We start from the raw sequence: 113,458 nt of genomic DNA on the forward strand, positions 1-113,458 counted from the left end.
AAAGCTGGTCCACCTCTCCCTCATGCCCCTGGGCAAGGAGGAGCGCGGCAAGCGTGCCCGCCACATGGTGGACGACCTGGAGACCAACTTCGGTCACTGCTCCCTCTTCGGTGAGTGCGCCGACGTCTGCCCGGCGGGTATCCCGCTGACCGCCGTCGCTGCTGTCACCAAGGAGCGCGCGCGTGCCGCCTTCCGCGGCAAGGACGACTAAACTCGGTACCAACCGAGCACCGAGAGACGAAAGCGAGTAACGGCTATGGCTTCCAACAACTACGCGGTTGCCGATCAGGCATCCGAGTCCTTCCCGGATTATGCACCCAAGCTGCACGATTCCTACATCGAGGGCTACGAGCCCAACTCCCTGGGCGCACCGCACTCCTCCCTGGAGCGCTCATCCACCTGGATCGGCATGGGTCTGCTGCTCGGCCCTGCGCTGGCCGGCGTGGGTATCATGATCTGGATGGCCGCCACCATCATGTACGGACAGGGTGTCGGCCCCGCCGGGTACGACACAACCCTGCTGTTCATCATCGGGCTGGTCATCGCCGTCGTGGGCGTAGTCGGCGGCTTTGGGCTGATCTTCTACGGTCGCCGCTACTACCGCGAGTACCGCAGGACCACCGGCCGCCACAACTAGTCAGCTCAGCTGACGTCTTTCGTCCGTCGGCTCCGCCCCCTACTGCCACGCGCAGGCAGGGGGCGGAGCTTTTTCGTACGCTGGTCCCCGTGCGCCAGAAAATCATCATTGTGCTCATCACGCTGATCACGCTGCTCACCTCACTGAGCCTGCTGCAGTACGCCCTGGAACTGCTGTGACCGGTAGGCAGGCCATAATGGGGAACATGGGTAAACACATCGGGACCCGGCCCGCCAGCACCGCCACGGCCGCCGCACCGGTCCCGGGGCCGGCCCCCGAGGTCGAGGCGGAGCGTCGCCGCGCGCTGCGCCGCCACAAGGCCTTCGTCACCGGGCTGCTGGTGGTGGCGGCGGTCATCTTCCTCGCGTGCAGCTGGTGGCAGTCGCAGCCGGGCGGGGCGCCGACGTGGGTCGGTTACGTCCGGGCGGCGGCGGAGGCCGGCATGATCGGCGGGCTGGCGGACTGGTTCGCCGTGACGGCGCTGTTCCGTCACCCCCTGCGGATCCCGATTCCGCACACCGCGATCATCCCCAAGAAGAAGGATCAGCTCGGTCAGGCGCTGTCCGGATTCGTGGGCGACAACTTCCTCAACGCTGAACTGATCACGGAGAAGGTCCGCACCGCCAACATCCCGGAACGCCTGGGCTCCTGGCTCTCGCAGCCGGACAACGCCGTGAAAGTCTCCCGGGAGGTAGGCCGCCTCACGGCCAACGCGATCCGGGCGCTGGACCCGAAGGACGCGGAGGCGGTCATCCAGTCCCAGCTCATCGACAAGCTGGCGGAACCGCAGTGGGGGCCGCCCGCAGGCCGGGTCATGGCCGGACTCATCGAGGACGGGCGCACCGAACCAGTGGTCCAGGAGGTGGTCACGTGGGCGCACCGCAAGGTACTGGGCATGGAGGACACTGTCGTCGAGCTCATCGACGAGCGCATGCCCACCTGGGCGCCGCAGTTCGCCAAGCAGCTGGTGGGCGCGCGCGTTTACAAGGAGTTGGTCGGTTTCACGGCGTCCGTCGCCAACGACCCCTCGCACGAGGCCCGCGACGCCATCCGCCGTTTCCTGGGGGATCTGGCGGATGACCTGCAGAACGATCCGACGATGATCGCGCGCGTCGAGGGCATCAAGCACGATCTGCTGGGCTCCACCCCGGTGCGCGGCGCGGCGGCGGCGATCTGGGCGAACGCGTCGGTCTCGCTCATCGACGCCGCCACCGACGAAACCTCCCTGCTGCGCACCAAGATCACCGAGCTGTGCCTGACCTGGGGAACCAACATCCAGACGGACCCTGTGCTGCGGGCCAGCCTGGAACGTCGGATCACCGGCGGGGCGGCCTTCCTCGCGGAGAACTACGCCGGCGAGGTCACGGCGATCATCTCCGAGACGGTCGAGCGGTGGGACGCGGCGGAGGCCAGTGACAAGATCGAGCTGATGGTGGGCAAGGACCTGCAGTACATCCGCCTCAACGGCACCATTGTCGGTGCGCTTGCGGGACTTCTTATTTACACTGTGAATCATCTGCTCTTCGGAGCGTGACCACCAATTGCAGGAGGCATCCGCAACCATGACCACCCCGAACGACAACACCACTCCGAGCCCGGAGCAGCACAACTCTCTCATGGACAACCTGCGGGAACCTTTCCAGGCATGGGTCGCCGCGGGCTCCCGGCTGGGCGACGTTGTCTCCGATTTCGCCGACCGGTTCCGCGAGGACCGGGACAAGGCGGATCACGGCCAGGGCGCCCACGCGAAGCCGAGCCCGGTGGAGGGCGAGGAAACCACCGCGAGCCGCTTCAAGGCCGCCGCCCAGGAGGCCCGTGCGGGCCTGTCGGACGCCAAGAGCACCGAGGACTACAAGACCGTCTCCGCCGCCTTCGCGGGCCACGCGGAAGAGATCATCCGCGACCTGGCCGCCTCCGCGCGGCGCGCGGCTGAGCAGACGAAGGATTCCCCGGTGGCGGACGACGCGAAGAACGCCTTCAACCGGGCGGTGGCATCCGTGCGGGCGACCTTCGACGAGACCGTCGACCAGGCGCGCACACGCCGGGCAGAGACCGGGGACGAGCAGCGCGAGCAGTCCTTCATCGACGAGCTCCGGGGCCGCCTGGACGACCTCATCAGCCGGGCGGGTTCCCTCTCGGGCCAGGACGTGAAGGAGGGCGCGGCCCCGACTACCCCGACCGCCCCCTCGACGAACGGCGACGGCGATGTTCCGCATATGATTGACGGCGAGGTCATCAGCACCACCGAGGTGCCCGCCGACACCCAGAAGGACAGCTAGAACTCCGCCATGACTCTGATCGCCACCTACATCCTCTTCGAACAGGTGCTGTTCGCCCTGATCGCCCTCACCGGCGTCGCCGGCGCGTTCTTCGCCCTGACCACGCGCGACGACGCCTTCCAGGCAGGTGACCGCCAGACGAAATGGATCTGGGTGGCCATCCTGGTCGGCTCCGCCTTCGTGGTGATCACCCGCGTGCCGTTCCTCTCCTGGGCCGGCATGGTGGCCATCGGCGTGTACTGGTTCGATGTGCGGCCGCACCTGAAATCGATCCTCAACGGCAACTACAGCTGGTAGCGTCCCATGGCTTCGGATCTGGCGTGGCTCTCGGGCCACGCCTTTCTCATGCTCGTCGACGCCCGCGCCACCCCCGCCGAGATCCCCTCGGCGGTCCGCGGGGCGCGCGCGGCGGGACTGGGCGGGGTCGTTCTCGCACCGTCCCACCTGGAGTTGGCCGGCGACACGGGCGGGCTCACCGTAGCCGTCGTGGTGGGCTTCCCCACCGGCCGCCACCACAGCCTGGTGAAGGCGGCTGAGGCGCGGCTGGCGGTGCAGCAGGGGGCCGCGGAGGTGTGGCTGACCCCGGACCCGGGGGTTGCGGAGATGAACACGCTCCTGGCCGAGTTCGTGGCCGTCCGGGAGGCGGTGCCGCACCCTGTGACGCTCGCCGTCATCCTGGAGACTCCCGCCCGCACGCCCGCCGGCGTCGCGGCGGTGGCGGAGGCAGCGCGGCTGGCCGGCGTCGACCGCCTCGTCACCGCGACGGGCTGGCTGGGGGAAGTCCCAGGGGCGTCGGCAAGCATGCCGCTGCCCCTGACCGTGACCGGGGTGCGGGACCTCGACGGCGTGATCGCGGCGCTGGATTCCGGCGCGGACCGCGTCGGCGTCAGCTCTGTGTCTGCCGTGGGTCAGCCACCTCGCTGAGGGCGACGTTCTCGCCGCTCAGCCTGAGGCGGGCCCCGCCGTCGATCACCTCAAACTCGTCGATGGTGAACTGGCCCGCCTGCTCTTTGACGCCTTCCTGAAGTCCCGCGGTGATGAGGCCGGTGACCTGGCTGGGGAGGTTGAATCCGAGGAGCGAACCGCCCGAGGCCTCGAAGGTGAGCTGGCCGTCGACCGGCGTGGGCCGGAGGTTGAGGACGGCTACGCCGCTGTTGAACTCGATGTCCAGCGTGCCCTCGGCGGGGTTGGCCGTGACGTCGGAAACTCCGATGAGGTCGCCGCCCCCGCCGTCCTCCATCGACTGCTGGATCGTGGCCAGCAGGAACTCCTCGGGCACTTCCGCGACGGTGACCATGCGGGCGGCGACGGGGTTGTCCCGGTCGGAGATGTCCAGGTCGGTCAGGACGACATGGGCGCCGGGCTGGCCGAGGACCTCCTGTCCGGTGATCTGCAGGGTGGAGGGGGTGGTCACCTCCACCTCGGGGACGGTGCCGCGCACCGCCGACAGGATCAGGGGGGTCGCGCCGAAGGAGATGGTGGGGTCCTCCGTCATGGTGACGCCGTCTTCGGCGGCCTGGGCCTCGAAACTGGAGCGAAGTTCGTTGCCGATGAACCAGCGCAGGCCGAACTCCGCGACGAACAGCATGATGAGCAGGGCCACGAGCAGGCCGACGATGAACTTCCAGATGGTCGAGGAGGCAGAGCGCGCGGATGACATGTCTGCCAGTCTCCCGCAGATCATGGGCCGGGGGCAACCGCTTCCCAGGGGACTGTCAGGATGTTGTCACGCAGATTCCGGCGGACGGGTTCGACGGGCCAGCCGTCCGCGATGAGCTGCCGGCGGGCGTCGCGCCAGCGCACCCGGGGGCCGTAGGGTTCCCAGCCGGCGGAACGGTGCCAGGCCTCGTCGGCGGCGCGCAGCAGCGCGTGGATCTTCTCTCCTGGGGTGTTGCGGTGGATGAGGATCTTCGGCAGGCGTTCGGCCAGGTCGGAGGGGGCAGAGATATCGAAGGGGTCCCAGGCCAGGGTGAGGGAGACGGGGCCGTGCTCGTCGAGGAGCAGCCACGCGGCGCGGCGGCCCAGCTCGTCGCAGGTGCCTTCGACGAACAGGCCGCCGGGCGCCAACCTGCTCAGCACCGACCCCCAGGCCTCCTCGACCTGGGCGACGTCGTATTGGCGCAGCACGTTGAAGGCGCGCACCAGGTGCGGGCGGTAACCGGCCAGCTCGAAGCCGCCGAGTTCGAAGCGCACGCCGCCCTGGGGCGGGAGGACCCGCTCCGGGTCGATCTCCAGGCCCACGACCTCAATGTCGGGGCGCACGGTCCGCAGGCGGGCGGCCCACTCCACGGTGGTGGTGTGGGAGGCGCCGTAGCCGACGTCGACGGCGAGCGGGGAGGGGGCGTCGAGAAGCAGCCGGCGCACCCGCGGATGATTCACCGTCCACCGGTCGGAGCGGCGCAGCCGGTTGAAACCGGTCGTGCCGCGGGTGATGACGCCGAAAGGCCGACCACGTCCTTCCTCGGCGCGGAGGTTGTGGGCGTGATCGGCCATGATGATGAAGCAGTGGGAACCGGGAACGCTTAGGCGTTCTCGGAGATCCAGCGCTCGGTCAGTTCGCCCTCGTTGTTGAACAGGTCGCCCAGAGCCTCGGCGACCTTCGGCTCGATGGCCGGGCCCATGAACGGGATGTTCACGGAGACGTCGTTGGTGTAGGAGAGGGTGGTGGTGGAGTCGTCGCCGGAGAGGTTGATCTCGCCCTCGAAGTCGACGGGGGTGCCCTTGACGTCGGCGTTGTAGGAGATGTGGGCGGCGTTGTCGGCCAGCGGGCCGACGGTGACGACTCGCTTGACCTTCAGGGCCTGGGAGATCATCGCGCGGACGGCCTCGGGGAGGATGTCCAGCGGCAGGACCTCGAAGAGGGTGACCACGGCACCGCCCTCGGTCTGCTCGAAGGAGTTGAGCTCGCCCGGCTCGGGGGAGAGGGTCTGCGCGATGAACGCCCAGTAGTCGGCGTTGGTCAGCGCGGCGTGGACCTTCTCGGCCGGCTGGTTGATGGTTACGGTGTTCTCACTGCGGGATGCCATAAAGAACAGACTACCGTTGAGGCCGTGACCGATTCATCTCTGACCCCGGACATTCGCGCGCGCCTCACGCAGATCGAGGACGTGACCCTCGAGGAGGGCGGCACCTTCGCCGAGCTGACCACCCTCCACCTGGGTGGACGCCCCCGACTCACCGTCCGGTGCGGCTCGACCACCGCCGTCGCCGGGGTGGTGACGCTTCTCGACGCCGCCGCCATCCCCCTCCTCATCGTCGGCGGCGGATCCAACCTCGTCGTCGCCGAGGGCGACCTGGATGTGGTGGCTGTGGTGCTGGAGAACGACGGCCTGGAGATCGATGCGGGCAGCGGCCTGGTCCGCGCCGGGGCCGGGGCGGGCTGGGACGACGTCGTCACAGCCGCAGTGGATGCGGGCCTGGGCGGCATCGAGTGCCTGTCCGGCATCCCCGGTTCCGCCGGTGCCACCCCGGTGCAGAACGTCGGCGCCTACGGCGCGGAGATCTCGGATGTGCTCACCCGGGTGCTGCTCCTGGAGCGGGCCACCGGTGAGGTCTCGTGGGTGCCGGCCACGGATCTGGAGCTGGCGTACCGGTACTCCAACCTCAAGTTCACCGGCCGGGGCGTAGTCCTGGAGATCGAGATGCAGCTCAACCCCGACGGGCTTTCCTCGCCCCTGCGCTTCGGCGAGCTGGCCCGCCGACTGGGGGCGACGGAGTCCGGGGAGCGCCGCCCGGTGGCCGAGGTCCGGGACACGGTCCTGGACCTGCGCCGCGGCAAGGGCATGGTGCTCATCGACGGCGACCACGACACCTGGTCGGCAGGCTCCTTCTTCACCAACCCCGTGGTCGAGGTGGCGGTGGCCGACGCCGTCCAGGCATCCGTCCGGGCGGACCGCGGCGACGAGGACGCCGACCGCATGCCCCGCTTCCCCGCCGGGGAGGGCACAGTGAAGCTCTCCGCCGCGTGGCTGATCGACCGGGCCGGCTTCGCCAAGGGGCACCCCGGCGAGGATGCTCCGGCCCGCCTGTCCACCAAGCACACCCTCGCGCTGACCAACCGTGGTTCGGCGAGCACCTCCGACCTGGTGGCCCTGGCCAGGGAGGTCCGCGACGGGGTGCGCTCCCGCTTCGGCGTGACCCTGGTGCCGGAGCCGGTGTGGGTGGGTGTGTCGATCGACTGACCCGGCCTGGAGAGCCCGACACAATCTTCTGTGGACAGACTGCTGACCCCAGTTTCCCGCTTCGGGATTGGAGTAAAGAACTTGTGGGCCCCGGATCCGCGAGTCTGTCGCCATCCTGTTCGGGACTCCGCCCGCGTGAGTCCGATATGTGGATTAGCCTTGCCGTGACAAGTAGACGAGGTAGAGGAGCGATCCGGTGAAGGGCAACGTCAAAGACATCTACACGGTGTTCGATGGCACCGATAAGCAATTGGTCATCCCCGTTTACCAGCGCAATTATGACTGGGGAGAAAAGCAGTGCGAGCGACTCTACGACGACCTTGTGGAAGTGATCAGGAAGGATCGTCCGAAGCACTTCTTCGGTGCCGTTGTGGGTAAGCCAGAGACTGGTTTCGAGTGGGTGGTCATCGATGGTCAGCAGCGAATTACGACCACCAGTCTGCTGATGCTCGCGTTGTCGAATTCTCTTGCTGACGGAGTGGTTTTGTCCGAGGATGCGGAGCTGTCGGTGAAAATCCGGCGCAATTATCTCGAGGGAGCCGAGTCGTCGGTATCCAAAGAAACTAAGCTCAAGCTCAAACCGGTCAAGAATGATCTGGAGGCCTACCGGAAACTACTGACGGGTGAGTCCCCGATAGAAAAATCGTCGGTGACCTCGAATTACCGCTATTTCAGAAATCGGATTGCCCAGGGCGAGCTGACAGGCGACGAACTCTGGACGGCAATCCGTCGGCTGGAGGCCATGATCCTCGACCTGGAAGGGCATGACGATCCTCAGCGCATCTTCGAATCCCTTAACTCAACGGGCAAGGAGCTGAAAGAGTCCGACAAGATCCGCAACCTTGTGTTGATGGGGAAGCCATCAAAGACACAGGAGCACCTGTACGAGTATTACTGGAACCCGATCGAGCGCAACGTCGACTTTGACACCGATGCGTTCGTTCGCCTCTACCTTGTCGCCAAGACCCGCAAGACCCCGCGCTTCGACGCTGTCTATGAGGCATTCAAGGAGTATCTGGAAAACTCTGATGCGCCGGTGCAGATGATTCTGGAATGGATGCGGGATTATTCCGAGTACTTCCGGGATCTCAATGCTTCTCTCACCGGCATCCCGCGTGCCGATAACCGCCTGCGCCGCTTCAACCTCCTGCGTCATGAAGTCACAATGCCGGCCCTGATGCCGTTGCTTGGTGAATACCGGGCAGCAGGGATCACTGCCGATGATTTCGCGGATACCATTGAGCTGGTTGACGCCTACCTTTTCCGGCGTATGGTCGTCGGTGTTCCGTCCAATGCCCTGAACAAGATCTTTGCCACGCTGTACAGCGACGCGAGACGGCTGCGAGGTGAAGGAACTCCGATCACCGATGTCATTGCATATCTCCTGCTGCGACGCGCCGACACCTCAGGGCGATTCCCGACCGATGAAGAGTTCCGCGAGGCATTCGCCACGCGCAACTTTTTCAACTTCACTGCGTTCAACCGGCGGTATCTATTCGAGTGTCTGGAAAACAACTGGTCGAAGGACAATCGCGACATTGCCTCCACCTTGGAGCGAGGCGATCTCAGTCTCGAGCACATCATGCCGCAGACACTCACGAAAGATTGGCGCGAGGAAATTGGACCGAATGCGGAGGAAGTCCACCAGACATGGCTGCACCGCATCGGCAACCTGACCATCACCGGGTACAACTCGGAATACTCGAACGCATCATTCACGACGAAGAAGACAGCCGATGGTGGGTTCAACGAATCGCCGTATCGGCTGAACGCGTCCCTTAAGCAGACTGATACCTGGGCGGAAAGCGATATTCGTCAACGCAACGAGATTCTGACGGATATCGCTATGCGATACTGGCCGATGCCGGAGACCGATTTCGAGCCGGTCCGTGAGCCGCTTCCGACCTTGCCCATGGGCGAGGACACGACGTTCACAAACCGCGTCATCGTCTCCTACGAGTTCGACGGTGTGACAAACACGGTGGCCAGCTTCAAAGACATGATTCGCTACCTCATCCGTCAACTGCTGGCACAACACCGGGACGCCATCTATGAATATGCCGCCGATGGCGGACTGGGGTTTTCCGTGGGTGGGCAACCATCGAGCCGTTATCAAGAAGAACTTGCGCCGGAATTGTGGATGACCACAAGTAATCCGACAAACGAGAAGATGAACATTCTCCGCGCGTTGTTCCATCATCTGGATATCGATACGGATGAGGTCGTTTTCACGCTACGTCCGTACCAGGGGGCAGAACCAGACGATTCACAACAGAACCCGTACACGGAGCTCCTCAAGTTCGTGCCGCAGTTTGAATCGCTGGAGGGGACCGGTGCCTCTGAAAGCGACATTGTTGAACTGCGTGCCGAATTCCGAGGTGTATTCGGGAACTATGAGGTTGAGGACTGGCAGGGAATCGTCGCGAGCAGAGATTACACGACTCTCGCCGACCCCTTGACGGTTGCGGAGTTCACGGTGGAGGAAGCCCTCGCCGCCATCATGATGGTCAAGACCCTTGAGACAATGCTGCCAGGCCAATTTCTGAAGTCCATTACCGATGGCTCGATGGTCCGATGGTTGAACCGTGTCGCGGAGCTGACTGAACCGCATAAGAAACCGGGCAAGAACACTGCGGCGATGTGGGAGAAGCTGACCAGATTAGTGGATTCCGTCCCCCTTGGTAAATGGGTCAGTTACGGGGATTTGGCAAAGGAGATCAAATCCGCTGCTCAGCCTGTGGGTAACTACCTCGCAGCCAATCCCGTCAGGAACGCCCACCGGGTTCTGCGTTCCGATGGCGCCATCAGCGCCAGCTTCTACTGGCTTGATGGAGACGACAATCGATCACCGCGTGAACTGCTCGAGCAGGAGGGCATTCAGTTCGATGACGCAGGAAGGGCAGCGGCTGCCCAGCGGTGGTGGATTCCGGGTGAGAGCTGAGCTGCGCTGATAGGGCATCTTTTTTCAGGATGGCAGGGGCGAACCTCAATTTTCTCGACGAGCGGTGCAAGCAGCTGTTGCACCCTTTCTTCTCGACCCGCTTTCTTCCCGCATGCACTGGAAGTCAGGACTCAGCGAGAGTGCCGCCCTCCCGGAAGGGGAGAACGGCACTGTGACTGCTACCTACCTAGTTTCAGGCCGACGGGTACACCCCGTCCGCTCCGAGCCGGACATCCTCGCTCAGGAGCAGGTTGATCTCCGCCTCATGCGCCCCGGTATCGGGGAAGCGGCGCCCCTCGATCTGGGTGAACAGCGGGGCGCGGCCGATCATGCCCGCCTGCATGCGGGCGGATCCCGCACGCAGACGCCCGGTGGCGCGCTCACGCCACGCGTTGACGTCCAGCCCGGCGTTGGCCACGGCGGCCTCGAACGCGGCCGGGTGGGCGTAGACCACCAGGGCGCCGACGTGCCCGAAGCCGAGGGAGGTCAGGGCGGCGGCCTTCACCGCGCCTTCGCCCAGATCCAGCGGCTCGCGCAGCCAGACCAGGTTCTTCGCCTTCGGCGCGATCAGCGGGTCGACGCAGTCCAGGGAGGCGTTCTGCGGGAGCCTGCCGGTGCGCAGCACGTCCATCAGCCCGCCGGTCTGGAAGAGCGCGGCGCCCGCCTTGGAGTGGCCGGTGAGCGTCTTCTGGGAGATGACGTACATCGGCTTGTCCGGGTGGCGGCCGATGGCCGGCCACAGCAGGGAGTGCAGCTCGGACTCGTTGGGGTCGTTGGCGTTGGTCGAGGTGTCGTGCTTGCTCAGCACGGACACGTCGTCCGGGCTCAGGCCCAGCGACTTCAGCGAGCGGGCCAGCTTGGAGCGTTCCCGGCCGCGCCCGGCGCCGAGCACACCCAGGCCGGGGGCCGGGATAGAGGTGTGGGCGCCGTCGCCGTAGGAGGCGGCGTGCGCGACCACGGCGTGGACCGGCAGGCCCATCTCGGCGGCGACGGAGCCGCGGACCAGCAGCACGGTGCCGCCGCCCTCGGCCTCGAGGAAGCCGCCGCGCCGGCGGTCGTTGGCGCGGGAGATGAAACGCTCGTGGATGCCCTTGTCGGTCATCGTCTTCGTCTCGGCGGTGGCGTTCATGTCGCCGAAGCCGGCCAGGGACTCGACCTGGACGTCGTCGATGCCGCCGGCGATGACGAAGTCGGCCTTGCCCAGCCGGATCTTGTCCACGCCCTCCTCGATGGAGACCGCCGCGGTGGCGCAGGCGCCGATGGGGTGGATCATCGAGCCGTAGCCGCCGAGCAGGGACTGCATGGTGTGGGCGGCGACGACGTTGGGCAGGGATTCCTGCAGAATGTCGCTGGGGCGCTCCTCGCCCAGGAAGCGGCTGACGAAGACCTTGTGCAGGGACTCCATGCCACCGATGCCGGTGCCCTGCGTGGTGCCCACGTCCAGCGGGTGGATGTGCTGGAGCAGCTCGGTCGGGGAGAACCCGGCGTTGATGAAGGCGTCGACGGCGGTGACGAGGTTCCAGGTGGCCATGCGGTCGAGGCTGTCGATCATGTGCTCCGGGATGCCCCACTTGGCCGGGTCGAAGTCGTCGGGCATCTGGCCGGCGACGGTGCGCGAGAGGGTGGCCCTGCGCGGCACGTGCGCGGTGGCGCCCTGTCGGCGAGTGACCATCCACTCGCCGTCGGTCTCGGCGATGACGGTCTTCTCCGGGTCGGCGTCGAGAATGTCCCTGGCCTCGGCCTCGGTGGCGACGGTGAAGGTGATGTCGCGGTCGAGGAAGACCTGGGTCAGGTCGATGGAGCCCTGGTCGACGAGGTGGTACTTGTCGGTCAGGGTGCGCACGCCGGAGCGGGCGACGACCTCGTCGCGGAAGCGTTCGTAGATGTCCTCCTCGGCGATGGCCTGGCCGTCGGCGCCGTACCAGGCGGGGGTCGGGTCCTCCGCCCATTCGACCAGGCCCGTCATCCAGGCGAGTTCGAGGACACCGGCGGCGGTCAGGTCGACGGTGCCGTCGCGCTGGATGCCGTACTCGGCCTCGAAGCGGGTGCGGCCGGAGCCCCAGGAGGAGACCTCGCCGACGCCGGCGACGACGACCATGTCGGCCAGGTCCGCGGTCACCTCGCCGACCTCAGCGCCCCTGGCCTGGGCCGGGTTGCCGAGGTTCGGCAGCGCGGAGATGGTCGCCGCGTCATCCGCGCCATCTTCCCCGCCCGGAGTGTGTGCCGCGGAGTCAGCTCGGGCCTGGTCCGCCAGCTCGGAGATCGAGACGGCGGAGGAACCCAGCCCGCCGGTGAGGTCTGCCTCGACGGGTACCCCGGCGGCCCTGGCGCGGGTCTCGGCCGAAGCGAGCGCCATGAGCTCGGAGGAGATCTCCTCCGGGGTCCAGACGTGGACTCCCGCGGCCTCCGCGGCGGGGATGAGGGCGTCGTTGCCGCCCATGAGATGCGTGCCGGAGACCCAGCCGATCCTGGCCTGGGCGAGGGTGACCCCTGCGGGCCAGCCGGCCTCGGAGGACCACTTGGCCAGGATGGCGTCCAGGGCGCTCTTGACCTCGGCGTAGGCGCCGTCGCCGCCGAACATGCCGCGGTTCGGGGAACCCGGCAGGACGACGTGGGTGCGGGTGTCCACGGATTTCTGCGCCAGCTCGGAGAGCCGGGCGATGGTGCGCTCGACGGACCAGAGCAGCAGGCGGGTCTGGTTCTCGGCGGCGGGGCCGGCGTCGGCGAGCGAGCCGGAGACGGAAGGCGCGGCGAAGGGGAAGGCCAGCGTCGGGGTCAGGGCCGGCTTGATGATCTTGACCTCGTTGCCGACGGACTCCTTCTGCTCGCTGCCGATCCAGTCAACGAGGGCGTCGATGTCGCGGTAGGACGAGAGGTTCGCCGGGACAAGCCAGAGGGCCGCGTCCGCGGAGGCGTGCGCGGCGTAGAGCCGGCGGGCGAATTCCTTGCGCGCCTGGGAGACGCGTGAGGCGGTCATAATGACCGTGGCACCGCCCTCGAGCAGGCGCTCGACCAGCGCGGTGGCGATCGAGCCGGGAGCCGCGCCGGTGACCAGCGCGATGTCGCCGGCGTACTCGCCGTCGTGCTTGTCGACGGCCGCCTCGGCGATCCGGCCCAGCAGCGCAGGGTCAGCGGCGCCGTTGCCGACGTACCACCGGGCCTGGGCGGCGACGGTCTCCCCGGTGCCAGTGAAACGTTCCATGGACAAGTCCTTCTGGCCCACGGCGACGCGGGCGAGGTCCTCGCGGGCGGAGGCCCAGCGGTCGTCGAAAAGCACGGCTCGGGAGGCGTCGAAGGACGGGGCGACCAGGTCTACCCAGCCGGTGCCGAGCTCGGCCTCGACGGTCTCGAGGACGGTGGTGTCCGGAGTCGCGTGCTCCTCGACGGCCGGGGCCAGACCCAGCTGGTCGAGGACGGCGCGCGCGGCCGTGGCCAGCACGCCGTCGGGGCCGGTGACGGTGTCGGCGTAGGCGCTCAGGGCGGCGGAGTCGACGACCCCGCCGCCGCCACCTGTTCCGCCGCCGCTCAGGGAGACGGAGATGCCGTGGCGGGCAGCGACGGCCTGGACAGCGGCGTCGATGAGAGCGTCGACCTCGGCCTTGGAGGACGCGGAGGTCGGGACCGTGGCGAGCGTTCCGCCGCGGACCGAGTCCTCCTCGCGGGAGCCGAGCAGGATCTCCGCCTCGACGTGGCCGGCCCAGGAGGCGGGCAGCGACCAGGCGCCGGTGACGCGCTCGCGGACATGGGCGGGCTTGTAGCCGGATGCGCCGGTGAGCTGGCGCAAACGGGCAGTGACGGCTTCGCCCAGGACCGTGCCGAAGGGGGAGTAACCCGGGGCGGCGGTTTTCACGCGCTCGCGCAGGACAGCGACGTCCGCTTCGGAGGCGCCGTCGATGGCGGGCACTCCGATCTCGGCGGACATGTCCATGAGCAGCTGGTTGCGGCGCGAGGACACGCCGTTGGTCAGCTCCTCGACGGTGTCGGAGTCGTTGATCTGGTCCAGGCGGATCTTGTTCTGGAAGGCGAAGAGCACCATGATGGCCTCGGCCGCGGTGAACGCGAGATCCGGGGCATCGGCACCGGATCCGCCGGAAGACGCTGCGGGTGCGGCGGGTGCGGTGGGTGCCGGGGACGCCGCGGGCTCAGCCGGGGCGGCCGCCGCAGCCTCGGCGGGGGCGGAGACGGGTGTTTCGGTGCCTTCTGCGGCGTCATCCACCGCCGGGGCGGCCTGGACGTCGGCGAGCATGACCTGGTCCTGGTCGCGCTCGACGTTGAACACAGGCAGGTCGATCCCGGCGACGGCCATGGAGCGCTGGGCCAGGTTGGTCAGGGTGGGGGAGGCTGCCAGGCCGACCTCGATGATCTGGTCCACCTCGCCGAAGAGCAGCTCCTGGGTCTCGATCCAGCGGACCGGGGAGGCGAACTGCCAGCTCAGCAGCTCGATGAGCAGGGTGCGGGCCAGCTCGTTGTCGGAGGCGAAGTCCGAGACCTGCTTTCCGGCCAGACGCTCGGAGGGGGCCTCCCGGCGGATCGCCTCGATGAAGTCGTCGCTGAGCTCGAAGGGGCGGGCGACCAGGTTCGGGACGTAGCGGCCGACGAGGGCGTCGAGATCCAGCTCGGCCGGGAGCAGCTCGTCGAGCTTCTCTGCGAAGGCGGGCACGCCCGGGCGCAGGACGGAGGAGTGGAACGGGACGTCGATGCCCGGGACGGTGACGAAGGCGCGCGGGTGCACGGCTCCCGCCCGCTCGGCGAGAGCGGCCAGGCCGGCCCGGCTGCCGGCGATGGAGTACTGCTGCCCCTCGATGTTGTAGTTGACGATCTGCAGGAATTCCCCGGTGTCCTGCGCAACCTGCGCCACGTAGTCCTCGACCTGCCCGCCGGAGACGCCGATCATGTTGGGGCGCAGCGCGCCCATGCCGAAGTCGGAGCGGCCGTGCTCGTCGCGTTCGACGAGGGTGCCCATGGCGGAGCCGCGGGAGTAGACGACGTCGATGACGGACTCGAGGTCGAAGATGTTGCCCAGCGAGGCGAGCGCGGTGTACTCGCCGAGGGAGTGGCCGGCATACATCGAGTTCGAGCCCAGGGCGTCCGCCTCGCGCAGACGCCCGGTCTGGGCGTAGGCGACGACGGCGAGCGCGACCTGGGTGAACTGCGTCAGGTGCAGCACACCCGCCGGGTGCCGGAACGTGGTGCCGCGGACGGTCAGTTCGGTCGGGTTCTCGTCGACGATCCGGCGGATGGAGAAACCGAGCTCCGCGCGGGTGTGCTGTTCAGCCCGGTTCCAGATCTCGCGGGCCGCGACGGAGGCGCCCCGGTCGCCGGCGCCCATGCCCACGGCCTGGATGCCCTGGCCGGGATAGACGTAGGCGGTCCTCGGCTGGGCCATGAGGGCCTGGCCGACGGAGACGACCTCGCCGTCGATGCGGCAGGTGACCTCGAAGGCGTTGTGGATGCCCTTGCGGCCGACGCGCTCGACGGTGACCTCGACGGCGTCATCGAGCTGCACCATGCCGTACATGGAGTAGGTCCAGCCGACGACGGTGCCGTGCCGGCCGGCGAGGTGCTGGGCGGTGGCGGAGAGCCACATGCCGTGGACCAGCGGGGCCTGGAGGTTGACCAGCCGCGCGGAGTTGGTCGAGGTGTGGATCGGGTTGTAGTCGCCGGAGACCAGCGCGAAGGGGGTCATGTCGGAGGGGGCGGTGACCACGGTGCGGTCGATGAAGGAACGCGGGGTCGGCACCACCTTGGCGGCGGATTTCCCGCCGCCCCACTCGGGGGCCGGGGTAGGCATCTCGGTTCCGGCGGCGCGGCCGCGGATCGCGAAGCGCTGCATCTGGGTGGCCACGAGCTCGCCCGCCGAGAAGAGCTCCAGCTCGACGGTGACGATGCGTCCCGAGGAGGACTCGGCGATGCCGGTGCACCGGGAGGTGACGTCGATGGTGCGGCCGTCGGCGAGCTCCTCGAGCGGGACGCGCAGGTCGACGACGTGGTTGAGGTGCACGGCGTTGAGCAGGCCCTCGATGACGGGGTAGCCGTCGGCGAGCCGGCCGGAGCCGAGCGCGGTGTAGATCGCCGGCCAGCAGGGGCCGACCAGCACGTCCGGGGTGCCGGGTTCGACGGCGCTGAGGGCGGCGCCGGTGACGGCGGTGTGCGCGGAGAGCAGTTCCGGGGCGAAGGTGAATGAGTATTCGGCCACGCCGAACGGCGCGTGCGCGGATTCCGAGCCTTCGACGATCCGGGGCATGGCGGTGATGCGGTCGCCGTTCTCGGAGGTCGAGCCGACGCCGGCCAGGCCCTCGAGGAGCGCGAAGACGGAGTCCGGCAGGCGTTCCTCGGAGACGACCGGGGAGGCGCCGGTGGCCACGGAGTCCGGCAGGTCCAGCGGGATGGTCACCTCGCGGACGTAGAAGGGGCGCTGTTCCTCCGGCAGGTCGTCCCAGTAGGAGTCCGCGTTGATGCGGACGGACCACAGGCCTTCGGAGTCCTGGACGAGGTCGTAGGCCTCGCCGTCCATCTCGTGGGCCGGGTTGGCCATGAGGTGGCCGTGCCACACGATGGTCGGGGCGGCCTTGATGTACTCGGCGGCGTCCCGCGCGTCGGCCAGGCGGGAGTACTGCTCCTGCGGCTGCGCGCCGGCGTTCTCCAGGGCCCGGGTGGTGCAGTCCTCGAAGCGGCCGAGCAGGTCGGCGACGGGCTCGTTCTTCCGGGTGATGCCGGCGACGGCCACCGGGCCCGGGATGATGCGGACCTGGTCGGCGGTGTAGCGCTCGTCCTGGGCCTGCCACAGGGTGTCCTTGCCGAACCACACCGGCAGGTCCCCGTCGAGCGCCGGGACCCACGGCATGGGTTTGACGTGCTTGCGGTTGAGGTTGATCCACCAGGCGGCGTCGCGCGGGGAGACCTGCAGCTCGTGGGCCTGCGGGTAGGCGGCCAGCAGCCGGGCCGCGGCGGCGGGGGCGTCGTCGGCGGATTCCATCGTCGGGAAGAGCGTGGCGATCTCGCCGTGGTCGGCCTCGTGCAGGCGGGCCTCGACGCGGTGCAGGAGGTCGAGGAAGCGGTCGTCCCAGGTGGGGTCGACGAAGGGGTGGGCCAGTTCCACGAAGCGGTTGACCCACTGCGCGTAGGTCATCGTCTCGACGTCGCCGAAGTAGGGCTTGGAGGTCCGGCTCAGGACCTCGATGATCTCGTCGCGGCGGGAGTCGTACTCGGAGAAGTCCAGCGAGGTGATGAAACGGGAGGCGGCGGCGAAGGAGTTGTCCAGCTCGTGGATGTCGGCGAGCAGGTGGGACTGCGAGGAGGCCGCGCCGTGGGTGCCGCTGCCGCGGGAGACCCAGCCGTCGTTCTCGTCCGTGCGCACCCCCCGGGTGTTGACCAGCAGCTCCTTGACCGAGTCGGTGGCCGAGGCCTCTTTGGTGGCCATGGCGACGGTGCCGATGAACACGGCGTCGACGGGCATTTCCGGCAGGTCGTATTTCTGCGACCAGCTGCCGGTGAGGTACTCGGCGGCGCGTTCGGGGGAGTGGATGCCGCCGCCGACGGCCAGCAGCACGTTGGGGTGCCGGCGGATCTCGGCGTAGGTCTGCATGAGCATGTCGTCGAGGTCGGTCCAGGAGTGGTGGCCCCCCGCGTGGCCGTCCTCGATCTGCATGAGGATGTCGGAGCCGGGGTTGGCGGCGGCGATCTTCAGCGTGTCGCGGATCTGCTTCGCGGTGCCCGGTTTGAGGGCGATGTGGGGGAAGCCGTCGGCGTGCAGCTGCGCGAGCAGCTCGGTGGCCTCTTCGATCTCGGGGATGCCGGCGGAGATGGTCACGCCGTTGAAGGGGGCGCCCGCGGCGCGGGCCTTGGGCACGATGCGGGACTGGCCGAACTGCAGGTTCCACAGGAAGCGGTCGAAGAACATGGTGTTGAACTGTGCGGTGCGGCCAGGTTCCAGCTGTTCGACGAGCCGGTCCTTGTGGCGGGTGAAGACCTCGTCGGAGTACATGCCGCCGCCGGCGAGTTCGGTCCAGTAACCGGCGTTGGCGGCCGCGGCGACGATGCCGGCGTCCGCCGTGGTCGGGGTCATCCCGCCGAGCATGATCGGCGAGAGGCCGGTGACCGCGGAGAAGCGGGTCTGGGTGCGGGTCCGGCCGTCCGGCAGGCGGATCAGGCGCGGGGTGAAGTCGGCGTAGTCGGCGGCGGTGGGTAGTTCGGAACCCGGGGTGGCCAGCCGGTCGCGTTCCGCGGCGCTGGCGGCGGGGACCAGGGCGATGCCGGTGCCGGCCAGCAGGGGAGCGGTCAGGCGCGACAGCCCGCCGTCGAGGCTCAGCACGTGCCTGGTGCCCTCCGCGACGAGCCGCTGGACCTGGTCTGGCCAATCATGGGTCTCGACCAGGATGGAGTCGGCCAGTTCGCGGATGGAGTACTCGCCGAGGTCGATGCCGCAGCGCTTGGCCCACTCCACCGCCAGGTCGGCGGCCGGGCGCATGCCGGGGTGGTGGAAGGGGGCGGCGACGGGGAGTTCGGTGAAGGCGGGGGCCAGTTCATCGCCGCCGAATTCGCGCGCTTCGATCCGGTCGTTGTGCGCGTCCGCCGCCCGGGCGATGCCGGCCCGGGCTGCGGTGAGTTCCGCCGGGGAGCCGGAGAGGACGTGGTGGCGCGGGCCGTTGATCACGGCCAGGTGGGCGGCGCCGGCGTGCTTCTCGACGACCGCGCGTTCCACCCCGCGGACGGAGAGCATCCGCGGGCGGGGGTCGCCGGAGCCTCCTACCCGGCTCAGCGCCGTGCCGAGCAGTACGGCGAAGGCGAGCGCCTGCTCCGGGTGGCGGGCGGCCGCCACACCCAGGGAGCCCTGGGAGTGGCCGAACATCGGCCCCTCGGCCAGGTGGCCCCCCAGGTCGCGCAGGTGGTCCAGGGCGGCGATCTGCCCCAGGACGATGCCGGGGACGGAGACGGCGGGAAGGGTGTCCATGGCCCGCGGCGCGGCGTCGGCGTGGGGTTCGATGAGCTGCGCGAGCCGCTCGAGGGAGCCGGGGGTGGTGGAGGAGATTTCCCGCGCGACCGGTCCGGTGGCGGTGCGCGCAGCCTGGAGCAGGCGGCGCAGGCGTTCCCCCGCCGGGCGCACGGAGGCCGCGTCGGCGAGGGTTGACTGCCAGGGAGAGCCCTGTCCGGAGAAGAGCAGGGCGGGGCGGTCCAGGGAGAGGAGGGGGATCAGGGGCATGCGGGGCATCCTTCGGGGGGGGGCACTCAATTACGGTTACGTAGACGTAACCTACGCTTACGTAACTGAAATGTCGAGGAGGCGGTGCCGCGGAAGGGGCCGGAAACGCCGGAAGGACCGGCCGAATGGCCGGTCCTTCCGGGGGATTGTTCGGATCTCGTTGTCAGGCGAGGGAGAGGAACATCTTCTCCAGCTTCTTCTCGTCGTAGACGTCCGGGGATTCCTCGGTGAAGCACTTCTTCATTCCGGTCGACACGACGAGGTAGCCCGCGCGGTCGATGGCCTTGGCCACCGCCGCCAGCTGGGTGACGGCCTCGTCGCACTCGTGGCCTTCTTCGAGCATGCGGATAACGGCATTGAGCTGGCCCGCGGCCCGCTTGAGCCGGGTGGTGGCGGGCTTGACTTCCTCTGGGGTGAGCTTCATGCCATTCCTTTCCTCAGGGGTACATACTGCTTCAGACACATCAACCCCGTGCCTTCTGGGTATATTCCCAGGTCATGAAACCGCCGTCGAGGTTGGCCGCCTCGATGCCGAGGTTACCCAGCAGGCTGGCGGCCACGTGCCCCCGCAGTCCGACGCGGCAGAAGACCAGCGCCTTGGCGTCCTCGAGTTCGCCGGCCCGCTGGCGCAGGTCGTCGACCGGGATGTTGAGCGCGCCGGGGATCGTGCTCTCCTCGTGCTCGCCCGGGGTGCGCACATCGATGAGCTTCCAGCCCGCCGCGCGGGCGTCCTCGAGCTCGTGCCACTGGACCGTGCGCTCGCCGCCGATCATGTTGTCGTTGACGAAGCCGAGGAAGTTGATCGGATCCTTCGCCGAGCCGAACTGCGGCGCGTAGGCAAGTTCCAGGTCCGCGAGGTCCGTGGCGGTCAGGCCGCCGCGCATGGCGGTGGCGATGACGTCGATCCGCTTGTCGACGCCCGCCCCGCCCACCGCCTGCGCGCCCAGGATGGCGTCGGTGTCGGCGTCCACTACGAGCTTGAGGTGGAGGGTCTCCGCGCCGGGGTAGTAGCCGGCGTGGTCGGCGGGGTGCACGTGGATGACCCGGAGGTTGCGGCCGGCTGCGCGTGCGCGGCGCTCGTTCCAGCCCACCGAGCCGGCGGCCAGGCCGAACAGTCCGACGATGGCGGTGCCCAGGGTCGAGGTGCGGCGCACGTCACGGCCGGTGATGATGTCTGCCACCAGGCGGCCGTGACGGTTGGCGGTCTGCGCCAGGGGGATGAGGGTATCCTCGCCGGAGATGGCGTCGGCTTTCTCCGCGGCGTCGCCCACCGCGAAGATCGCCGGGTCCGAGGTGCGCTGCTGGTCGTCGACCTTGATTCCGCCGCGTTCGCCGATCGCCAGGCCGGCGTCCGCCGCCAGTTCGCTGGTGGGGCGCACGCCGATGGAGGCGACGACGACGTCGGCGGAGATGACGCGGCCGTCGGAAAGCGTCAGGGTGTCTTCGCCGATGGTGCTGGTGTCCCCGCCGGTGATGACCTGCACGCCGTTGTCGGTGAGCTGCTTCTCGACGATCGCCGCCATCTCCTCGTCCAGCGGGGTGAGGATCTGCGGGGCGCGCTCGATGACCGTGACTTCGAGGCCGCGGTGGCGCATGTTCTCGGCCAGCTCGAGGCCGATGAAGCCGCCGCCGATGATCGCGACCGTCCCGACGTCCGCGTCCAGGGCGGCGATGACGTCGTCCACGTCCTCGATGGTCCGCAGGTGCAGGGCCCGCTCGATGCCCGGGATCGGGGGGATGATCGGGGAGGCTCCGGGGGAGAGCACCAGGTGGTCGTAGCTGATGACGTCGCCGGTGTCTGTGGTGACGGTCTTGTTCTCCCGGTCGATGCCGGTGGCGCGGGTGTTCACGCGGACGTCGAGGTTGAATCGTGCGCCGAGCGACTCGGGGGTCTGCAGCAGCAGGGACGCACGATCCGGGATGACCCCCGACACGTGGTACGGGAGACCACAGTTGGCGAAGGAGACGTATCCGGAGGCTTCGAGGACGATGATCTCCATGTCCTCGTCGCGGCGGCGCAGGCGGGCTGCGGTGGACATGCCGCCGGCGACGCCGCCGACGATAACTGTGGTGGTCATTGAGGGTACTGGTTTCCTATCGGTTGAAGAGGCCGGAGAACAGGCCCGGCTTCGATGCGGTGTCCGCGGACTTGTCGCAGGTGCACCACTGGTTGGCGGGGACGCTGGCCTTGACCTGGTCGACGTGCTGGCCGCAGCCTGCCCAGGTGGTTTTGTTGCAGGTGGGGCACTTGACGGGGTAGCACATGGATTCTCCTGGAGGGGTTTGAGGGGGAGGTTTTCTCTGCCGACCAATATACCCCTAGGGGTATGTGTCCGCGCAAGTCCAACGTCTCCTCCCGGGCGTTTTCCCTGCTCAGGACTTCTGGGACTCTACCGGTCGAGCAGGCGGATCAGATCCTCCTGCACCTCCCGGCGTCGGATCTTGCCCAGCTGGTCGCGGGCGAGATCCTCGAAGTGGTAGAAGGTGCGCGGCACCTTGTACCGGGTCAGCCGCTCGCGCGCGAAGTCCTTCAGTCCCTCCGGATCCAGCGCCGCGCCCTCGCGCAGCGTCACGCAGGCCACGACGTCCTCCGAGCCGTCCTCCCGCGGGAGGCCCACCACCGCCAGGTCGACGATGTCCGGGTGGTCACGCATGGCCTCCTCGACCTCGGCGGGATAGACGTTGAAGCCGCCGGTGATGATGACCTCCTTGATGCGCGCCACCAGGCGGATGAAGCCGTCCTCCTCCATGACACCGATGTCGCCGGTGCGGTACCAGCCGTCGTGGAAGCTGCTCTCGGTGGCCTCCGGCTGGTTGAGGTAACCCGGGAACACCTGCGGCCCGCGGACGAGGATCTCGCCCTCGGTGCCGTCCGGCTGGGTGGCGTCGAGATCGTCCGGGTCGGCGATGCGCACCTCGGTGTCGGGGAAGGGGATGCCGACGTACCCGGGGCGCCGCTTCCCGTTCATCGGGTTGCCCACGATGACCGGAGAGGTCTCGGTCAGGCCGTAACCCTCGACGAGCCGGCCGCCCGTGGCGCGCTCCCACTTGTCCACCGTGGCCACCGGCAGGGTGGCGGCGCCGCAGAAGGCGTTGCGGATGCCGGAGATGTCGATGTTGTCCTTCTCCGCAGCCTCGACGATCTTTTCGTAGAGGGTGGGCACGCCCGGCAACCAGGTGGGGGTGTGCTTCTTGATGACGTCCATGATCAGCGGGATCCGGGGCGCCGGCAGCAGCACCATTTCGCCGCCGATGTACACCGAGAGGGTGCCCACCATCGTCAGCCCGTAGGCGTGGAACATCGGCAGGGCGGCGAGCATCCGTTCGTCCTGCTCACCGAGGCCCGGCACCCAGCTCTTGCCCTGGATCATGTTGGCGAAGAGGTTGCCGTGGGTCAGCTGCGCCCCCTTCGGCGCGCCGGTGGTGCCGGAGGTGTAGAGGATCAGCGCGATGGAATCCTTGGTCACCGAGGGGTCGGAGACGATGTCGGCGCCCTCGCCCCCGAGAGCGGAACCCAGGAGCACCTCCCACGGCACGGTGTTAGGGGCGGGCGAGGACAGGGCGTCCCGCTGCTCCCGGATCTTCTTGACCGGCAGCCGTAGCGCGAGCTGCTTGACCTTCGGCATCGCCTCGACCATGTTCACGGAGATGATCGTCTCCAGGGCGCTGGAGTCGCGCAGCTTCTCGAGCGTGGGGGCCGCCTTGTCCCAGGTGATGGCCACCCGCGCCCCGTGGTCGGCGAAAGGTCCGGCCAGCTCGTGGGCGGTGTAGAGCGGGTTGTGCTCCACGACGGTCGCCCCCAGCTTGAGCACCGCGTAGAAGGCGGCGATGTGCTGCGGGCAGTTCGGCAGGATGATGGCGACCTTGTCACCGGGGCGGACACCGAAGGCGCGCAGCCCGGCGGCGGCGCGGCGGACCTGGCGGTCGAGATCCCCGTAGGTCTGCGAACGGCCGAAGAACCAGGTGGCCGACTTCTCGGCGTTGATGGCGAGGTTGTTGTCGTAAACGTCGAGCAGAGTCGTGTCGTCGTAATCGAGGGAATGGGGTGTCCACTCCGGATAGTGCTGCAGCCAGGCTTTGCTCTCGAATGCCGACATCAGTGCGCCTTCCAGTCAGGTTGCGTGGTGACGCCCAGTATAACGACGCCGCCACCTACTATTGGGGGCATGCGCGTCGCGATGATCTCCATGCACACCTCCCCGCTCCAGCAGCCGGGCTCCGGCGACGCAGGCGGCATGAACGTCTACGTCCTCAACACCGCGCGGCAGCTGGCCCGGCAAGGGGTGGAGGTGGACATCTTCACCCGGGCCACCCGGCCCAGCCAGGGTGAGGTGGTGGCCGTCGAACCCGGGCTGCGGGTGGTCAATATCGTCGCCGGACCCTACGACGGACTGGAGAAGGAGACCCTGCCGACGCAGCTGGCGGCCTTCGCCGGCGGCGTCGTGCAGTTCCGCCGCTGCAACGACGTGGACTACGACCTCATCCACTCCCACTACTGGCTCTCCGGCCAGGTCGGATGGCTGTTGCGGGACCTCTGGGAGGTGCCGCTGGTGCACACGGCCCACACCCTGGCGGCGGTGAAGAACGCCCACCGCAGCGCCGACGACTCCCCCGAGTCGGAGGCGCGGCGCATCTGCGAGCAGCAGCTGGTGGACAACGCGGACTTCCTCGTGGTCAACACCCCGGAGGAGACGAACGACCTCATCGACCACTACGACGCAGACCCGGACCGCATCGTCGTGGTCTCCCCGGGCACCGACGTCGAGATGTTCACCCCGGGCACCGACCGGAACACGGAACGCTCCCGCCGCCTGCTGGGCATCCCCCTCGACGCGGAGCTGGTGGCGTTCGTCGGCAGGCTCCAGCAGTTCAAGGGACCCCAGGTGCTCATCCGGGCGACGGCTGAACTGCTCCGCCGCGACCCCGGCCGCAAGCTGCGCGTGATCATCTGCGGCGGAGCGTCGGGTGCGGCGGCCACCGAGCGGCAGTACATGGCCCTGGCGGAGGAGCTGGGCGTGTCGCGCCGGGTGAGGTTCCTCGATCCGCGCCCGCCGGAGGAGCTGGTGACGATCTACCAGGCCGCCGACCTCGTGGCCGTGCCCAGCTACAACGAATCCTTCGGCCTGGTCGCCATGGAGGCGCAGGCCTGCGGCACGCCCGTCATCGCGGCACGCGTCGGCGGTCTCCCGGTCGCCGTCGCCGAGGGGGAGACGGGTCTGCTTGTCGACGGGCACGACACCAACGACTGGGCGGACGCCATCGAACAGCTTCTCGACGATGACGACACCCGCCTGCGGATGGCGGGGGAGGCCGTCGCGCACGCGGCGAACTTCTCGTGGTCCGCCTCGGCTTCCCAGTTGGCGTCGGTGTACTCCGAGGCACTGAGCATCGACGTGGACGAATGCCCGCCCCGCCGGGAGCGTGCGGACGGGCAGCGCTGAGACGCGCGCGGCGACGGCGGGGGATTCCCGGCGCTACCGGCGCGGACGTGGCATATTGGAAACATGACCAACGGAAAACTCATTCTCCTTCGCCACGGGCAGAGCCAGTGGAACAAGTCCAACCAGTTCACCGGCTGGGTGGACGTCGACCTCACCGAGCAGGGCGAGGCCGAGGCCGCCCGCGGCGGTGAGATGCTCAAGGAGGCCGGCATTCTGCCGGATGTCCTCTACACCTCGCTGCTGCGCCGTGCGATCCGCACCGCCAACCTGGCGCTCGACGCCGCTGACCGGCACTGGATCCCGGTGATCCGCGACTGGCGCCTCAACGAGCGCCACTACGGTGCGCTGCAGGGCCTGAACAAGGCGGAGACCAAGGACAAGTACGGCGACGAGCAGTTCATGGCCTGGCGCCGTTCCTACGACACCCCGCCGCCGGAGCTGGCCGATGACGCCGAGTACTCGCAGTCCGACGACGTGCGTTACGCCGGCCTCGACACCATCCCGCGCACCGAGTGCCTGCTGGACGTGGTCACCCGCCTCATCCCGTACTTCGAGGAGGAGATCCTGCCGCGCGTCAAGAACGGCGAGAACGTCCTGGTCGCCGCGCACGGCAACTCCCTGCGCGCGCTGGTCAAGCACCTCGACAACATCTCCGACGAGGACATCGCCGCGCTGAACATCCCGACCGGCATCCCCCTGGTCTACGAGATCTCCGCGGACGGCACCGTGGTCAACCCCGGCGGCACCTACCTCGACCCTGAGGCCGCTGCCGCGGGCGCCGCCGCTGTCGCCGCCCAGGGCGGCAAGTAGCCTGTAACGCGTGTCCCCTGTTCTCGCGTTTCTGTTGGGCGTCGCCGTCGCCGGCGTCGCCCTTCCGGCGTTGAGCTGGGCGCGCAAGCGGATCATCCGCCACCGCTCCTCGGCGACGCTCGAGGACAACCAGGTCACCACCGTCGGCCAGGTCCTGCACCTGGCGATCCAGGGTTCGCCCACCGGCATCACCGTCCTCGACCAGAGCGGTGAGGTGATCCTGTCCAACGCCCGCGCCCACGAGATGGCGCTGGTCCACGACCGCTCCGTCAACGACGAGGTGCGGAAGGTCGCCGCCGAGGTTTTCGTGGACAAGGAATCCCGCTCCCTGGACCTGTCCATGCCCAAGCGGCGCACGGGTAACCGGGTGTCGTCGGTGCGGGCGCTGATCAAACCGCTCACGCTCGTCGACGACCGTTTCGTCATCGTCTACGGCACCGACGAGAGCGAGAACGTGCGCATGGAGTCCGCCCGCCGCGACTTCGTGGCCAATGTCTCCCACGAACTGAAGACCCCCGTCGGCGGAATGGCGTTGCTGGCAGAGGCGCTCATGGAGGCGGTGGACGACCCCGAGCATGTCCAGTACTTCGGCCAGCGCCTCCACAAGGAGGCCCACCGCATGGCGGACATGATCAACGAGCTCATCTCCCTGTCGAAGCTGCAGGGGGCGGAGCCTCTCCCGGAGATGGAGCCGGTCTCCGTCGACGACATCATCGCCGAGGCGTTCTCCCGCAACCAGCTCGCCGCGGACAACGCGGAGATCACCCTCACCAAGGGGGCGGATTCGGGCGTCATCGTCATGGGCGACAGATCTCTGCTCGTCACGGCTGTGTCGAACCTCATCTCCAACGCGATCAACTACTCTCCGCATTCCGTGCCGGTGTCGGTCACCCAGAAGATCACCAGCGACGACGTCGTGCTCATCCGCGTCACCGACCGGGGCATTGGCATCTCGCCGGAGGATCAGAAGCGCGTCTTCGAACGGTTCTTCCGCGTGGACAAGGCACGGTCGAGGTCAACCGGCGGCACCGGGCTGGGGCTGGCCATCGTGAAACACGTGGTGGCCAACCACGGCGGTAACATCAAGTTGTGGTCCCGCCCCGGCACCGGGTCAACCTTCACCATCGAACTACCGATCTATCATCCGGAATCAGCGCCCGCCGCTATTCCCCCAGCCGGACAGGACGAAGAGGCAACGTCCACCGGACCCCTGCGTCAGGCCGTGTCCCGGGTGGCGACACGTCGAAAGGATAAAGCATCATGACGACCATTCTCATCGTGGAGGACGAGGAGTCCCTCGCGGATCCGTTGGCCTTCCTGCTGCGTAAAGAGGGTTTTGATGTGATCGTCGCCGGCGACGGCCCGACCGCTCTGGTTGAGTTCGCGAAGAACGACATCGACATCGTCCTGCTCGACCTCATGCTTCCCGGCATGTCCGGGACGGACGTGTGCAAGCAGCTGCGCACCACCTCGAGCGTGCCGGTCATCATGGTCACCGCCCGTGACTCGGAGATCGACAAGGTCGTCGGGCTGGAGCTCGGCGCGGACGACTACGTGACCAAGCCCTATTCCTCCCGCGAGCTCATCGCGCGTATCCGGGCGGTCCTGCGCCGCGGGGCCGACAACGACGCCGTGGCCGAGGAGATGGACGACCGGGTGCTGGAGGGCGGCCGCGTCCGCATGGACGTCGAGCGCCACACCGTCACCGTCGACGGGGAGCCGGTGCCGATGCCGCTCAAGGAGTTCGATCTGCTGGAGTATCTGCTGCGCAACTCGGGCAGGGTCCTCACCCGTGGCCAGCTCATCGACCGGATCTGGGGCGCCGACTACGTCGGCGACACCAAGACCCTCGACGTCCACGTCAAGCGGCTGCGCTCCAAGATCGAGGAGGAGCCGTCGCGCCCGAAGCAGCTGGTCACCGTCCGGGGTCTGGGCTACAAGTTCGAGGCCTGAGCCCGGCTCGCCGGGTGCGGCGCCGCGCTGCCGACGACGGCGCGGCGCCGGCAGTGGTCCGCGAGCACCTCGTATGAGGGCGCGCCCATCAGCGCCGTGAGTTCCTGTTTCATGGACGCCCACACCGGGTCTGGGTGGGTGTGGCAGGAACTCGAGCTGGAGCACCACCAGTCGAAGTCCTCCCCGCCGCTGCCCCAGGCGCGGCGGTCGTACTCGCCGATGGTGGTGCGCAGGATCTCCTGCCCGTCGGTCCGGTCCTCGTAGTCCTCGTAGCGGCGCAGGGGAACCTGCCAGCACACCTCGGGCTTCTCGACGGTCAGATCCCGGCCCTCCGCCACCGCCCACTGGTGGATGGCGCACCCGGTTCCCGTTCCCCACCCTTCCCGGTTGGCGAAGATGCAGGCACCTCCGACGGTCTTCGTCTTGAGGGAGGGCTCCGGTTCCCCGTCATCCTCGTCGAGTTCGCCCCATTCCAACCAGGGCTCGAGGTCGATGGCCTCGCCGCTGGCGAGGTGCTCGTCCACCCCCTTTGGGCGGTGCTGCCAGTACTTGGCGGGCATCTCGGCGACGGCGTTGTACAACTGATCCCGATCCGTTTCGTCGGCGAGGTACGCGCCGTGGACGCAGCAGCCGATGTCCGTCTGCTGGGAGTCGATTCCCTGGCACGTGTCGGTGCCGAAATGGCAGGTCCAGTGCGATTCGATCCATGTCAGATCGACGCTGAAGAGGTGCAGCGGGTCCTCCGGGTTAATGAACTCGAACCATTCCCGGGGAAAGTCGGGGGCCTCTTCACCCCCGGCCAGGATCTGCTTGCCGGCGGGGGAGGTCTCGGGGAAACCCAGAAAAACCTGGGTGGAACGTGGGCGATTCACACTTCCCCACGCTAGACCGTCTAACCTGATGGGTGTGCGACTAGGTGTATTGGACGTGGGCAGTAACACTGTCCACATGGTGGCGGTAGACGCCCGTAACGGTGGACATCCGACCCCGATGAGCGACTGGAAGACGAGCCTGCGGCTCGTCGAACTCATCGACGGTGACGGTGCCATCGACGACAAGGGGATCAAACGCCTCGCCAAGGCGGTCGCCGAGGCGGCTGACCTGGCGAACACCCTCGGCTGCAAAGAGATCATGCCCTTCGCCACCTCCGCGGTGCGTTCGGCCACGAACTCGCAGGATGTCCTCAACGCCGTGGAGAAGGAGACCGGCGTCCGCCTCGAGGTGCTCTCCGGTGAGGACGAGGCCCGCCTCACCTTTCTCGCCGTCCGGCGTTGGTACGGCTGGTCCGCCGGACGCGTCACCAACCTGGACATCGGCGGCGGTTCACTGGAACTGTCGACCGGATCCGACGAAACCCCCGACGTGGCGATCTCGCTCGACCTCGGCGCCGGCAGACTCACCCACCAGTGGTTCGACACCGATCCGCCGGAACGCAAGAAGGTCAACCTTCTGCGCGACTACATCGACGCCGAGCTCGTGGGGCCCGCCCGCCAGATGCGCGCCTACGGCGCCGCCGGGATCGCGGTGGGCACGTCGAAGACCTTCCGCACCCTCGCGCGACTCACCGGCGCCGCACCCAGTGCCGAAGGCCCCTACGTCAAGCGCACCCTGACCGCACCAGGTCTGCGCCAGCTCATCGCCTTCATCTCCCGCATGACGGCCGCCGACCGCGCCGAGCTCGAAGGCATCAGCTCCGACCGCTCGCACCAGATCGTCGCGGGCGCCCTCGTGGCGGAGGCCAGCATGCGTGCCCTCGGCCTGGAGCAGATCGAGATCTGCCCCTGGGCCCTGCGCGAGGGCGTCATTCTCCGGCGCATCGATAAGGGTCTCGACGAGATCCCCCAGGAAAGGAAGCGACCATGAGCGATAAACAGCTGACCGTCGCGGAGTTGCTCGCGCGTGCCGGCCGGGACGACAAGGAGGGGGAGGCGCCCCGCCGCCGCCGTCGCAGCCTCGATGAGGGGGGCATCTCCGTCGCTGAGCTCACCGGTTCCATCCCGGCGGTCAAGGAAAAACCGGTCGAGTCGAAACACTCCTCCGTGCCCATCGACGGCCCGGAGCCGGAGAAGCCCGCGCCGACCGGGCCCGCCGAGACCACGAAGCCCGAGGCTAAGAAGCCCGAGGCTAAGAAGCCCGAGGCTAAGAAGCCCGAGACCACGAAGCCGACGGCCGTTAAGCCCGCGGCAACCGCGTCCGCGGAGGCCAAGAAGCCCGCGGGGGCAACAAAACCCGCGGGTCCCAAGACTGAGGCGATCAAGCCCGCCGAAAAGACACCGGCCACGGATGAGACGGTCGTGTTCGGCAAGGTCGACACCGGTCTTCCGCTGACGCCGGAGCAGACCGGTGAGATTGCGGTGGTCGACGACGTGGAGGAACACGGCGTCGAGAAGCAGGGGCATGACGAGGCGGAGGACCTTTCCGGGGTGGAGGAGCGGACCTCGGTCACCGGGGTGGTCCTCCTCACCATCATCGGCGTGGTGCTCGGCGTCGTGGTGTTCAAGGGCTTCGAGATGCTGTGGGAGAACTTCTCCCGCCCGATCGTGGCTGTTCTGGCGGTCCTCGTCACGGCAGGCATGGTGGGCGTGGTTAAGGCGTTGCGCACTTCGAACGACGGGCTGTCGATGTTCATGGCGGGCCTGGTCGGCCTGGTGATGACGTTCGGCCCCCTGGCGGTCGTGCTGATTTAACCGCCGTTTGTGGCACTCTGGGGTGCATGACAAAAATTGTGGTGCTCGGAGGTGGCAAGATCGGCGAGGCGCTGATCTCGGGCCTCGTCAATTCAGGAACTGACCCCCAGTCGATCACGGTGACCAACCGCCGCCCGGAGCGCGGCGAGGAACTCCGTGAGCGCTACGGGGTTCGTGACCTCACCGACAACCGGCAGGCCGCGGAGGACGCCGACGTGGTGTTCCTGTGCGTGAAGCCGTACATGATCCTCGATGCGGTGGCGGAGATCAGCCCGGCCGTCGAGGAGAACGACGTCGCGACGGTCCTGGTGTCCATGGCTGCGGGGGTGCCGCTGGGGGCGATGGAGGACGCAGTAATCGCCGGAACGCCGGTCGTGAGGGTCATGCCCAACACCCCGATGCTCGTCGGCCGCGGCATGAACGCCATTGCTGTGGGGCGCTTCGTCACCCCGGAGCAGCTCGCCGACGTCACCGAGCTGCTGTCCTCCGTGGGCGAGGTCCTGCCCGTCGCGGAGTCGGACATGGACGCGGTCACCGCCCTCGCCGGTTCCTCCCCGGCCTACTTCTTCCTTGTGGCGGAGGCGCTCATTGACGCCGGGGTGTCCCTCGGTCTCACCCGCCCGGTGGCTGAGAAGCTCGTGACCACGTCCGCAGCCGGTGCGGGGGCCATGCTCTCCGAGTCCGGACAGGACCCGGCGACCCTGCGGGCCAATGTTTCCTCCCCGGCGGGCACCACCGTGGCGGCCCTTCGTGAACTGGAAGTGTCCGGTCTGCGCGCGGCCTTCTTCCGTGCCACGGAAGCCTGCGCGAAGCGCTCCGCGGAGCTCGGCGAGCTCCGGTAGGGGGACAGTCGGGGAATTTATGGCGACTAGGTCGCAACTGTCACATGTTTCACGCTAAGCTGGTTCAAGCACGTGCGTGTCCGATCTGCGGGAGGGGAAGCCTGCAGCGCGCCACCTGCCGAAGGGTTGATGAATATGGCTAATGCAGACAAGGGTACTTTTCTGACGGTCGCTGAGGTCGCAGACATCATGCGGGTCTCGAAGATGACCGTGTACCGGCTGGTCCACTCCGGTGACCTGCCGGCCGTTCGGGTGGGCCGGTCTTTCCGGGTCCACGAGAAGGCGGTCAACGACTATCTCGACGCGTCGTACTACGACGTCGGATAAGTTCCCCCTCCGCCTGCGGCGTCCGTCACCCTCCCCGAGGGACGGGCGCCGCAGGCCTTTTTTTGGATGACCGGATATGCGCCGGTATGATGGATCCCATTCGTGCCGACGGTCCGGACGCGCTGCCAGCGCAGTCGAGAGTGCACCTCGAGGTAAGTCGGCAGGTTACGTACGTACTCACTCACTATCTGAGGAGACCCCATGGGTTCAGTCATTAAGAAGCGCCGCAAGCGCATGTCCAAGAAGAAGCACCGCAAGATGCTGCGACGCACCCGAGTTCAGCGTCGTAAACTCGGCAAGTAAATCTTCCTGCACGCCGCTGGCCGCCGGTTCTCTCCCCTTCGGGGGAGGCCGGCGGCCTTCGGCGTTCCCGGGGCCGGGCCATAAGCCGGGACCGGGCAGAGGCTACTCCTGGACCTGGTTGCGGCGGAAGACTCGCCAGCTGCCCAGGCTCGCAGCAGCGGTTGCCAGGGCGGGCAGGCCCCACGTGCGCACCGCGCGGCGGACACTGCGGTAGTCGCGCACCTGCCAGCCCCGCTGGGCGGCCTCCCGGCGCAGCTTCTTGTCCGGGTTGATCGCCACCGCGGTGCCCACCATGGACAGCATGGGCACGTCGTTGATGGAGTCGGAGTACGCGGTGCACCGGGCGAGGTCGAGCTGCTCGATGGCGGCGAGTGCCGCGACGGAGTGCTTCTTGCCCGGCCCGTGCAGGATGTCGCCGACGAGCCGGCCGGTGAATCGTCCGTCCTTCACCTCGGCGACGGTGCCCAGTGCGCCGGTGAACCCGAAGCGTTCCGCCAGGATCTGCGCCAGCTGCACCGGCGTGGCGGAGACCAGCCACACCTGGTGGCCGGCGTTGAGGTGCATGCGCGCCAGCTCCCGGGTGGCGGGCCAGGCCTTGTCGATCATGGAGGAGTCGACGATCTCCTCGCACAGCTCCACCAGCTCGGCGACGCTCTTGCCTTTGATGAACTCCAGCGCCTGGTTACGTCCCTGCGCGACGTCGGCGGCGTTCTCGGAACCGGTGACGCGGAACTTGATCTGCTTCCAGGCGATGGGCAGGATCTCGGAGACCCGGAAGTACTTCTTCCGGAACAGTCCGATGGCGAACACGACGAGGGAGGACCCCTGGATGAGGGTGTTGTCCACGTCGAAGAAGGCGGCGGCCCCGACGTCCTGGGGGATGTCGGGGTCGGGGATGCTGAGGTGGAAACCGCCGGCCGCCTCGATGGAGCCGCTGACCGAGTCGACGCCGGAGGAGAAGGCGTCGAGTTCGATTCCGAAGGTCTCCTGCACGGCGGCGGCTGCGGCGGCCTCGCCTGCGGTGCGCTGGGACTCCTCGTTGATGGGCGGAAGCGCGCGATCCTCCAGGAAGCGGCGGAGGTTGCCCCGGGTGGCGCTCCAGCTGGCGAGAAACTCCTGGGGCGTGCCGGGGAACAGGGGATCGTCGGGGGAGTGGCTCACTGCGCGTTCCGGGCCTTCCTGTGTGCGGGGTGGATGGGGCGGTATCGTGTCCATCGTAAGCGCGACACGGGCGGAGTGCCCGGGGTGAAGGAGACTGGTGGGTATGGCTGAGACGGTGGAGCTGATGGTCCGGGCGGCGTGCGGCTCGTGCGCCCGCGTGGAGCGTCAGATCGTGCCGGTCGTCGAGGCCGCCGGCCTGGAGCTCGACGTGGTCGACGTGGACCATGATCCGGCCCTGGCGGTCGAGTTCGGGGACCGGGTGCCGGTCGTCGTCGTCGACGGCGAGGAGTTCGCCTGCTGGGAGGTCGACGACGCGGAGTTGGCGGCCGCCCTGGCCTGACCGGGTGGGTCGGATGGGGCTTTCCCGCGCCCCGGGGGTATCCTTTTGTATGATCCGCCCCGCGGGCGCCTGCACGGAGCTCTCCCGGGGCCTGCCAGTCCATTGTCCGTGCAGCGGAAAGCGGTGAAGGAAAACGTGAGTGTGCTCGTCGTGGGAATGTCGCACCGGTCGGCACCGGTGGCGTTGCTCGAGCGGCTGAGCATGGACGAGACCGTCCGGCACGACACGACCTCGCAGCTCGTCGAACGTCCCTCGCTCAGTGAGGCGATGATCGTCTCCACGTGCAACCGGCTGGAGATCTACTCCGTCACCAACTCCTTCCACTCCGGTGTGCAGGACGTGGTGGAGGTGTTGCACGAGATGTCCGACGTCGACGTCGACACCCTGCGGGGGTACCTCTACGTCCGGTACGCCGACGCGGCCGCCGAGCACATGATGGTCGTGGCCTCCGGCCTGGACTCCATGGTGGTCGGCGAGCAGCAGATCATCGGTCAGGTGCGCACCGCCTACCAGGAGGCCACGGAGAAGGGCACGGTCGGGCCGGCCCTGCACCGCCTGGCGCAGACCGCCCTGCACACCGGGAAGCGGGTGCACTCCGAAACCGACATCGACGACGCCGGAGCGTCGATGGTGTCCGTCGCCGTCGACGAAGCCCTGGAAAACCTCCAGATCGACAACCTGGAGGGGCGGACCGCGCTGGTGCTCGGAGCTGGGGCGATGGCTTCGCTGGCGGCGACCCACCTGGGCCGGTTGGGCGTGGCCAAGCTCGTCATCGCCAACCGGACGCGCGAGCGGGCGGAACGCCTGGCGGAGCATTCCCGCGAAGCCGGCGTCGCGGCGGAGGTGGTCGATTTCGACGACCGCGCGTCCGCGCTGGCGTGCGTCGACCTCGCCGTGTCCGCCACCGGCGCCGACGAATTCACCATCACCCCCGCCGACATCCCCGAGCAGCGCCGACGCGACCTCATGCTCGTCGACCTGTCCATGCCGCGCGACATCGACGACGCGGTGGTCCAGTTCGACGGTGTGAACCTGGTCAACATCGAACGCCTCCACCAGACGATCTCCGGCCGCGGCGACAAGGCGACCGGCCACAGCAAGGCGCTGGCGATCGTGGCGCAGCAGCTGCAGGAGTACACCTCGGAGCAGCGGGTCCGAGACGTGGTTCCGGCGGTCTCGGCGCTGCGCCGGCACGCGGCGGAACTCGTCGACATCGAGCTCGAAAGGTTGCGGGGGAGGACCCCGGCCATCGGCGACCCCGACTTCGAAGAGGTCACCCGCACAGTCCGCCGTGTCGTGGACAAGCTCCTCCATGAGCCGACCGTGCGGGTGAAGAAGCTCGCCGCCGAATCGGGCGTCGTCTCCTACGAGTCGGCGCTCCAGGAGCTGTTCGGGTTGTCCACGGACGGTCCGGCGGTCGCCGTCGCCGTCGCGGACCTGCCCGAGGGCCAGCTCACCACCAAATAACCCACAAGGAGTTTTTTCCGTGACCCTGAAGATCGGCACCCGCCGCTCCAACCTCGCGACCACCCAGTCCGGGCACATGCGTGACGCCCTCATCGCGGCTGGCCACGATGCCGAGCTGCACCTGGTGACCACCGCCGGCGACGTGAACATGGCGCCCGTCGAGCGCATCGGCGTCGGCGTCTTCACCCAGGCGCTGCGCGAGGCCCTGGAGGCCGGCGAGTGCGACATCGCGGTGCACTCCTTCAAGGATCTGCCCACGGCCCCCGACGAGCGTTTCCACCTCGTCGTGCCCGTTCGCGCCGACGCCCGCGAGGCGCTCATCGCGCGCGACGGCCTCACCCTGGACGGACTCCCGCAGGGCGCCCGGGTGGGCACCTCAGCCCCGCGGCGCATCTCCCAGCTCAAGGCGGTCCGGCCGGACCTGGACATCCGTCCTCTGCGGGGCAACATCGAGACCCGGATGGGCAAGGTCACCGAAGGTGAGCTCGACGCCGTCGTGCTGGCCTACGCGGGCCTGTCCCGCGTCGACCTCGGCCACCGCGCCACCGAGGTCTTCGACCCGTCCGTGATCCTCCCCGCGCCCGCGCAGGGCGCACTGGCCATCGAGTGCCGGGCGGACGACGAGGCGGCGCGCGCGGCCGTCGACAAGCTTCTCGACGCCGCCGCCTTCACCTGCGCCCGCGCCGAGCGCATCGTCCTCAACCGCCTCGAGGCGGGCTGCACCGCGCCCGTCGCCTCCCACTCGACCATCGACGCCGACGGGACCATCCACCTCACCGCCGGCGTCTACGCCCTCGACGGTTCCGCACAGCTGGTCTACACCGGCTCCGGCACCGACCCGGTGGCCGTGGGCGAGGCGGCGGCCGCGGACCTGCTGGGGCGCGGAGCGGCCGACCTCATCGCCAAGGAGCGCCCGGGCGTATAGACTCTCCAGAACCATGGCTGTTCTGAAGATCACCGACCGGCAGGTCACCGTCGCGCTCGACTGGTGGGAGAAGCTCGCGGCCCGGCGCTCGCACCTGACCATCCCGACCCGCGTGATCACGGGCGTCTCCGTCGTCGGTGACGCCTGCGGCACGGCCCGTTCCGTGCCCGCGGGCAAGCGCGCCCCCGGCACCCGTATCCCCGGCCTCATCAGCACCGGCACGTTCACGGCGGCCGACGGGACCGGGTCCAGCACCTTCTCGGTCTGCCACGGCAAGGGCCCGGGCATCGTCCTGGAGCTGAAGTCCGCCACCGTGAACCGCATCATCATCTCCACCCCCAACGCGGAGGATTACGCCCGCGAACTGTCCACCCTCGTGGGCTGATTCTCCCCCGTGGCGCACCGGCCCGCGGAGGCCCCGACAGCGCCCGTGACGGGGCTGACGGGCGCCGGTCGCGGAAACGGGCTTTTCGTATTCCGGGCTTCCTAAATTAAGGTGTGAATACCACACTGTGCGCACCCCTGAGCGATATGGCCCCCTTTAGCCCCGCGGAGGGGCGTGCATCCGTGTCAAGACCTGTTGTGAATCGTCCACACTAGAAAAGATTTGTATGAGCATGGTCCCTCAGACCTCCCAGCCGGGAATGGTCGTCTTCGTCGGCGCAGGCCCCGGCAACCCCGATCTGCTGACCGTCCGTGCCCGCGAGGTGCTCGCTGCCACATCCATTGCTGTGACAGACCCGGGCGTGCTCAGCGGCGTGCGCGAGGTGGTGGCCTCCGCGCTGCCGGTCCCGCAGGAGCGCATCGACGCCGCCGAAGCCGAGTACGAGCGCATCTGCGCCGAAGCGAAGGAGGCCGGCGCCCGCCGTCGTCCACCCCGCCCGGCCGCGCCGACCGCCGCCGACATCCGCGACGTGGTCTCCCTCAAGCCCGCGGACGTCGTCGCGCAACTGCGTGAGGCGCTCGACGAGGCCGACGGCGACGTCGTCCGGCTGGTGTCGGGCAACCCGCTGACCCGGGATGCGACGATGGCGGAGATCGCCGCCGTCGCGGCCGCCGGCCTGGAGTTCCAGATCGTGCCGGGCATGTCCCTGCCGTCGACGGTCCCGTCCTTCGCGGGCATCGGACTGGGCTCCACCTTCACGGAGACCGACGTCACCAACAACAATGTGGACTGGGATCAGCTGGCCAGCGCTCCGCAGCCGCTGGTGCTGCAGGCCACCGCCGATGATCTGGCCACCATCGCCGCCGAGCTCACCTCCCGGGGCATGGGCGCGGACACCCCCGTGTACGTCACCGTCAACGGCACGACCCGCCTGCAGCGCACCCACGACGCCACCCTGGGGACCCTGGGCCGGCTGGATGCGGAACTGCCCGGCCAGCTCGTGATCACCCTGGGCAAGGGCGTCGACGACCGCACCAAGTACTCCTGGTGGGAGAACCGCCCGCTCTACGGATGGCGTGTGCTGGTCCCGCGGACGAAGGAGCAGGCGGCGTCGATGAGCGCGCGCCTGTCCGGCTACGGCGCGATCCCGCATTCCGTGCCGACGATCTCCGTCGAGCCGCCCCGCAACCCCGCCCAGATGGAACGCGCCATCAAGGGCATCGTGGAGGGCCGCTACCAGTGGGTCGTGTTCACCTCCGTCAACGCCGTGTCCGCCGTGTGGGAGAAGATCGTCGAGTTCGGCCTCGACGCCCGCTCCTTCGCTGGCGTCCGCCTGGCCGCCGTGGGCACGAAGACCGCCCAGGCGGTCCGCGACCTGGGCATGACTCCTGAGCTGCTGCCCGAGGTGACCAAGCAGAATGCCGCCGGTCTGGTCGAGGTGTTCCCCGACTACCTCGAGGACCTCGACCCGGTGGGCCGTGTGCTGCTGCCACGGGCGGACATCGCCACCGACGTCCTCGTCGACGGCCTCGTCGAACGGGGTTGGGAGGTCGACGACGTCGTCGCCTACCGCACCGTCCGCGCCGCGCCGCCCTCCGCGGAGATCCGCGAGATGATCAAGTCAGGCGGTTTCGACGCCGTCTGCTTCACCTCCTCCTCGACGGTGAAGAACCTCGTGGGCATCGCCGGCAAGCCGCACCAGCGCACCATCATCGCCTGCATCGGCCCCATGACCGCGGCCACCGCCCGGGAGATGGGGCTGCGTGTCGACGTCGTCCCGGAGATCGCCGAGGTCCCCGACCTGGTCGACGCCCTCGCCGAACACGTCGCGGGTCTGCGCGCTGCGGGCCAGCTCCCGCCGCCGCGCAAGAAGCGCCGCGCCCGCCGCAAGGCGGCGGGGGAGTAGCAGCGCCGCGGCAGGGGCACGGTGAGGCCCTCGCGCCGGACCGGGCGGAGGCCCGGAAAACTGACCGGCCTCCGCGTCGTCGTCCCCCTGCGACCTGCGTTTACCGAAAACAGGTGCGCCCGCGCCCCGCCGCATTTTCCGGCACCCCGTCCCTTCCTCCGCGCAGGCCCGCCTCGGCCACCGCTCGCCGGTGCCTATGATGGCGGGAAACATCATCCATCTCCGTCCCCGGAAGGACCAGCACCCGCTGTGACTGACCAGTCGACCCCGTATGTGCCCGTGCCCACCCGCCGCCCCCGCCGCCTGCGGTCCAGCCCGGCGATGCGGGAGCTCGTGTCCGAGACCGTCCTGCGCCCGGCCGACCTGATCCTGCCGATGTTCATCGCCGACGGCATCGACGCGCCACGCGAGATCTCCTCGATGCCCGGCGTGCACCAGCACACCCTGGATTCGCTCAAACGCGCCGCCCATGAGGCTCTCGAGGCAGGCGTGCGCTGCGTCGACCTGTTCGGCGTGCCCCGCGACGAGGACAAGGACGCGGAAGGCACCCCCTCCTGCAACCCGGACGGAGTGCTCAACCACGCCCTGGCGGCCATGCGGGAGGAGTTCGGCGACGACCTGCTGATCATGGCGGACACCTGCCTGGACGAGTTCACCGACCACGGGCACTGCGGAGTGGTCCGCCAGGACCGGTGGGGCCGGGCGGTCGTCGACAACGACGCGACGCTCGAGCTCTACCAGCAGATGTCGGTGGCGCAGGCCGACGCCGGCGCGCACATCATCTCCCCCTCGGGGATGATGGACGGGCAGATCCTGGCCATCCGCGAGGCCCTCGACGCCGCCGGCCACGAGGACGTGTCCATCATGGCGTACTCCGCGAAGTACGCCTCCGCGTTCTACGGCCCCTTCCGGGAGGCCGTCGGTTCGTCCCTGGAGGGCGACCGCCGCACCTACCAGCAGGACCCCGCGAACGTTCGGGAGTCTCTCCTGGAGGCGGAGCTCGACGTCGAGGAGGGCGCCGACTTCATCATGGTCAAGCCCGCCATGCCCTACCTCGACGTTCTGCGCGCCGTCGCCGAAGCCTCCCCGGTGCCGGTGGCCGCGTACCAGGTCTCCGGTGAATACGCGATGCTCCAGGCGGCCGCGCGCAACGGCTGGCTCGACCTGGAGGCCGTGATGATGGAGTCGTTGACCTCGATCAAGAGGGCCGGCGCGAACCAGATCCTCACCTACTTCGCCACCGACGCCGCCCGGGTGCTGAACAACCGCCGATGACTGACACTGCCCCGGACACCCGGACCGCCGCACCAGACAACGGCAGACCCGAGACCATCCGCCTGATGCTGCTGCTGTTCGCGGTGGCCGTCGGCGGGGAGATCCTCCATCAGATCCTCAGCGTCACCATCGGCCTGATGGACCCGTCCGCGCTGTTGTCCGCCGCCAAGGACGCCCTGTCCGAGGATCAGGCCGCGGAGCTCAGCGAGGGGGCGGTGACCACCTCGGTCTATACGTCGATCGTCCTCGCCGGCGCTCTGGGCGTGGCGATCATGGGTCTGCTGGCGTTCATGCTGGTACTGATCAACCGCCGGTCCCGCCACGCCGGCTTGGCCCGCCGGATGCTGCTGGTATTCGGCTTCTACTTCGGGTTCCGCACCCTGCTGCTGTTCGTGGCCGCCCCCGGCGGCAACGACGTCCCGGTGGCGATGTACCTCCTGGACGGCGGCGTGCAGATCATCGTCGGCGTCGCCGCGGTCCTGGGCCTGATCTTCTCCTTCCGGCCCGAGACCCTCAAGTGGACCCGCGAAATCGACGACTCAGGCCATCGGACCGACCCCCGACGAAAGTGAGCAGCCGTGCCCAGCATGTTCCCCGGCATGTACACCTCCCCGGATGACCCCAACCGCGGCCCGCGCAAGGTCGCTGCCGGAGAAGACGGCGACACCTGGCCCACCCCCCTGCGCTGGGGCTACTACTTAAGCGTCGCGGCGGCGATCCTCATGGTCTTCACCGGCCTGGTGGTCCTGACCCAGGATTTCAACGGCGATGCCGGAGCGTCCGCGGAGGTCATCGAGGCCTTCCGGCGGAACATCCGCTTCCTCGGCTCGTTCAACATCATCGCGGGTCTGGTCATCGCGGCCCTGGCCGCGCAGCTGAAGGTCGGCGGCCGGATCTCCCGACGGGTGATGGCGGTGGTCTTCGCCCTGGCCGTGTTCTTCAACATCGTCGCTTTCGCCATCCAGGTCGGCGGTTTCAGCATGCTCCTCATCGTGGTCCTGCTGGGCGCGGCGGCCGTGATGCTCTTCCGCCCGGAATCCAACCGTCACATTCAGCGGATGAGCGGGCAGGAGGACTAGTCTTCGGACTATGGACCGAATCGATCAGGTGGCGTCGGCACTCGAGGAGGCGCGGGCCGCGGCCCGCGCCGTCGGTTTCGACGTCGATTCCGGGGAGCTCCAGATCGACGAGGACCGGCCCAAGGTCTCCTACGCCTTCGAGCTGGAGGGGCTGACCAACGCCCCCGACATCTCCGCGATCGAGGCTGCGCTCGAGGCGGTTCACGGCGTGCGCGCCCGCATCGTCTTCCCCAAGGCCACCGCCTGGATCACCGCCCCCGACACCGTCGACCCCGATGATCTCGCCGCCGTCATCGAAGGTTTCGGTGTCCGCGCCGTGCTCACCGACGCCTCCCTGCGGCGCCGCTACATGCACCCCGACCCGACGGATCGGCCCTCCCGGCGGCCCCGGCGCCTGCCGTGGAAATACCGCCGTCACCTCGAGGACGAGGAACGCAGCCTGGAGCGCGCCCGCCGCGCCGGGTTCCTCGGCGGACACGAGGACCGGCTCCGGGTGGCGGAGAGTGCCCAACCCAAGGACCTCCTGTTCACCGCCCGGGACCTCCTCACCCCGAGCCGCCTGCTGGTGTGCGTGGCGCTGGCCGTGCCGGTGCTGCTCATGACCTACTTCCCGGCCCTGCAGTTCGAGGGGTGGCAGTGGGTGACCCTCGGCCTGGCACTCCCCGTGGTGACGTGGGGGGCGTGGCCCTTCCACCGCGCGATGGTCGGCGGTGCCCGCCGTGGCCTGACCGCACTCGACGCGGCCAGCTCCGTGGCGGTCATCGCGGCGACGATCTGGTCGGTGGTGATGCTGTTGTTCACCACCGCCGGGGATCTCGGCTGGCAGTCCCACCCCCAGTGGTTCGCCTTCGAACACCGGCGCATCGCGGACGGTGAACTCTTCCTCGACGTCGCGTGCGGCATGACCGTGCTGCTGCTCGCCGGACGCCTGCTGACCATGCGCACACGCATCAGCCTCCTCGACGAGATGGATGAGCACCGCCCCGCGCCGCTCCACCCCGTCGAGGTGGTGCCGCGGCACAAGACGGCGGGCGGCGTCGAGAAACTCCCGCTCCAGGAGGTCAACGTCGGCGACGACATTGTCATCAACGCGGGGGAGCTGATCCCCGTGGACGGCACCGTCGTGGGCGGATCCTGCACCATCAACCGCGGCCTCATCAACACGGGCGGGCGCGACCTCGAGCGGGTGAAGGTCAACTCCTACGTCTACGCCGGTTCCCGCAACCTGGACGGGCGCATCAAGGTCCGGGTCGTGCACACCGGCCACCGCACCCGTCTGTCGGCGGTCCACCGGTGGGTCCGCGACGCGAACATCAAGCAGCACCGCTCGACGCTGCTGTCCACCCGCACCGCAGCCATGCTCATCCCCGCGGCCCTCGGACTGGCGGCGCTGGACTTCGTGTTGTGGGTGCTCATCGCGGGGAACCTCAACGCCGCTTTCGCCACCGCCCTGGCGGTCCTGGCCAGTGTCGCCCCGGTCGCGTTGGCACTGTCGCCCGCGCTGGCGATCCGCCACGGCATCGAGGCGGCGGTGCGCAACGGCATCCTCATCCGCGACGGTGCGACGGTCCGTCAGACGGAGATGATCGATACCGTGGTCTTCAACCGGGTCGGCACGCTCGCCGGCAGCGCCATGGGGGTGGAGACGGTGACCGCCGCCCGCGGTGAGAACCCCGAGCTCATCCTGCGCGTCGCCGGGGCGCTGGCGTTGGAGTCGGACCATCCGGTGTCCCAGGCCCTGGTCCGCGCCGCCCGGGAGGCGCGCGACGCCGGCGCCGGCGGCGAGGACATCCCGCACTGGATCGATGTCGCCCACGCGGAGATCGACGCCGACGGAAACTTCACCGGGCTGGTGGAGCTGCCTGCAGTCTCCTCCGACGGCACCGTCACCAAGACGCAGGTGGAGGCGGTCCTGTGGCGCCCCCGCACCATGTCCGACCTGGGGGGCAGGCTCGCCGCGGCGGTGGTCTCCGGCGGCACCCCGCTCATCGTGCGCTGGAAGGGCAAGGACAGGGGGGTGATCTCCCTGCATGACGCCGTCAAGGGTGATGCTCAGGAGGCCGTCGAGCAGCTCGAGGACATGGGCGTCGAGACGGTGATGCTCACCCGGGACACCTACCCGGTGGCCCGCAGGTACGCGGACCGCATCGGCGTCTCCCGGGTCCTGGCCGGTATCGCGCCGGCGAGGAAGCCCCACACCGTGCGTTCCCTCCACACGCAGGGCGCGACGGTGGCCATGGTCGGCGACTCCTCCGTCCTGCCGACGCTGCGGGTCGCGGACATCGGGATCCTCATGGGCGACGACGACGAGACCGACCACATCGCACTCTCGGGCCACGACGGCGTGGACATCATCGTCCTGCGACGCGACGTCTCCGCCATTCCGCAGCTGATCGCGCAGTCGCGCCGGGTGTGCCGGATCATCGACCAGAACATCATCTTCGCGTGGGGTTACAACGCCGTCGCGCTGCTGGCCTCCGTCGCGGGCGTCCTGCACCCTATGGCGGCGACGGTGCTCATGCTCGGTTCCTCCCTCCTGATCGAGGCCCGGTCCAACTCCGCGCGGACGTTCCGCCGCTGAGCCGGACCGGGCGGGAGGATGGGGCGAAGTAGGATAAAGCCTTGTCATATACCCTGTAGGGGTATAGCCTGGTTGGTGTGGGGCGACTGCGGCAGGTCCCCGGCGCCGAGGGCGCGCATGCCGGCCCCGGTTGATCTGCAGTCTCGTTGAACAGGAGAAAGCGTCATGAGTTCGAACCCCCACGATCACGATCACGGCCAGCCAGCGCACGGCCACCCGGGACATGCCGAAGAACCGGATGACCACCACGTCCACGGCCACGGCGAGCACGCCGGACACAGCGTGGCGATGTTCCGCAGCAAGTTCTGGTGGTCGCTGATCCTGAGCGTGCCGGTGGTCTTCTTCAGCCCGATGGTCGCCCACCTGCTCGGCTACCACCTGCCCGAATTCCCGGGGTCCACCTGGATCGCCCCGGTGCTGGGCACGGTCATCTTCATCTACGGTGGTTCGCCGTTCCTCAAAGGCGGCGCCCGGGAAATCAGGGAACGCCAGCCCGGCATGATGCTGCTCATTGCCATGGCGATCACCGTGGCATTCGTGGCCTCCTGGGTGACCACACTGGGCATCGGCTCATTCGACCTCGACTTCTGGTGGGAACTGGCACTGCTGGTGACCATCATGCTGCTGGGCCACTGGATGGAGATGCGCGCACTGGGCGCGGCATCCTCCGCCCTCGACGCGCTCGCCGAGCTGCTCCCCGACGACGCCGAATTGGTCGACGCCGACGGCGGCGTCGCCACGGTCCCGGTCTCCGAACTGGCGGAAGGTGATGTCGTGCTCGTGCGCTCTGGTGCCAGAGTGCCCGCGGACGGCACCGTGGTGTCCGGCTCGGCCGAGTTCGATGAGGCCATGATCACCGGCGAATCCCAACCGGTGCTCCGGGGCGAGGGCGATCACGTGGTCGCGGGCACCGTGGCCACGGACAACCCGGTCCGCGTCCGGGTCGAGGCGGTGGGCGAGGACACCGCCCTGGCCGGCATCCGGCGGATGGTCGCCGACGCTCAGGCTTCTTCCTCCCGGGCGCAGGCGCTGGCGGACCGGGCCGCAGCGCTGCTCTTCTGGTTCGCGCTCACCGCCGCGCTCATCACTGCGGCGGTGTGGGCCGCCCTCGGCAGCCCGGACGACGCCGTCACCCGCACGGTCACCGTCCTGGTCATCGCCTGCCCGCACGCCCTCGGCCTGGCGATCCCTCTGGTCATCGCCATATCCACCGAGCGTGCGGCGAAGTCCGGCGTGCTGATCAAGGACCGGATGGCGCTCGAGCGGATGCGGACCATCGACGTCGTCCTCTTCGACAAGACCGGCACCCTGACCGAGGGCGAGCACGCCGTCACCGACGTCGCCGCGGCGGGTGTCTCCGAGGGCCGTCTGCTGGCACTGGCCGCGGCCGCCGAGTCCGCCAGCGAGCACCCCGTGGCACGCGCGATCGCCGCGGCGGCCGCCGGGAACTCCGAGTCCGCCGGCCTGGGGCTGACAGGCTCCGGATTCACGTCGGCCTCGGGCCGGGGGATCAAGGCCGAGGTCGACGGTTCGGAGATCCTCGTGGGCGGGCCGAACATGCTGCGCGAGCTGCGGCTCACGCCCCCGGAGGGGCTGGCGGAGAGCACCGGGGAGTGGATGCGGCGCGGGGCCGGCGTGCTCCATGTCGTGCAGGACGGTTCCGTCATCGGCGCGATCGCGGTGGAGGACCACGTCCGTCCCGAGTCGCGCGCCGCCGTCCAGGCCCTGCAGGAACGCGGCATCCGGGTCGCCATGATCACCGGCGACGCAGACCAGGTTGCCCGGGCCGTCGGTGCGGACCTGGGTATCGACGAGGTCTTCTCCGAGGTCCTGCCGGAGGACAAGGACTCGAAAGTGACTGAACTGCAGGAGCGCGGGTTGACCGTGGCCATGGTCGGCGACGGCGTCAACGACGCCCCCGCCCTGGCCCGCGCCGAGGTGGGCATCGCCATCGGCGCGGGCACCGACGTCGCGATGGAGTCGGCCGGTGTGGTGCTGGCCAGCGACGATCCCCGTTCCGTCCTGTCCATGATCGAGCTCTCCCGGGCCAGTTACCGCAAAATGGTCCAGAACCTGGTCTGGGCGTCCGGCTACAACCTCGTCGCCGTGCCGCTGGCTGCCGGTGTCCTCGCGCCGGTCGGCTTTGTGCTGTCCCCGGCCGTCGGCGCGATCCTGATGTCCCTGTCGACGATCATCGTGGCGCTCAACGCACAGCTGCTGCGCCGCCTGGACCTTGCCCCGGAGCGGCTGGCCCCGGGCCGCGCCGGGCGGTCCACTTCGCGCCCCCTCAGCAACTCTGTCCGGGGGGCCGCGGCACCTTAGGGGGGTGCGAAGCGGACGCGGCCGCCGCCGCGCGGGTTGCGCGGCGGGGGAAAGCGGGCCCGGCGGGTCGGCGGTTCGTATTCCGCCCGCCGCTCGGCAACAATGGGGGCCATGACTCGCCGTAACATTCCCCACGCCCCGCTCCTCGCCGCAGCCGCCGGCGACACCCCCGACCGCACCCCGGTGTGGTTCATGCGCCAGGCAGGCCGTTCCCTGCCCGAGTACCGGAAGGTCCGGGAGGGGATCTCCATGCTGGACTCCTGCTTCATGCCGGAGCTGCTGGCGGAGATCACCATGCAGCCGGTGCGCCGCCACGGCGTCGACGCCGCGATCCTCTTCTCCGACATCGTCGTGCCCCTGCGCGCGGCGGGCGTCGGCGTGGAGATCGTCCCCGGACGCGGCCCGGTGATGGACAAGGCGATCACCACCCGCGCCGACATCGACGCCCTGCCGATCCTGGAGGAGGATGTCCCCGAGGTGGCCGAGGGCATCGGCATCATCCTCGACGAGCTCACCGACTCCCAGGCGCTCATCGGCTTCGTCGGGGCGCCCTTCACCCTGGCCAGCTACCTCGTCGAGGGTGGCCCGAGCAAGAACCACGAGAAGACCAAGGCCATGATCCACGGGGAGCCGGAGACCTGGCACGCGCTCATGGAGCGCCTCACCCCGACGATCACCCGTTTCCTGCGCCTGCAGATCGACGCGGGCATCGACGCCATGCAGCTCTTCGATTCCTGGGCGGGTTTCCTCACCGAGCGCGACTACCGGGAGCACGTCCTGCCCTACTCCGTGCGCATCCTCGAGGAGATCGCCGGCGAGATCCCCCGCATCCATTTCGGCGTGGGCACCGGCGAGCTGCTGGGCGCCATGAGCGAAGCCGGTTCCGAGGTGATGGGCGTGGACTGGCGGGTTCCGTTGGACGTCGCCGCCGAGCGCATCCACGCCGTCTCCGGGCCGAAGGTCCTGCAGGGCAACCTCGATCCGGCGGTCCTGTTCGCCGGCCGCGACGCCCTCGTCTCGGAGGTGGCCCGCATCAAGTCCGAGGCCGTGCGCGCCATGGAAGCCGGCCATGCCACGGGCCACATCTTCAACCTGGGCCACGGCGTCCTGCCGAACACCCCGGCCGAGGCGATCACCGAGGCCGTCGCCATCGTCCACGGGGAGAACTGACCGTGGCTCCCACCCGCTACGCCGTCATCGGCGCGGGACTGGCCGGCCTGACCAGCGCCTACGAGATCCGTAAGGCCGACCCCGAGGCTGTCATCGACGTGTTCGAGGCGGAGGACCGGATCGGCGGCAAGCTGTTCACCGTCCCCTTCGAGTCGGGCCCCACCGATATGGGCGCGGAGGCCTACCTGGCGCTGCGTTCCGACGCCACCGACTTTTTCGCCGAGCTCGGCCTCGCTGATGAGCTGGTGAGCCCCTCCGCCGCGCGTTCGCTGATCTACACCGGCGGGGAGCTGCAGAATCTGCCCGCGGGCGGCGTGATGGGCATCCCCTCCCATTCCGCCCCGGTGGCGCATCTGGTGTCCCCGGAGACGGCGGCGCGTATCGACGCCGAGGCCGACGCCGCCCCCATCGACTGGCAGGTCGGCGGGGACGTCAGCGTGGGCGAACTCGTGCGCGAGCGCTACGGCGCCGAGGTCGTCGACCGGATCGTCTCCTCGCTGCTGGGCGGGGTGTACTCCTGCGCGGCCGAGGATCTGGGCGTGCGCGCCACGGTCCCGCAGCTGGCGGAGGCGCTCGACGCGCTGGCGGAGGCAGGGGAGAAGGTCACCCTCTCCGCCGCAGTGAAGAGCTGCGAGGCCCGGCGCGCTCCGCGCGATCCCGGCGCCACCCCGACCCCGGTGTTCGCCGCCTTCCGCGGCGGTTACGCCCTCGCCTACGAGGCGCTCGCGGAGAAGTCGGGTGCGGACATCCACCTCGACGTCTTCATCACCGGCGTCACCCGGGATCTGCGCGGATTCCACCTCTCCGGCCAGGGGGTCAGCACCGACGGCGCCTACGACCGCCTCATTCTGGCCACCCCGGCGCCGACCACCGCGGCGCTGCTGCGGAGCGTCGCGCCCGAGGCGTCCCAGGCGTTGAAGTCGGTGGAGCTGGCCTCCAGTGCGGTCGTCGGCATGAAGTTCGACTCCGACGAAGGGTTGCCCGACAACTCCGGCGTGCTCGTCGCCATCGACGAGCCGGACGTGCAGGCGAAGGCGTTCACGTTCTCGTCGAAGAAGTGGCCGCACCTGGGCGAGCGGGGCGGTGCGCTGGTGCGCGCCAGTTTCGGTCGCTTCGGCGACGACGCCATCGTCCGCGCGGAGGAGGACCTCATCGTGGATACGGCCCTCGACGACCTCGCCCGCATCACCGGCTTCGACGGCCGTGCGGCCGGGCTGTCCGAGATCTACGTCCAGCGGTGGTTCGGCGGCCTGCCGCGTTACGACGCCGCGCATCTCGCGACCGTCGAGAAGGTCCGGGCCGGCATCGCGGACGTCCACGGGCTCGCGGTCACCGGCGCCTGGGCGGGCGGGGTCGGCGTGCCTGCTGTCATCGACGACGCCCGCGCGGCCGCCGACCGCGTCCTGACGCTAGGGTAGGGCCTTAACCAGCCCGGGCGGAACCGGGCCCGGACGAGGGAGCCGTACCCGGAGTCGCGACAAGACGGCCAGGAAGGTCTCCCATGTCCTGGGTCATTCTCGTCCTCTCCGGCGCCTTCGAGGCGGTGTGGGCCATCGCGCTGGACCGCTCCGCCGGATTCACCCGCCTGTGGCCCTCGGTGGTCTTCTTCGCCGCGTTGATCGTCTCGATGGGTGGCCTCGCGGTCGCGCTGAAGGAGCTGCCCGTCGGCACCGCGTACGCGGTGTGGGTGGGGATCGGGGCGTCGATAGCGATCGTCTACTCCTTCGCCTCGGGGCAGGAGGCCGTCTCCCTGGCGAAGGTGCTCTTCCTGCTCATGATCGTGGGCGGAATCATCGGGCTGAAGGTGGTCAACTGACCGGGGGGAAAGTTTAACCCCGGTTGACCCCGGCCGTATGATGGTCGGCATGAGTCTGACGTCCGCCCGTACCCAGCAGTCCGCGAAGCTGCACGACCGTGCACGCACCCTCATCCCCGGAGGGGTGAATTCCCCGGTCCGGGCCTTCGGATCCGTCGGCGGCCAGGCCCGCTTCATCGACTCGGCCCACGGCTCCACCCTGGTGGACGTCGACGGCAACGAATACGTCGACCTCGTGTGCTCCTGGGGCCCGATGCTCAACGGCAACGCCCACCCCGAGATCGTCGAGGCGGTGCGGGAGGCCACCCTCAAAGGGCTGTCCTTCGGCGCGCCGACCCTCGCGGAGATCGAGCTGGCGCAGATGATCGTGGACCGCACCTCGGTGGAGGAGGTGCGCCTGGTCAACTCCGGCACCGAGGCCACCATGTCGGCCGTGCGCCTGGCGCGCGGTTTCACGGGCCGGCCGAAGATCCTCAAGTTCGACGGCTGCTACCACGGCCACGTCGACGCCCTGCTGGCCTCGGCCGGCTCGGGCGTGGCCACGTTCGCGCTGCCCGACTCCCCGGGCGTGACCGGCGCGTCGGCGGCCGACACCATCGTCGTCCCCTACAACAACCTGGACGCCGTGAAGCAGGCCTTCGCCGAGCACCCGGGCGAGATCGCCTGCATCATCACCGAGGCGGCGGCCGGCAACATGGGCGCCGTGGCCCCGGGCGAGGGATTCAACGCCGCGCTCAAGGAGATCGCGCACGCCGACGGCGCGCTGCTGATCATGGACGAGGTCATGACCGGTTTCCGCACCTCGTACTCGGGCTGGTACGGCGTCGACGGTGTCGCCGGCGACCTGACCACCTTCGGCAAGGTCGTCTCCGGCGGGCTCCCGGCCGCGGCCTTCGGCGGCCGCGCCGACATCATGGAGTACCTCGCTCCCTCCGGCCCCGTCTACCAGGCGGGCACCCTGTCCGGTAACCCGGTGGCGATGGCCGCCGGCATGGCCTCCCTGCGCCTGGCCTCCGAGGATATCTACCCGGTTCTCGACGCCAACGCAGACCGCCTGTCCGGGCTGATCTCCCAGGCGCTGACCCGCGAGGGCGTGGCCCACCACATCCAGCGCGCCGCGACGATGTTCTCCGTCCGTTTCGCGGAGGGGGAGGGCCGCACCTTCGCCGACATGAAGGCGGCCGACACCTTCCGTTTCCCGGCTTTCTTCCACGCGCTGCTCGACCACGGGGTCTACGCCCCGCCGAGCGTCTACGAGACCTGGTTTGTGTCCACCGCCCTGACGGACGATGATTTCTCCCGGATCGAGGATGCACTCGTCCCCGCCGCCCGCGCGGCCGCAGCAGCAACCGCTTAAGGAACAGGCATGTCGCACACGATCGTCCACCTCGTCCGTCACGGCGAGGTCCACAACCCTGACCGGATCCTCTACGGCACCATCCCCGGATACCACCTGTCCTCCCGCGGCCGTTCGCAGGCCGCGCGGGTGGCGCGCTCCTTCGAGGGGCACGACGTCACCTACCTGGGGGCCTCCCCGCTGCAGCGCGTCCAGGAGACCGCCGAGCCCTTCGCCGAGGTCACCGGCCTCGAGGTCGAGACCGTGCCGGAGATCGTCGAAGCGGGCAACCGCTTCGAGGGCCTGCGCACCAAGGGGTGGCGTTCCCAGCTGTGGAACCCGGTCCGCTGGCCGCTGATGCTCAACCCCTTCGAACCGAGCTGGGGCGAGGCCTATGTCGACATCGCCGAGCGGATGATGGGCGCCGTCGAGCAGACCCGCCGGAAGGCGGAGGGCCATGAGGCGATCCTCGTCAGCCACCAGCTGCCGATCGTGATGGTGCAGCGCGCCGCGCTGGGCCTCCCGCTCGCGCACGCCAGCCGCGAGTGCGAGATCGCCTCCGTCACTTCCCTGGTCTTCGACGGCTCCGAGATCACCGACCTCTTCTACACCACTCCCGCTAAGGACATCTGACATGCGCCTGCGCACCGTCGCAGTTCTGCTCGCCGCCACCTCCCTCACCCTCACCGCCTGCGGCGCGGAATCCGGCGCCGCGAAGAACGCCGTCGCCGTCGGAGGTACCTTCCAGTTCCACTCTCCCGGCGGGCAGACCGAGATCTTCTACGACGAGGACGAGCGCGCCCCGCTGCCCGACTTCGGTGGAGAATCCCTCATGGCGGAGGGGGAGACCATCAACCTCGACGACTTCGCCGGCCAGGTCGTCGTTCTCAACGCCTGGGGCCAGTGGTGCGCGCCGTGCCGCGCCGAGGTGGATGACCTGCAGAACGCGCAGCAGGCCCTGGAACCGCTGGGCGGCACCGTCCTGGGCATCAACGTCCGCGACTACAACCAGACCATCGCGCAGGACTTCATCACCGACAACGGCGTGACCTACCCGTCGATCTATGACCCGCCGTTCCGCACCGCCGCCGCGCTCGGCGGAGTGCCCACCTCCGTCATCCCGACCACCATCATCCTGGACAGGCAGCACCGCCCCGCCGCGGTGTTCCTCCGCGAGGTGAACGAACAGGACATCCTCGACGTCGCCCTGCCACTCGCCGAGGCTGACGCATGACCGATATCGGGCAGCTCTTCGCCGACCTGGCGGCCTCCGGTCCGCTGCTCATCGGCATGCTGGCCGCCGCGGCCGCCGGCCTGGTGAGTTTCGCCTCCCCGTGCGTGGTGCCCCTGGTGCCCGGCTACATGTCCTACCTGGCCGGCGTCGTCGGCGGCGAGGTCCGCCCCGACGCCGAGCACGGCGCCGTGGTGACGAAGAAGCGGCAGTGGGCCGTCGCCGGCGCCGCCTTGATGTTCATCCTCGGCTTCACCGTGGTGTTCGTCCTGGCCACCGTCACGGTGTTCGGGGCGATCAGCATGCTCACCCTCAACGCCGAGACCCTCATGCGGATCGGCGGCGTGGTGACCATCATCATGGGCCTGGTGTTCATGGGCATGGTCCCCGTGCTGCAGAACGACACCCGGATGAGCCCGAAGCGCTGGACCACCTGGCTCGGTGCGCCGCTGCTCGGCGGCGTGTTCGCGCTCGGCTGGACCCCGTGCCTCGGGCCGACCCTGGCGGCGATCATCTCCGTCTCCGCGGGCACCGAGGGCATGACCGCCGCGCGCGGCGTGCTGCTCATCATCGGTTACTGCCTGGGCCTGGGCCTGCCTTTCCTGCTCATCGCCCTGGGCTCGGCGCGCGCGATGCGCACCTTCAGCTGGCTGCGGAATCACTCCCGCAGGATCCAGATGATCGGCGGCGCCCTCATGATCGCCGTCGGCGTCGCGCTGCTCACCGGCGCGTGGGCGCACTTCATCAACTTCGTGCGCCAGTGGACCGTCGAGTACGGCGCCACCTTCATCTAGTCCTCCAGCCCCTCTCAAGAATCTGCCCGAAACAGGAGTGGAATTGCGCATCGTCGTGACGTACCTCAAGAAGGCCTGGCACTGGCTGACCAGCATGCGCACCGCGCTGGTGCTGCTGTTCGTGCTCGCCGTCGCCGCCATTCCGGGCGCACTGCTCCCGCAGCGCAGCCTCAACCAGGACAACGTCAACGAGTACATCGCCAACAACGGCCGGCTCGCCGAGATCTACGACCGCCTGCAGCTCTTCGACGTCTTCCAGTCCACCTGGTTTTTGGCCATCCTCACCCTGCTGACGATCTCGCTGATCGGCTGCATCCTCCCGCGGTCCTGGGACCACTACCACGCGTGGAAGACCCCGCCCACCCGGGCGCCGAAGAACCTGACGCGGCTGCCGCTGCATGCGGAGGGCGGCGTCGATAAGCCGATGGCAGAGGTGACCGCCGACGCGAAACGTCTGCTCGGGCGCTGGAAGGTCGCCGAGTACCGGGCCGCCGAGGACCGGGCCGGGAGATTCTCCCTGGCCGCCGAGCGGGGCTACGGCCGCGAGCTGGCCAACCTCCTGTTCCACCTGGGGCTGGTGGGCATGATCGCCACCGTCGCACTCGGCCGGATGGTCTACTACGAGGGCCACGTCATCGTGGTCACCGAGTCCGGCAACTACGAGACCCCGCCGATCGAGCAGAACACCGAGTTCTGCAACACCTCGACCGCCAACTTCGACTCCTTCCGCGCCGGCCCGCTCTTCGACGGCACCGGCCTGACCACCTTCTGCTTCGACGCGCACGACTTCGCCGCCGACTACCTGCCCAACGGCCAGGCCGAGATGTTCACCTCGAACATCTCCTACGCGGTCGGCGATGACATCAACCGGCCGAAGGATGAGTGGACCGACTACGAGCTCAAGGTCAACTACCCCCTGCGGGTGGAAGGCGACCGCGTCTACCTCCAGGGCCACGGATTCGCGCCGACCTTCACGGTCACCTGGCCGAACGGTGAGTCCCGCACCCAGACCATCCAGTGGCGTCCCGACGACCCCACGTTCTTCCTGTCCTCCGGCGTCATGCGTTTCGACCCGCCGGCCGGCATGTACCCCGACCTCTACGAGCGCCGCCAGAACCAGATCGCCATCCAGGGCCTGTTCGCCCCGACCGCCGAGTGGTCCGGCGAGAACAACGAACTGCTGACCTCCCAGTTCCCCGCCATGAACGACCCGGCCGTGGCCATTGACGTCTACCGCGGCGACGCCGGCCTGGACACCGGCCGGGCGCAGTCGCTGTTCAGCCTGGACACCGCGCTGCTGCACTCGGGCCAGCTGCAGAAGATCGAGCGCGTCAACCTGCTCAAGGGCGACACCGTCACCCTCGACGACGGCACCACCGTCACCTTCGACGGGGCGAGCGAGTTCGCGAACTACCAGATCTCGCGCGACCCCTTCCAACCGTGGGTCCTGGCGACCACCGTCATCATGCTGGCCGCGCTGGTCGGCTCCCTGCTGATCAAACGCCGCCGCATCTGGATCCGCCTCACCCCGCTCGAGGGCGGTGGCACCCACGTCGAGCTCGGCGGGCTCGCGCGCACCGACCGCGCGGGCTGGGGCCCGGAGTTCGACCGGATCCACCGCGAGTTGCTCGGTCTGCCAGATCCGGACGAGATCGACGATGATGAACTCGTCCCCGCGGATGCCCTCCGGGTGTCCACCTAAAGTTGGAGAATTCGTCGGTAGTCTGTTGGATAAGCCCACTCCGGTGGGGTAGCGTCTCTGGAGTATTACTCCGGCTCTTCGACCTTTGAGGGTGTCCCCACACATGCCTGTCAATCAGACTCTCTCCAACTTCTCGGACGTCGCGTTCCAGTCGGCGTTCGCCATTTACCTCGTGGCGCTGGTGCTCGCGCTCGTGTACTACGTTCGGATGCAGAGCGTCATCGACGCCCGGCGCGCGTACGCCCGTATGGAGGAGAAAGCGCTCGTCGCGGTCGGGGACGGCGGCACCGAGGTGGTGGCGGGGGACGACGCCGGCGCACCCACCCTCGCGGAGATCGAGAAACTCGAGGCCGGGGCCAACAAGTTCGGCGGCATGACCCAGTCGCTGGTCTGGCTGGGCATCATTGTCCACGTCGCCTCCGCCGTCCTGCGCGGCCTGGCCACGGAGCGGTTCCCCTTCGGCAACCTCTACGAGTACGTCCTGGTTATCAGCGCCTTCACCATGATGATCGCGGCCGTGGTCATCCAGCGAAAGGAATGGCGCATCGTGTGGCCCTGGCTGCTCGTGCCGGTCCTCGCGCTGCTGTTCTTCGGCGGGACCAAGCTCTACGCGGACTCCGCCCCGGTCGTCCCGGCGCTGCAGTCCTACTGGCTGCCGATCCACGTGTCCACCATCTCCGTCGGCGCGGCCATCGGCATGCTCTCCGGTATCGCCTCCCTGCTCTACCTGCTGCGCATCTGGCAGCCCCAGGGCAAAGAGCACGGCTTCTTCGGCACCCTGGCCAAGCCGCTGCCCAGCGCCAGGAAGCTCGACGCGCTGGCCTACAAGTCCGCCATCCTCACCCTGCCGATCCTCGGCCTGGGCATCGTCCTCGGCGCCATCTGGGCGGAGGCCGCGTGGGGCCGTTTCTGGGGCTGGGACCCCAAGGAGACCGTCTCGCTGATCACGTGGGTCCTCTACGCTGCCTACCTGCACGCCCGCGCCACCGCCGGCTGGCGCGACCACAAGGCCGCGTGGATCAACATCCTCGCCCTGGCGACCATGATCTTCAACCTCTTCTTCATCAACATGGTCGTCTCCGGCCTGCACTCCTACGCGGGCCTGAACTAGGGCATCCGGGATACACTCGGAGACATACACGTTCGACCCCGAAGCAGGGAGTGAGCCAGTGACCGGCACATCAGCACCCAGGAAGAAGACCGGGAAACCAGCCGGCGACGACCCGGTTCTGCTCGCTCTCGGGGAGCAGCTGGCCCAGCGCCGCCGCGATCTCGGCGCCCTGCAGTCCGACATAGCGGACCGGGCGGGAGTGTCCCGTTCCACCCTGCACACCATCGAGCACGGCGGCACCGGGGTCCGGTGGGAGAAGGTGACGGCCGTGGCTCACGCGCTGGGCCTGCACATGCGGTTCGAGGCCGACGGGGCCGAACCCGAGTAGCCGCCGTTACAGAGCAGAATCCGCTGACGTTCGCCCTTGCGGGGCAATCCTCCGCGGATTCCGTCTATCCGGGCCGGGCCCGGTTACTCCTCCGGGGGGTCGGATTCCCCGGCGGATTTCCCGCCCGGTTCTTCGCCGGGTTCGCGGTAACGTTCCTCGGCGCGCTTGCGGCGCTCCTCCTCTTCCCGCGCGGCGTCCTCGCGGGCCCGGCGTTCCTTGAAGCGGTTCTTCTCCAGCGTCCAGAGGAATTCCTCGTCGTCGTCCGGCCCCTTGACTGCGCGGGTTTCGGCTTCCGCCACCTGGTTTCGTTTCCAGGATGAAGGCCCGAAGGCCTTCCACAGCAGCACAACGGCCACGATGATGAGTAGTACTAGCAACAGTCGTCCCATGGTTCCTCCTTCTTCCCGTCCAGCTTACGGGCCCGAGTAGGCTGCAGTATGTGACTGCACCTGACCCGATGCCCCAGCCCCCATCCGACGCTCCGCCGGAGCTTGACCCCCAGGTCCGCCGCCAGGCGAACATGGCGCTCCTGAAGTACGGTGGCGCGCGGCTCGGCCTGTTCGTGGCGCTGACGGTCGTCATCCAGCTCTTCGCCGTGCTCATCGACGCCCCCGTGCCCCTCGTCATGTCGGCGCTGCTCGCCCTCATCGTCGCCTTCCCGCTGTCGATGCTCATCTTCCGCGGGCTGCGCCTGGAAGCGAACCGTTCGGTGGGCGCCTGGAACGCCCAGCGCACCGCCCGCAAGGCGTGGGTCAAGCGCGAGCTCGAGAGCCGCTGACACCGGTCAACGGCCGAAGAGCAGCGCGATGCCCAGCATCACCGGGAGTGCGCCGAACGTGGTGAGGAACACGGTGTCGCGGGCGATGATCATGCCCCGCTGGTAGGAGGCGGCGTAGTTGTACACGTTCTGCGCCGCCGGCAGCGCCGCGAGGATGACGCAGGCGTAGACCTGCTCCTCCGGCAGGCCCATCCCCAGCGCGATGAGCCACGCCACGGCGGGCATGCCCACCAGCTTCAGCCCCGTGGCGAGGAGCGTGCCCGGCCGGTCGGCCGGGGTGGCCAGCGGGGCGGTGTTACGCAGCGAGGCTCCGAAGCTGATGAGGATCATCGGGATCGACGCGCCGCCCAGGATCTCCAGCGGACGCATGACGGGGTCGGGGATCTCCAGGCCGACGACCGCCACGAGAAGTCCGAGCGCGGAGCCGATGACCACGGGGGAGAGCAGCGCCGTGCGGACCGAATCGGCGATCTTGGCCACCCGGTTACGCCCGCCCGCGTCCTCCGCGCCCAGCCCGGCGAGGATGAACGGCGTGAACACGACCATCTGCAGGACGAGCACCGGGACGACGTAGGTCGCCTCCCCCAGGACGTAGACGCTCACCGGCAGGCCGATGTTGACGGAGTTGAAGTAGCTCGCCGACGCAGCGCCCATCGTCGTCGTCGGGATGTCCTGCCGGAAGAACACGGCCGAGGAGAGGATGTAGACGGCGGCGGTGGCGAGCGTCGCAAAGAAGATGACCACGATGACCGGGGAGAACAGCGTCCGCGCATCGGACTGCGCCACCGCCGTGAACAGCAGCGCGGGGGAGGCGGCGTAGAACGCGACCCGGTTGAGGACGAGGCGTTCGCGGTCCTCTTTGATTACTCCCGTGCGGGAGAGGATCACGCCGACCCCGATGACCGCCAGGATGATGGCGAACCCGGTGATAACCCCCTGCATCTACAGCGCCGGCGAATTGAGGAACAGCACGAGGCCGGTGATGACGGCCCACAGGAGCATGGCCTGGCCGGTGGACTTGATCAGCGGGATCAGCGCCGGCCCGGTCGCCCCGCGCAGCGCGACGAGGATGCCGCTGAGAGCGAGGGGCAGGGCCAGGACGGCCAGGACCAGGGGCAGCAGCTCGGCGGCCATGAGGAAGGACACCGCGAAGGGAGTGGCGGCCAGTGCCGTGTAGAGGAAACGGGTCCGGCGGTCGCCCAGCCGCACGGCGAGGGTGATTTTGCCGGACGCGGAGTCCGAGGGGATGTCGCGGAGGTTGTTGGCCAGGTTGACGGACGCGGAGATCGCGCCCACGGCCACGGCGCAGCCCAGGCCGATCCAGCTGAGCGCACCCGCCTGGGTGAACTCGGTGCCCAGGACGGCCACGAGCCCGAAGAAGATGAACACGGCCACCTCCCCGAGGCCGCGGTAACCGTAGGGGTTCTTGCCGCCGGTGTAGAACCAGGCGCCGGCGATGGCGACGGCGCCGACGAGGATGAACCACCACGCGCTGGCCAGGGACAGGGCGACGCCGGCCAGCGCCGCCACGCCGAAGGAGAGGAAGGCGGCGCGCTTGACGTGGGTGGGCCTGGCCAGGCGGCCGCCGGTCAGCCGCGTCGGCCCGGTGCGGTCCTCGTCGGTGCCGCGGATGCCGTCGGAGTAGTCGTTGGCGTAGTTCACGCCGACGATCAGCGCCCACGCCACCACCAGGGCCAGCAGCGCACGCCACCAGGAGAAGCCCCCGGCGTAGGCGGCGGCACCGGTTCCGGCGATGACGGGGGCGAAGGCGTTGGGCCAGGTGTGCGGGCGGGCCGCCTGCCACCAGTCCCGGGGCGTGGCGGACCAGGTGTGTTGATCAACGGACATGCGGACCATTGTCCTCCATCGGCCGGTGAAGCGCCGAGCCGGGGTGCTCCGGGTGGCGCCCCGGCCCAGTTGCCGGGCGGGAGGCGCCGGGGAACCGTAAGGTTGGCCAGGTTATGTGGATCAGTTACGTGCTCGGCCAGGCGGTCAGCTTCTTCTTCACCCTCTTCCGGATGATTCCGTTGGCGTGGAACAACCATTTCTCCCGCCGGCGTTTCCCGCAGGAGGGCGACGTGGTCATTTCCCTGACGTCGCACGGGGACCGGCTCGACCGGGTGCACTACACCCTGGAGTCCATCGCGCGGGGGACCGTGAAGGCGCCGGTCGTGCTGTGGCTGGATGAGAAGGACTACCGCGGCGAGTGGCCGAAGACGCTGCGCCGCCTGGTGGGCCGGGGCCTGCAGGTCCGCTGCTCCGACGGGCTCTACGGCCCGCACACGAAGTACTGGAGCCAGTTCCGGGAGGTGGCGGGCACCGGGAAGCGCGTGGCCACCGTGGACGACGACATGATCTACCCCGAGTGGTTCCTGGAGCGGCTGCTGTTCGTCGGCGACCTGCGCGACGACGCGGTCATCGCCTACCGCGCCCACCGCATCGAACTGCGCGACGGCGACCTGCTGCCCTACGTCAAGTGGACCGCCGCGGACACCTGCCGGGCCAGCTTCCTCCACTTCGCCACCGGCGTCTCCGGGGTGCTGTACCCGGCGTCGTTCATCGCCTACGTCGTGGAGCAGGGGGACGTGTTCCGGGAGCTGAGCCCGCGCGCGGACGACGTCTGGTTGCACGCCTGCGCGCTGCGTTCGGGGCACCGGATCCGGCAGGTCTACGCCAGCCCCCGCAACTTCGCGGTGGTGCCCTCGACGCAGGGCGGCGCGCTCGTCATCGGCAACACCCTCATGGGAGGAAACGACGAGCAGATCGCCCGGGTGTATGACGGGGACGACGTTGCCCGGCTGGTCGCCGCCAGCCGCACCGAAGACTAGAAGAGCTTCTCGACGCCCCGCCGGTCCACCTTCCCCGGCCCCGTCAGCGGGAGCTCCGGCAGGCGCAGGAGCTCCTTGGGCAGCTGCCACCGCGGCAGGTGATCCAGGCCGGCGATGACCTCACCCGGGGTGGCGGGACCGGTGTAGGCAGCGACGATCGCCTGGCCGAGCCTGGGGTGGGGGACGCCCACCACGCATGCGCCGGTGACCCCCGTGACGGCGAGCATCGCCTGCTCCAGTACCTCCGGCTGCAGCTTGAGGCCCCCGGAGTCGATGATCGCGTCGAGGCGACCGGTGACCGTGAGGCGGTGGCTCTCGATGAACCCCGCGTCGGAGGTGGCGAACCAGCCGGACTCGGCGAAGGCCTCGTGGCCGGGATGGTTGCGGTAGCCGTGGGCGATCATCGGGCCGCCCAGGTGGATGCGGTCGCCTTTCAGCCGCACTTTCGCCCCGGGGATGGGGCGGCCGTCGTAGACGCAGCCGCCGGCGGTCTCGGAGGACCCGTAGGTGGCGACCACCCTGATCTTCAGCTCCCCGGCGGACGCGGCCAGCTGCGGGTTGAGGGCGGCGCCGCCGACGAGGACGGCGTCGAAAAGCTGCAGCGCCTCGATGCCCTCGAGGGTGTCCATGAGCTTGGCCAGCTGCATCGGGGTGAGGGAGGTGTAGACGTGCCCGCCGGTGCGGGCGAGCCGGCGGGCGGCGCGGGCGAAATCCGGGGTGCGGAAGCCCTCCGAGAGGTCCAGGGTGAGGGGGTCGACGCCGGCGATCAGCGAACGGACGAGCACCTGCAGGCCCGCGATGTGGTGGGCGGGCATGGCCAGCAGCCACTGCCCCTCGCCGCCGAGGAACTGGTGGGTGGCGTCCGCGCTGGCGACCAGGTTGGCGGCGCTGAGCTGGGCGCCCTTCGGTGTCCCGGTCGACCCGGAGGTGGCCACCACGAGGGCGATGTCCCCGTCGATGGGCTGCCCGGCGCGCTGGGAGTCCCGCAGCAGCGCGGCGCGGGCCGGGTCGTCGGCCGGGACCGGTAGGAGGGTGCGCTGCCCGGCGATGGCGGCCTCGAGGTCGGCCAGGATGGCGGCGGGGTCGTGGGCGTCGACGGCCAGCGGCTCGAGGTGGTGGCTCATGACTGCTGATCGTAGCCCGGTGCGGACAGCAGAACGGCGCCGCCTCCGGGTGGAGGCGGCGCCGCGTCGGACCGGTGCAGCCTCAGGCGTTCTGGAGTTCCCGCTCGGCCGGGGCCTCCTGGCCGCGCTGGGGCAGGTAGGCGTCGACGCTGTAGCGGCCGGCGCCGAGGCCTGCCAGCAGGAGGGTGCCTGCGCCGATGGCGCCGACGAGTTCCCAGCCGCCGTTGGTGACGAAGATGCCCTGGGCGAGGTGGGCGAAGGCCGCGGCGCCGAGCATGAGGAGGGTGAGCACGATGCCGGTGACGCGTGTGAAGGCGCCGATGATGAGCAGGATGCCGCCGATGATCTCCACGAGGGCAACGGCCGGGGCTGCGGCAGCGGCGGCGGGGATGCCGATGCTGTCGAAGTAACCGGTGATGCCCTCCAGGCCGGTGATCTGGAACTTGTCCCAGCCGTGGGCGATGAGGATGACGCCCAGGATGATGCGGGAGGCGAGCTGGGCGACAGGTGCGTATGTTGTCATGACACCGAACGTTAGAGCCATGTTGAGGACGTGTCAACTAGGGTGGCCGTGGCGGGGCGGTCACCGTCAGTAGTAGAAGGGGAACTCATCCCAGTCGGGGTCGCGCTTCTCCAGGAACGCCTCCTTACCCTCCACCGCCTCGTCGGTCATGTACGCCAGACGGGTCGCCTCGCCGGCGAAGACCTGCTGGCCCATCAGGCCGTCGTCCAGCAGGTTGAACGCGAACTTGAGCATGCGCTGCGCGGTGGGGGACTTGCCGTTGATCTCCCGGGCGGCCTGGATCGCCTCGGCCTCGAGCTCGCCGTGGTCGGCGACGATGTTGACGGCGCCCATCCGGTGCATGTCCTCCGCAGAGTAGGTGCGACCCAGGTGGAAGATCTCGCGGGCGAATTTCTGCCCCACCTGCTTGGCCAGGTAGGCGGAACCGTAACCGGCGTCGAAGGAGCCGACGTCGGCGTCGGTCTGCTTGAAGCGGGCCTCCTGGCGCGAGGCGATGGTCAGGTCGCACACCACGTGCAGCGAGTGCCCGCCGCCGGCCGCCCAGCCGTTGACCACGGCGATGACCACCTTCGGCATCGTGCGGATCAGACGCTGCACCTCGAGGATGTGCAGGCGCCCGCCCTCCACCTTCGTGCGGGCTTCGTCGACGGTGTCCTCGGTCTCGCCCTCGGCGTAGCGGTAGCCCGAACGACCCCGGATGCGCTGGTCGCCGCCCGAACAGAACGCCCAGCCGCCGTCCTTCTCGCTCGGCCCGTTGCCCGTGATCAGCACCACGCCCACGTCCGGGGTCCGCCGCGCGTGGTCGACCGCGCGGTAGAGCTCGTCCACGGTGTGCGGGCGGAAGGCGTTGCGCACCTCCGGCCGGTCGAAGGCGATACGGACGATCCCGTCCCTGCGTTCGCTGCCCACGTGGCGGTGGTAGGTGATGTCGGTGAGGTCCTCGAAGCCCTCGACGGTCCGCCACTGGGTGGGGTCGAAGGGGTTGTCGGTGCTGTAGTTGCTCATGCCGTTCAGCTTAGGCGGGCGCCACCCCCAGCTTTTCCGCATGCCGGTTGATGTCCCGGGCCAGGTCAATGTCCAGGCTGGTCACCCCGCCCACGTCGTGGCTGGAGAGGGTGACGGACACGCTGGGGTAGGTCAGCGTGACATCGGGGTGGTGGTTGGCGGCGTCCGCCGATTCGCCGATCAGGGTCACCAGGTGCAGCCCCGTGGCGAAGTCGCCGGTGGCGAACTCCGCCCGGATGGTGTCCCCGGCGTGTTGCCAGCCGCCCAGTCCGGCCTCCTCGACGTCGGCCGCGGTCAGTTTCTGTTTCGGATCAGTCATACCCCCATCCTGCACCACCTGTGACGCAGGCAACACCCCCTCGCCGTTCTACGCTGGACGGTATGACGAAACCTTCAGTCGATGAGATCCTGGACCGCGCCCATGTCGTCGCACTGCCGATGGCGGTGAGGTTCCGGGGCGTCGATACGCGCGAGGCGCTGCTCATCGACGGCCCTGCCGGGTGGGGCGAATTCGCCCCTTTCCTGGAGTACGGTGCGGAGGAATCCGCCGCCTGGCTGCGCGCCGGGCTCGAGGCCGCCTTCGTCGGCTTCCCCGCTCCGCGACGCCCCCTCGTCGAAGTCAACGCCACCGTCCCCGCGGTCCCCGCAGCCGCCGTGGCAGAGGTGCTCGCCCGCTACCCCGGTTGCCGGGTGGTGAAGGTCAAAGTTGCCGAGCAGGGGCAGACCCTCGCTGACGACGTCGCCCGCGTGCAGGCCGTCCGGGACGCCGTCCCCGGCGCCGTGATCCGCGTCGACGCCAACCGCGGCTGGACCGTCGACCAGGCCCTGGAGGCCGCCCGCGTCCTCGGCCCGCTGGACTACATGGAGCAGCCCTGTGATTCCGTCGAGGAACTCGCCGACCTGCGCCGCCTGCTCATGCGCTCGGGAATGTTCGTCCGCGTCGCCGCCGATGAATCGATCCGGCGCAGCGACGACCCCTACCGCGTCGCGGACCTCATGGCCGCGGACGTCGCCGTGGTCAAGGTCGCCCCGCTGGGCGGAGTCCGCCGGGTCCTCCAGCTGGCCGCCGACCTGCGCGCCCGCCACATGGACGTCACCGTCGCCTCCGCGTTGGACACGGCCGTCGGCATGAACGCCGGCCTGGCCGCCGTCGCCGCTCTCCCCGTCATCGCCGACGACGACGCCATGGACGTCCCGCCCGCCGCCGCCGGCCTGGCCACCGGATCCCTGTTCGTCGAGGACGTCGCACCGCCCCGCGCCATCGTCGACGGCTTCATGGCCACCGACCCCGTGGCCCCCGACGCCGACCGCCTCGCCGCCCTCGCCGCACCCGCCGACCGGCGCGAGTGGTGGTTCCGACGGCTTCTCGACGCCCACCGGTACGTGTAGTTTGGTCCGCATGAACCCGCGCAACCCCTCCGACGGCCACGACGAAACCCGCTACCTCGGCCCCGTCCGTGGTTCGGACGAGCCGCGCGGGGAGCGCCCGAAGCAGTACTTCCCGGGCGAGCACGATCCCGGCTACCGGTACCAGGAACCCCAGTACGAACCACCCCAGTACCAGCAGCCCCAGCCGGCCTACCAGCCGCCGGCGGAGCAGAAGTCCGGCGGCGCGCTGCCCATGCTGCTGGGCATCCTCTTCGGCCTGACGCTGCTCGCCGCCGTGGCCTTCTTCTTCCTCTGGCGCAACGCCGCCGCCGAGGCCGACCGCGAGCCCCCGGCACCCGTCACCGTCACGTCGACGGTGTCCCGGACCCTCACCGAAACGGTCACCGAGGAAGCCCCGCGCCTGCCGACCCAGATCCCCACCCAGATCCCCACCGAAATTCCGAGCGACATCCTGCCCTCCGGCATCCCCGGGATCGACCTCGACGGCCTGCTCGACCGTTTCACCGGCGGCGAACCCGCCCCCGCCCAGTAGCTCCACCGCTCAGTGGGGCGGTTCGGGGAGGAGTTCCTGCATAGAATCCCCGGCCCACCCGGTGCAGCTGCCCCCTTCCGGATGAGCTTCCGGACGGTGTAGTCGCCGTTCCCCAACCGGGCCAGTTCCTGCCTGGTCCAGTATTTCCCCTCGAGTCCCATTCCCTATTGGACTTGAGTTTCCGCGCCGGGGTTCCCCGTGTCTGGAGTGCCACACGGTTCGACGTTTTTCTGGGGTGGTTTCGGTGCAGGCGTGCGGCGTTTCAGACAAATGGGCCGTCCACAGGCCCCCGGCGTCGCCAACTAGACTCGGGCCCATGCAATCCGAGTCGATCAACCTGGCGCAGTCCGTCGTCGAGCAGCTTTCCCGCCATGTCAGTGACGTGGTGATCTGTCCGGGCTCCCGGAACTCCCCTCTCTCGCTGGCGCTGCTGGCGCGGAAGGACATCAGGGTGCACGTGCGCCTCGACGAGCGCAGCGCCGCTTTCCTGGCCCTGGGCATGGCGCGGGTGCAGAAGCGGCACGTGGCGGTGGTGATGACCTCGGGCACGGCAGTGGCGAACTGCCTGCCGGCGATGGTGGAGGCGCATTACGCGCATGTGCCGCTGGCGGTCGTCAGCGCGGACCGGCCCCGCAGACTGCAGGGCACGGGTGCGAGCCAGACCATTGACCAGGTGGGGATCTTCGGCAGGTATGCGGAGACCACCGAAATCCGGGAGGGCGCCGACATCCCGTTCCTGGCGGAGGCGTTCACCGGCCGGAACCAGGTGCACATCAACGTGGAACTGGATGATCCGCTCGTCGGTGACGAGTTGCCGGGCGAACCGACCAGCCGGACCCTCCGCCGGGCGCCCGTGCCTCGGCAGGTCAACCACGGCGAGGTCGAGGTGGACCTGAGCCGGAACACCCTAGTCGTCGCTGGCGACGAAGCCTGGCTGGTGGACGGGTTGGAGGATGTGCCCACCATCGCGGAGCCGACCGCGCCCGCCCCGTACCACCCGGTGCACCCGCTGGCGGCCAGGGTCTTCCGGCGCCAGCAGGTCAGCGCGAACGATTACGTCGTGGACACGAAGCCGGAGCAGGTCATCGTCGTCGGGCATCCGACGCTGCACCGCGACGTGCTGGCGCTGCTCAAGGACCCGGAGATCGACCTGATTACGCTGTCGCGCTCGGCCGACTTCACTGATCCGCGCGGCGGTTCGACGCGGGGGACGTCGGTGAAGGTTACCGGCGAGCCGACCTCGCAGTGGCTGAAGATCTGCTCGGCGGCCTCCGAGCTGGCGGCCGACGCCGTCCGTCTGACCGTGGCTGATTCGGCGCACGGGTTCACGGGGCTGCATGCGGCGGCGGCTGTGTCGGACACCCTGGGCACGGGCGATTCGCTGGTGCTGGGGGCGTCGAACCCGGTGCGCGACGCGAGCCTGGTGGGTTTGCCCTACGACGGTGTGGACACCTATTCGCCGCGGGGCGCCGCCGGTATCGACGGCACCGTGTCCCAGGCCGTCGGCGTCGCCCTGGCGGTGCAGGCCGCGCACCCGGACGAGCCGCGGGCCCCGCGCACGGTGGCGCTGATGGGGGATGTCACCTTCCTGCACGACGTCGGGGGGCTGTTCATCAGTCCCGGGGACGTGCACCCCGAGCACCTGACGATCGTCGTCGCCAACGATGACGGCGGCGGCATCTTCGAGTCGCTGGAGATCGGCGCGGAACCGCTGCGGGCCAGTTTCGAGAGGGTCTTCGGGACGCCGCACGGGGCGTCGATAAGCAGCCTGTGCGAGGGTTACGGCGTCGCCCACCGCGAGGTGTCGACGTTGGCGGAGCTTCTCGACGCCCTGGGCGGCCAGTCCGAGGGACTGTCCGTCATTGAGGCCCGCACGACGCGGGCCACCCGGCGGCAGATGGACGAGGCTCTGCGGGAGAGGGTCGGCTGGTGAGGCGGAGCATCGTGCGGCGGGGGCGGCAGCTGGTGCTGATGCTCTACGCCGCGGCGATGCTCGGCAGCGTCGCCATGGTCGGCGGACCCGCGCTCAACGACCGGACCATCAACGCTGACCCCGGCCGGGCGCTGGCCACGGTGACGGGCACGGACTGGTTGCGCACCACGGTGGAGTACCGCGACGAGGACGGCATCTACCATTCTCCGCCGACGGGGTTGCTCTACCCCACAGGCCTGGGGGAGGGACAGCGAGTGTGGGTGGCGTACGCGAAATCCGACCCCGACCTGGTGAAGGTGGAGGGGCGGGAATGGACCCTGTCCGTCATTCCGGCCCTGAGTGTTGCTCTGCTGGCGACGATTCTCGCGGCGCTATTGTGGTGGGCAGTCGGCAGCTTCGCCCGGGGTGCGGCACGTTCACCGAAAGTTCTCCCGGAGTAAAGCTGGATATCAAGGCGATGTCGCCTGGCAGAGAGAGGATGTCACGCATGCGTGTAGCGATCGTCGCGGAGTCATTCCTGCCCAACGTCAACGGTGTGACGAACTCGGTCCTCCGGGTTCTGGAGCATCTCCACCGGGAGGGGCATGAGGCATTGGTCATCGCGCCGGGAGCGCGCGACTTCCAGGAGGAGGTCAGCGAGTACCTGGGCTTCGAGATCGTGCGGGTGCCCACGGTGCGTGTCCCGCTGATCGACTCGTTGCCCATCGGCGTGCCCAACCCCGCCGTCACCGACGCGTTGCGGGTCTTCCGGCCGGACCTCATCCACCTGGCCAGCCCGTTCGTGCTCGGCGCGGCGGGCGCCTTCGCGGCGCGTCAGCTGCGGGTGCCGGCGGTGGCGCTCTACCAGACGGACGTGGCGGGCTTCGCCACCAAGTACCGCCTCACGCCGCTGGCCAACGCCGCGTGGGACTGGACCCGCCACATCCACAACATGTGCCAGATGACCCTGGCTCCGTCCTCGCTGACCATCCGCGACCTGGAGGCTCACGGCATCAACAACGTCCGGCACTGGGGCAGGGGAGTCGACGCGGTCCGCTTCCACCCGGAGAAGCGCTGCCCGCAGTTGCGCCGCCAGTGGGACCCGACCGGCCGGAAGAAGATCGTCGGTTTCGTCGGCCGCCTGGCCGCGGAGAAGGGCGTGGACCGCCTGGCTTCCCTGCACGGCCGGCGCGATATCCAGCTGGTCATCGTCGGTGACGGGCCCTCCCGCGGCGAGCTGGAGACGCTGATGCCGAAAGCCGTGTTCACCGGCGCCCTGGGCGGCGAGGACCTGGCCCGCGCCTACGCCTCGCTGGACCTGTTCGTCCACGCCGGCGAGTTCGAGACCTTCTGCCAGGCGATCCAGGAGGCGCAGGCCTCCGGCGTGCCCACCATCGGCCCGCGCGCCGGGGGTCCGGTGGACCTGATCCAGGAGCGCTACAACGGCCTGCTGCTCGACGTCGAGACGTTCTCCCGCGAGCTGCCCGCCGCCGCCGAGTGGCTGCTGCACCGCGACCGCCACGATCAGCTCCGCCGCAACGCCCGGGTCTCGGTGGCGGACAAGACCTGGGAGGCCCTGTGCGATCAGCTGCTGGGTTATTACGCCCGGGTCCTCGAAGAGGCGCGCCGTGTCCCGTTGACCTTCTTCGGCCCGCGCCCGGAGCTGCCGCTGTGGGCAGCCAAGGCGTTGGGTGCGCGCGTCGCCGGAAGTTCCCTGACCTAGACTCGTGGTCGTGGCTAAGGCAGACCTGGACAAGAAACCCTTCGACGTCGCGTCAATGTTTGACGACGTCGGGGCGAAGTACGACCTGACCAACACGATCCTCTCCTTCGGGCAGGACGCCCGGTGGCGGCGGCGCACCCGTGAGCGGCTCAACCTGAAACCGGGGGAGAAGGTCCTCGACCTGGCGGCGGGCACCGCCGTCTCGACGGTGGAGCTGGCGAAGTCAGGCGCCTGGTGCGTGGCGTGCGACTTCTCCCAGGGCATGCTCGCCGCGGGCAGGGACCGCGACGTTCCGAAGGTCGTCGGCGACGGCATGCGGCTGCCCTTCGCGGACAACTCCTTCGACGCGGTGACCATCTCCTACGGCCTGCGCAACATCCACGACCACGCGGCCGGCCTGCGGGAGCTGGCGCGGGTGACCCGGCCGGGCGGCCGGCTGACCGTGGCGGAGTTCTCGACCCCGGTGGTGCCCCTGTTCGGCACGGCGTACAAGGAGTACCTCATGCGGCTGCTGCCGAAGGTGGCGCGCCTGGTCTCCTCCAACCCGGACGCCTACATCTACCTGGCGGAGTCGATCCGCGCGTGGCCGGGTCAGGAAGGCCTGGCGCAGGTGATCAACGCCAACGGCTGGGAGAACGCCGGGTGGCAGAACCTGAGCTTCGGGATCGTGGCCCTGCACTCGGCGACTAAGCCGTTGTAGCCCACAGCGGGGTGTCGCGGCGCACCCTCGAGACGGCGGCGCCGGCCAGGCGCCAGGCCCGTGCGATGAGGTCGCGGTCGTCGTCGGCGACGAGGTTGCCCATCAGCCGCGCGGCGGCCGGCATGACCATCGCGCCGACGGGGCCGCGCAGGCCGAGCGGCCCGACGGCCGGCAGGAACTGCGGGTAGGTCAGCAGCCGCGCCGCCGTGCGGGCCAGCAAAAACGCCTCGCCGTAGGTCTCGCGCAGGAGGTGCGGCCACACCAGGGTGAGGTCGCGGCCCGGACGCAGCAGCTCCACGGCCATCTCGGCGGACTCCATTCCGTAGTCGATGCCCTCGCCGTTGAGGGGGTTGACCAGTGCGGCGGAGTCCCCAATGAGCATCCAGTTCGCGCCGGCCACGTCGGAGACCGCGCCGCCCATCGGCAGCAGCGCGGAGGCGACGTCCTGTTCCGGGCCCAGCTGCCATTCCTCGCGGCGTTGCGTCGCGTAGTGCGAGAGCAGCTTCTTCGTGTTCACCTTTGCCGGCCGGGCGTCGGTGGACAGCGCGCCGGCGCCGAGATTCACCCGGCCGTCGCCGAGCGGGAAGATCCAGCCGTAGCCCGGCTGGACGGTGCCCTCGGCGTCGCGCAGCTCCACGTGGGAATGGATCCACGGCTCATCCGACATCGGCGAAGCGCAGTAGGAGCGCGCCGCGATGCCGTAGACCTCGCCCCGGTGCCACTGCCGGCCCAGCAGCTTGCCGAAGGTCGAGCGCACCCCGTCGGCGACCAGCAGCCAGCGGGGCCGCACCTGCTTCTCGACGCCCCCGTGCCGCACCGTCACCGCATCCACCCGCGGTCCCGCGAACTCGACGCCCGTGGCCGTCGCACCCTCCCACAGGGTCGCGCCGCGCTCCACGGCGGTGCGCACCAGCAGGTGGTCGAACTCCGTGCGCGGCATGGCGGAACCGAGCGTTCCGTAGTGGCCCTCCGGCCAGGGGGCAGTGACCGAACCGCCGAAACCGTGCAGTTTGAGACCCCGGTTGTGGTAGCTGGACGTCACCGCCTCCGCCAGCCCGAGCCTGCCCAGCTGGTGGATGGCCCGTGGGGTCAGCCCGTCGCCGCAGGTCTTGTCGCGGGGGAAGACGGCGGCGTCGAGAAGCAGAACCTCGTGGCCGGCCTCCGCCGCATGAATCGCGGCCGCGGAACCCGCGGGTCCTGCACCGACTATCAGGACATCGACAAGACCGGGGTTTCCACTCATGCGGTCCATTGTGGCATTCCACGCCACCCCTTAGTACGGGGTGGGGCAACTTTGGACTACGGTTGAGTGCGATCATCCTCACCGTCAGACCGCTGCAAGGACACCTCGACATGACCAACGGCACTACCTATCAGTCCACCCCGGCCGGGAACGTGGATCTGGGAGACGCCGAGCTCAATGAGCGTATCGCGACCGGAATGGCCGAGGTCGAGGTCCTGCTGCGCGAGGAGCTGGCGAAAAGCGAGGATTTCCTCGTGGACAAGGTGATGCACCTGATGGAGGCCGGCGGCAAGCGCTTCCGGCCCATGATGACGCTGCTCGCCTCCCAGTTCGGACCAGGAGCGGGTTCATCCGAGGTGGTCAAGGCCGCCGCCGTCCTGGAGACGGTCCACCTGGCCACGCTGTACCACGACGACGTGATGGACGAGGCCGAGCTGCGCCGCGGCGTCGACTCCGCCAATGCACGCTGGGACAATGCGGTGGCGATCCTGGCGGGGGACATCCTCTTCGCCCATGCCTCCCGGATGATGAGCGAACTGGACACCCATACCGTGGGCCACTTCGCCCAGACCTTCCAGGACCTGGTCACCGGACAGATGAGGGAGACCATCGGCGCGGAGGGGCGCGACCCCGTCGAGCACTACATGGACGTCATCCACGAGAAGACCGGGGTGCTCATCGCCTCCGCCGGCCACCTCGGCGCGTACCACTCGCACGCCAGCGAGGAGCATATCGAGGCGTTGTCCCGGATCGGCGGGGCGATCGGCATGATCTTCCAGATCGTCGACGACATCATCGACATCTTCTCCGCGCCGGAGCAGTCCGGCAAGACCCCGGGCACCGATCTGCGCGAAGGCGTGTTCACCCTGCCCGTGCTCTACGCCCTCCAGGAGGACGGAGAGGTGGGGGAGCAGCTCCGGGCGCTCCTCACGGGTCCGCTCACCGAGGACGACGACGTGGAACGCGCGCTCGACCTCCTCGGGCGTTCGCAGGGCCGCCAGCGCGCGCTCGCCGACGTCCACCGCTACCTCGTCGAGGCCGAGAGTCAGATGGACCGGCTCCCCGACTCCGCCGCCACCAATGCGCTGCGCATGCTGGCCAACTACACCATCCAGCGCGTCGGATAAGTGGCGTGACCTGCCGATTTGCAGGTCTTCCGGTGTCTCGTAGTAGAGTATGTCACGCACCGTATGGTGCACGCCAGGTTGCCCGAGCGGCCAATGGGAGCGGACTGTAAATCCGCCGGCTTACGCCTACACAAGTTCGAATCTTGTACCTGGCACAACTTCAGACCCACCCGAACTGTTGGTTCGGGTGGGTCTTCTGCCTTTCGCGGCTTTCCTCGAATTCCGGCGCCCGGGACCGCCGCGCAGTCCCGGTTTCATGCAAACCCGGCAGGCCCGGCAGGGGCGATTTCAGGCGGTTTGAAACGCCCCCATTTGATGGCTGAAAATGCGTCGTGACGTGCCGATTTGTGTAACCTCAGCGCATCGGGTTAATCTGTTCAAGGCTTCAACGGAGCGGGCAAGATAAATACGTCCGGTGCCAGAGGCTACGCCCCCTTAGCTCAGTCGGTAGAGCGTTTCCATGGTAAGGAAAAGGTCATCAGTTCGATTCTGATAGGGGGCTCTGTTTCTTTTCTCCCTCGGTCGCTGCAGAACCGTCGGTGGCTGGGGAAGTGTGAAACGGCCACCAGGCGGTGTAGCTCAGTGGTAGAGCAAGCGACTCATAATCGCTGTGTCGCGGGTTCAATTCCCGCCATCGCTACCGGTTAGCCGGCCAGCAGGTAGTTTCGGAAGGATCTGCCCGTCTGGTAAGGTCAACCGTGCTGTTCAGGCAGCGCACCAAGGGGCGTAGTTCAATTGGTAGAGCAACGGTCTCCAAAACCGTAGGTTGCAGGTTCGAGTCCTGTCGCCCCTGCCAATACGGGCCGGTCATCGAGGATTTTCCTCGGTGCCGGCCCGTTCTGCTGTTCCCTGTTGGCCTCTGGTAGGCTCAACGGAGTTCTGAACACGAGATGTCTTTTCCGAGGAGTGCTGTGACCGATCAACAGCCCAACCAGCCCGGCGCGGCCCGCCCGACGGGCAAGCGCCAGATGACGGGCGTCGGCACCACCACTGCCTCGTCCTATGAGGCGAAGCGGGTCGTCAAGGCTGACCCGGAGGACGACAAGCCTGGCGGCGGCGTCGTCAGCTTCCTGCCGGAGGTTGTCTCGGAGATGCGGAAGGTCATCTGGCCGACCGCGCGCCAGATGGTCGTCTACACCCTGGTGGTCTTCGCCTTCCTCATCGTGGTGACGGCACTGGTCTCGAGCGTCGACTTTCTGGCGGGCCTCGGAGTTGAGAAGATCCTCACCCCTTAGGTACAGTCGTCACCATCAGTTTTCATCCCGTCGAGCCCACCAGGGTCGGCGGGATTATTCATTGGCCGCGGCCGGTAAACTGGCTCGAAACGGCCTTTCCGAGTTGCCCTACACACCTGGAGCATCATGAGCGAAGAATTCGCATCCGAGAACCTGTCCGAGAACCTGTCCGAAAACCCCGAGAACGCCGGGGCCTTCGACGCCGCCGAGCTGCTCGGCGATGACACCGCGGACCTCGCCGACGAGGCCACCGCGGAGACCACCGACGACGAGGCCGCTGTCGCGGACGTCGAGGCCGAGGTCGAGCCGGAGGAAGCTCCCGCCGAATTGGCCGAAGAACCCGAGGTGATCGAGGAGGATTCCCTGGCCGCCGCCGCCGCGGCGCTGGGCGACACCACCGAGGAAGACACGGAGGCCGAGTACCGCCGGCGCGTGCGCGAGTACACCCGCGAGCTGAAGAAGCTGCCGGGCGACTGGTACATCATCCAGTGCTACTCGGGCTACGAGAACAAGGTGAAGACCAACCTCGACATGCGCGCCCAGACCCTTGAGGTCGAGGAGTACATCTACGACGTCGTCGTCCCCATCGAGCAGGTCATCGAGATCAAGGACGGCAAGCGCAAGCTGGTCAAGCGCAAGCTGCTGCCGGGCTACGTCCTGGTCCGCATGGAGATGAACGACAAGGCGTGGTCCGTCGTCCGCGACACCCCGGGCGTGACGAGCTTCGTGGGCAACGAGGGCAACGCGACCGTGGTCAAGCACCGCGACGTGGCGAAGTTCCTCATGCCGAAGGAAGCCTCCGTCGAGGGCGAGGCCGCGGCCGTCACCTCCGAGGGCGAGAAGGTCGTCGCCATGCCGGACGAGCAGTCCAAGCCGTCCCTGGCGATGGACTTCGCGGTCGGCGAGGCCGTCACCATCCTCACCGGTGCGCTGGCCTCCGTGTCCGCGACGATTTCGGAGATCGATCCCGCCACCGGAAAGATCCAGGCGCTTGTCTCCATCTTCGGCCGTGAAACCCCCGTGGAGCTCACCTCCGACCAGATCGAAAAGATCAACTGATGATTTGGGCGGCACGCTGACCGTGCCGTAGGCTTGACCCTCGCGCGTGCGCAAGTGCCGCGCGACATCCAGACATTCATCCCCGGTGGCCGGGATACGTGAAGATCCAGCGACGTCCGTCCTGGTAGCGGGGCCCGGCATCCGGACGGCGGCCGTCATCATCGTGACGGTTGCCGGTACCACGGAACGAGGTAATTCGATGGCTCCCAAGAAGAAGAAGAAGGTCACTGGCCTCATCAAGCTGCAGATCGATGCTGGCGCCGCTAACCCGGCTCCGCCGGTCGGCCCGGCCCTCGGTGCCCATGGCGTCAACATCATGGAGTTCTGCAAGGCCTATAACGCGGCGACCGAGTCCCAGCGCGGCAACGTCATCCCGGTCGAGATCACCGTCTACGAGGACCGCAGCTTCGATTTCAAGCTGAAGACCCCGCCGGCCGCCAAGCTGCTGCTGAAGGCCGCCGGCCTGCAGAAGGGCTCCGGCGTCCCGCACACCCAGAAGGTGGGCAAGGTGACCATGGCTCAGGTCCGCGAGATCGCTGAGACCAAGAAGGAAGACCTCAACGCCCGCGACATCGACGCAGCAGCGAAGATCGTCGCCGGCACCGCCCGCTCCATGGGCATCGAGGTCGAGGGTTAATCCCTCTCCCTTCCCCCGACGACGTGGCAGGGCCAGCTCCGGCCCGCCTGACCACATCAATCCCTCCCAAGAAGGAATTGCACAATGAGCAAGAACTCCAAGGCATACAAGGCCGCCGCCGAGCTGGTCGACAAGTCCCGCACCTACTCGCCGATCGAGGCAGCGAAGCTGATCAAGGAGACCTCCTCCAAGAACTTCGACTCCACCGTCGACGTCGCGATCCGCCTCGGCGTCGACCCGCGCAAGGCTGACCAGCTGGTCCGCGGCACCGTCTCCCTCCCGCACGGCACCGGCAAGACCGTCCGCGTCGCCGTCTTCGCCGCAGGCGAGAAGGCCACCGAGGCTGAGGCCGCCGGCGCCGACGTCGTGGGCACCGACGAGCTGATCGAGCAGATCACCGCCGGCACCATCGACTTCGATGTCGCGATCGCCACCCCGGACCAGATGGCCAAGGTCGGCCGTGTCGCCCGCGTGCTCGGCCCCCGCGGCCTGATGCCGAACCCGAAGACCGGCACCGTCACCACCGACGTCGCCAAGGCTGTCGCCGACGTCAAGGGCGGCAAGATCTCCTTCCGCGTGGACAAGGCCTCCAACCTGCACGCCGCCATCGGTAAGGCGTCCTTCGACGAGAAGGCACTGGCTGAGAACTACGGCGCTCTGCTCGACGAGCTGCTCCGCATCAAGCCGTCCTCCGCCAAGGGCATCTACCTGAAGAAGGTCACCCTCTCCTCCACCAACGGCCCGGGTGTCCCGGTCGACGCTTCGGTGCAGAAGAACTACGCCGGCGAGGCTTAACCCTCCACCGGTAGCCGACCAGAAACGCGGCGCGGGACTTAAAAAGTCCCGCGCCGCGTTTTTCATGCCCCGGCCCGCCCCGCCGGCGGCCCTATACTCGGCGGCATGAGCCGCATCCGAGACTTCGCGCAGGTGGACGTGTTTTCCGCCGAACCCTACCGGGGCAACCCACTGGCCGTCATCCTCGACGCGGAGGGACTCGATGAGGCGGAGATGCGCCGGATCGCCAGCTGGACGAACCTCTCGGAGACCACGTTCCTGTGCCCGCCGGTCCACCCGGAGGCGGACTACCGTGTCCGCATTTTCACCCCCGCCGGGGAGCTGCCCTTCGCCGGGCACCCCACCCTCGGTTCGGCGCACGCCTGGTTGACCAACGGGGGTTCCCCGCGGCGCACGGGGGAGGTGGTGCAGGAATGCGGTGCGGTCCTGATCACCGTCCGGCAGGCGGGGGAGGAGCTCTTCTTCGCCGCGCCGCCCACAACACGCTCCGGGCCGCTCGACGAGGAGACCCTCGGCCGGATCTGCGCCGCCCTGCGCATCGGCCGCCGTGACGTGGCCGGCCACCAGTGGGTGGACAACGGGCCGGGCTGGTGCGCGGTGCAGCTGCGCAGCGCGGCCGAGGTCCTCGCGTTGGAGCCGGACCTCCGCGAGTCCGGCGACCTGAAGTTCGGCGTGCTCGGGCCCTGCCCGGAGGGGGCCGAGCACGCTTTCGAGATCCGCGCCTTCGTGCCCTTCGCGGGCAACGGCGAGGATCCGGTGACCGGCAGCCTCAACGCCTCCGTCGCGCAGTGGCTGCTCCGGGAGGGGCAGGTGAGCGGCGGGTACCGGGTATCGCAGGGCACCCGGCTGGGGCGGGCCGGTTCGGTCGCCGTCGAACTCACCGCTGACGGCCAGGTGTGGGTCGGGGGAGCGGTGACGACCTGCTTCCGGGGGAGCGCGATCGCCTAGGTGTATTTCCCAGGGGGATGAGGCCAGCCTGTGCATCCTGGTGGATCCCTCTTTTCCGGAGAACAATGGGGGGTATGACCACCACAGCCCCCCAGACCACGACCCCGACCCGCGCGCCCGACCCGTGGGCACTGTTCATCCGTTCGCGCGACGGACTGATCACCGTCGCCACGCTCGTGGCCATCTTCGTGCACCTCATCCTGTGGTTCGGGATCGGGCTGGACGGTTGGGCGCGGGACTGGCCGCTGGTGGTGGTCGTCGTGCTCGGCGGCATCCCGTTGATGGTCGAGGTGGCGAAGTCGGCCGTGGCCACGCGGGGCGGCGCGGACACCCTGGCCGCCGTCTCCATCATCACGTCCGTGCTCCTGGGGGAGTGGCTTGTCGCGGCCATCATCGTGCTCATGCTCTCGGGCGGCGAGGCGCTGGAGGAGGCGGCGTCGAAACGCGCCTCGGGCACCCTCGACGCGTTGGCCCGCCGGGCGCCGACCACCGCGCACCGGCTGCTGGGCGGCACGTTCGCCGGGGGGACCGAAGAGGTCCCCGTCAACGACATCGCGGTCGGGGACCTGGTGGAGGTGCTGCCGCACGAGCTGTGCCCCGTGGACGGGGAGGTCGTGGAGGGCCACGGCAGCATGGACGAGTCCTACCTGACGGGCGAGCCCTACGTGGTGAGCAAGTCCCGCGGATCGGAGGTCATGTCGGGCGCCGTCAACGGCGACACCCCCCTGACGATCCTGGCGGGCCGGCCCGCGCAGGATTCCCGCTACGCGCAGATCGTCGGAGTGCTGCGGGAGGCGGAGGAGAACCGCCCCGCCATGCGCCGCCTCGCGGACCGGTTGGGCGCCTGGTACACGGTCGTCGCCCTGGTGCTCGGCGGCCTGGGCTGGGCGGTCTCGGGCGATCCGACGCGTTTCCTGGCGGTCGTCGTCGTGGCCACCCCCTGCCCGCTGCTCATCGGCGTGCCGGTGGCCATCATCGGCGCGATCTCGCTGGCGGCCCGGCGCGGCATCATCGTGAAGAACCCCGGCATGCTGGAGAACGCCTCCAGGGTCAGGACGGTCATGTTCGACAAGACCGGCACGCTGACCTACGGCCGACCGGCCATCACCGACATCCACACGGCGGAGAGCTTCTCCGAGGACGAGGTCCTGGCGCTCGCGGCGTCGGTGGAACGCTACTCCCGCCACCCGCTGGCCGAGGCGATCCGCGCCGGCGCGGAGCAGCGCGGACTCGAGCTCCCCGCCGTCACCGAGGTCTCCGAGAAGCCCGGCCAGGGATTGACCGGTGTGGTGGGCGGTCGGCGCATCCGCATCACCAACCGCCGCACCAGCCACGAGATCGACCCGGGCAGCCGCGATCTCATCCCCGTGACCGCCTCCGGCATGGAGTCGATTGTCCTGGTCGACGACCGTTACGCCGCCATGATCCGGTTGCGGGACGAACCGAGGTCGTCGGCGAACGACTTCATCGCCCACCTGCCGAAGAAGCACAACGTGGACAAGTTGATGATCATCTCCGGCGACCGCGAATCCGAGGTCCGGTACCTCGCGGACAAGGTCGGCATCGAGGAGATCCACGCGGGCGTCAGCCCCGAGGGCAAGCTGACGCTGGTGGAGGAGCACAACCGGCGCGGCCCGACGATGTTCCTCGGCGACGGGATCAACGACGCCCCGGCGATGGCGGTGGCGACGGTGGGCGTGGCGATGGGCGCGGGTTCCGACATCACCTCCGAGGCGGCCGACGCCGTCATCCTGGACTCCTCCCTGGAGCGCCTCGACGACCTCCTCCACATCGGCGCCCGCATGCGGCGCATCGCCCTGCAGTCCGCCCTGGGCGGCATGGCGCTGAGCATCATCGGCATGATCCTCGCGGTCTTCGGCCTGCTCACCCCGCTCATGGGCGCGGTCGCGCAGGAGGTCATCGACGTCCTGGCGATCCTCAACGCCGCCCGGGTCGGCCTGGTCCGGGGCCCGTTGAGCGACTTCGACGAGAAGTAACCGGGGGGCAGGGGAGGGGCGGCGACGCGACGTCGCTAAGATATCGACAGCGTGTCGGTAACATCTGCCGGCGCCGCCTCCCTGACCCTGACCGGAGCCCCCACCCATGTTTCTAGCCTGGCGCGACATGCTCTTCGCGCGCACCCGATTCCTCCTGATGGGCCTGGTTCTGGCCCTCATGTCCATCCTCATCGTCATCATCTCCGGCCTCACCGCCGGCCTGGTCAACGACGGCGTCTCCGGCCTGAAGGCCATGGACGCCGACGTCATCGCCTTCGAGGAGGGCACGCAGACCGATTCCGCGTCCACCCGCTCCGTCGTCGACCTCTCCGCGGCAGGCGACCTGGCGGCCGCTGAAGGTGTGGAGGAGACGACCCCCATGGGTCTGACCATCGTCAACGCCCGCAACCAGGACGCCACGCCGGTCGACCTCACCCTCGTCGGCGTCGAACCGGACTCCTTCATCGCCCCGGCGGGACTGCCCGCCATGAGCCCCGGCCGCGTGGACGGCCAGCCCACCCCGACCCCGCACGAGGTGGTCCTCTCCGGCACGCTGCAGGACGACGGGCTGTCCGTCGGCGACACCGTCATTCTCGACCGGCTGGAGACCGAGCTGACCGTCGTCGGTTTCACCGACGACCAGCGCACCTTCGGGCACGTCGACCTGGCCTACGTCCCCCTCGACATCTGGCAGGAGGTCCACGCCGGCGCCCGCGCGGGCGAAGCCGCGGCGCCCTACGCCTACGACCAGGCCTCCGTCGTCGTCGCCCGGGCGCCTGAGGCGGACGTCGAGAAGCTCTCGGCCGCCGCCGGCCTGGACGCGCGCCCCCTCGAGGAGAGCTTCGGTTCTTCTCCCGGATACAGCGCCGAGACGATGACGCTGTCCATGATCGAGTGGTTCCTCTACATCATCACGGCACTGGTGACGGGCGCCTTCTTCCTGGTCTGGACCATCCAGCGCGCCGGCGACATCGCCGTCATGCGCGCCATGGGCGCCACCCGCGCATTCCTCCTGCGCGACAGCCTCGGCCAGGCGGTGGTCATCCTCGCGCTGTCCATCGCCGTGGGCGTGGCACTCGCGGTGGGTCTCGGCCTCTGGCTGGAATCCACGCCGATGCCGTACGTCACCGAGGCGGGTTCCGTCCTCGCGGGCGCGGCACTGCTCTTCATCGCCGGACTGGTCGGCGCACTCATCGCCGTCTTCCGCGTCACCCGCACCGATCCGCTCACCGCACTGGGGGAGAACCGATGACCACGCCCGCTCTCATCCTCGACGACGTCCGCGTCAGCTACGGCGACGGCGACTCCGAGGTCCACGCCCTCGACGGCGTCTCGTTGACCGTCAACCCCGGCGAATTCGTCGCCGTCGTCGGCCCCTCGGGCTCCGGAAAATCCACCCTGCTGGCGGTTGCCGGCGCATTGACGACGCCGGATTCCGGCCGTGTCGCGGTCGCCGGGGAGAAGATCACCGGCCTGGCCGACGCAGAGCTGGCACGCGTCCGCCGGGAGCACATCGGCTTCGTCTTCCAGTCCTCCGGCAACCTCCCCTCCGCGCTCCGCGCCCGGGACCAGCTCGAACTCGCCGCCCGCATCCTCGGGCGGCGCGGCCGGCGCAGCAACGACGAGCTGCTCGAGGCGGTCGGCATGGCGCACCGCGCCTCGCACCGGCCGGCCGCGCTCTCGGGCGGCGAGCGCCAGCGCATCGGCATCGCCCGCGCGCTCGTCGGCGGCCCCGACCTGCTGCTGGTCGACGAACCCACCGCCGCCCTCGACCGGCAGCGCGCCCACGAGATCGTCGCGCTGCTCGCCGAGGAATGCCACGAACTCGGCGTCGCCGGCGTCATGGTCACCCACGACCTCGAGGTGATCGCGCACTGCGACCGCGTCCTCCAGATGGTCGATGGACGGTTGAGCGCCAGGGACTAGGCTTCGGGTCATGCCGAAGATCTCGGAGGCCACCGTCGCACGCCACCGCGCCGCCCAGCAGCGCGCGGTGCTGGACGCCGCCCGGAAGCTCATCGTCGACGGCGGCGGAAAAGTGCCCACCCTCGCCGAGGTGGCCGCCGACGTGGGCCTCGCACGCTCCAGCGTCTACCTCTACGTGTCCTCCCGGGAGGACATGGTCGTCCAGCTGCTGCGGGAGACCATCCCGGCCTGGCTGGACGAACTTGCCGGGCAGATCGGCCGGGCCGGCACCGACCCCGCCGACCGCCTGGCCGTCTACGTCCGCGTCACGCTGGACCTGTTCGTCGAGGGCTCCCACGGGCCGCTCATGACCGCGGCCCAGGCCTTCCCCGGAGCCTTCGCCGACGAGCGGGTCCAACAGGAGCACAACGGCCTGGAGCCTGCGCTGCACACCCTGCTGGGCGATGCGGCGTCCCTGTCCCGTCCACTGCTCGACGCCGCGATCCAGCGCGGCGCGGAACTGGTCGCCCAGTCAGGCGCCGACGTCGAAGCGGTTGCGGCAGTGCTGCAGCGGATGGCACGGGCCTCGTTGGCGGGCGATTTGGAGGAATCACCGGTGGGGGACTAACGTCAACCATCGAAGTTTGAACGGCTCGTGAGAGCCGAGCTCAAGTTTCACCGAAGACCGTCGGTCATCCGATAAGGATCGAAGGATTCCAGGACACTGGAACGGCCCACGCAGGAGACACTTTCGAGCCACCACCTCCTTCCGGGAGGTGATGCGCCCCGTGCTCTTGCACGGGGCTTTTTTCGTTGAAAAGGGTCCCGGCGGATCAACACGACACGTAAAGGGAAGGAGGCGAAGTAATGGCAAACGCGAAGAACCAGGCTGATCTTGCAGATCTCAAGGCCAAGTTCGAGGAAGCAGACACTGTTGTCCTCACCGAGTACCGTGGCCTGACCGTTGCGCAGATCTCTGAGCTGCGCGGCGCTCTCGGCTTCGACGTCCAGTACTCCGTCGCCAAGAACACCCTCATCAAGATCGCTGCCCAGGAAAAGGGCATCGAGGGCCTTGACGAGCACCTGACCGGTCCGACCGCAATCGCCTTCATCAAGGGCGAGGCTGTCGACGCCGCCAAGGTGATGAAGAAGTTCGCCGACGACAACAAGGCGTTCATCCTCAAGGGTGGCTACATGGACGGCAACGCTCTGTCTGCCGACCAGGTCAAGGCCATCGCCGAGCTGGACAACCGGGAGACCACTCTCGCGAAGCTGGCCGGTGCCATCAAGGGCAATCTGGCAAAGGCCGCAGGCCTGTTCAACGCTCCCGCTTCCCAGGTCGCACGCCTCGCCGTTGCGCTCCAGGAGAAGAAGGAAGCTTAAGTCGCCGCTACGGCGCAACAGTTCGACCCCCACACATTCGGGCCTGCTGAAACGGGCCCACAAAGAAAGGAAGCCACCATGGCTAAGCTCACCAAGGACGAGCTCATCGAGGCATTCAAGGAGATGACTCTCATCGAGCTCTCTGAGTTCGTCAAGGAGTTCGAAGAGGTCTTCGAGGTCACCGCTGCCGCTCCGGTCGCAGTTGCTGCCGCAGGTGCCGCCGGCGGCGACGCCGCTGCCGCTGAAGAGCAGTCCGAGTTCGACGTCGTTCTCGAGGACGCCGGCGCCAAGAAGATCGGCGTCATCAAGGCTGTCCGCGAGCTCGTCTCCGGCCTGGGCCTGAAGGAGGCCAAGGAGCTCGTCGAGGGCGCACCGAAGGCCATCCTCGAGGGCGCTTCCAAGGAAGACGCCGAGGCTGCCAAGGCCAAGCTCGAAGAGGCCGGCGCCAAGGTCACCCTCAAGTAAGAGGAACCCCTTTCGCGTGGAACCCCGCACCATCCCTTCCGTGGATGGGGCGGGGTTCTCCCGATTCTGCGCCCAGTGGGGGCCTGTCCTGGCCGGCAGGTAAACTCTCCCCCATGCTGCCTAAGTCCCGCGTGTTCTCCTTCCTCCTGCTCAGCGTCGGAATCGCTCTGCTGGTGGCGGGCCTGGCGGCGCCGCGTTTCCTCCACGAGGACAGCCGGCTGCCGCTGGACCTGGAGAACACGACGTGGACGCTCACCGACGGTGACGCGCAGACCCGCCTGATGACCGATCCCGGCGGCCGCGTCCTCGAGGTGCCCGTCTCCCGCCAGCTCCACATGGAGATCCAGAACCCGGCGGACGAGAACACCGCGACGCTGCGGGTGGGGGAGACCCTCATGCGCGACAGTATGCAGGGGGAACTGGACCGGCTCATCTCCGCCGAAGTGTGGACCTTCGGCGTGGACCGCTCGACGGGTGAGTTCACCACCCCGGCGACGCTCACCGACCAGCTGGCCAGCCCGGTGAGCGAAGTCCCGGTGGACGGCGTGTGGCTGACCTTCCCCTCGGGTGCGGAGCAGACCGCCTACGACGTGTTCGACCCCGAGCTGCGGGAGACCCGCCCGGCGGAGTTCGCCGAGGAGCTCGACATGGACGGCCGCACCGTCCACCGTTACCGGCAGGAGATCGAGCCGACGAACGTGGCGGAGCTCTACGCCGGCCCGTTCAACACCACCACCTTCGCGGACGACGAGCGCGGTTACCTCTTCCACTCGGTCACCCGCGATTTCCTGGTGGACCGGGTTTCGGGCCTGGTCGTGGAGATCCGGGAAGACGTGGACGCCTACTACGGCACCGCCGACGGACAGAAGCGCGAGCAGGTCCTCCTCTTCGAGGGGCGTATGCCGCAGGAGCAGATCGACGCACACCTGGCGGAGGCCGGCGAGATCCGGGACCCCGCGTTCGTCGATGCGGTGCGCCGGGTGGCCATCGGGGTCGGTGCGGTCCTCGCTCTGCTGGGCCTGGCCGGCGCTTTCGGCGTGTTCGGGAGACGACGGGGCCGGTGAGCGGTTCGCCGGGACACTCCGGGAGCGGGCGCGTGGCGCGCAGAGAGTCGTGGTAGAGTCCCGCCGTGAATCCGGGAGAACTCCGGCACCCGAACGGGCTTTACAATACCGGCGGCGTGATATAGGCTGATTCGTTGCGCTGGAATTCGTCTCTGGCCATCACCTGAACCTTGATCTAGCGGCTTGGAAAAGTCGACTTGACAAGGTGATTTTGTGCTATCTGGGGACGGTCATTCCACAGCAGACCGAATGCTAAAATTACCAGCGGCTTCGGTGGTTGTCAGCCAGAACAGCCATCGTCCCGCGTGAGGTGCTGGAAGGACCCATCTTGGCAGTCTCCCGCCAGACCAAGTCAGTGGCCGATATCCCCGGAACTCCCAAGCGTTACTCGTTCTCGAAGAACGCTGAGCCGATTGAGGTTCCCGGGCTCCTTGACCTGCAGCGTGAATCCTTCGCATGGTTGATCGGTACGCCCGAGTGGCGCGCCCGCCAGCAGGAGGAGCGTGGGCCGGAGGCCCGCGTCACCAGTGGTCTTGAGGACATTCTCGACGAGCTCAGCCCGATCCAGGACTACTCCGAGAACATGTCCCTTTCCCTGTCCGCCCCGCGATTCGAGGATGTCAAGCACACCATCGATGAGTGCAAGGACAAGGACATCAACTACTCCGCGCCACTGTATGTGACTGCGGAGTTCATCAACAACGAAACCCAGGAGATCAAGTCCCAGACCGTCTTCATCGGCGATTTCCCGATGATGACCAACAAGGGCACGTTCATCGTGAACGGCACCGAGCGTGTCGTGGTCTCCCAGCTGGTCCGCTCCCCGGGCGTGTACTTCGATCAGACGATCGACAAGTCGACCGAGCGTCCGCTGCACTCCGTGAAGGTCATCCCGTCCCGTGGCGCATGGCTGGAGTTCGACGTGGACAAGCGCGACACCGTCGGTGTCCGCATCGACCGTAAGCGTCGCCAGCCCGTCACCGTCCTGCTCAAGGCGCTCGGCTGGACCGCCGAGCAGATCAAGGAGCGCTTCGGCTTCTCCGAGATCATGATGTCCACCCTCGAGTCCGACGGCGTTGCCAACGTCGACGAGGCTCTGCTGGAGATCTACCGCAAGCAGCGTCCGGGCGAGCAGCCCACCCGCGATCTCGCGCGTTCCCTGCTCGACAACGCCTTCTTCCGCCCGAAGCGCTACGACCTGGCCCGGGTCGGCCGCTACAAGGTCAACCGCAAGCTCGGCCTCGGCGGCGACCACGACGGTCTGATGACGCTGACCGAAGAGGACATCGCCACCACCCTGGAGTACCTGGTCCGCCTGCACACCGGCGAGCGCACCATGACGTCGCCGATCGGCGAGGTCATCCCGGTCAACACCGACGACATCGACCACTTCGGCAACCGCCGTCTGCGCACCGTCGGCGAGCTCATCCAGAACCAGGTCCGCGTGGGCCTGTCCCGGATGGAGCGTGTCGTGCGCGAGCGCATGACCACCCAGGACGCCGAGTCGATCACCCCGACCTCGCTGATCAACGTCCGTCCGGTCTCGGCCGCGATCCGCGAGTTCTTCGGCACCTCCCAGCTGTCGCAGTTCATGGACCAGAACAACTCGCTGTCGGGTCTGACCCACAAGCGCCGTCTGTCCGCCCTCGGCCCGGGCGGCCTGTCCCGTGAGCGCGCCGGCATCGAGGTCCGCGACGTGCACCCGTCCCACTACGGCCGCATGTGCCCGATCGAGACCCCTGAGGGCCCGAACATCGGCCTCATCGGCTCGCTCGCGTCCTACGCCCGCGTCAACGCCTTCGGCTTCATCGAGACCCCGTATCTCAAGGTCGTCGACGGCAAGGTCACCGACGAGATGCACTACCTCACCGCCGACGAGGAGGACCGTTACGCCATCGGCCAGGCCTCCGTCGAGCGCGACGCGGAGGGCAACATCACCTCCGACCGCATCGAGGTCCGCGTCAAGGACGGCGACATCGCCGTCACCGACGGCAAGGGTGTCGACTTCATCGACGTCTCCGCCCGCCAGATGGTCTCCGTGGCCACCGCCATGATTCCGTTCCTCGAGCACGACGACGCCAACCGTGCCCTCATGGGCGCGAACATGCAGCGCCAGGCTGTGCCGCTGGTCCGCGCCGAGGCCCCCTACGTGGGCACCGGCATGGAGAAGCGCGCCGCCTACGACGCCGGCGACATGGTCATCACGCCGAAGTCCGGCGTCGTCGAAAACGTCTCCGCCGACCTGATCACCATCATGGACGACGAGGGCATCCGGGACACCTACCTGCTGCGCAAGTTCGAGCGCACCAACCAGGGCACCTGCTACAACCAGACCCCGCTGGTCGACATGGGCCAGCGCGTCGAGGCCGGCCAGGTCATCGCTGACGGTCCGGGCACCCACCACGGCGAGATGTCGCTGGGCCGCAACCTGCTGGTCGCGTTCATGCCGTGGGAAGGCCACAACTACGAGGACGCGATCATCCTCAACCAGCGGATCGTGGAGGAGGACATCCTCACCTCGATCCACATCGAGGAGCACGAGATCGACGCCCGCGACACCAAGCTGGGCGCCGAGGAGATCACCCGTGAGATCCCGAACGTCTCCGAGGACGTCCTGCGCGACCTCGACGACCGCGGCATCGTCCGCATCGGCGCCGACGTCCGCGCCGGCGACATCCTCGTGGGCAAGGTCACCCCGAAGGGCGAGACCGAGCTGACCCCGGAGGAGCGCCTGCTGCGCGCCATCTTCGGCGAGAAGGCCCGCGAGGTCCGCGACACCTCCATGAAGGTGCCGCACGGCGAGAACGGCAAGGTCATCGGTGTCCGCCGCTTCGCCCGCGAGGACGACGACGATCTGGCGCCGGGCGTCAACGAGATGATCCGCGTCTACGTCGCCCAGAAGCGCAAGATCCAGGACGGCGACAAGCTCGCCGGCCGCCACGGCAACAAGGGCGTCGTGGGCAAGATCCTGCCGCCGGAGGACATGCCGTTCATGCCGGACGGCACCCCGGTGGACATCATCCTGAACACCCACGGTGTCCCGCGCCGTATGAACATCGGCCAGGTCCTGGAGATCCACCTCGGCTGGCTCGCCGCCGCCGGTTGGACCGTCGACCCGGCCGTCGTGGAGAACGCCGAACTGATCGAGACCCTCCCCGAGGAGCTCTACGACGTCCCGGCCAACTCCCTGACCGCCACCCCGGTCTTCGACGGCGCCTCCAACCAGGAGATCGCCGGCCTGCTCGCCAACTCCAAGCCGAACCGCGACGGCGACGTCATGGTCAACCCGGACGGCAAGGCGATGCTTTTCGACGGCCGCTCCGGCGAGCCGTTCCCCTACCCGGTCTCCGTGGGCTACATGTACATGCTCAAGCTCCACCACCTGGTGGACGAGAAGATCCACGCCCGCTCCACCGGCCCGTACTCCATGATCACCCAGCAGCCGCTCGGTGGTAAGGCCCAGTTCGGCGGCCAGCGCTTCGGTGAGATGGAGGTGTGGGCGATGCAGGCATACGGCGCCGCCTACACCCTGCAGGAACTGCTGACCATCAAGTCCGACGACGTTGTCGGCCGTGTCAAGGTCTACGAGGCCATCGTCAAGGGCGAGAACATCCCGGACCCGGGTATCCCCGAGTCCTTCAAGGTTCTGCTCAAGGAGCTCCAGTCCCTGTGCCTGAACGTCGAGGTCCTCGCCGCCGACGGCACCCCGATGGAGCTGTCCGGCGACGATGACGACGATCTCGACGCCGGCGGATCCTCGCTGGGCATCAACCTGTCCCACGACGAGCGTTCCGACGTCGACGCGTCCTAACCTCTAACCCGATATTCGCCATTCAATCCCTCCCCGCCGGGAGGGGAAAGGGAGTTACGTGTTCGACGTAAACCTCTTCGAAGAGCTCCGCATCGGCCTGGCTACCGCCGACGACATCCGCCGTTGGTCCAAGGGCGAGGTCAAAAAGCCGGAGACCATCAACTACCGCACCCTCAAGCCGGAGAAGGACGGTCTCTTCTGCGAGCGCATCTTCGGCCCGACCCGTGACTGGGAGTGCGCCTGCGGCAAGTACAAGCGAGTGCGTTACAAGGGCATCATCTGCGAGCGCTGCGGCGTCGAGGTGACCAAGTCCAAGGTGCGCCGCGAGCGCATGGGACACATCGAGCTGGCCGCGCCGGTCACCCACATCTGGTACTTCAAGGGTGTCCCCAGCCGTCTCGGCTACCTGCTCGACCTCGCGCCGAAGGATCTCGAGCGGATCATCTACTTCGCCGCGAACATCATCACGTCCGTCGACGAGGAGGCGCGTCACAACGACCTGTCCACCCTCGAGGCAGACATGCTCCTGGAGAAGAAGGACGTCGAGGCCGAGGCCGAGTCCGACATCGCCGAGCGCGCAGCCAAGCTGGAGGAGGACCTCGCCGAGCTCGAGGCCGCCGGCGCCAAGGCCGACGCACGCCGCAAGGTGCAGACCGCCGCAGACAAGGAGATGCAGCACATCCGCGAGCGCGCGGAGCGTGAGATCGACCGTCTCGACGAGATCTGGCAGACCTTCGTCAAGCTCGACACCAAGCAGATGATCATCGACGAGACCGTCTATGAAGAGCTCATCGACCGCTACGAGGACTACTTCACCGGCGGCATGGGCGCTGAGGCCATCCAGACCCTCATCCGCAACTTCGACCTCGAGGCAGAGTCCGAAGAGCTGCACACCATCATCAACGAGGGCAAGGGCCAGAAGAAGATGCGCGCCCTCAAGCGCCTCAAGGTCGTCGCCGCGTTCCTGCGTTCCGGCAACGACCCGGCCGGCATGGTCCTCGACTGCATCCCGGTGATCCCGCCGGAGCTGCGCCCGATGGTCCAGCTCGACGGCGGCCGTTTCGCCACCTCGGACCTGAACGACCTGTACCGCCGCGTGATCAACCGCAACAACCGCCTCAAGCGCATGATCGACCTCGGCGCGCCCGAGATCATCGTGAACAACGAGAAGCGGATGCTGCAGGAGTCCGTCGACGCACTGTTCGACAACGGCCGTCGAGGCCGTCCGGTCACCGGGCCGGGCAACCGCCCGCTGAAGTCCCTGTCCGACCTGCTCAAGGGCAAGCAGGGCCGCTTCCGCCAGAACCTGCTGGGCAAGCGCGTCGACTACTCCGGCCGTTCCGTCATCATCGTCGGCCCGCAGCTCAAGCTCCACGAGTGCGGTCTGCCGAAGCTGATGGCACTGGAGCTGTTCAAGCCTTTCGTGATGAAGCGTCTGGTGGAGAACGACTACGCGCAGAACATCAAGTCCGCCAAGCGGATGGTCGAGCGCCAGCGCCCCGAGGTCTGGGACGTGCTGGAGGAGGCCATCTCCGAGCACCCGGTGATGCTCAACCGTGCGCCGACCCTGCACCGTCTGGGCATCCAGGCGTTCGAGCCGAAGCTCGTCGAGGGCAAGGCCATCCAGCTGCACCCGCTGGCGTGCGAGGCCTTCAACGCCGACTTCGACGGCGACCAGATGGCAGTCCACCTGCCGCTGTCCGCCGAGGCGCAGGCCGAGGCCCGCATCCTCATGCTCGCCTCGAACAACATCCTGTCCCCGGCGTCGGGCAAGCCGCTGGCTATGCCGCGTCTGGACATGGTCACCGGCCTGTACTTCCTCACGATGAACAAGCGCGAGGATGAGATCGGCGGCCAGGGCGCCTACCGTCCGGCCGGCGAGAACGGTCCGGCGACGGGCGACTACTCGTCCTTCGCCGAGGCCATCATGGCCCGGGACCGTGGTGTCCTGGGTCTGCAGGCGCCGATCCGCGTGCGGATCTCGCACCTGCGCCCCCCGGCCGACATCGAGGCGGAGCAGTTCCCCGACGGGTGGGAGCAGGGCCAGATCTGGACCGCGCACACCACCCTGGGCCGCGTCATGTTCAACGAGCTGCTGCCGTGGAACTACCCGTACCTCGAGGGCGTCATGGTCCGTAAGGGCGGCGGCACGGGCTTCATCATGCTCGGCGACGTCATCAACGACCTCGCCGCGAAGTACCCGATGATCACCGTCGCTCAGACGATGGACAAGATGAAGGACGCCGGCTTCTACTGGTCGACCCGTTCCGGCGTCACCATCGCCATGTCCGACGTTCTGGTCCTCCCGAACAAGGAGGAGATCCTCGAGACCTACGAGGCCGAGGCCCGCGAGATCGAGCACAAGTTCTGGGTCAAGGGCGCGCTGCGCGAGCGCGACCGTTACGACCGTCTCGTCGAGCTCTGGCAGGACGCCACCAACAAGGTGGGTAAGGCCGTCGAGGACCTGTACCCGGACGACAACCCGATTCCGATGATCGTGAAGTCGGGCGCCGCCGGCAACATGCGCCAGATCTGGACCCTGGCAGGCATGAAGGGCATGGTTGTGAACTCGAAGGGTGACTACATCACCCGTCCGATCAAGACCTCCTTCCGGGAGGGCCTGTCGGTTCTCGAGTACTTCAACAACTCGCACGGTTCCCGTAAGGGCCTGGCCGACACCGCCCTGCGCACCGCCGACTCCGGCTACCTGACCCGTCGACTCGTCGACGTGGCCCAGGACGTCATCGTCCGCGAGGACGACTGCGGCACCCGCCAGGGTGTCCGCGTGCCGGTGGCAGTGGAGGCCAAGGACGCAGACGGCAACGTCAGCGGATACTCCCGCCACTCGCTGGTGGAGACCTCCGTGTCCGGCCGTGTGCTGGCCACCGAGGTCAACGGTGCCGACGGCGAGGTCCTCTTCGAGGCCGGCGCCGACCTCACCGAGACCACCATCGACGAGCTCGTCGCACGCGGCGTCACCGAGGTCAAGGTCCGCTCCGTGCTGACCTGCCAGACCCCGACCGGCGTCTGCGCCAAGTGCTACGGCAAGTCCATGGCCTCCGGCCAGCTGGTCGACATCGGTGAGGCGGTCGGCATCGTCGCCGCCCAGTCCATCGGTGAGCCGGGCACCCAGCTGACCATGCGTACCTTCCACCAGGGTGGCGTCGGCGGCGACATCACCGGCGGTCTGCCGCGTGTCCAGGAGCTGTTCGAGGCACGTGTGCCGAAGAACGCCTCCCCGATCGCGGAGTTCTCGGGCACCGTCGCGCTGGAGGACGACGGCAACTTCTACAAGTTGACGCTGACCTCCGACGACGGCAACGAGGAGGAGATCTACGAGAAGCTGTCCAAGCGGCAGGGTCTCGCCCAGGTCAAGGTCCCGATGGACGACAACCCGTCGGTCTTCATCGAGCGCACCCTGCGCGACGGCGACCACGTGGAGCTCGGCGAGCGCCTGCTCCGCGGCCCCGCCGACCCGCACGACGTGCTCCGTGTGCTGCGCCGACGCGGCGTCGAGAAGCACCTCATCGACGAGGTGCAGGCCGTCTACCGCACCCAGGGTGTGGCGATCCACGACAAGCACATCGAGATCATCATCCGCCAGATGCTGCGCCGCGGCACCGTCATCAACGCCGGTTCCACGGACTTCCTGCCGGGCACCCTGGTCGACCTCACCGAGGCACGCCGCATCAACGCGGCGATCCGCGCCGAGGGCGGCCAGCCGGCGGAGCTGCGCGACCAGATCATGGGCATCACCAAGGCCTCCCTGGCCACGGAGTCCTGGCTCTCGGCCGCCTCCTTCCAGGAGACGACCCGGGTGCTCACGGACGCGGCGATCAACAAGCGCTCCGACCAGCTCATCGGTCTCAAGGAGAACGTGATCATCGGTAAGCTGATCCCGGCCGGCACCGGTATCTCCCGGTACCGCAACATCGAGGTCAAGCCGACCGAGGCGGCCCGTAACGCGGCCTACTCGATCCCGACCTACGGCGACTCCATCTACGGCGACGACGGCTACGCCGAGTTCACCGGCGCATCCGTGCCGCTGGACGAGGAGTTCCAGCTCTAGTCGGCACGTATGACAGATGACCCCGTTCCCGCAGCCAGCGGGAACGGGGTCATTCTCTTGCGCGCCTAAGGCCGGGGCCGGCGGGGGACGCGCTTGACCTCCACCCCGCCCATGAGACCGAGCCCCCGGACACGGATGACGGGGGCGTCGGCGGGGAGGTCCTCCATCCGCAGAGTCACCTCGGGGTCGGTGCTGATGCCGAAGCCGCCCATGACGCCCGCACCCTCGCTGAAGACGCGGACGTCCTCCGGGACGAGGATATCCACCCCGCCCATGAGGCCGACGGCGTAGATGACGGTCTCCTGTGCGGACAGCCGCGCCTCGGTGAGGTCGATGTCGTTGCCGCCCATGATGGCGATCGAGGTGTGGACGGGTGCGATCAGCCAATCGCCCCGCCTCTCGCTGCCGCCCATGATGGCCAGGCTCAGAGCACTGCCGCCCTGCTCACCCGTCACCAGGCTGCGGCTCGGCGCCGGGTACGCGCGGCTCGCGGGAGCGGGGGAGTCGTCGGGGCGCACGGCCGGCAGCGGGCCCTCGAAGACGGCCGCGGGGTCGGGCAGCAGATCCGCCAGCGGCGCGGAGAGCTCGTCCCGGTAGCGGGCGGCGAGGACCTGTCCGGTGCGTTCGTCGAACTCCTCGAAGTCGATTCGGCCCTCGGAAAATGCCTGGCTGAGGGCCAGGTTGACCCGGTTGCGGTCATCGTCGCTGGCGCGGAGGCGGGGAGAGGGTTCAGTCATGCCCCCGATGCTACGACTGATCCGCCCTCCCCGCTGCGCATTCAGGCGGCGGCACCCTGCCCGTGGTAGCGCCCGTCCGCGTCGCAGTCTCGGGCCCACTGGACCACCAGTTCCTGCCCGTATGCCGCGACCTCCTCCTGCAGCCGGGGAAGATGCTCCTCCAGTACCGACCCCCGCCACACGGTGGTGCGCACCTGCAGGTCGACGCCCGAAGAGGCCAGCAGCTCCAGGGAGCGCCAGGATGCCTGCGCCACGGGCGGGGTGCAGCCGGTGGCGGCGGGCATGTCCCGCGGCAGGCCCTTCACATCCAGGCCGATCCAGTCCGGGGTGGTGGCGGGGTCGGCCAGCAACCTCGTCAGCCGGTTCGGGGCGTACCCGCAGGTGTGCAGGCCGACCCGGAAACCCATCCGGTGGGTCGCGGCGATGGCCTCCGCCAACCCGGGGGAGGCGGTGGGTTCCCCGCCGGAGATGACGAGGCCGTCGAGGAGGCCGCGGCGGGCGTCGAGAAGCTCCAGCACCTCTGCGAAAGTGTGCGCGCCGGACGTGAACTCCTGCAGGGAGGGGTTGTGGCAGTAGACGCATTTCAGCGGGCACCCCTGGGTGAAAGCGGTGGCGGTCAGCGTCCCCGGCCAGTCGGTCGCCGAGAAGGGGATGATCCCGGCAACCGGCAGATCAGGCGTGGGCTTCGCTGTAGTAGAGGCGCTCATGGAACTCCCCCTTCTTTCCCGTGTTGAAGCTGGAGACCGGGCGGAAGTAGCCCATCACGCGGGTCCACATCTCGGTGGGGCCGCCGCACTGCGGGCACGCCGGGTGCTCCCCGGAGAGGTAACCGTGGTCGGTGCAGATGGAGAACGTCGGGGTGACGGTGATGTACGGCAGCCGGAAGGTGCTCAGCGCGCGGCGGACCAGCGTCGCGCAGGCCTCGCCCGAGCTCATCGCCGCACCCATGTAGAGGTGCAGGACGGTGCCGCCGGTGTACCGGGCCTGCAGGTCCTCCTGGGCGGCGAGGGCGGCGAAGGGGTCCGGGGTGTGGGCGACGGGGAGCTGGGAGGAGTTCGTGTAATAGGGCTCCTCCGCGGTGCCCGCGTGGATGATGCCGGGGAACCGGCGGATGTCCTCCTTTGCCAGACGGTAGGTCGCTCCCTCCGCTGGGGTGGCCTCCAGGTTGAACAGGTGCCCGGTGGCTTCCTGCGCCTCGACCAGCAGGGTGTTGATGTGGTCCAGCAGCCGCAGCACCAGCTCGTGGCCCTGCGGGTCGCTCAGGTCGTAGGCGTCGGCGGTGAAGTTGCGCACCAACTCGTTGCAGCCGTTGACGCCGATGGTGGAGAAGTGGTTGTCCAGGCTGGGCAGCCATCGCTTCGTGTAGGGGTACAGGCCGCGGTCCATCTGCTCCGCGACGAAGTCGCGGCGCCGCTCGAGCGTGTCGACGCCCAGGTGGACCAGCTCCGTGACCCGCGCCAGGAGCGCCTCCTCGTCGCCGGCGTGCTGGTGGCCCAGACGGGAGCAGTTGAGTGTGACCACCCCGATGGAGCCGGTGAGCTCGGCGGAGCCGAACAGGCCGTTGCCGCGCTTGAGCAGCTCGCGCATGTCCAGCTGCAGGCGGCAGCACATCGAACGGATCATGCCCGGGTCGAGGTCGGAGTTGATGAAGTTCTGGAAGTAGGGCAGGCCGTACCGGGCGGTCATGTCGAACAGCGCGCGGGTGTTCTCTGACTCCCAGTCGAAGTCCCTGGTGATGTTGTAGGTGGGGATGGGGAAGGTGAAGGGGCGGCCGTCCGCGTCGCCCCGGCTCATCACCTCGATGAAGGCCCGGTTGACCAGGTCCATCTCGGCCTGGAGGTCGCCGTAGGTGAAGTCCACCGGTTCGCCGCCGATGAAGGGGACGTTGTCCTTCAGGTCCTCGGGGCAGGTCCAGTCGAAGGTCAGGTTGGTGAAGGGCGTCTGCGTGCCCCATCGGCTGGGCACGTTGAGGTTGAAGATGAACTCCTGCATGTACTGGAGCACCTGCGCGTAGGTGAGGTTGTCCAGCCGGATGAACGGTGCCATGTAGGTGTCGAAGGAGGAGAACGCCTGGGCGCCGGCCCATTCGTTCTGGAGGGTGCCCAGGAAGTTGACGATCTGCCCACAGGCCGAGGAGAAGTGCTTCGGCGGGGCGGAGGAGATGGTGCCCGGGACGCCGCCGAAGCCCTCCTCGAGGAGCTGGCGCAGGGACCATCCGGCGCAGTAGCCGGAGAGCATGTCAAGGTCGTGGATGTGGATGTCGCCGTCGCGGTGGGCTGCGCCGGCTTCCGGGGCGAATACGTGGTCGAGCCAGTAGTTGGCGACCACCTTGCCTGAGGTGTTGAGGATCATTCCCCCGAGGGAGTAGTCCTGGTTGGCGTTGGCGTTGACGCGCCAGTCGGAGCGGTTGAGGTACTCGTCGATGGTGCTGGCCGGGTCGACTGCACGGGGGACGTCGGACACAGGGAGGTTCTCGTGGATGGTCACGGCATCCACCATAAGTTGTAATTACAGATTTGAAGGTAATCACGATCGTCCCGATAGGCACTACGGGTAGGTACTGTTTTGAGTTACTGCCACAATATATAGTGTCGTCAGCCGGATATCGCCCGAAAGGCATGTCCACATCTGGGGCTTCCGGGCGGGCCGGGACGCCACCCCCTTCCGGGGTGGCAGGCGTTGTGGCGCACCGGTGATGTGTCAGTGATGCCCCACCGGGGGAGGGTGGGTGGTGGGTGGGCGGTGGGCGGGAGTGGCGGGGAAGGGGGCGGCGGGGTGCTCCGGTGGGCAAGTGGCGCGGGAAAGGGATTTGGGCGGGAGGGCCGGGTGCTGTAGTGTCAACTTCCAGTCCCACGTCTCCATGGTGGGAGCCTGCAGTTTTCCCCGTAAGCCAGCGAGAGCGGCCGACGGGTTTTCGCACGTTTAAAACTCGTGCGGCTAAGCGGCAGGCGAGAATGAAACTCTCAGCCAGTTTTCTCGGTCGGCTCATCCGGCCGGATAAGCCGATCAACACAGAAAGACGGATATGCCCACTATTCAGCAGCTGATCCGCAAGGGTCGCCACGACAAGACCGCCAAGGTCAACGCCGCGGCCCTCAAGGGTTCCCCGCAGCGCCGTGGCGTGTGCACCCGCGTGTACACCACCACCCCGAAGAAGCCGAACTCCGCTCTGCGTAAGGTCGCCCGCGTGCGCCTCACCACCGGCATCGAGGTTTCCGCCTACATCCCGGGCGAAGGCCACAACCTGCAGGAGCACTCCATGGTGCTCGTCCGCGGCGGTCGTGTGAAGGACCTCCCGGGTGTTCGTTACAAGATCGTCCGCGGCACCCTCGACACCCAGGGTGTCAAGGACCGCAAGCAGGCCCGTTCCCGCTACGGCGCCAAGAAGGGACAGTAATCAATGCGTAAGAACCGTGCACCCCAGCGTCCCGTAGTCAAGGACCCGGTCTACAGCTCCGAGCTCGTGACCCAGCTGGTCAACAAGGTCCTCCTGGACGGCAAGAAGTCCACCGCTGAGCGCATCGTCTACGGCGCCCTCGAGGCCTGCCGCGAGAAGACCGGTATCGATCCGGTCGGAACCCTCGAGAAGGCTCTGGGCAACATCCGCCCGGACCTCGAGGTCCGCTCCCGCCGTGTCGGCGGCGCCACCTACCAGGTTCCGGTTGAGGTCCGCCCGGGCCGCTCCAACACCCTGGCACTGCGTTGGCTCGTCACCTTCACCCGTCAGCGCCGCGAGAACACCATGATCGACCGTCTGGCCAACGAGATCCTGGACGCGTCCAACGGTCTCGGCGCCTCCGTGAAGCGCCGCGAGGACGTCCACAAGATGGCCGAGGCCAACCGCGCCTTCGCCCACTACCGCTGGTAGCAGGACAACAACCGCACATGGCCCAGCCGACAGCCGCAGACATGACCGATCTCTGCCGCCCCGCCTTTCTGACGGGCCGGCCGGGGCGGTCATGAGGCGACTCGTCGTTGGGCCTTTGGCGTGTTCAGGGGCAACCCCCGGAGCTTCGCAACCTGCGTGATCATTGGGTGTCGTAGGGCCGGATGCCGGGAAGAATTTTTCCCGCTGATGCCAGTACGGCCAATCAATGGCAGAATTGAACGAGAACTATCCACCGACGGCGTCTGCGGCATATCAGCCCCGGGCGTCTGAGATCTACAAGTTGGGGTAAGACTGTGGCACAAGAAGTGCTTAAGGACCTGAACAAGGTCCGCAACATCGGCATCATGGCCCACATCGATGCCGGTAAGACCACCACGACCGAGCGCATCCTCTACTACACGGGCATCAACCGCAAGGTCGGCGAGACCCACGATGGTGCCTCCACCACCGACTGGATGGAGCAGGAGAAGGAGCGCGGCATCACGATCACGTCCGCCGCCGTCACCTGTTTCTGGAACCAGAACCAGATCAACATCATCGACACCCCGGGCCACGTCGACTTCACCGTCGAGGTCGAGCGCTCCCTCCGTGTCCTCGATGGCGCAGTCGCCGTCTTCGACGGCAAGGAAGGCGTGGAGCCGCAGTCCGAGCAGGTCTGGCGTCAGGCCGCCAAGTACGATGTCCCGCGTATCTGCTTCGTCAACAAGATGGACAAGCTCGGCGCCGACTTCTACTACACGGTCAGCACCATCGTCGACCGCCTCGGTGCGAAGCCGCTGGTCATGCAGCTCCCGATCGGCGCTGAGGATGACTTCGACGGCGTCGTCGACCTTCTCCAGATGAAGGCCCTCACTTGGCGCGGCAAGACCGAGATCGGCACCGAGGCCACCGTCGAGGAGATCCCGGCGGATCTGCAGGAGAAGGCCGCGGAGTACCGCGAGAAGCTTCTCGAGACGGTCGCCGAGTCCGACGACGAGCTCATGGAGAAGTTCTTCGGTGGCGAGGAACTCACCATCGACGAGATCAAGGGCGCGATCCGCAAGATGACCGTCAACTCCGAGATCTACCCGGTCTACTGCGGCACCGCATACAAGAACAAGGGCGTGCAGCCCCTGCTCGACGCCGTCATCGACTTCCTGCCGAACCCGCTCGACATCGGCGAGGTCGAGGGCCACGACGTCAACGACGCGGACAAGATCATCACCCGCAAGCCCTCCGCTGACGAGCCCTTCGCGGCTCTGGCGTTCAAGATCGCCGCTCACCCGTTCTTCGGAAAGCTCACCTACGTCCGCGTCTACTCGGGCCGCGCCGAGCCGGGCGACCAGGTGCTCAACTCCACCAAGAACAAGAAGGAGCGCATCGGCAAGATCTTCCAGATGCACTCCAACAAGGAGAACCCGGTCGAAGAGGCCCGCGCGGGCAACATCTTCGCCGTCATCGGTCTGAAGGACACCACCACCGGTGACACCCTCTGCTCCACCGATGGCCCGATCATCCTCGAGTCCATGGACTTCCCGGACCCGGTCATCAAGGTCTCCATCGAGCCGAAGACCAAGTCCGACCAGGAGAAGCTGGGCACCGCGATCCAGAAGCTCGCCGAAGAGGACCCGACCTTCACCGTCGAGCTCGACGAGGAGTCCGGCCAGACCGTCATCGGCGGCATGGGCGAGCTGCACCTCGACGTCCTCGTCGACCGCATGCGCCGCGAGTACAAGGTCGAGGCCAACGTCGGCGCCCCGCAGGTCGCGTACCGCGAGACGATCCGCAAGCCCGTCGAGAAGCTCGAGTACACCCACAAGAAGCAGACCGGTGGCTCCGGCCAGTTCGCTAAGGTCATCATCTCCATCGAGCCCTACTCCCCGGCCGAGGACGAGCTCGAAGAGGGCCAGAGCCCGCTGTACCACTTCGAGAACGCCGTCACCGGCGGCCGTATCCCGAGGGAGTACATCCCCTCCGTCGACGCTGGTATCCAGGACGCGCTGCAGTACGGCTACCTGGCAGGCTTCCCGCTGGTCAACGTGAAGGCCACCCTCCTCGACGGTGCCTACCACGACGTCGACTCCTCGGAAATGGCGTTCAAGATCGCCGGTTCCCAGGCGCTGAAGGAGGCCGTCGCCAAGGCCAAGCCGGTTCTGCTCGAGCCGCTCATGGCCGTGGAGATCACCACCCCGGAGGAGTACATGGGCGACGTCATCGGCGACGTCAACTCCCGCCGTGGCCAGGTCAACGCGATGGAGGACCGTGCCGGCGCCAAGCTGGTCAAGGCCAAGGTCCCGCTGTCCGAGATGTTCGGCTACGTCGGCGACCTGCGCTCCAAGACGCAGGGCCGCGCGAACTACTCCATGGTCTTCGACTCCTACGCTGAGGTCCCCTCCAGCGTTTCCGAGGAGATCATCTCCGAGCGCACCGGCAAGTAGCCGGAATGCTCCCCCGTCGGAGCCTGGACCCTGAGTGCTCCCCGACGCCCTGTGCCGGCGTCGGGAAGCAGGGTCCCGGATCCGACAACACGGGGAGGTAGCGGTCGGGCTGAGCAACCACCTTTCCCGAGGTGGCGGCTGAGCCGGCCGTTACCCCCTGTGAGATCCCGGATTCACAGCCGTGTCCGCACGGTCCGGAACCCCGGGCCGCGGTTTGAAAAAACAGCGGTAGAAATCTAGGATCGTGTAACTGGCACATTGTGAAGACGTCATTGACTCCGACCTGTCACAGGGGCGGGTGACGATGACGATTGTCAACCAACGTGGCTGCGAAGGTCGTAGCCACCATGAAGTCCAGGAGGACATACAGTGGCAAAGGCCAAGTTCGAGCGTAAGAAGCCGCACGTCAACATCGGTACCATCGGTCACGTCGACCATGGCAAGACCACCACCACGGCTGCCATCACCAAGGTGCTCGCTGACGCATACCCGGATGAGAACGAGGCTTTCGCCTTCGACGCCATCGACAAGGCGCCGGAGGAGAAGGAGCGTGGCATCACGATCAACATCTCCCACGTCGAGTACAACACCCCGAAGCGCCACTACGCACACGTTGACGCCCCGGGCCACGCCGACTACATCAAGAACATGATCACCGGCGCCGCTCAGATGGACGGCGCGATCCTCGTCGTCGCCGCCACCGACGGCCCGATGCCGCAGACCCGCGAGCACGTGCTCCTGGCCCGCCAGGTCGGTGTCCCCTACATCCTCGTCGCCCTGAACAAGTGCGACATGGTCGACGATGAAGAGATCATCGAGCTCGTCGAGATGGAGGTCCGCGAGCTGCTGGCTGAGCAGGACTACGACGAGGACGCCCCGATCACCCACATCTCCGCTCTGGGCGCCCTCAACGGCGAGCAGAAGTGGGTCGACTCCGTCCTGGAGCTCATGCAGGCCTGCGACGACTCCATCCCGGACCCGGTCCGCGACACCGACAAGCCGTTCCTGATGCCGGTCGAGGACATCTTCACCATCACCGGCCGCGGCACCGTCGTCACCGGCCGTGTCGAGCGTGGCTCCCTCAAGGTCAACGAGGATGTCGAGATCATCGGCATCAAGGACAAGGCCACCACCACCACCGTCACCGGTATCGAGATGTTCCGTAAGCTCCTCGACTACACCGAGGCCGGCGACAACTGTGGTCTGCTGCTCCGCGGCATCAAGCGCGAGGACGTTGAGCGCGGCCAGGTCATCATCAAGCCGGGCGCATACACCCCGCACACCGAGTTCGAGGGTTCCGTCTACATCCTCTCCAAGGATGAGGGCGGCCGCCACACCCCGTTCTTCGACAACTACCGCCCGCAGTTCTACTTCCGCACCACCGACGTCACCGGCGTCGTGAAGCTGCCGGAGGGCACCGAGATGGTCATGCCGGGCGACAACGTCGACATGTCCGTCACCCTGATCCAGCCTGTCGCCATGGACGAGGGCCTGCGCTTCGCTATCCGCGAGGGCTCCCGCACCGTCGGCGCCGGCCGCGTCACCAAGATCATCAAGTAACAACTTCTTGATCTGACCCAAAGGGTCCGGAGGAAATTTTCCTCCGGACCCTTTTGGTATTTCCCCTCCACGGGGTATCTTCTTTCTCATGCTCAGAACCATCCTCGGCAGCAAAATCCACCGCGCCACGGTCACCCAGGCAGACCTCAACTACGTGGGGTCCGTCACGGTCGACGCCGACCTGCTCGCGGCCGCCGGCCTCATCGAGGGCGAAAAGGTGGCCATCGTCGACGTCACCAACGGTGCCAGGCTGGAGACCTACGTCATCACCGGTCGCCCGGGCACCGGCGAGATCTGCATCAACGGTGCGGCGGCGCACCTGATCCACCCGGGCGACATCGTCATCCTCATCTCCTACCTGCAGGCCACCCTGGACGAGGCCCTCGAATACGAGCCGCGCATCGTCCACGTCGACGAGAACAACCGCATCGTCGCCCTGGGCAATGACATCGCCGAGGCCGTCCCGGGCTCCGACACCGTCTCCGCCCGGAACATCTAGCCGCCGTGCAGGACCCCCTGCGGATGCCGGGCGTCCTCGACGCCGTCCGCCGCGCGTGGGAGGGGCAGCCCGAGCTGTCCCTGCCCACCCTGTTCGGCATCCTGGCCAACCGGGGCGTCGGCTGGGGCGCGAGCGACGATGACCTCCTGCGTGTGCTGGCCACGGTCGAGCGCACCCATCCGGGGACGCTCCCGTTGTCCGGCTCCCGCGTCACCGCCCGTTACCTCCTGCTCACCCAAGGCCCCGAACACCGCGTGATGGTGGACCCGTGGCGGGTCGTCGTCCGCCGCCCCGGCGTGTCCGCGCAGCCCGGGGTGTGGGACTACGCCACGATCCGCCCCGCCTTCGTGGGTTCCCCGTTGGTGGTCACCTCTGCCGAGGGCATCGACCACCGGCTGGGGGTGCTCAGCCGCATCTCGCTTCTCGACGCCGCCCCGCACTCCGCCGTCGCCGATCTCAGCGGCGTGCGGCGCCGCGACCTGGGCGACGCCGTGTACCTGGTGGCCCTCGACGACGGGTCGACTGTGGTGCTCTCCCACGGCTTCGACCGTTTCACCGCGGGTCGGCGCAGCCTGGAGCAGGAGTCCCTGGCCTGGGACACTCTGACGTCCTGCCGCCCGGGGCAGCCGCTGGTGGTGGGGCCCGCCGGGGGCGGACGCCCGCGGGAGTATGCGCAGGTGCGCGAGATTCTGCTCCTGGAGGATGAGCCGCTCGCGGACTGATCAGCGGCCGACGGGGTAGAGGTGCAGCCGGTAGACCGTGTCCAGTTCGATGCCGGGTACGGCGGCACGGAATTCGCGTTCACTCTGCCCGAGGACGGCCACCAGCGCGGGGACATCCGCATCGGGACGGGCATGGACGGTCAGCGTCATGGTCGGCCGGCCCCGGGAATCAGCCACGACGGCGTGGGCCGAGCCGACCCGCGGGTGCTCCTCCAGGTCCCGGGCGACGGCGTCGGCGAGGGCGGCGAGGTCGATCCCGATGGTGCCGCGCTCATCGGAAGACGGCGAGAGCACCCGGTTGATGCGGTACCGGCGCACGTTGAGGGCGATGAGGAGTCCACCGAGGGCCGCGCTGAGCAGGAGAATGCCGGCGAGGACGAGGTCGAACCAGTCCTGCACCGGAGCCGAGCGCCAGGCGGAAAAGTCGATCCGGCCGGCGATCGCCTGGGCTAAGGGGACGTCGAGGAAGAGCCCGACTGTCCAGACACCGCCCGCCACGGCGGCCAGGCCCGTGAGAAGGGCGACGGCGCGGTCGATGAGCGAGATCCGGCGGTTCACCGCTGCACCCCCTCGTGGGAACGCAGCCGGACCCGGACGCTGAGGTCGAGGCCCAGGTCCGCCAACAGGCGGGTGAGGGCAGCGTCGACGGCGGGGGAGGGGTCGTCGACGGCGGGGCCGGCGGTGACGCTCACGGTGGCGCCGCGGCCGGTGACGTGGCCCGCGGCGTCCACGACCCCCGGCACGCGCAGCGCCGCAGCGGAGAGCAGGCGGGCGATGTCGACGGGCCGCACCCAGACGGAGGCCCCGGAGCTCCCGGAGACGGTCAGCTCCCGGTGGGTCCGGGTGCGGGGGCGGAACGCGACCCACACGAGGAAGCCGCCGAGGAGGACGGCGCCGGCGCCGGCGGGCAGCATCCACGGCTGGAAGGTGGCCCCGGCGACGACGAGCATGACCGGGTCCACCCAGCTCTCCCACCGGATGGAGCTGGAGTTGCGCAGCCACAGCTCCCGGGCGCAGACGGCCGCGACGGCCAGGAGGACCAACCCGGTGACCATCGCAGAGTAGCGGGCCCAGGGGTTCGCGCGCGGGGCGCGGCGGTCACCGGACATGGTGTCCCCTCACGGTGATCGGCCGCAGCGGCACCGGCGCGCGGGTGCGGGGCCGACTGACGGGGCCCGGGCGGACGGTGACGGGGCGGAGGACGGGGTGGCGCGGGTGGGCGTCGAGAAGCTCGGCGGTGACTGGCCGGCCGCGGACGACGGGGCCGACGACGACGTTGACGCGGGTGACGGTCAGCCCGGTGCAGTCCGCGACCCAGGCGGCGACGGTGGCGCGCACGGCTTCGGCGACGGCCGTCACAGGCGAGGGCCACACCACCGCGATGAACGCCTCGATGCTGCAGGTGCGGGCTGCGTTGTCGACGAGGACGTCGTAGCGCGGATAGCTGCGCCCCGCGGGCCGGTCGAGGCTGCGGCCCAGTTCGACGGTGCCGGGGACCGACGCCGCGGCCGCGGCCACGATGCGGGAGACCGCCCGGTCACTGATCTTCAGCCACATCTAGCGTCGACCCCCGAGGTCGCGGAAGAAGGCCCGCAGGTCGATGCGCCGGTCCAGGTGCGCGCCGACGAGCCCGCCGACCGTGGCGAAGATGAGGGCGTAGGCCAGCCCCGCCCAGCCGCCGAGGATGACGGCGAAGGCCAGCGCCAGCCCGAGGAGGATGCCGGTCAGCGTGTTGCGTTTCATGCGGCACCTCCGGCGGCGTCGGCGAAGTGCACGTCGACCGGCACGTCCAGCCACTGCGCGACGACGTCGCGCACCTTTGCCGCGACCTCCGCCAGGGGGCGCGGGCGGGCCAGATCGACGACGAGGTGGACCTCCAGCGCGGAGGGGGTCCGGCGCAGCCCGTTCACGCGGTGCCGGGGGTAGAGCAGGGCGACCTCGCCGTAGCGGCCCGCGTGCAGGCCCGCGACCCCCGGGACGGCGAGAATGCCCGCGGCCAGGAGGTCGGCGAGGGCCCTGTCCACCGGAGGGGCGCTACTGGACGCGCGTGTGCTGCTCGGGTTGCTGGGCATCGGGGTCCTCGTCGGGGCCGAAGTCGAGGTGGACGTCGTGGACGGTGACATTGACCTCGGTGACCTCCAGGCCGGTCATCCGCTCGATCGCGGTGATGATGTTACTGCGGATCGCCTCCGCCAGCTCGTGGATGGCCACCCCGTACTCGGCGACGATGGACACGTCGACGACCGCCTGGGTCTCGCCGACTTCGACGTGGACCCCGTGCTGCGCCGTGGTGGAGGGGCCGGCGAAGGAATCCCGGAGCGCGCCGACCATGCGGCCGGCCCCGCCCCCGAGGGAGTGGACCCCGGAGACCTCGCGGGCGGCGAGTCCGGCGATCTTGCCGACGACGACATCCTCGATCCGGGTGGTACCCCGGGGGCCGGGCGTCCCGGCGGTGCCGGCCGGCGCCGGCTGGTGCTGCTCCGACATGATGTGACTCCTACAAGAATGAGGGTTCGTGCGTGATGCCCATAGTAGTTCAGCAAACGGATTGTGTTCCGGGTATACGACGTGGTTTAATACGAAGGTTGCTTTAACACGACGTGTGCCCGGGCGCAGCCCGGAAACATCGTCGCTGGTGAGGCGAACATGACACCTTCGTCAGGCAGTCCTAGCGGACAGGCCGGGAAGGCTCCGCAATCGGGTCAAGGTCACCGTCAAGGTTGGACACACCCGAGCGTGGGGACCGGAGAAGGGGCATGGCAAATAAACAGCGGCAGTATGCAGGGGCCCACGCTTATCGCGAGATAACTGATCCCTTCCTATCTGACTCACGGGTCTTGTACCCCGTCAGGAGCACTACCGGGTGTTGTTTGTCCATGCCCCGGAAATCTCCCGGCCAGTCATGGCAGTCAGGAACTGGCGTTGCGCCCAGGCCCCAAGCCCGGACAACGTTATAGAGAAATCGAAAAGCGAATTCCCACCGCTCCATCAAGGATGTGGGACAAGCGAGGAAGAGGATAAGCGTGGCCGGACAGAAAATCCGCATTCGGCTTAAGGCCTACGACCACGAGGCGATCGACGCATCCGCTAAGAAGATCGTCGAGACTGTCACCCGTACGGGTGCCCGCGTCGTTGGACCTGTGCCTTTGCCCACCGAGAAGAACGTGTACGCCGTTATTCGTTCTCCCCACAAGTACAAGGATTCTCGCGAGCACTTCGAGATGCGCACCCACAAGCGCCTCATCGACATCCTCGACCCGACGCCGAAGACGGTTGACGCGCTCATGCGCATCGACCTTCCGGCCAGCGTCGACGTGAACATTCAGTGATCGACGAAATACTTGGCAGCGGAGAATAAATAATGAGTGAATACGAGATCAAGGGCATTCTGGGCACCAAGCTCGGCATGACCCAGGTCTTCGACGAGGAGAACCGGGTTGTCCCGGTCACCGTCGTCGAAGCTGGGCCGTGCGTGGTGACCCAGATTCGCACCAAGGAAACCGATGGCTACAACGCCATCCAGATCGCCTACGGCGACATCGACCCGCGCAAGGCCAACAAGCCTGCCGCAGGCCACTTCAAGAAGGCCGGCGTGACCCCGCGCCGCCATGTGGCTGAAATCCGCGTGGACGACGTCTCCGGTTACGAGATCGGCCAGGACATCACCGTCGACATCTTCGACGGCGTCCAGTTCGTCGACGTCACCGGCCAGTCCAAGGGCAAGGGTTTCGCCGGCGGCATGAAGCGTCACGGCTTCGCCGGCCAGGGTGCCTCCCACGGTAACCAGGCCGCGCACCGCCGCGTCGGTGGCATCGGTGCCGCCGCGACCCCGGGTCGCATCTTCAAGGGCAAGAAGATGGCCGGCCGCATGGGTAATGACCGCGTCACCACCCAGAACCTCAAGGTTCAGAAGGTTGACGCAGATGCCAACCTGCTGCTCATCAAGGGCGCAATCCCGGGCAACCGTGGTGGCATCGTGACCGTTAAGACCGCAGTGAAGGGCGGTGCTCACGCATGACCAATCTGAAGCTCGACGTCCAGACCGCTGACGGTTCGACCGACGGCCAGGTTGAGCTGCCGGCTGAGATCTTCGACCGCGAGGTGTCCATCGCTCTGATGCACCAGGTCGTCAACGCCCAGCTCGCAGGCGCCCGTCAGGGCACCCACTCCACCAAGACCCGTGCAGAGGTCGCCGGCGGCGGCCGCAAGCCGTACCGCCAGAAGGGAACCGGCCGCGCCCGTCAGGGCTCGATCCGCGCTCCGCACTTCTCCGGCGGCGGCATCGCACACGGCCCCAAGCCGCGCGACTACAGCCAGCGCACCCCCAAGAAGATGAAGGCCGCCGCACTCGCAGGCGCCCTGTCCGACCGCGCACGGAACGCACGTATCCACGTGATCACCGAGCTCGTCCCGGGCCAGGAGCCGTCGACCAAGTCGGCACGCACCTTCATCGAGCGCCTGACCGGCCGCAAGTCGGTTCTGCTCGTCGTCGGCCGCGAGGACCTCAACGCCCGCCGCAGCGCCAACAACCTGCCCGGCGTCCACATCCTGGATGCCGGCCAGCTGAACACCTACGACGTCCTCAACGCGGACGACGTCGTGTTCTCTGTTGAGGCTCTGCATGCCTTCATCAACCGCGCCACCGGTGCGGACCAGGAGGAGAACTAATGGCGAAAATCGCTAACCCGCGCGATATCATCATCGCCCCGGTTGTCTCGGAGAAGTCCTACGGTCTGATGGAGCAGAACGTGTACACGTTCCTCGTCGACCCGGCCTCCAACAAGACCCAGATCAAGATTGCCGTGGAGCAGATCTTCGGCGTGAAGGTGGATTCCGTGAACACCGCCAACCGTGAGGGCAAGCGCAAGCGCACCCGCACCGGTTACGGCCAGCGGAAGGGCACCAAGCGCGCCTACGTCTCGCTCCGTGAGGGCAGCGACTCCATCGACATCTTCGGCGGCTCCGCCTCCTAAGGGTCGAGAGAAAAGGACATATTATGGCTATTCGCAAGTACAAGCCGACAACTCCGGGTCGCCGTCAGAGCTCCGTCTCCATGTTCGACGAGATCACTCGTTCGACCCCGGAGAAGTCTCTGCTGCGCCCGATCCACAAGACCGGCGGCCGTAACACCCACGGCCACATCACCACCCGTCACAAGGGTGGCGGCCACAAGCGCCGTTACCGCGTCATCGACTTCCGTCGCAACGACAAGGACGGCGTGCTGGCCAAGGTCGCTCACATCGAGTACGACCCGAACCGCACCGCGAACATCGCACTGCTCCACTACTTCGACGGCGAGAAGCGTTACATCCTCGCCCCGAAGGGCATCAAGCAGGGCACCATCGTGGAGTCCGGCGCCACCGCCGACATCAAGGTGGGCAACAACCTGCCGCTGCGCAACATCCCGACCGGTACGACCATCCACAACGTCGAGCTGAAGCCGGGCGCCGGCGCCAAGCTCGCACGTTCCGCTGGTTCGTCGATCCAGCTACTGGGTAAGGAAGGCAACTACGCCATCCTGCGTATGCCCTCCACCGAGATCCGCCGCGTGGACATCCGCTGCCGCGCGACTGTCGGCGAGGTCGGCAACGCCGAGCAGATCAACATCCGTTGGGGCAAGGCCGGCCGTATGCGCTGGAAGGGTGTCCGCCCGACCGTCCGTGGTGTCGTCATGAACCCGGTCGACCACCCGCACGGTGGTGGCGAGGGCAAGACCTCGGGTGGTCGCCACCCGGTGTCGCCGTGGGGCCAGAAGGAAGGCCGCACCCGCAACCCGAACCGTTACTCCAACAACCAGATCGTGCGTCGCCGCCGGTCCAACAAGAAGCGCTAAGAGGAGGTAAAACGATATGCCACGCAGCCTGAAGAAGGGCCCGTTCGTCGATGAGCACCTCCTCAACAAGGTGGATGCTCAGAACGAGGCCAACACCAAGAAGGTCATCAAGACCTGGTCCCGCCGCTCCACCATTCTCCCCGATTTCATCGGCCACACCTTTGCCGTCCACGACGGTCGTAAGCATGTGCCGGTTTTCATCGAGGACTCCATGGTCGGCCACAAGCTCGGTGAGTTTGCACCGACCAAGACCTTCAAGGGTCACGTCAAGGACGACAAGAAGGGACGTCGATAGCGATGAGTGAGACCATCACCTCCGCACGCGCGACGGCCAAGTACGTCCGCACCTCCTCGCTGAAGGCGAGCCGTCTTCTGGACCTGGTCCGCGGCAAGTCTGTCTCCGAGGCACTCGCGATCCTGAAGTACGCTCCGCAGGATGCATCCAAGGCAATCGCCAAGGTCATCGCTTCCGCAGCCGCCAACGCCGAGAACAACTTCGGCCTGGACCCGCGCACCCTGGTCATCTCCGAGGCGTACGCCAACGAGGGTCCGACCATGAAGCGTTTCCAGCCGCGTGCTCAGGGACGTGCTTTCCAGATCCGTAAGCGTTCGACCCACATCACTGTCGTGGTCGAGAGCCAGAAGGAAGGGGCCAAGTAAGTGGGCCAGAAGATTCATCCTCACGGCCTCCGGCTGGGCATCACTTCCGACTGGAAGTCCCACTGGTTCGCCGAGCAGAACTACGCCGACTACGTCGCTGAAGACATCAAGATCCGCCACTTCCTGTCCAAGGGACTGGAGCGCGCCGGTATCGCCGATGTCGTCATCGAGCGCACCCGTGACCGCGTCCGCGTCGACATTCACACCGCCCGCCCGGGCATCGTGATTGGCCGCCGCGGTGCTGAGGCCGACCGTATCCGCCGCGAGCTCGAGAAGCTCACCGGCAAGATGGTCGCCCTCAACATCCTCGAGGTCAAGAACATCGACGCCAACGCCAACCTGGTCGCCCAGTCCATCGCTGAGCAGCTGGTCAACCGTGTCGCCTTCCGCCGCGCAATGCGCAAGGCCATCCAGTCGGCCATGCGTCAGCCGCAGGTCAAGGGCATCAAGGTTGTCACCGCAGGTCGTCTCGGCGGCGCCGAGATGGGCCGCGTCGAGCGTTACCATGAGGGCCGCGTGCCGCTGCACACCCTCCGCGCCGAGATCGACTACGGCACCGCAGAGGCCCACACCACCTTCGGACGCATCGGCGTCAAGGTGTGGATCTACAAGGGTGACGTCGTCGGTGGCCGTCGCGAGTCCGAGATCAACGCACCGGCCGACCGCCGGGGTCGCGGCGGTGACCGCGATCGTCGTCCGCGCCGCGGTGGCCAGCGTCGTCAGCGCGCAGAGCAGAAGCAGGAGGGCTAAGAATGCTTATCCCTAAGCGCGTCAAGTACCGGCGCCAGCACCGTCCGACCCGCTCGGGCATGTCCAAGGGCGGCAACAAGATCACGTTCGGTGACTACGGCATCCAGGCTCTCGAGCCGGCCTACGTCACCAACCGTCAGATCGAGTCCGCACGTATCGCCATCAACCGCCACGTCAAGCGCGGTGGCAAGGTGTGGATCAACATCTTCCCGGATCGTCCCCTGACCCAGAAGGCACTCGGTGTGCGTATGGGTTCCGGTAAGGGCGCCGTCGAGAAGTGGGTCGCCAACGTCAAGCCGGGCCGCATCCTCTTCGAGATGTCCTACCCGGATGAGGCAACCGCCCTCGAAGCTCTGCGCCGTGCCGGCCAGAAGCTGCCCTGCAAGGTCCGCATCATCAAGAAGGAGGACCAGTTCTAATGGCAACCGGTACCCCCGCCTTCGAGTTCCGCGAGCTCGACGCCGCCGAGCTCGAGAACCGTCTGACCGAGGCCAAGGAAGAGCTCTTCAACCTGCGCTTCCAGCTGGCCACCGGTCAGCTGACCAACAACCGCCGCCTTCGCACGGTCAAGCGCGACATCGCCCGCATCTACACCGTTATCCGCGAGCGTGAGCTGGGCCTGTCCGTCGTTCCGGGAGCTGAGGCTTAATTATGAGTGAGGCAAACGTGAACGAGAACCAGAAGGGTGTCCGCAAGACTCGCACCGGCATCGTGGTTTCTGACAAGATGCAGAAGACCATCGTCGTCGAGCTTGAGGACCGCAAGCAGCACGCCCTCTACAGCAAGATCCTGCGCACCAGCTCCAAGGTGAAGGCGCACGACGAGGACGAGATCGCCGGCGTCGGCGACCGCGTGCTCATCTCCGAGACCCGCCCGCTGTCCAAGGACAAGCACTTCCGTCTCGTGGAAATCGTCGAGAAGGCCAAGTAAGCACCAGCTGCTTATCGACGCCTGATCGTCGCCCCGGCCCCGCCCACAACCGTCACCGGTAGTGTGCGGGGCTTCGGCGATTCCGGACCGTGTTTGTATTCGTGGCGGCGGTGCACAATGCGGTGCCGGAATGAGAGGGAGGGGAACGGCCGAGGGACGGGGGTACGACTGACTGGTAGAACACAGGCAGGAATACCTTCTGTTTCCAGCCGGGCGGCTCCTCGAGCCTGGGACGGCTCAGGAATCCGCGGCCACGACAGGCGCGTCCGTCCTGGGGGTGGTTACGCTCGGCGCCGCGCTCATCGGCGCGGGCGTCTACCTCGTGCGCCGCAACCGCCGCCGGGCCTGACCTGCATCATCTGCCGGTGGGGGAGGCTATTTCCCGGCCGCCACGCGGATCGCGTCGAGGAACTGCGAGTACTGCTCCCGGATCTCCAGCAACGGCGCGGCCACCTTCTCCTCCGAGATCTCGGCGACCTCCCTGCGCAGGGCGCGCCGGGTCCGCCACTTCACCGTCGATCCGATGGCCAGCCCGTTCACCGCGGTGAACATGCCCAGCACGATGCCCGTCAGCAGCCCGCCGAGGATGAGCAGCGTGGGCACGGGCCAGCCTTCGACGGTGGGGATCACCTCGTCCAGCAGCGGGTGGAGCACTCCAGGCACGAACGCCGCCAGCAGGAACCAGATCACGCCCACCAGGGCGGTGAGCAGGGCCAGCCACTGGACCACGGTGAACAGTCCCCAGGCGCGGGAGGGCTGGGCGGGCAGCTCGGTGCGGGCGGCGGCGCGGTCGAGCTCCTCGGGCAACGAGTCGATGATGGTCTCGGTGCGGTCGACGACCGCGCTGGTCCACCGGTCCGGCAGGCCCTCGCTGACGTCGGCGGCGTAGCCGCGCACTCCGCGGTTGGCCACCGCCCGCCCGGACGCGTCGAGCGCGGGTATGGAGGAGCGGTGCACCCCGGTGTCGTCGGCCTCCTCCCGCAGGCCCAGCCGTTTGAGGGGGTCGGGGCGCAGCCGCAGCATCCACGAGGTGAGCAGCCAGCCGGTCTTCTGGCCCAGGCGCTTGCGGTAGGCGGCGGCGGTGATGTCGGCGAGGCGGTCGGAGCCGGCGGCGTCGGCAAGCAGGCCGTCCATCCACTCCTTGGCCGAGTCGGGCACCGCCTTCAGCGGCTTCTGGCCGGCCCACGGGGCGGTGACGGTGGCGATGTCCGCCTCGATGCGCGCGGTCTGGGCCGAGTGTGCCGCGGCGATCCGGGCTATGGCCGAACGCAGGTCCCCGATGCCGTAGCCGGTTTTGGCGGAGGTGGGGATCACGGAGACCTTCTTCAGTCCGTCGTCCTTGAGCAGCTGCTCCAGGGACCGGCTCACCGCCTTGCGGTCGGCGTCGGAGAGACGGTCGGACTTGTTGAGCACCGCCAGGGTGACCGCGCTGTGGGAGGCGTGGGGGCGGATGAAGTGGTCGTGGATGATGCTGTCGGCGTACTTCTCCGGGTCGGTCACCCACACCAGCACATCCACCTGGCCGGCGAGACGGGTGGCGATCTCCCGGTGGACCGGCTCCACCGAGTCGAAGTCGGGCAGATCCAGGAGGATGAGCGGCCCGGCCCCGGGGGCGAACTCGCCGGGGCGGATGCGGCGGTCTTCCACCTCGAGCCAGTCGAGCAGCTCCTCCGAACCAGCCGGATCCCACACCGCGGCGAGGGGGGATGAGGTGGTGGGCCGGCGGGCGGCCGTCTTGCCCAGGTCCTCGCCGACGACGGCGTTGAACAGGGAGGTCTTGCCGGAACCGGTGGCCCCGAAGAAACCGACCACGGTGTGCTCGCCGGAGAGCCGGCGCCGCTCGTCGGCGGCGTCGGCCACCCGGGCCAGGGCGGCGTGCTCGGCGGGGGAGAGGTGGTCCCCGCCCAGGGCCGCGGCCTCGTCCAGCGCGGCGAGGCGCTGCGTCAGCGATGCTTTTCTACCGAACATCTGCCTCACGCCCCCGTCTGCTTCCGCACGTCACGCTCGGCCGTCTCCACGGCCTCCCGCAGCCGGGCGGCGGTGGTGCCGCCGGTGAGCCGGGCGGTGACGGCGTCATAACGCGCGCGCTCCCCGGCGAGCAGGGCGTGGATGCGCGTGTCCAGATCCTCCCGGGCCTGCCTGGCCATGCGGCGGACGGTGTCCTCGCCGAAGATCGTCTCCAGCAGCTTCTGGCCCATGACCGCGGAGCCGCCCGCGATGGCGATCTCCCCGCCCGTCAGCCCGGCGGTGGAGGCGAACACCACCAGCATGAGCGCCACCGTGATCACGTTCAGGCCCAGGGACATGATGCGGGCGCGTTTGCGCTTGTCGCCGGCGGTCTCCTGGATGGATTCCACCAGCCCGGCCTGCCACTGCCGGACCAGCTCCGCGGCCTGCCCGTTGATGTCCGCGTCGGCGTGGGCGAGGGCGGGGTCGGAGGAGGCGCGCAGCTCGGGGGCCGCCGAACCCAGATGCGACCAGGATCGGGTGGCGGCGGTCTCCGCTGCGTCGACGACCACGGCGTGCAGGCCCGCCTCGATCTCCGTCTCCATCTCGCGGACCGGCGCGGGACGCCCGGTGAAGAAACTGCCGATGCGGTCCACCGCCATGGAGTACCAGCGCTCGATGGAACGGAACGCGTCCGAGGTGCCCACGAAGTCCTGCCAGCGCTGCAGCACCTCCTGGCGGAGTAGGTTGCCGTCGCTGGTGGCGTCGATGACCTGGTCCCGGGCGCGGAGGTAATTGCCGTCGAAGGTCTCGCCCAGCTGGGCGCCGAACTCCTCCTGCCGCTGGCGTTCCACGGCGAGCCGCTCCACCCGCTCGGCGACACTGCCCAGCGCGCCCTGCACCGTCTTGGCCGCCATGGAACGGCGGGCCGCCGCGTCCTCCGCCAGCCGTTGCAGGTGCCCGCGCAGCGGCGCGACGAGCTCCTCCGGCAGCAGACCCTCCACCTGCCCGTGGTCCGGGACCGTGAACAGGGTGGCCTGCCCGAGGCCGGCCTCGGCCATCATGCGGCGCAGGTCGTCCGGCACGGTCGCCAGGGCGTCCTCGTCCACCCGGTTGAGCACCACGATCACCTCGATGTCGCGCCCGGCCGCGTCGTGCAGGAAGTTCCACACCAGCTGGTCGGCGTAGCGGGAGGGCGTGGTGACGAAGACCCACAGGTCGGCCGCGGCCAGCAGCTGGGAGGCCAGCGCACGGTTGCGGTCGTCGATGGAGTCGAAGTCGGGGGCGTCAAGAAGCGCCAGCCCCGGGCTGACCGCCTCGGAGGCGACGGTGCGCAGGGACGTCGCCGACGGGTTCGCGCCCGCCTCGCCCTGCTCGCGGGCCAGGCCGGGCAGCACGTGGCCGGAGTTGAACCACTCGGAGTCCCCCGGGTTGGCCACCAGCACCGGCTGGCGGGTCGTCGGCCGGATGACGCCCGACGTGGAGACCTGCCTGCCCACGATGGCGTTGACCAGCGTCGATTTGCCGCTGCCCGTCGAACCGCCGACCACGGCCAGCAGCGGGGCGTCAATGTTGGCCAGGCGCGGCAGGATGTAGTCGTCGATCTGGTCCGCCACCGCCTCCGCTTCGGCCGCGGCGGAAGGACTCATGGCGAACTCCGTCGCCGCCACCGCGTCGCGCAGCCCGGCCACCGAATCCAGGGTTGTCTCGATCACTTCTCCATTGTCACACACCCCGTCGGGGAGACTTCGGCATTTGGATTCCAACCTGCGGATATGGTTGACTGTTCGAGTTGACCATGCTGGTCGGTGGTGCGGTTTGTTTTCCGGGCCCCCGCCGAGACCCTTCGACCGCCCCTCGGGGCTGGTTCGTCGCTGAGCGTGGGAAGCGAGTAGTACATAGACCAGGTGCGTACAGGCCGGAAATCTGACGCACATCAATCCAGGTCAAGGAGACCCATCGTGATCCAGCAGGAATCGCGTCTCAAGATCGCCGATAACACCGGTGCACGGGAAATTCTGTGCATCCGCGTGCTCGGCGGATCCGGACGACGTTTTGCTGGCATTGGCGACACCATCGTCGCCACTGTCAAGGAAGCCGCCCCCGGCGGCAACGTGAAGGCCGGCGAAGTTGTCAAGGCCGTTATCGTCCGCGCCAAGAAGGAGACCCGTCGCACCGACGGCTCCTACATCCGTTTCGATGAGAACGCAGCCGTCCTCATCAAGACCGACAACGAGCCCCGCGGCACCCGCATCTTCGGCCCTGTCGCACGTGAACTGCGCGACAAGAAGTTCATGAAGATCGTGTCGCTTGCACCGGAGGTGATCTAGTTGAAGATTCACAAGGGCGATATGGTCCTCGTCATCTCTGGCCCCGATAAGGGCGTCAAGGGCAAGGTCATCCAGGCGTTCCCGAAGACCGAGAAGGTCCTCGTCGAAGGCGTCAACCGCATCAAGAAGCACGTCGCCGACTCCTCCCAGGAGCGTGGCGCACAGTCCGGCGGCATCGTCACCCAGGAGGCACCGATCCACGTCTCCAACGTGATGGCCCTCGACTCGGACGGGACCCCGACCCGCGTCGGCTACCGCTTCGACGAGAACGGCAAGAAGGTTCGCACCTCGCGTCGTAACGGGAAGGACATCTAAGCATGAGCGAGAACTACACCCCGCGTCTGAAGACCCGCTACCGCGAGGAAATCCGCACCAAGCTCAACGAAGAGCTCGGCCTCGACAACGTCATGCAGATCCCCGGCGTGACCAAGGTCGTCGTCAACATGGGCGTCGGCGACGCCGCCCGTGACTCCAAGCTGATCAACGGCGCCCTCGAGGACCTGACCCTGATCACCGGTCAGAAGCCGCAGCTGCGCCGCGCCAAGACCTCCATCGCGAACTTCAAGCTCCGCGAAGGCATGCCGATCGGCGCGCGCGTCACCCTGCGAGGCGACCGCATGTGGGAGTTCCTGGACCGTCTGCTGACCGTGGCCCTGCCGCGTATCCGCGACTTCCGTGGCCTCTCCGACCAGCAGTTCGACGGCCACGGCAACTACACCTTCGGCCTCAACGAGCAGACCATGTTCTACGAGATCGACGTCGACAAGATCGACCGCCAGCGTGGTATGGACATCACCGTCGTCACCACCGCGGCTAACAACGACGAGGGTCGTGCCCTGCTCCGCGAGCTCGGCTTCCCCTTCAAGAAGTAGTCCGCTACTTCTCGTTGCTTAGCGACGCCCCCTGCGACCTCCGGGTCACAGGGGGCGTTCGTGATTCACGGCCCGGCCTGGACCCTACTTTTCTGGTTGAACCCTGCGCCGCAGCGAGGGGCGCAACCAGAAAGGTGGGGGCTGCGGGTGCGGCCCCGGAGCAAAGCGGCTATAGTCGGTGATTTTGTTCTGGGAACGCCAGGGGGTAGCCTGGACCGCTGGACCTGTGCTCCCTCCTGTGAGGGCGGCCGAAGTCCTTTCCGAGAACTGAACATCCAACTTTGTTGCAGGCCCCCCGCCGACACTGGCGACCGAGTGGAAAGTGGCAGCGAGCGCCCCGGACTACTGAGTCCGAGGGAGCGTCAAGTGGCCCGACGGAACACCCGGTACACGCCCCGGTGGGTAGGGAACCGCAACAAGAAAGGTAATACGGTCACCACATATGACCATGACTGACCCCATTGCCGACATGCTGTCGCGCGTGCGCAACGCAAACCATGCGCACCACGACATCGTGTCGATGCCCTCTTCCAAGCTGAAGATCAACATTGCGGAGATCCTCAAGCAGGAGGGCTACATCGCTGAATACACCGTCGAGGACGCCCGGGTCGGCAAGACCCTGTCCCTCGAACTGAAGTACAGCCCGACCCGCGTCCGCTCCATCGCTGGTGTGCGCCGCGTCTCCAAGCCGGGTCTGCGCGTGTACGCCAAGTCCACCGAACTGCCGAAGGTGCTCGGCGGCCTGGGCGTGGCCATCATCTCCACGTCCCAGGGTCTGCTGACCGACCGCCAGGCAACCGAGAAGGGCGTAGGCGGAGAAGTCCTCGCCTACGTCTGGTAAGGGAGGAATAGCAACATGTCGCGTATCGGCAAGAATCCGATTACCATTCCCTCCGGCGTCACCGCCACGGTGAACGGTCAGAACATCGAGGTCAAGGGCCCCAAGGGTACCCTGAACTTCGACGTCCCGGCACCGATTTCGGTCGCCGTCGAGGAAAACCAGATCGTTGTCTCCCGTCCGGACGACAACCGTCAGAACCGCGCACTCCACGGTCTGTCCCGCTCGCTCGTCAACAACCTGGTTGTCGGCGTCACCGAGGGCTACACCACCAAGATGGAGATCTTCGGCGTGGGTTACCGCGTCCAGGCCAAGGGCAAGAACCTCGAGTTCGCCCTCGGCTACTCTCACCCGGTTCTGATCGAGGCTCCGGAAGGCATCACCTTCGCGGTCGACGGCAACACGAAGCTCTCCATCACGGGAATTGACAAGCAGCAGGTCGGGCAGATCGCCGCAAACATCCGTCGTCTGCGGAAGGACGATCCCTATAAGGGTAAGGGCATCCGCTACGAGGGTGAGCAGGTCCGCCGCAAGGTCGGAAAGACGGGTAAGTAAGCATGAGTAACACTGCAGAGAACACCAAGCGCACGCCGGTGGGCAAGGATATTTCCACCCGCCGCCGCACCGCTCGCGCACGTCGCCATTTCCGTATCCGCAAGACCCTGCGTGGCACCGCCGAGGCGCCGCGTCTGG

General features: G+C 68.2%; 112 protein-coding genes, 4 tRNA genes and 1 riboswitch (2 of these 117 only partly in view). Of the genes, 87 read left to right on the forward strand and 29 right to left on the reverse strand.

Features of this window, described 5'->3' with window-relative positions; all coding sequences use genetic code 11:
* From B840_RS01370 to B840_RS01395, 6 genes are all read left to right on the forward strand, one after another.
* On the forward strand, positions 1 to 211 hold the end of the coding sequence (locus B840_RS01370) for a succinate dehydrogenase/fumarate reductase iron-sulfur subunit (RefSeq protein WP_042620635.1). 539 nt of this gene lie to the left of the window's left edge; only the last 211 of its 750 coding nucleotides appear in the window; its start codon lies off the left edge, out of view; its stop codon occupies positions 209 to 211.
* A 45-nt stretch (positions 212 to 256) separates the two neighbouring features.
* Positions 257 to 637 (forward strand): hypothetical protein, encoded by a 381-nt coding sequence (locus tag B840_RS01375; protein WP_042620636.1) that lies wholly within the window; start codon positions 257 to 259, stop codon positions 635 to 637.
* Positions 638 to 842: 205 nt separating this feature from the next.
* Positions 843 to 2,171 (forward strand): DUF445 domain-containing protein, encoded by a 1,329-nt coding sequence (locus tag B840_RS01380; RefSeq protein ID WP_042622425.1) that lies wholly within the window; start codon positions 843 to 845, stop codon positions 2,169 to 2,171.
* Between the two features lie 28 nt (positions 2,172 to 2,199).
* On the forward strand, positions 2,200 to 2,916 hold the full coding sequence (locus B840_RS01385) for a CGLAU_01105 family protein (RefSeq protein ID WP_042620637.1): 717 nt from the start codon (positions 2,200 to 2,202) through the stop codon (positions 2,914 to 2,916).
* Positions 2,917 to 2,925: 9 nt separating this feature from the next.
* Positions 2,926 to 3,213 (forward strand): DUF2516 family protein, encoded by a 288-nt coding sequence (locus B840_RS01390; RefSeq protein WP_373285074.1) that lies wholly within the window; start codon positions 2,926 to 2,928, stop codon positions 3,211 to 3,213.
* A gap of 6 nt (positions 3,214 to 3,219) precedes the next feature.
* Complete coding sequence (locus B840_RS01395) at positions 3,220 to 3,840, forward strand: hypothetical protein (protein WP_052491040.1); 621 nt, start codon at positions 3,220 to 3,222, stop codon at positions 3,838 to 3,840.
* On the opposite strand, the gene B840_RS01400 is transcribed toward B840_RS01395, so the two are convergent.
* From B840_RS01400 to B840_RS01410, 3 genes are read right to left on the reverse strand one after another with little or no spacing between them, the layout of a single operon-like run.
* Entirely contained in the window at positions 3,803 to 4,576 is a 774-nt protein-coding gene (locus B840_RS01400) for an LmeA family phospholipid-binding protein (protein WP_042620638.1), read from the reverse strand. The two genes, B840_RS01395 and B840_RS01400, sit on opposite strands and share 38 nt — an antisense overlap.
* A gap of 20 nt (positions 4,577 to 4,596) precedes the next feature.
* Positions 4,597 to 5,409, reverse strand: coding sequence for a hypothetical protein (locus B840_RS01405; RefSeq protein WP_042620639.1), 813 nt, complete (start codon positions 5,407 to 5,409; stop codon positions 4,597 to 4,599).
* A gap of 29 nt (positions 5,410 to 5,438) precedes the next feature.
* On the reverse strand, positions 5,439 to 5,942 hold the full coding sequence (locus tag B840_RS01410; protein WP_042620640.1) for a DUF2505 domain-containing protein: 504 nt from the start codon (positions 5,940 to 5,942) through the stop codon (positions 5,439 to 5,441).
* 24 nt (positions 5,943 to 5,966) lie between these two features.
* Between B840_RS01410 and B840_RS01415 the strand changes: the two genes are divergently transcribed.
* Positions 5,967 to 7,097: a UDP-N-acetylmuramate dehydrogenase gene (locus B840_RS01415; protein WP_042620641.1), complete on the forward strand. Its 1,131-nt coding sequence runs from the start codon at positions 5,967 to 5,969 to the stop codon at positions 7,095 to 7,097.
* A 196-nt stretch (positions 7,098 to 7,293) separates the two neighbouring features.
* A complete protein-coding gene (locus B840_RS01420; protein ID WP_042620642.1) occupies positions 7,294 to 10,038 on the forward strand; it encodes a GmrSD restriction endonuclease domain-containing protein in 2,745 nt (914 codons plus the stop codon).
* A gap of 193 nt (positions 10,039 to 10,231) precedes the next feature.
* Here the strand turns inward: B840_RS01420 and B840_RS01425 are convergent, their stop codons facing one another.
* The 5 genes from B840_RS01425 to B840_RS01440 form a co-directional block, all read right to left on the reverse strand.
* Entirely contained in the window at positions 10,232 to 19,237 is a 9,006-nt protein-coding gene (locus B840_RS01425) for a type I polyketide synthase (protein ID WP_042620643.1), read from the reverse strand.
* A 163-nt stretch (positions 19,238 to 19,400) separates the two neighbouring features.
* Positions 19,401 to 19,661, reverse strand: coding sequence for a metal-sensitive transcriptional regulator (locus B840_RS01430; RefSeq protein ID WP_042620644.1), 261 nt, complete (start codon positions 19,659 to 19,661; stop codon positions 19,401 to 19,403).
* Between the two features lie 40 nt (positions 19,662 to 19,701).
* Positions 19,702 to 21,315 (reverse strand): FAD-dependent oxidoreductase, encoded by a 1,614-nt coding sequence (locus tag B840_RS01435; protein WP_042620645.1) that lies wholly within the window; start codon positions 21,313 to 21,315, stop codon positions 19,702 to 19,704.
* A 16-nt stretch (positions 21,316 to 21,331) separates the two neighbouring features.
* Positions 21,332 to 21,502, reverse strand: coding sequence for a hypothetical protein (locus B840_RS13660; RefSeq protein ID WP_169745257.1), 171 nt, complete (start codon positions 21,500 to 21,502; stop codon positions 21,332 to 21,334).
* 125 nt (positions 21,503 to 21,627) lie between these two features.
* Positions 21,628 to 23,334 (reverse strand): long-chain-fatty-acid--CoA ligase, encoded by a 1,707-nt coding sequence (locus B840_RS01440; RefSeq protein ID WP_042620646.1) that lies wholly within the window; start codon positions 23,332 to 23,334, stop codon positions 21,628 to 21,630.
* Between the two features lie 69 nt (positions 23,335 to 23,403).
* Here B840_RS01440 and mshA point away from each other — a divergent pair, with 69 nt between their 5' ends.
* The 4 genes from mshA (at position 23,404) to B840_RS01460 (ending at position 27,441) form a co-directional block, all read left to right on the forward strand.
* A complete protein-coding gene (gene mshA, locus B840_RS01445; RefSeq protein WP_042620647.1) occupies positions 23,404 to 24,678 on the forward strand; it encodes a D-inositol-3-phosphate glycosyltransferase in 1,275 nt (424 codons plus the stop codon).
* Positions 24,679 to 24,741: 63 nt separating this feature from the next.
* The gene (locus B840_RS01450; protein WP_042620648.1) at positions 24,742 to 25,488 is read left to right on the forward strand and encodes a phosphoglyceromutase; all 747 of its coding nucleotides are present in this window, start codon (positions 24,742 to 24,744) and stop codon (positions 25,486 to 25,488) included.
* A 10-nt stretch (positions 25,489 to 25,498) separates the two neighbouring features.
* Complete coding sequence (locus B840_RS01455; protein WP_042620649.1) at positions 25,499 to 26,752, forward strand: sensor histidine kinase; 1,254 nt, start codon at positions 25,499 to 25,501, stop codon at positions 26,750 to 26,752.
* Complete coding sequence (locus B840_RS01460) at positions 26,749 to 27,441, forward strand: response regulator transcription factor (protein WP_042620650.1); 693 nt, start codon at positions 26,749 to 26,751, stop codon at positions 27,439 to 27,441. The genes B840_RS01455 and B840_RS01460 overlap by 4 nt, the downstream gene beginning before the upstream one ends.
* On the opposite strand, the gene B840_RS01465 is transcribed toward B840_RS01460, so the two are convergent.
* A complete protein-coding gene (locus B840_RS01465; RefSeq protein ID WP_042620651.1) occupies positions 27,423 to 28,313 on the reverse strand; it encodes a DUF3109 family protein in 891 nt (296 codons plus the stop codon). The two genes, B840_RS01460 and B840_RS01465, sit on opposite strands and share 19 nt — an antisense overlap.
* Positions 28,314 to 28,347: 34 nt before the next feature.
* On the opposite strand from B840_RS01465, the gene B840_RS01470 reads away from it, so the two are divergent.
* The 5 genes from B840_RS01470 (at position 28,348) to B840_RS13015 (ending at position 31,600) form a co-directional block, all read left to right on the forward strand.
* Positions 28,348 to 29,304 carry a Ppx/GppA family phosphatase gene (locus B840_RS01470; RefSeq protein WP_084602702.1) on the forward strand — a complete coding sequence of 319 codons (957 nt, stop codon included), beginning with the start codon at positions 28,348 to 28,350 and terminating at the stop codon, positions 29,302 to 29,304.
* The gene (locus tag B840_RS01475) at positions 29,301 to 30,128 is read left to right on the forward strand and encodes a hypothetical protein (RefSeq protein WP_042620653.1); all 828 of its coding nucleotides are present in this window, start codon (positions 29,301 to 29,303) and stop codon (positions 30,126 to 30,128) included. The genes B840_RS01470 and B840_RS01475 overlap by 4 nt, the downstream gene beginning before the upstream one ends.
* Positions 30,129 to 30,154: 26 nt before the next feature.
* Positions 30,155 to 30,970, forward strand: coding sequence for a pyrroline-5-carboxylate reductase (proC, locus tag B840_RS01480; RefSeq protein WP_042620654.1), 816 nt, complete (start codon positions 30,155 to 30,157; stop codon positions 30,968 to 30,970).
* Positions 30,971 to 31,105: 135 nt separating this feature from the next.
* Positions 31,106 to 31,297 (forward strand): helix-turn-helix domain-containing protein, encoded by a 192-nt coding sequence (locus B840_RS01485; RefSeq protein WP_042620655.1) that lies wholly within the window; start codon positions 31,106 to 31,108, stop codon positions 31,295 to 31,297.
* A gap of 201 nt (positions 31,298 to 31,498) precedes the next feature.
* Positions 31,499 to 31,600, forward strand: coding sequence for a 30S ribosomal protein bS22 (locus tag B840_RS13015; protein ID WP_003855542.1), 102 nt, complete (start codon positions 31,499 to 31,501; stop codon positions 31,598 to 31,600).
* A gap of 102 nt (positions 31,601 to 31,702) precedes the next feature.
* On the opposite strand, the gene B840_RS01490 is transcribed toward B840_RS13015, so the two are convergent.
* Complete coding sequence (locus B840_RS01490) at positions 31,703 to 32,761, reverse strand: HAD-IB family hydrolase (RefSeq protein WP_188656854.1); 1,059 nt, start codon at positions 32,759 to 32,761, stop codon at positions 31,703 to 31,705.
* Between the two features lie 103 nt (positions 32,762 to 32,864).
* Here B840_RS01490 and B840_RS01495 point away from each other — a divergent pair, with 103 nt between their 5' ends.
* The 20 genes from B840_RS01495 (at position 32,865) to B840_RS01590 (ending at position 54,529) form a co-directional block, all read left to right on the forward strand.
* A complete protein-coding gene (locus B840_RS01495) occupies positions 32,865 to 33,101 on the forward strand; it encodes a glutaredoxin family protein (RefSeq protein ID WP_042620657.1) in 237 nt (78 codons plus the stop codon).
* 135 nt (positions 33,102 to 33,236) lie between these two features.
* Complete coding sequence (locus tag B840_RS01500; protein WP_042622428.1) at positions 33,237 to 34,568, forward strand: glutamyl-tRNA reductase; 1,332 nt, start codon at positions 33,237 to 33,239, stop codon at positions 34,566 to 34,568.
* A 19-nt stretch (positions 34,569 to 34,587) separates the two neighbouring features.
* On the forward strand, positions 34,588 to 35,493 hold the full coding sequence (gene hemC / locus B840_RS01505; RefSeq protein WP_042620658.1) for a hydroxymethylbilane synthase: 906 nt from the start codon (positions 34,588 to 34,590) through the stop codon (positions 35,491 to 35,493).
* A gap of 13 nt (positions 35,494 to 35,506) precedes the next feature.
* Positions 35,507 to 35,878 carry a hypothetical protein gene (locus B840_RS01510; protein WP_042620659.1) on the forward strand — a complete coding sequence of 124 codons (372 nt, stop codon included), beginning with the start codon at positions 35,507 to 35,509 and terminating at the stop codon, positions 35,876 to 35,878.
* A gap of 226 nt (positions 35,879 to 36,104) precedes the next feature.
* Complete coding sequence (locus tag B840_RS01515) at positions 36,105 to 37,784, forward strand: uroporphyrinogen-III synthase (RefSeq protein ID WP_042620660.1); 1,680 nt, start codon at positions 36,105 to 36,107, stop codon at positions 37,782 to 37,784.
* Positions 37,785 to 38,057: 273 nt separating this feature from the next.
* A complete protein-coding gene (gene hemB / locus B840_RS01520; RefSeq protein WP_268236860.1) occupies positions 38,058 to 39,059 on the forward strand; it encodes a porphobilinogen synthase in 1,002 nt (333 codons plus the stop codon).
* The gene (locus B840_RS01525; RefSeq protein ID WP_052491042.1) at positions 39,056 to 39,631 is read left to right on the forward strand and encodes a hypothetical protein; all 576 of its coding nucleotides are present in this window, start codon (positions 39,056 to 39,058) and stop codon (positions 39,629 to 39,631) included. The genes hemB and B840_RS01525 overlap by 4 nt, the downstream gene beginning before the upstream one ends.
* A 6-nt stretch (positions 39,632 to 39,637) precedes the next feature.
* A complete protein-coding gene (locus B840_RS01530; RefSeq protein ID WP_042620661.1) occupies positions 39,638 to 40,138 on the forward strand; it encodes a hypothetical protein in 501 nt (166 codons plus the stop codon).
* A 10-nt stretch (positions 40,139 to 40,148) separates the two neighbouring features.
* A complete protein-coding gene (locus tag B840_RS01535) occupies positions 40,149 to 42,719 on the forward strand; it encodes a heavy metal translocating P-type ATPase (RefSeq protein WP_042620662.1) in 2,571 nt (856 codons plus the stop codon).
* A gap of 165 nt (positions 42,720 to 42,884) precedes the next feature.
* A complete protein-coding gene (locus B840_RS01540; RefSeq protein ID WP_052491045.1) occupies positions 42,885 to 45,041 on the forward strand; it encodes a heavy metal translocating P-type ATPase in 2,157 nt (718 codons plus the stop codon).
* Between the two features lie 111 nt (positions 45,042 to 45,152).
* A complete protein-coding gene (gene hemE / locus B840_RS01545) occupies positions 45,153 to 46,211 on the forward strand; it encodes a uroporphyrinogen decarboxylase (RefSeq protein ID WP_156971809.1) in 1,059 nt (352 codons plus the stop codon).
* A gap of 2 nt (positions 46,212 to 46,213) precedes the next feature.
* Positions 46,214 to 47,629, forward strand: coding sequence for a protoporphyrinogen oxidase (locus tag B840_RS01550; protein ID WP_042620664.1), 1,416 nt, complete (start codon positions 46,214 to 46,216; stop codon positions 47,627 to 47,629).
* A 7-nt stretch (positions 47,630 to 47,636) separates the two neighbouring features.
* Positions 47,637 to 47,702, forward strand: a riboswitch (guanidine-III (ykkC-III) riboswitch).
* Positions 47,703 to 47,712: 10 nt separating this feature from the next.
* Positions 47,713 to 48,027 (forward strand): DMT family transporter, encoded by a 315-nt coding sequence (locus B840_RS01555; RefSeq protein ID WP_042620665.1) that lies wholly within the window; start codon positions 47,713 to 47,715, stop codon positions 48,025 to 48,027.
* Between the two features lie 40 nt (positions 48,028 to 48,067).
* Positions 48,068 to 49,384 carry a glutamate-1-semialdehyde 2,1-aminomutase gene (gene hemL, locus B840_RS01560; RefSeq protein WP_042622432.1) on the forward strand — a complete coding sequence of 439 codons (1,317 nt, stop codon included), beginning with the start codon at positions 48,068 to 48,070 and terminating at the stop codon, positions 49,382 to 49,384.
* A gap of 9 nt (positions 49,385 to 49,393) precedes the next feature.
* Positions 49,394 to 49,996 carry a histidine phosphatase family protein gene (locus B840_RS01565; RefSeq protein WP_042620666.1) on the forward strand — a complete coding sequence of 201 codons (603 nt, stop codon included), beginning with the start codon at positions 49,394 to 49,396 and terminating at the stop codon, positions 49,994 to 49,996.
* A gap of 1 nt (position 49,997) precedes the next feature.
* Positions 49,998 to 50,597 (forward strand): TlpA disulfide reductase family protein, encoded by a 600-nt coding sequence (locus B840_RS01570; protein ID WP_042620667.1) that lies wholly within the window; start codon positions 49,998 to 50,000, stop codon positions 50,595 to 50,597.
* Complete coding sequence (locus tag B840_RS01575) at positions 50,594 to 51,388, forward strand: cytochrome c biogenesis CcdA family protein (RefSeq protein WP_042620668.1); 795 nt, start codon at positions 50,594 to 50,596, stop codon at positions 51,386 to 51,388. The genes B840_RS01570 and B840_RS01575 overlap by 4 nt, the downstream gene beginning before the upstream one ends.
* A gap of 94 nt (positions 51,389 to 51,482) precedes the next feature.
* Complete coding sequence (locus tag B840_RS01580) at positions 51,483 to 53,090, forward strand: cytochrome c biogenesis protein ResB (protein ID WP_042622433.1); 1,608 nt, start codon at positions 51,483 to 51,485, stop codon at positions 53,088 to 53,090.
* 103 nt (positions 53,091 to 53,193) lie between these two features.
* Complete coding sequence (ccsB, locus tag B840_RS01585) at positions 53,194 to 54,201, forward strand: c-type cytochrome biogenesis protein CcsB (RefSeq protein WP_042620669.1); 1,008 nt, start codon at positions 53,194 to 53,196, stop codon at positions 54,199 to 54,201.
* Between the two features lie 58 nt (positions 54,202 to 54,259).
* Complete coding sequence (locus tag B840_RS01590) at positions 54,260 to 54,529, forward strand: helix-turn-helix domain-containing protein (protein ID WP_042620670.1); 270 nt, start codon at positions 54,260 to 54,262, stop codon at positions 54,527 to 54,529.
* Between the two features lie 83 nt (positions 54,530 to 54,612).
* Here the strand turns inward: B840_RS01590 and B840_RS01595 are convergent, their stop codons facing one another.
* Positions 54,613 to 54,918 (reverse strand): hypothetical protein, encoded by a 306-nt coding sequence (locus tag B840_RS01595; protein WP_042620671.1) that lies wholly within the window; start codon positions 54,916 to 54,918, stop codon positions 54,613 to 54,615.
* 68 nt (positions 54,919 to 54,986) lie between these two features.
* Here B840_RS01595 and B840_RS01600 point away from each other — a divergent pair, with 68 nt between their 5' ends.
* Positions 54,987 to 55,307, forward strand: a complete 321-nt coding sequence (locus B840_RS01600) for a DUF4229 domain-containing protein (protein ID WP_042620672.1) — start codon at positions 54,987 to 54,989, stop codon at positions 55,305 to 55,307.
* Positions 55,308 to 55,313: 6 nt separating this feature from the next.
* Here B840_RS01600 and B840_RS01605 read toward each other — a convergent pair whose 3' ends face one another.
* Both B840_RS01605 and B840_RS01610 read right to left on the reverse strand, forming a co-directional pair.
* Positions 55,314 to 56,249: an AEC family transporter gene (locus tag B840_RS01605; RefSeq protein ID WP_042620673.1), complete on the reverse strand. Its 936-nt coding sequence runs from the start codon at positions 56,247 to 56,249 to the stop codon at positions 55,314 to 55,316.
* Positions 56,250 to 57,155 carry a 1,4-dihydroxy-2-naphthoate polyprenyltransferase gene (locus B840_RS01610; RefSeq protein WP_042622434.1) on the reverse strand — a complete coding sequence of 302 codons (906 nt, stop codon included), beginning with the start codon at positions 57,153 to 57,155 and terminating at the stop codon, positions 56,250 to 56,252.
* Positions 57,156 to 57,268: 113 nt separating this feature from the next.
* Between B840_RS01610 and B840_RS01615 the strand changes: the two genes are divergently transcribed.
* Positions 57,269 to 58,135: a hypothetical protein gene (locus tag B840_RS01615; RefSeq protein ID WP_042620674.1), complete on the forward strand. Its 867-nt coding sequence runs from the start codon at positions 57,269 to 57,271 to the stop codon at positions 58,133 to 58,135.
* Here the strand turns inward: B840_RS01615 and menE are convergent.
* The 4 genes from menE to B840_RS01635 all read right to left on the reverse strand — a co-directional run bounded on the left by menE (position 58,132) and on the right by B840_RS01635 (position 61,106).
* Positions 58,132 to 59,259: an o-succinylbenzoate--CoA ligase gene (gene menE, locus B840_RS01620; protein ID WP_042620675.1), complete on the reverse strand. Its 1,128-nt coding sequence runs from the start codon at positions 59,257 to 59,259 to the stop codon at positions 58,132 to 58,134. The two genes, B840_RS01615 and menE, sit on opposite strands and share 4 nt — an antisense overlap.
* Before the next feature lie 82 nt (positions 59,260 to 59,341).
* On the reverse strand, positions 59,342 to 59,782 hold the full coding sequence (locus tag B840_RS01625; protein WP_042620676.1) for a DoxX family protein: 441 nt from the start codon (positions 59,780 to 59,782) through the stop codon (positions 59,342 to 59,344).
* Positions 59,783 to 59,848: 66 nt separating this feature from the next.
* Positions 59,849 to 60,787: a 1,4-dihydroxy-2-naphthoyl-CoA synthase gene (locus B840_RS01630; protein WP_042620677.1), complete on the reverse strand. Its 939-nt coding sequence runs from the start codon at positions 60,785 to 60,787 to the stop codon at positions 59,849 to 59,851.
* A gap of 10 nt (positions 60,788 to 60,797) precedes the next feature.
* Positions 60,798 to 61,106 carry a 4a-hydroxytetrahydrobiopterin dehydratase gene (locus tag B840_RS01635; protein ID WP_042620678.1) on the reverse strand — a complete coding sequence of 103 codons (309 nt, stop codon included), beginning with the start codon at positions 61,104 to 61,106 and terminating at the stop codon, positions 60,798 to 60,800.
* Positions 61,107 to 61,168: 62 nt separating this feature from the next.
* On the opposite strand from B840_RS01635, the gene B840_RS01640 reads away from it, so the two are divergent.
* From B840_RS01640 to B840_RS01665, 6 genes are all read left to right on the forward strand, one after another.
* Positions 61,169 to 62,176: an o-succinylbenzoate synthase gene (locus B840_RS01640; RefSeq protein ID WP_042620679.1), complete on the forward strand. Its 1,008-nt coding sequence runs from the start codon at positions 61,169 to 61,171 to the stop codon at positions 62,174 to 62,176.
* A gap of 10 nt (positions 62,177 to 62,186) precedes the next feature.
* Positions 62,187 to 62,708, forward strand: coding sequence for a hypothetical protein (locus B840_RS12800; RefSeq protein WP_084603058.1), 522 nt, complete (start codon positions 62,187 to 62,189; stop codon positions 62,706 to 62,708).
* Between the two features lie 316 nt (positions 62,709 to 63,024).
* Positions 63,025 to 64,641, forward strand: a complete 1,617-nt coding sequence (gene menD / locus B840_RS01650) for a 2-succinyl-5-enolpyruvyl-6-hydroxy-3-cyclohexene-1-carboxylic-acid synthase (protein ID WP_042620680.1) — start codon at positions 63,025 to 63,027, stop codon at positions 64,639 to 64,641.
* Positions 64,642 to 64,679: 38 nt separating this feature from the next.
* Positions 64,680 to 65,081: a DUF3592 domain-containing protein gene (locus B840_RS01655; RefSeq protein WP_042622436.1), complete on the forward strand. Its 402-nt coding sequence runs from the start codon at positions 64,680 to 64,682 to the stop codon at positions 65,079 to 65,081.
* Positions 65,082 to 65,128: 47 nt separating this feature from the next.
* Positions 65,129 to 66,343, forward strand: coding sequence for a glycosyltransferase family 4 protein (locus tag B840_RS01660; protein WP_042620681.1), 1,215 nt, complete (start codon positions 65,129 to 65,131; stop codon positions 66,341 to 66,343).
* A gap of 10 nt (positions 66,344 to 66,353) precedes the next feature.
* Positions 66,354 to 67,043: a demethylmenaquinone methyltransferase gene (locus B840_RS01665; protein ID WP_042622437.1), complete on the forward strand. Its 690-nt coding sequence runs from the start codon at positions 66,354 to 66,356 to the stop codon at positions 67,041 to 67,043.
* Here B840_RS01665 and B840_RS01670 read toward each other — a convergent pair.
* Positions 67,030 to 68,295, reverse strand: coding sequence for a geranylgeranyl reductase family protein (locus B840_RS01670; protein WP_042620682.1), 1,266 nt, complete (start codon positions 68,293 to 68,295; stop codon positions 67,030 to 67,032). The genes B840_RS01665 and B840_RS01670 overlap by 14 nt on opposite strands.
* Positions 68,296 to 68,396: 101 nt before the next feature.
* On the opposite strand from B840_RS01670, the gene B840_RS01675 reads away from it, so the two are divergent.
* The 19 genes from B840_RS01675 to B840_RS01765 all read left to right on the forward strand — a co-directional run bounded on the left by B840_RS01675 (position 68,397) and on the right by B840_RS01765 (position 88,781).
* Positions 68,397 to 69,413, forward strand: coding sequence for a polyprenyl synthetase family protein (locus tag B840_RS01675; protein WP_042620683.1), 1,017 nt, complete (start codon positions 68,397 to 68,399; stop codon positions 69,411 to 69,413).
* 72 nt (positions 69,414 to 69,485) lie between these two features.
* A tRNA-Tyr gene (locus tag B840_RS01680) sits at positions 69,486 to 69,568 on the forward strand.
* A gap of 274 nt (positions 69,569 to 69,842) precedes the next feature.
* Positions 69,843 to 69,915: transfer RNA gene (locus B840_RS01685), tRNA-Thr, on the forward strand.
* 66 nt (positions 69,916 to 69,981) lie between these two features.
* Positions 69,982 to 70,053, forward strand: a tRNA-Met gene (locus B840_RS01690).
* 80 nt (positions 70,054 to 70,133) lie between these two features.
* Positions 70,134 to 70,209, forward strand: a tRNA-Trp gene (locus B840_RS01695).
* 115 nt (positions 70,210 to 70,324) lie between these two features.
* Positions 70,325 to 70,648 (forward strand): preprotein translocase subunit SecE, encoded by a 324-nt coding sequence (gene secE, locus B840_RS01700; protein ID WP_042620684.1) that lies wholly within the window; start codon positions 70,325 to 70,327, stop codon positions 70,646 to 70,648.
* A gap of 126 nt (positions 70,649 to 70,774) precedes the next feature.
* Positions 70,775 to 71,707, forward strand: a complete 933-nt coding sequence (gene nusG / locus B840_RS01705) for a transcription termination/antitermination protein NusG (RefSeq protein WP_188656852.1) — start codon at positions 70,775 to 70,777, stop codon at positions 71,705 to 71,707.
* A gap of 199 nt (positions 71,708 to 71,906) precedes the next feature.
* The gene (gene rplK, locus B840_RS01710; RefSeq protein WP_042620685.1) at positions 71,907 to 72,344 is read left to right on the forward strand and encodes a 50S ribosomal protein L11; all 438 of its coding nucleotides are present in this window, start codon (positions 71,907 to 71,909) and stop codon (positions 72,342 to 72,344) included.
* Between the two features lie 84 nt (positions 72,345 to 72,428).
* On the forward strand, positions 72,429 to 73,139 hold the full coding sequence (gene rplA, locus B840_RS01715) for a 50S ribosomal protein L1 (protein WP_042620686.1): 711 nt from the start codon (positions 72,429 to 72,431) through the stop codon (positions 73,137 to 73,139).
* A gap of 105 nt (positions 73,140 to 73,244) precedes the next feature.
* On the forward strand, positions 73,245 to 74,087 hold the full coding sequence (locus B840_RS01720) for a PhzF family phenazine biosynthesis protein (protein ID WP_042620687.1): 843 nt from the start codon (positions 73,245 to 73,247) through the stop codon (positions 74,085 to 74,087).
* 74 nt (positions 74,088 to 74,161) lie between these two features.
* On the forward strand, positions 74,162 to 76,084 hold the full coding sequence (locus B840_RS01725) for a heavy metal translocating P-type ATPase (RefSeq protein WP_229676550.1): 1,923 nt from the start codon (positions 74,162 to 74,164) through the stop codon (positions 76,082 to 76,084).
* A 106-nt stretch (positions 76,085 to 76,190) separates the two neighbouring features.
* The gene (locus B840_RS01730) at positions 76,191 to 77,336 is read left to right on the forward strand and encodes an ABC transporter permease (RefSeq protein WP_042620689.1); all 1,146 of its coding nucleotides are present in this window, start codon (positions 76,191 to 76,193) and stop codon (positions 77,334 to 77,336) included.
* Positions 77,333 to 78,010 carry an ABC transporter ATP-binding protein gene (locus B840_RS01735; RefSeq protein WP_042620690.1) on the forward strand — a complete coding sequence of 226 codons (678 nt, stop codon included), beginning with the start codon at positions 77,333 to 77,335 and terminating at the stop codon, positions 78,008 to 78,010. Before B840_RS01730 ends, B840_RS01735 begins: the two co-directional genes overlap by 4 nt.
* 10 nt (positions 78,011 to 78,020) lie before the next feature.
* Positions 78,021 to 78,617, forward strand: coding sequence for a TetR/AcrR family transcriptional regulator (locus tag B840_RS01740; RefSeq protein ID WP_042620691.1), 597 nt, complete (start codon positions 78,021 to 78,023; stop codon positions 78,615 to 78,617).
* A 239-nt stretch (positions 78,618 to 78,856) separates the two neighbouring features.
* Positions 78,857 to 79,372, forward strand: coding sequence for a 50S ribosomal protein L10 (gene rplJ / locus B840_RS01745; RefSeq protein WP_042620692.1), 516 nt, complete (start codon positions 78,857 to 78,859; stop codon positions 79,370 to 79,372).
* 78 nt (positions 79,373 to 79,450) lie between these two features.
* Positions 79,451 to 79,837 (forward strand): 50S ribosomal protein L7/L12, encoded by a 387-nt coding sequence (gene rplL, locus B840_RS01750; protein ID WP_042620693.1) that lies wholly within the window; start codon positions 79,451 to 79,453, stop codon positions 79,835 to 79,837.
* A 113-nt stretch (positions 79,838 to 79,950) separates the two neighbouring features.
* Positions 79,951 to 80,901, forward strand: coding sequence for a cell envelope lipid trafficking protein PgfA (pgfA, locus tag B840_RS01755; RefSeq protein ID WP_042620694.1), 951 nt, complete (start codon positions 79,951 to 79,953; stop codon positions 80,899 to 80,901).
* A gap of 310 nt (positions 80,902 to 81,211) precedes the next feature.
* Positions 81,212 to 84,712: a DNA-directed RNA polymerase subunit beta gene (rpoB, locus tag B840_RS01760; RefSeq protein WP_188656879.1), complete on the forward strand. Its 3,501-nt coding sequence runs from the start codon at positions 81,212 to 81,214 to the stop codon at positions 84,710 to 84,712.
* A gap of 58 nt (positions 84,713 to 84,770) precedes the next feature.
* Positions 84,771 to 88,781, forward strand: a complete 4,011-nt coding sequence (locus tag B840_RS01765; protein WP_042620696.1) for a DNA-directed RNA polymerase subunit beta' — start codon at positions 84,771 to 84,773, stop codon at positions 88,779 to 88,781.
* A gap of 65 nt (positions 88,782 to 88,846) precedes the next feature.
* Here B840_RS01765 and B840_RS01770 read toward each other — a convergent pair whose 3' ends face one another.
* From B840_RS01770 to B840_RS01780, 3 genes are read right to left on the reverse strand one after another with little or no spacing between them, the layout of a single operon-like run.
* A complete protein-coding gene (locus tag B840_RS01770; RefSeq protein ID WP_042620697.1) occupies positions 88,847 to 89,518 on the reverse strand; it encodes a DUF1707 SHOCT-like domain-containing protein in 672 nt (223 codons plus the stop codon).
* A 41-nt stretch (positions 89,519 to 89,559) separates the two neighbouring features.
* Positions 89,560 to 90,225, reverse strand: coding sequence for an anaerobic ribonucleoside-triphosphate reductase activating protein (locus B840_RS01775; protein ID WP_042620698.1), 666 nt, complete (start codon positions 90,223 to 90,225; stop codon positions 89,560 to 89,562).
* Positions 90,191 to 91,981: a ribonucleoside triphosphate reductase gene (locus tag B840_RS01780; protein WP_229676565.1), complete on the reverse strand. Its 1,791-nt coding sequence runs from the start codon at positions 91,979 to 91,981 to the stop codon at positions 90,191 to 90,193. The genes B840_RS01775 and B840_RS01780 overlap by 35 nt, the downstream gene beginning before the upstream one ends.
* Before the next feature lie 562 nt (positions 91,982 to 92,543).
* On the opposite strand from B840_RS01780, the gene rpsL reads away from it, so the two are divergent.
* The 6 genes from rpsL to B840_RS01810 all read left to right on the forward strand — a co-directional run bounded on the left by rpsL (position 92,544) and on the right by B840_RS01810 (position 98,605).
* Positions 92,544 to 92,915, forward strand: coding sequence for a 30S ribosomal protein S12 (gene rpsL, locus B840_RS01785; RefSeq protein ID WP_042620700.1), 372 nt, complete (start codon positions 92,544 to 92,546; stop codon positions 92,913 to 92,915).
* A 3-nt stretch (positions 92,916 to 92,918) separates the two neighbouring features.
* A complete protein-coding gene (rpsG, locus tag B840_RS01790) occupies positions 92,919 to 93,386 on the forward strand; it encodes a 30S ribosomal protein S7 (protein ID WP_042620701.1) in 468 nt (155 codons plus the stop codon).
* A 314-nt stretch (positions 93,387 to 93,700) separates the two neighbouring features.
* Positions 93,701 to 95,824 (forward strand): elongation factor G, encoded by a 2,124-nt coding sequence (gene fusA / locus B840_RS01795; RefSeq protein ID WP_042620702.1) that lies wholly within the window; start codon positions 93,701 to 93,703, stop codon positions 95,822 to 95,824.
* Between the two features lie 369 nt (positions 95,825 to 96,193).
* Positions 96,194 to 97,384, forward strand: coding sequence for an elongation factor Tu (gene tuf / locus B840_RS01800; RefSeq protein ID WP_042620703.1), 1,191 nt, complete (start codon positions 96,194 to 96,196; stop codon positions 97,382 to 97,384).
* Positions 97,385 to 97,472: 88 nt separating this feature from the next.
* Complete coding sequence (gene panD, locus B840_RS01805) at positions 97,473 to 97,883, forward strand: aspartate 1-decarboxylase (RefSeq protein WP_042620704.1); 411 nt, start codon at positions 97,473 to 97,475, stop codon at positions 97,881 to 97,883.
* Between the two features lie 5 nt (positions 97,884 to 97,888).
* Complete coding sequence (locus tag B840_RS01810; protein ID WP_042620705.1) at positions 97,889 to 98,605, forward strand: hypothetical protein; 717 nt, start codon at positions 97,889 to 97,891, stop codon at positions 98,603 to 98,605.
* On the opposite strand, the gene B840_RS12805 is transcribed toward B840_RS01810, so the two are convergent.
* From B840_RS12805 to B840_RS01840, 6 genes are read right to left on the reverse strand one after another with little or no spacing between them, the layout of a single operon-like run.
* Entirely contained in the window at positions 98,606 to 99,163 is a 558-nt protein-coding gene (locus B840_RS12805) for a hypothetical protein (RefSeq protein WP_052491049.1), read from the reverse strand.
* Positions 99,160 to 99,714: a DUF6286 domain-containing protein gene (locus B840_RS01820; protein ID WP_042620706.1), complete on the reverse strand. Its 555-nt coding sequence runs from the start codon at positions 99,712 to 99,714 to the stop codon at positions 99,160 to 99,162. Before B840_RS01820 ends, B840_RS12805 begins: the two co-directional genes overlap by 4 nt.
* Positions 99,704 to 100,162: an Asp23/Gls24 family envelope stress response protein gene (locus B840_RS01825; protein WP_052491050.1), complete on the reverse strand. Its 459-nt coding sequence runs from the start codon at positions 100,160 to 100,162 to the stop codon at positions 99,704 to 99,706. Before B840_RS01825 ends, B840_RS01820 begins: the two co-directional genes overlap by 11 nt.
* On the reverse strand, positions 100,163 to 100,348 hold the full coding sequence (locus B840_RS01830; RefSeq protein ID WP_042620707.1) for a hypothetical protein: 186 nt from the start codon (positions 100,346 to 100,348) through the stop codon (positions 100,163 to 100,165).
* Positions 100,345 to 100,629, reverse strand: a complete 285-nt coding sequence (locus B840_RS01835; protein ID WP_042620708.1) for a hypothetical protein — start codon at positions 100,627 to 100,629, stop codon at positions 100,345 to 100,347. Before B840_RS01835 ends, B840_RS01830 begins: the two co-directional genes overlap by 4 nt.
* A 10-nt stretch (positions 100,630 to 100,639) precedes the next feature.
* On the reverse strand, positions 100,640 to 101,092 hold the full coding sequence (locus tag B840_RS01840; RefSeq protein ID WP_042620709.1) for an Asp23/Gls24 family envelope stress response protein: 453 nt from the start codon (positions 101,090 to 101,092) through the stop codon (positions 100,640 to 100,642).
* A gap of 536 nt (positions 101,093 to 101,628) precedes the next feature.
* Between B840_RS01840 and rpsJ the strand changes: the two genes are divergently transcribed.
* From rpsJ to rpsQ, 11 genes are read left to right on the forward strand one after another with little or no spacing between them, the layout of a single operon-like run.
* The gene (gene rpsJ / locus B840_RS01845; RefSeq protein ID WP_003848085.1) at positions 101,629 to 101,934 is read left to right on the forward strand and encodes a 30S ribosomal protein S10; all 306 of its coding nucleotides are present in this window, start codon (positions 101,629 to 101,631) and stop codon (positions 101,932 to 101,934) included.
* A 32-nt stretch (positions 101,935 to 101,966) separates the two neighbouring features.
* The gene (rplC, locus tag B840_RS01850) at positions 101,967 to 102,623 is read left to right on the forward strand and encodes a 50S ribosomal protein L3 (protein WP_042620710.1); all 657 of its coding nucleotides are present in this window, start codon (positions 101,967 to 101,969) and stop codon (positions 102,621 to 102,623) included.
* Complete coding sequence (gene rplD / locus B840_RS01855; protein WP_042620711.1) at positions 102,620 to 103,273, forward strand: 50S ribosomal protein L4; 654 nt, start codon at positions 102,620 to 102,622, stop codon at positions 103,271 to 103,273. The genes rplC and rplD overlap by 4 nt, the downstream gene beginning before the upstream one ends.
* Positions 103,273 to 103,578, forward strand: a complete 306-nt coding sequence (gene rplW / locus B840_RS01860; RefSeq protein ID WP_042620712.1) for a 50S ribosomal protein L23 — start codon at positions 103,273 to 103,275, stop codon at positions 103,576 to 103,578. The genes rplD and rplW overlap by 1 nt, the downstream gene beginning before the upstream one ends.
* A 23-nt stretch (positions 103,579 to 103,601) precedes the next feature.
* Positions 103,602 to 104,438 (forward strand): 50S ribosomal protein L2, encoded by an 837-nt coding sequence (gene rplB, locus B840_RS01865; RefSeq protein ID WP_042620713.1) that lies wholly within the window; start codon positions 103,602 to 103,604, stop codon positions 104,436 to 104,438.
* A 16-nt stretch (positions 104,439 to 104,454) separates the two neighbouring features.
* A complete protein-coding gene (gene rpsS / locus B840_RS01870; RefSeq protein ID WP_042620714.1) occupies positions 104,455 to 104,733 on the forward strand; it encodes a 30S ribosomal protein S19 in 279 nt (92 codons plus the stop codon).
* Between the two features lie 2 nt (positions 104,734 to 104,735).
* The gene (gene rplV, locus B840_RS01875; protein ID WP_042620715.1) at positions 104,736 to 105,098 is read left to right on the forward strand and encodes a 50S ribosomal protein L22; all 363 of its coding nucleotides are present in this window, start codon (positions 104,736 to 104,738) and stop codon (positions 105,096 to 105,098) included.
* On the forward strand, positions 105,099 to 105,848 hold the full coding sequence (gene rpsC, locus B840_RS01880; RefSeq protein ID WP_042620716.1) for a 30S ribosomal protein S3: 750 nt from the start codon (positions 105,099 to 105,101) through the stop codon (positions 105,846 to 105,848).
* A 2-nt stretch (positions 105,849 to 105,850) separates the two neighbouring features.
* Entirely contained in the window at positions 105,851 to 106,267 is a 417-nt protein-coding gene (gene rplP / locus B840_RS01885; protein WP_042620717.1) for a 50S ribosomal protein L16, read from the forward strand.
* Entirely contained in the window at positions 106,267 to 106,497 is a 231-nt protein-coding gene (gene rpmC / locus B840_RS01890) for a 50S ribosomal protein L29 (RefSeq protein ID WP_042620718.1), read from the forward strand. Before rplP ends, rpmC begins: the two co-directional genes overlap by 1 nt.
* A 2-nt stretch (positions 106,498 to 106,499) precedes the next feature.
* The gene (gene rpsQ / locus B840_RS01895) at positions 106,500 to 106,778 is read left to right on the forward strand and encodes a 30S ribosomal protein S17 (protein WP_042620719.1); all 279 of its coding nucleotides are present in this window, start codon (positions 106,500 to 106,502) and stop codon (positions 106,776 to 106,778) included.
* A gap of 375 nt (positions 106,779 to 107,153) precedes the next feature.
* On the opposite strand, the gene B840_RS01900 is transcribed toward rpsQ, so the two are convergent.
* Together B840_RS01900 and B840_RS01905 are read right to left on the reverse strand one after the other, a co-directional pair.
* A complete protein-coding gene (locus B840_RS01900; RefSeq protein ID WP_042620720.1) occupies positions 107,154 to 108,746 on the reverse strand; it encodes a GTPase family protein in 1,593 nt (530 codons plus the stop codon).
* A 5-nt stretch (positions 108,747 to 108,751) separates the two neighbouring features.
* Positions 108,752 to 110,440, reverse strand: a complete 1,689-nt coding sequence (locus B840_RS01905) for a dynamin family protein (protein ID WP_042620721.1) — start codon at positions 110,438 to 110,440, stop codon at positions 108,752 to 108,754.
* Between the two features lie 246 nt (positions 110,441 to 110,686).
* Here B840_RS01905 and rplN point away from each other — a divergent pair, with 246 nt between their 5' ends.
* From rplN to rplR, 6 genes are all read left to right on the forward strand, one after another.
* Positions 110,687 to 111,055, forward strand: coding sequence for a 50S ribosomal protein L14 (rplN, locus tag B840_RS01910; protein ID WP_042620722.1), 369 nt, complete (start codon positions 110,687 to 110,689; stop codon positions 111,053 to 111,055).
* The gene (rplX, locus tag B840_RS01915) at positions 111,056 to 111,370 is read left to right on the forward strand and encodes a 50S ribosomal protein L24 (protein WP_042620723.1); all 315 of its coding nucleotides are present in this window, start codon (positions 111,056 to 111,058) and stop codon (positions 111,368 to 111,370) included.
* 2 nt (positions 111,371 to 111,372) lie between these two features.
* The gene (rplE, locus tag B840_RS01920; RefSeq protein ID WP_042620724.1) at positions 111,373 to 111,927 is read left to right on the forward strand and encodes a 50S ribosomal protein L5; all 555 of its coding nucleotides are present in this window, start codon (positions 111,373 to 111,375) and stop codon (positions 111,925 to 111,927) included.
* A gap of 442 nt (positions 111,928 to 112,369) precedes the next feature.
* On the forward strand, positions 112,370 to 112,768 hold the full coding sequence (gene rpsH / locus B840_RS01925) for a 30S ribosomal protein S8 (RefSeq protein WP_042620725.1): 399 nt from the start codon (positions 112,370 to 112,372) through the stop codon (positions 112,766 to 112,768).
* A gap of 15 nt (positions 112,769 to 112,783) precedes the next feature.
* Positions 112,784 to 113,320 carry a 50S ribosomal protein L6 gene (gene rplF, locus B840_RS01930; RefSeq protein WP_042620726.1) on the forward strand — a complete coding sequence of 179 codons (537 nt, stop codon included), beginning with the start codon at positions 112,784 to 112,786 and terminating at the stop codon, positions 113,318 to 113,320.
* A gap of 2 nt (positions 113,321 to 113,322) precedes the next feature.
* Positions 113,323 to 113,458: the 5' portion of a 50S ribosomal protein L18 gene (rplR, locus tag B840_RS01935; protein WP_042620727.1), read on the forward strand. The gene runs 269 nt beyond the window's last position; the window shows 136 of its 405 coding nt (coding positions 1-136); it begins with the start codon at positions 113,323 to 113,325; its stop codon lies off the right edge, out of view.

Origin of the sequence: Corynebacterium marinum DSM 44953 (assembly GCF_000835165.1) — a bacterium.
Classification (GTDB): Bacteria; Actinomycetota; Actinomycetes; order Mycobacteriales; family Mycobacteriaceae; genus Corynebacterium; species Corynebacterium marinum.

Coding starts and splice junctions, on each gene's coding strand:
- rplV (WP_042620715.1), top strand. CDS start 104,736: ATGAGTGAGACCATCACCTCCGCACGCGCGACGGCCAAGTACGTCCGC.
- rpsG (WP_042620701.1), top strand. CDS start 92,919: ATGCGTAAGAACCGTGCACCCCAGCGTCCCGTAGTCAAGGACCCGGTC.
- B840_RS01535 (WP_042620662.1), top strand. CDS start 40,149: ATGGACCGAATCGATCAGGTGGCGTCGGCACTCGAGGAGGCGCGGGCC.
- rpsS (WP_042620714.1), top strand. CDS start 104,455: ATGCCACGCAGCCTGAAGAAGGGCCCGTTCGTCGATGAGCACCTCCTC.
- B840_RS13660 (WP_169745257.1), bottom strand. CDS start 21,502: ATGTGCTACCCCGTCAAGTGCCCCACCTGCAACAAAACCACCTGGGCA.
- B840_RS01655 (WP_042622436.1), top strand. CDS start 64,680: ATGCTCTACGCCGCGGCGATGCTCGGCAGCGTCGCCATGGTCGGCGGA.
- B840_RS13015 (WP_003855542.1), top strand. CDS start 31,499: ATGGGTTCAGTCATTAAGAAGCGCCGCAAGCGCATGTCCAAGAAGAAG.
- B840_RS12800 (WP_084603058.1), top strand. CDS start 62,187: ATGAACCCGCGCAACCCCTCCGACGGCCACGACGAAACCCGCTACCTC.
- B840_RS01440 (WP_042620646.1), bottom strand. CDS start 23,334: ATGTCGGCATTCGAGAGCAAAGCCTGGCTGCAGCACTATCCGGAGTGG.
- B840_RS01775 (WP_042620698.1), bottom strand. CDS start 90,225: ATGAGCGCCTCTACTACAGCGAAGCCCACGCCTGATCTGCCGGTTGCC.
- B840_RS01575 (WP_042620668.1), top strand. CDS start 50,594: ATGACCGATATCGGGCAGCTCTTCGCCGACCTGGCGGCCTCCGGTCCG.
- B840_RS01595 (WP_042620671.1), bottom strand. CDS start 54,918: ATGGGACGACTGTTGCTAGTACTACTCATCATCGTGGCCGTTGTGCTG.
- B840_RS01675 (WP_042620683.1), top strand. CDS start 68,397: ATGACCAACGGCACTACCTATCAGTCCACCCCGGCCGGGAACGTGGAT.
- B840_RS01640 (WP_042620679.1), top strand. CDS start 61,169: ATGACGAAACCTTCAGTCGATGAGATCCTGGACCGCGCCCATGTCGTC.
- B840_RS01540 (WP_052491045.1), top strand. CDS start 42,885: ATGAGTTCGAACCCCCACGATCACGATCACGGCCAGCCAGCGCACGGC.
- B840_RS01840 (WP_042620709.1), bottom strand. CDS start 101,092: ATGTCGGAGCAGCACCAGCCGGCGCCGGCCGGCACCGCCGGGACGCCC.
- B840_RS01735 (WP_042620690.1), top strand. CDS start 77,333: ATGACCACGCCCGCTCTCATCCTCGACGACGTCCGCGTCAGCTACGGC.
- B840_RS01525 (WP_052491042.1), top strand. CDS start 39,056: ATGACTGACACTGCCCCGGACACCCGGACCGCCGCACCAGACAACGGC.
- rplC (WP_042620710.1), top strand. CDS start 101,967: ATGAGTGAATACGAGATCAAGGGCATTCTGGGCACCAAGCTCGGCATG.
- B840_RS01565 (WP_042620666.1), top strand. CDS start 49,394: ATGTCGCACACGATCGTCCACCTCGTCCGTCACGGCGAGGTCCACAAC.
- B840_RS01390 (WP_373285074.1), top strand. CDS start 2,926: ATGACTCTGATCGCCACCTACATCCTCTTCGAACAGGTGCTGTTCGCC.
- rplB (WP_042620713.1), top strand. CDS start 103,602: ATGGCTATTCGCAAGTACAAGCCGACAACTCCGGGTCGCCGTCAGAGC.
- rplL (WP_042620693.1), top strand. CDS start 79,451: ATGGCTAAGCTCACCAAGGACGAGCTCATCGAGGCATTCAAGGAGATG.
- B840_RS01670 (WP_042620682.1), bottom strand. CDS start 68,295: ATGGACCGCATGAGTGGAAACCCCGGTCTTGTCGATGTCCTGATAGTC.
- B840_RS01430 (WP_042620644.1), bottom strand. CDS start 19,661: ATGAAGCTCACCCCAGAGGAAGTCAAGCCCGCCACCACCCGGCTCAAG.
- B840_RS01395 (WP_052491040.1), top strand. CDS start 3,220: ATGGCTTCGGATCTGGCGTGGCTCTCGGGCCACGCCTTTCTCATGCTC.
- rplK (WP_042620685.1), top strand. CDS start 71,907: ATGGCTCCCAAGAAGAAGAAGAAGGTCACTGGCCTCATCAAGCTGCAG.
- nusG (WP_188656852.1), top strand. CDS start 70,775: ATGAGCGAAGAATTCGCATCCGAGAACCTGTCCGAGAACCTGTCCGAA.
- menD (WP_042620680.1), top strand. CDS start 63,025: ATGCAATCCGAGTCGATCAACCTGGCGCAGTCCGTCGTCGAGCAGCTT.
- B840_RS01410 (WP_042620640.1), bottom strand. CDS start 5,942: ATGGCATCCCGCAGTGAGAACACCGTAACCATCAACCAGCCGGCCGAG.
- B840_RS01825 (WP_052491050.1), bottom strand. CDS start 100,162: ATGTGGCTGAAGATCAGTGACCGGGCGGTCTCCCGCATCGTGGCCGCG.
- B840_RS01720 (WP_042620687.1), top strand. CDS start 73,245: ATGAGCCGCATCCGAGACTTCGCGCAGGTGGACGTGTTTTCCGCCGAA.
- ccsB (WP_042620669.1), top strand. CDS start 53,194: ATGCCTGTCAATCAGACTCTCTCCAACTTCTCGGACGTCGCGTTCCAG.
- menE (WP_042620675.1), bottom strand. CDS start 59,259: ATGAGCCACCACCTCGAGCCGCTGGCCGTCGACGCCCACGACCCCGCC.
- B840_RS01610 (WP_042622434.1), bottom strand. CDS start 57,155: ATGTCCGTTGATCAACACACCTGGTCCGCCACGCCCCGGGACTGGTGG.
- B840_RS01615 (WP_042620674.1), top strand. CDS start 57,269: ATGTGGATCAGTTACGTGCTCGGCCAGGCGGTCAGCTTCTTCTTCACC.
- rpsL (WP_042620700.1), top strand. CDS start 92,544: ATGCCCACTATTCAGCAGCTGATCCGCAAGGGTCGCCACGACAAGACC.
- B840_RS01630 (WP_042620677.1), bottom strand. CDS start 60,787: ATGAGCAACTACAGCACCGACAACCCCTTCGACCCCACCCAGTGGCGG.
- rplA (WP_042620686.1), top strand. CDS start 72,429: ATGAGCAAGAACTCCAAGGCATACAAGGCCGCCGCCGAGCTGGTCGAC.
- panD (WP_042620704.1), top strand. CDS start 97,473: ATGCTCAGAACCATCCTCGGCAGCAAAATCCACCGCGCCACGGTCACC.
- rplP (WP_042620717.1), top strand. CDS start 105,851: ATGCTTATCCCTAAGCGCGTCAAGTACCGGCGCCAGCACCGTCCGACC.
- hemE (WP_156971809.1), top strand. CDS start 45,153: ATGACTCGCCGTAACATTCCCCACGCCCCGCTCCTCGCCGCAGCCGCC.
- B840_RS01600 (WP_042620672.1), top strand. CDS start 54,987: ATGCCCCAGCCCCCATCCGACGCTCCGCCGGAGCTTGACCCCCAGGTC.
- B840_RS01400 (WP_042620638.1), bottom strand. CDS start 4,576: ATGTCATCCGCGCGCTCTGCCTCCTCGACCATCTGGAAGTTCATCGTC.
- B840_RS01515 (WP_042620660.1), top strand. CDS start 36,105: ATGAGCATGGTCCCTCAGACCTCCCAGCCGGGAATGGTCGTCTTCGTC.
- B840_RS01725 (WP_229676550.1), top strand. CDS start 74,162: ATGACCACCACAGCCCCCCAGACCACGACCCCGACCCGCGCGCCCGAC.
- rplJ (WP_042620692.1), top strand. CDS start 78,857: ATGGCAAACGCGAAGAACCAGGCTGATCTTGCAGATCTCAAGGCCAAG.
- B840_RS01730 (WP_042620689.1), top strand. CDS start 76,191: ATGTTTCTAGCCTGGCGCGACATGCTCTTCGCGCGCACCCGATTCCTC.
- mshA (WP_042620647.1), top strand. CDS start 23,404: ATGCGCGTCGCGATGATCTCCATGCACACCTCCCCGCTCCAGCAGCCG.
- B840_RS01740 (WP_042620691.1), top strand. CDS start 78,021: ATGCCGAAGATCTCGGAGGCCACCGTCGCACGCCACCGCGCCGCCCAG.
- rplF (WP_042620726.1), top strand. CDS start 112,784: ATGTCGCGTATCGGCAAGAATCCGATTACCATTCCCTCCGGCGTCACC.
- B840_RS01380 (WP_042622425.1), top strand. CDS start 843: ATGGGTAAACACATCGGGACCCGGCCCGCCAGCACCGCCACGGCCGCC.
- pgfA (WP_042620694.1), top strand. CDS start 79,951: ATGCTGCCTAAGTCCCGCGTGTTCTCCTTCCTCCTGCTCAGCGTCGGA.
- B840_RS01435 (WP_042620645.1), bottom strand. CDS start 21,315: ATGACCACCACAGTTATCGTCGGCGGCGTCGCCGGCGGCATGTCCACC.
- B840_RS01485 (WP_042620655.1), top strand. CDS start 31,106: ATGGCTAATGCAGACAAGGGTACTTTTCTGACGGTCGCTGAGGTCGCA.
- B840_RS01770 (WP_042620697.1), bottom strand. CDS start 89,518: ATGACTGAACCCTCTCCCCGCCTCCGCGCCAGCGACGATGACCGCAAC.
- rplW (WP_042620712.1), top strand. CDS start 103,273: ATGGCGAAAATCGCTAACCCGCGCGATATCATCATCGCCCCGGTTGTC.
- B840_RS01660 (WP_042620681.1), top strand. CDS start 65,129: ATGCGTGTAGCGATCGTCGCGGAGTCATTCCTGCCCAACGTCAACGGT.
- B840_RS01375 (WP_042620636.1), top strand. CDS start 257: ATGGCTTCCAACAACTACGCGGTTGCCGATCAGGCATCCGAGTCCTTC.
- hemL (WP_042622432.1), top strand. CDS start 48,068: ATGGTCGGCATGAGTCTGACGTCCGCCCGTACCCAGCAGTCCGCGAAG.
- proC (WP_042620654.1), top strand. CDS start 30,155: ATGACAAAAATTGTGGTGCTCGGAGGTGGCAAGATCGGCGAGGCGCTG.
- B840_RS01580 (WP_042622433.1), top strand. CDS start 51,483: ATGCGCACCGCGCTGGTGCTGCTGTTCGTGCTCGCCGTCGCCGCCATT.
- B840_RS01460 (WP_042620650.1), top strand. CDS start 26,749: ATGACGACCATTCTCATCGTGGAGGACGAGGAGTCCCTCGCGGATCCG.
- B840_RS01555 (WP_042620665.1), top strand. CDS start 47,713: ATGTCCTGGGTCATTCTCGTCCTCTCCGGCGCCTTCGAGGCGGTGTGG.
- B840_RS01405 (WP_042620639.1), bottom strand. CDS start 5,409: ATGGCCGATCACGCCCACAACCTCCGCGCCGAGGAAGGACGTGGTCGG.
- B840_RS01475 (WP_042620653.1), top strand. CDS start 29,301: ATGAGCGATAAACAGCTGACCGTCGCGGAGTTGCTCGCGCGTGCCGGC.
- rpsH (WP_042620725.1), top strand. CDS start 112,370: ATGACCATGACTGACCCCATTGCCGACATGCTGTCGCGCGTGCGCAAC.
- B840_RS01820 (WP_042620706.1), bottom strand. CDS start 99,714: ATGTCCGGTGACCGCCGCGCCCCGCGCGCGAACCCCTGGGCCCGCTAC.
- B840_RS01385 (WP_042620637.1), top strand. CDS start 2,200: ATGACCACCCCGAACGACAACACCACTCCGAGCCCGGAGCAGCACAAC.
- B840_RS01635 (WP_042620678.1), bottom strand. CDS start 61,106: ATGACTGATCCGAAACAGAAACTGACCGCGGCCGACGTCGAGGAGGCC.
- B840_RS01830 (WP_042620707.1), bottom strand. CDS start 100,348: ATGAAACGCAACACGCTGACCGGCATCCTCCTCGGGCTGGCGCTGGCC.
- B840_RS01605 (WP_042620673.1), bottom strand. CDS start 56,249: ATGCAGGGGGTTATCACCGGGTTCGCCATCATCCTGGCGGTCATCGGG.
- rpmC (WP_042620718.1), top strand. CDS start 106,267: ATGGCAACCGGTACCCCCGCCTTCGAGTTCCGCGAGCTCGACGCCGCC.
- B840_RS01625 (WP_042620676.1), bottom strand. CDS start 59,782: ATGACAACATACGCACCTGTCGCCCAGCTCGCCTCCCGCATCATCCTG.
- B840_RS01425 (WP_042620643.1), bottom strand. CDS start 19,237: ATGCCCCTGATCCCCCTCCTCTCCCTGGACCGCCCCGCCCTGCTCTTC.
- rplE (WP_042620724.1), top strand. CDS start 111,373: ATGAGCGAGAACTACACCCCGCGTCTGAAGACCCGCTACCGCGAGGAA.
- B840_RS01510 (WP_042620659.1), top strand. CDS start 35,507: ATGGCTGTTCTGAAGATCACCGACCGGCAGGTCACCGTCGCGCTCGAC.
- rpsQ (WP_042620719.1), top strand. CDS start 106,500: ATGAGTGAGGCAAACGTGAACGAGAACCAGAAGGGTGTCCGCAAGACT.
- B840_RS01570 (WP_042620667.1), top strand. CDS start 49,998: ATGCGCCTGCGCACCGTCGCAGTTCTGCTCGCCGCCACCTCCCTCACC.
- B840_RS01495 (WP_042620657.1), top strand. CDS start 32,865: ATGGCTGAGACGGTGGAGCTGATGGTCCGGGCGGCGTGCGGCTCGTGC.
- rplD (WP_042620711.1), top strand. CDS start 102,620: ATGACCAATCTGAAGCTCGACGTCCAGACCGCTGACGGTTCGACCGAC.
- B840_RS01450 (WP_042620648.1), top strand. CDS start 24,742: ATGACCAACGGAAAACTCATTCTCCTTCGCCACGGGCAGAGCCAGTGG.
- B840_RS01900 (WP_042620720.1), bottom strand. CDS start 108,746: ATGTTCGGTAGAAAAGCATCGCTGACGCAGCGCCTCGCCGCGCTGGAC.